The following is a 112,507-nucleotide window of genomic DNA, read 5'->3' as shown; positions in this document are numbered from 1 at the left end:
TGGCGTCGGTCTGTCCTCGACGGTCGTTCGGTCGCCGCCGGAAGCGGTCGGCGACTCGCCGCCGTCGCTCACACCGACACCTCCCCGCGGGTCAGCGCGACGAACAGTCCCGCCGCGGTGAGGTCGGCCGTAGTGCCGGGGTTGACGCCGTCGGCCACCAGCGACTCGGCGAAGGCCTCGACCACCTCGGGACCGCCTTCGAGGGCCTCCTGCGCCCGGACGCGGACGCTCTCGGCCGTCTTCTCGCCGTGCTGTTTGGCGACCAGCGTGTCGGGTTCCCGTGCGAGCAGTTCGAGGTAGACCTGCGCGGCCGTCGCCGAGGCCGGGGCCGACCCCGCCAGTTCGGCGAGGCGGTCGGCCGCCCAGAAGGTGCGCTCGAACCCGCCGGTCCACTCCGCGGCCACGTCGTCGGCGTCGTCTCCGAGCGCCAACACGTCGTACAGCGTGACGCCGCGCTCCTCGACCGCCGGAATCGCGTCGCTCCCCCGGCGAACGTCCAACTCGGCGGCGTCCTCGGGCGGGTCGTCCACGTACACGTCGGCGTGGTCGAACGCCCGGAAGAAGTCGGCGGCGTCCTCTGTGGTCGTCGCCTCCACGACCCGGGTAACGTCCTCGGGCGAGAGTCGGCCCGGCGCGTCCTCGGCGTCTCCGCCAGCATCGCCGTTGTCGCCGTTCTCGTTCGCGGACGCCGCCTTCACCAGCGGAACCAGCAGGAGGAGCGCCCCGAACTGGGTGTTGCCGCCCTCCTGCTGGCTCATTCCCGCGATAGCGCGCTCGAACGACTCGCCGACCGGCGCGCCCTCCTCGGCCGCGCGCAGGCCCGGTCCCGCGCCGACCGTGCCAGCGAGGAAGTGTTCGAACCGGAGGTCGGGGAAGTCGCGCTCGCGGTCCACGTTCCCCGGCTTGGGCGTCCCCGCGACTTCCAACAGGAGCGCGAGTTGGGCGTTCTCGGCGGTCTTCATGCCCGCACCTCCCGTTTTTCGGCCTCGAACCACTCGTCCACCGCGGCCCGGACGCGCCGGAGGACCGCGGGGTCGTCGCTCGGTCGGCCGACGCTCACGGCGTCCGCGCCGTAGGCCAGATACTCCCGGACCGTGGTCTCGTCGCGGACGCCGTTGTTGGCTATCACGAACAGGTCCCGGTCGTCCGCGACGTCGGCTATCTCGGCGACAACGCCCTCCGAGTCCATCGCGTCCACGTGTATCGCGTCACCGCCCGCGTCGGCAATCGTCTCGGCCACCTCGCGGAGGTCTACGTCGGGCACCTCCGCGCGGACTTTGACGCTCACGGCAGGTCCCTCAGTGCCCGCCCCCGTCGCGGCGGCCACCTGCTCGCGGAGGCGGTCCGTATCGCGTAAGAGAGTCTCGCCAGCCCCCGTCTTGCACATCTCGTCCTGTCGGCAGTGAGCGTTGAGTTCGAGAATCGCGTCGCGGTCGGCGCAGATTTCCGCGACCTCTCGGAGCGGTTCGAGCGTGGTCGTCCGCACGTTGAACCCCGGCCGGAGGTCGGCGTCGCCGAGCGCGGCGAGTTGCCGGTCCACGAAGGCCGCGGGGTCGTCGGGCAGGAACTCCTCGCGGTCGCGTCCGACCATCTCGCGGGCCGCTTCGCGGGTCGGGTCGTCGAGCGCGATGCCCCCGAGGAACGCCGCGCCGGCGAACTCCGCGGCGGACTCGGCCCACGCGGCGTCCGACCGACCGCTGAGGCTGGCGAGCGCGAGTCGGGGTTCGAACACTCAGACCACCTCCAGCGCGTCGGCGACGGCGCGGGCCACGCGCTCGGCGTCCGCCTCGTCTTCCATCTCGGTGTCGGTCCTGACGACCGGTCGGTCGAGGTCGGTGCCGTCGTCGTCGTCCAGCACGAACGCGTCGGCGAAGGGGTACGCCTGCGCCACGCCCTTTGTCGAGGGGTCGAAGCCCGCGGCCGCCATCAGTTTCGCGGCCGGGCCGGAGAACACCTCGTCCTCCACGAACGGCGAGACGGCGACGACCGTGGCGTCTTCCAGCGCCTCTCGGAGTCGGTCGATGGCGAGCATCGGCCCGATGCTGGTGACGGGGTTCGAAGGGCCGACGACGACCGGGCCTTCCTCGATAGCGCCGAGGGCGGCCGGGGACGGGTCGGCGTCGTCGGCGCCGCGGAACTCGACGCGTTCGACATCGGGGTCGGCGCGGTGAGCCACCCAGAACTCCTGAAAGTGCATCTCGTCGGCGTACTCGTCGTCGTCCGCGGGCGTGTGGACGATGGAGGCCACCGGGTCGTCGCTCATCGGCACCACGTCCACTGGCACGTCGAAGGCGTCGGCGAGGGCCCGCGTGACTTCGGTGAGACTGCGGCCCTCGTCGAGCAGGCCGGTCCGGGTGACGTGGACCGCCCGGTCGCGGTCACCGAGTTCCATGAACTCCGCGACGCCGGAGAAGCGCCGCCAGCGGGCGAGGTGCCTTCCCTCGGTCTGGGCGTCGTCCGACAGGTAGCGCGGCCCGGGTTCCAGCCCCGCGGCGTCGGCGATGTCGTGGAGTTCGTCGTGGGTTTCGGTGGTGTCGTCGGCGATGCCCCACCACAGGTCGCGGTCGAGCAGACCGCCCTGCTCGAACAGGACGGTGTCCACGTCCGGACAGACCAGCAGTCCGCCCAACTCCACGTCGTCGCCGGTGTTGGCGACGACGGTGGCGTCGGCCGGGGCGAAGACGGACTCCGCGCCCGACAGCAGTTTGGGGGTGCCGGTACCCCCGGAGAGAAACGTCGTCATATGCCGAGTTGCGTCTTCGAACGGGTAAACGCTTGTGCTGTCTCGCGGGGACGTTGCGTCCGGACTCCGAGTCGGTCGCGTTCTCCTGCGGTGGCGGACGTTCTCACCGCCTCAACTTTCACCCGCCGCGACCGGTAATGTAGCAGTGGACGCGCGGTTACCCCTATCCGCTCCGAGTGTTGGATAAGCACGGACGTGATAGCGACCGCTCAGAAAGTAATATAATTATAGATAATGATGTTTATCCCGAGCCATGGCACCGGACGCAAATCCCACCGATACCGTGGAATCGTCCGAACAAGCGACCGCCGAGTGGCCGAACGTCGAGCGGCGACCGTTGCTGAAAGCGCTGGGCGTCGGCGCGGCCCTCTCGCTGGGGAGTGGCGTCGCCGCGGGGCAACAGGACGACGCGAAGATCGACCCGAACTACGGCTACGCGGTGCAGGACCCGAGCGAGATTCCGGAGCGCCTCCAACCGGACCACGAGGTCAGTCTGGCGGCCCAGAAGTTCGACCCGAACGCCGAGATGCCGGTCCTCTTCAACTTCGAACCGGTCGGCCTGCACGCGAGCAGCGGTGACATCGTCCAGTTCACCTTCGACTCGCCGGACCACACGGTTACGTCCTATCACGAAGCGCTCGGCTTCCCGACCCGCGTTCCCGACGGGGTACCGCCGTTCTCGTCGCCCATCGTCTCGGTCGGCGGAGCGTGGCTCTACCGGTTCGACAGCGAGGGCGTGTACGACCTCTACTGCGGCCCCCATCACGTCCTCGGGATGGTGATGCGAGTCGTCGTCGGAGAACTCGACGAAGCGGACTACCCGGCGTATCTGGAGACCCCCGAGACGATTCCGCCGTTCGGCGAGGAGTTCGAGAACATACTCGTTCAGTTCAGCGACGTCAACGAGGAGGTCGAGTGGGTGTTCCCGACGCCGAGAGCGATACTCACCGCGAGTGCCCTCGACCCCGATCGGATTCAGGAGGAGGGAACGGTTTCGTTCGGGACGGTTCGTGAGGAACTCACGGAGACTCCCGCCGAGACGACGACTCGGTGAGAGACCGAAAGCGACTCGGGAAGGGCCGGAAAGCGCGGCGTCCGCTCGATACCGATTCCGGTCCCCGCCCGCGTCCGACCGGTCCGCTCCCGGCGGTTTTTATACCAAGCCGTCGAATCGTGTAACATGAAGACCATCAAGGACAGCGTCCACGACCACATCGAGGTCGAGGGCGTCGCGCGAGCCTTGTTCGACACGCCCGCGGTCCAGCGACTCCGGCGCATCAAGCAGTTGGGTACCGCTCATCTCGTCTACCCCTCCGCGAACCACACCCGCTTCGAGCACAGTCTCGGCGTCTACCACCTCGCCTGCGAGGCGCTCGACCACCTCGGAATTCGGGGCAAGCAGGCCGAGCGCGTCCGTGCCGCGGCCATCCTCCACGACGTGGGTCACTGCCCGTACAGCCACTCCATCGAGGGGGTCGTCCACCGCCACACCGGCAAGTACCACGACGACGTTCACGAACTCCTCGCCGACAGCGAGGTCGGCGACGTGCTACGGGACCACGGCCACAACCCCGACACCGTCGCGGACCTCATCGCCGGGGACGGGAAACTGGGCCAACTCGTCTCGGGCGAACTCGACGTGGACCGGATGGACTACCTCGTCCGGGACGCCCACCACACCGGCGTCCCGTACGGCACCATCGACCACTCGCGCCTCGTGCGCGAACTCACGCTCATCGACGGTGAACTCGTGCTGGGCGAGGGCAACGTCCCGACCGCCGAGAGTCTGCTGCTGGCGCGGGCGCTGATGAACCCCACGGTCTACAACCACCACGTCACGCGCATCGCCCGCGGACTGCTCCAGCAGGCCAGCGAGCGCCTGTTAGAAGTGTCGGACGTGACGGCCGAGCGACTCCGCCGGATGGACGACTACGACCTCCTCGTGGCGCTCCGGGAGACGCCCGAGACCGAGGAGTACGCCCGGCGACTCAGCGACCGAGACCTCTACAAGCGCGCGGTCTGGGCCGAGATGGCCGACGTTCCCGAGTCGGTCATCGACGCCGACTACGAGACGCTGCGGGAGTACGAGGCCGACATCGCCGCGGCGGCGCAGGTCGAACCGGGCGAGGTCATCGTGGAGGTACTGGACCGGCCCAGCATGACCGAGTCCGAGAGTCGAGTCATCGTCAACGGCGAGATTCGACGCCTCGACGAGCAGTCGGCGCTGGTGGCGGCGCTCCAGCACGTCCAGCGCGAGCAGTGGCGTCTCGGCGTCTACGCGCCCGCCGAGGCGACCGAGGCGGTCGGTCACGCCGCCGAGCGCGTGCTGGGACTGGAGACCGACGGCGCGCTCGTCAACGATGTCCGGACGACCGGCACGCGGACGACGCTGGACCAGTTCTGAGGCACTTCGGTCGGGCAACCCGCTTTCCCGCCCGACGGCCTCGCAGTGTCGTCTCCACGTTCGCTACTCGCCGACGATATCGACGCCGGTGAACTCGAAGCGCGTGCCGCCCGCGTCGCTCTCGGTCACTCGGCACTCCCAGTCGTACGTATCTGCGAGTTGCTTGACGAACGTCAACCCGAGACCGATGCCGTCCTCGTCGGTGGTGTACCCCGCGTCGAAGACGGACGCGCGCTCCTCGGCGGGAATCCCCGGCCCGTCGTCCGCGACGTAGAACCCCGACGGAAGACTCCCGACCGTGACGGTCACGCCCGAGTCGGCGTGTTCGACGGCGTCCTCTTGAGCCTGCGAACGAGGACTCGTCGAACCGTGTTCGACGGCGTCCTCAGAACGCTGCGCGTTCTGATGGGCTGCATCAGACTCTGTCTGATGAACGTCATCGTCCTGCGGACGATTGCTCGTGGAGCCATGCTCCACGGCGTTCTTGAAGAGGTTCTGGAGGAGGTGCTGGAGGTGAATCGGGTCGGTCTCCACGGTCCGGTCCGTTTCGATTTCGAGGTCGGACTCGCCCGCCGTCACGTTCGCCCACGCCTCGGCGGCAGCGGTGGCTAACTCCACCGCCTCCCAGTCGATGACCGAGTCCTCGCTTCGGGCGGTGACCAGAACCACGTCGATTATCTCCTCGATGCGTTCCAGTGCGGTCGCCACCTCCTCGGCGGCCGCCTCGTCACCGTCGGCCGCTCGCTCGTGGTAGAGTTGGGCGATGTGGAGCGGGTTGCGGAGTTCGTGGGCGACCATGCCAGCGAACGTTTCGAGTCGCTCGTTCTGACGCTGGCGTTCGAGTTCGTAGCCCACCCAGTTGCTGAGGAGATTGACGAACGTCACCTCCCAGTCGGAGAACTCCCGACTCCGTGACTCCATGTCGTAGAAACAGAACGAACCGTAGACGTCGTCGCCCACGAACACCGGCGCGCCGAGGTAACAGGAGATTCCCCACTCGGCGTTTCCCGACCGGTCGGCCATCTCCGGGGCGTCTCGCTCGACGTCGTCGAGAACGAGCGTCTGCTCGGTCGCGACGACGCGGTCGCAGTTCGTCGATTTCAGCGGGACCGTGTCACCCGCTTCGAGGTCGGCGTCGTCCGGAGTGGCGACGGCCTCGAAGACGTACCGGTCGCCGTGGACGCGAGAGAGCGTCGCGTAGTCGGTCCCGACCGCGTCCTTGACGACGTTCAGGAGCGCCTCGATCTGTTCGGAGAACGTCCGGTCGCTGTCCGCGATTACCTCGTAGGCACGACGGAGAGCCTGTTCGCGTTCCTCAAGGACGTTCTCCCGACGGACGCGTTCCGTCACGTCGCGGAAGTAGATAGAGAGGCCCGTCTCGGAGGGGTACGCCCGAACCTCGAACCACGTGTCCAGCGGCGGGTATCGGGCCTCGAACGTCACGGGGGTCTGGGACGCCATCGCGCGTTCGTACTCCCGCCGGAACTTCGAATCGGCCGCTTCGGGGGACTCCTCCCAGATAACCGACCCGAGCAGTTCGTCCTCGCTCCGCTGGAGGACGCGCTCGGCCTGCTCGTCGAGGTAGGTGAACCGCCACTCGTCGTCGAGCGCGAAGACGGCGTCGGTGACACGCTCGTACACGTCCGTCGCGGAGACGTCGTCGGGAGGCGGGTGGGACGGGGCGTCGTCAGTCATCGAATACCGTAACGCGACCGACGCACATAGATGTGGTCAATAGACAGTACTTTCAGGTTACAGGTTCTCGCGACTTCGGGACGACGGAAAAGGGAGGATTTGAAGGACTCCCCCGAGAGTTACACACACATGATAGCCGAGGGGACCGTCCTCCGCGGCCCGGAGTTCGAACCCGTAGAGGGCCGAGTCGTGGTCGAGGACGGCGAGATAACCGCAATCGAAGAGGCATCGACCGAGTCCTCGAACATCGTGCTTCCCGCGTTCGTGAACGCCCACACGCACATCGGCGACTCCATCGCCAAGGAGGCCGGTGGCGGTCTGAGTCTGGACGAACTCGTCGCGCCGCCGGACGGCCTGAAACACCGACTCCTGCGGGCGGCCTCCCGCGAGGAGAAGGTCGAGGCCATGCGACGGTCCGCGAAACTGATGCAGGAGACGGGCACCGCCTCGTTCCTCGAATTCCGCGAGGGCGGCGTCGAAGGCGTCTACGCGCTCCGAGAGGCGGTCGAAGGACTCGACGTGGACCCCGTGATTCTGGGTCGGGAGACCGTCGAGGCGATGGAGGCCGCCGAGGGGTTCGGCGCGAGCGGTGCGCGCGACGCCGACTTCTCACAGGAGCGCAACGCGACCGCCCGGGAGGAGAAACTGTTCGGCATCCACGCGGGCGAGCGCGACGCCTCGGACATCAACCCCGCGCTCGACCTCGACCCGGACTTCCTCGTCCACATGGTCCACCCCGAACGACTCCACCTCGACAGACTGGCGGACAACGAGACGCCGGTGGTGGTCTGTCCGCGCTCGAACCTCGTGACCGGCGTCGGCGTCCCGCCCATCGCCGACCTCGTCGAGCGAACCACGGTCGCGCTCGGCACCGACAACGTGATGCTCAACTCCCCCTCGATGTTCCGCGAGATGGAGTTCGCCGCCAAACTCGCGGACGTGTCGGCCCGCGAAGTCCTCCGGATGGCGACGCTCAACGGCGCGCGAATCGCGGACCTCGACTGCGGCGTCATCGAGGAGGGCCGGGCCGGGAAACTGCTCGTCCTCGACGGCGACACCGACAACCTCGCCGGGGCGCAGGACGTGGTCCGGGCGGTCGTGCGCCGGGCCGGGACCGGCGACGTGGCCGACGTGATACTGTAGTTCCGGGCGCGGAAAGGGGCCGAAGACGGGCCACCACCGAGTCCACGTGCCGGTAATACGGACGCGACCGGGAAGACCGGACTGCAAAGGCTTAATATGTGCGAGATGTTACCAACCACCAGATAGATGTACGACCGGATACTCGTGCCGACCGACGGCTCGTCAGAGACCGAGCGCGCGGTCGAACACGCCGCCGAACTGGCGGCCGCACACGGGGCGGAGCTTCACGCCGTCTACGTCGTCAACTCGGCGACGTTCGCGGGTCTCCACATGGAGACCTCGTGGGAGGGCGTCGACGACGTGCTTCGCGAGGAGGGCCAGAGCGCGCTGGAGCGGGTCGAGGAAATCGCGTCGAGCCACGGCGTCGAAGTCACGTCCAGTATCCTCGACGGGTCGCCGAGCAGGCGCATCGTGGAGTACGCCGAGAGCGAGGACTGCGACCTCGTGGTGATGGGCACCCACGGCCGGGGCGGCATCGACCGCCTGTTGCTCGGGAGCGTCGCCGAGGGCGTCGTCCGCGCCTGCTCGGTCCCGGTGCTGACGGTGCAGGTCGGCGTCGAGGAGGAGTCTGCCGAATCGGAGACCGAGAGCGCGAACGTCGGGCAGTCGGTGCCGTAAACGGGAGTCCGGATCAGCCACTGGCGACTCGGACGGCATTACCGGCGAGTGTACGACGACTGCCTCCTCCGCGGAGTCACCGCACAGCACCGCGACCACTGTCTGCACCGCCACCGTAAACCGCACTGACGCCGACGAGAAGGAGTCACCGCACCGGCCCGCACGGCATGTACCTCGTCCACCCCAACCGATTGCGCGTCTCACTTCGTTGTGATTCTCACCCCTCACGCGGATAGGCGCGGCGCACGAGCGCCGCGCCAGCACGCGCCGAGAGTGTTTAGATACGGTCCGCCAACTATCCACGTCGTTCGGTGAATCAGCCGACCTCCTGGCGGACTAAAAGGGCGAGCGCGGTTCGCGTTCATCGTGGTCGTCTCAGCGACCCCTATCCGAAGACGAGCGAAGCGAGTCGAGGATATGTCGCTGAACGACCGCGAACCGCGCGAGGGCTTTCGAGGTCCCGTCGCTGGTTCCGTGGCGTGTCGTAACTCTCGTCGCAGTCTCTGTAGCGTGTTCGAACAGTACTGCAACAGAACAGAACGTCAGAGAGTCACCTCACACCGGCCGGAGGTGTTCGCAGTCGCCCGCGTGGACCCGGACGCGCTCGCCGTCGTCGGTCTCCACTACGAGCGCGCCGGGGAACGCCACGTCCACGGCCTCGCCGACGACTTCTCGGTTGGGCATCTCGACTCGGACGCGCTGGCCAAGCGTGGCCGACCGCTCGCGCCACGCCTCGACCGCCTTCTCGGGGTCGGCCCGGAGTTCGTCGAATCGCTCCAAGAAGCGCTGGACGAACGCCCGGCGGTCGATGTCGCCGACCGCCTCCCGGATGCTGGTCGCGCCCTCGGGGAGGTCGTCCGTCGAGACGTTCGCGTTCACGCCGACGCCGACCACGACCCACGAGACGCGGTCGGCCTCCCCCTCCATCTCGGTCAGGATACCGGCGAGTTTCCGGCCGCCGCGAGACGGCGTCCCGCCGGTCTCCGGACGAGATTCGGAGATATCGCCCGCCGTCTCCTCGTTCGATTCGCTCACGAGCACGTCGTTGGGCCACTTTATCTCCGCGGGGACGCCCGCCTCGCGGGCGGCGTCGGTCGTCGCCACGGCGGCCGCCAACGTGAGCGCGGGGGCGTGGGCGGGCGGCAGGTCCGGCCGGAGGACGACGCTCGCCCAGACCCCGCCGGACGGGGCCGACCACTCCCGGTCGAGTCGCCCCCGACTGCCGGTCTGCTCGTCGGCCAGCACCGCGACGTCCGCGGCCCCCTCGGTCGCCAACTCTCGGGCGCGGTCGTTCGTGCTTCCGACGGCGTCGTGGTACTCGACTCCGAAGGGCGCGTCGAGACCGAACTCGACCGCGGGCCCGCCGTACTCCGGTAGCGCGTCGAGGACGTAGCCGTCGTCGTCGCTGGTAACCTCGAAACCCGCGTCGCGAAGCGCCTCGACGTGTTTCCAGACCGCGTTGCGCGAGACGCCGAGGCTGTCGGCGAGTTCCGGGCCGGGGACGGGACCGTCCGCGAGGGCGTCGAGGACGGCGCGGCGCGTGTCGTTCATGGCGGGAGGTACGAACGAACGGGTCAAGAAAGACGCGCTTCGCGGGACCGGCCGTCAGTTCGAGACGGCGTCGGTGGCGGCGAGCAGTTCCTCGACTCGCGACTGGTCGCCCGCGAGACTGACGCGTTCGTCGCGGCGCTCGTAGGAGACGATGCCCGCGTCGTCGAGTTTCGGCAGGTGTGCGTGGTGGAGCGACTGATAGGCGCGTTCGGTGGCGTCGCCGTCGGCGACTTCCTCGGCGAGTTCCTCGACGGCCACCGCGTCCCCGTCGGAGTCGAAGAGGTACGAGAGGGTCTCGCGGCGACGGTCGGCGGCGAGGATGCGCAACGTCCGTTCGAGCGACGGGACATCACCGTCGGCGTCGTGTGGAGGGTCTCGGGACATCGTTGTCACGACCTAACCCACGGTGGTGTCCGGGGTAACGATTGGCCCTTACGTGAGAGGCATTTAAACGTCACTCGACACCGGCGACGCCGAGGCACTGCCGGATGAAACTGTTTTGGGCCAGAAACGTCTCGGTGTCGAGCGAGACCGCGACGCCGTGGCGTTCGTCGGCCACGAAGTGCATCTCGATGGCCTCGCCGAACACCCAGAGCGAGCAGTTCAGCGGCCCTTGACCGCGGAGGTCCTCGCGGATGGCCTGTTCGTAGGAGTTCGCCCAGAGGTCGGCGACGATGTTGTCTATCTCCGCCTCCGAGAAGTCGTCCACGTCCTCGCGGACGAACACGACCTCGTACCCCTCTCGGTCGTGGTAGATGACGCTCCGCAGACCGTCACCGACCTGCGCGTGTAGAAATTCCGTGAGCCGATAGGGGTAGAGTTGCGGCACGAGTAGGCGTTTGCCCGCGCACCGCAAGTGGGTTGTGGCTACGTATTCACGGTCGTCGCTCCGTCACTCGATGACGATCAGAACGTCGCCCATATCGACGCTGTCGCCCTCGCCGACGGCGACCTGCGTGACGGTGCCGCCGCGGTCGGCGACCACGTCGTTCTCCATCTTCATCGCCTCCAGCACGCAGACCACGTCACCGGAGGAGACCTCGTCTCCCTCTGCGACTTTCACGTCGAGGATGGTGCCCTGCATCTCGGCGGTGACGGTCTGGCCCTCGGCGTCGGCCGCGCTCGCCGAGTCGTCGCCGCTCTCGCCGCCAGCGGGCCGGGGTTTCTGGCCGCCGCTGGCCCCGCCAGCGTTCCCGGCGGGAATCGCGGCCGCGCCGCGCTCTTCGAGGTCCACCTCGAAGCGCTTGCCGTTGACCTCGACGGTGAACTCCCGCTCGACGACCTCCTCGTCGTCGCCCGCGGCCGAGTCGGTCTCGGTGCCCCACTTCTCCTGGGCCTCGGCGATGCGCTCGGGGTCGAGCGTGTGGTCGAGATACTTCGTGGTGTGGGTGCCCGAGACGAACGCGTCGTCCTGCAGCATCAGGCGGTGGAACGGGACGATCGTCGGGATGCCCTCGATGTCGTACTCGGCCAGCGCGCGCTTCGAGCGAGCGATGCACTCCTCGCGGTCGGCCCCGTGGACGATGAGTTTCGCTATCATCGAGTCGTAGTCAGTCACGAGGTCGTCGCCCTGCCGGAGCGCGTCGTCCAATCGAACGCCGATGCCGCCCGGCGGGTCGTAAGTCACGAGCGTTCCGCCGGTCGCGGGCGCGAAGTCGTCGGCCGCGTTCTCGGCGTTGATGCGGAACTCCATCGAGTGGCCTTCGAGTTCCACCTCGTCCTGCGAGAAGTCGAGTTCCTCGCCCGCGGCGACCCGAAGCTGGGACTTCACGATGTCGATGTCGGTGAGTTCCTCGGTGACGGTGTGTTCGACCTGAATCCGGGTGTTGACTTCGAGGAAGTAGAAGTTGGCGTCGGGACCGAGGAGTTCGCCGTCCTCGCGGTTCTCGTCCTCCTCGACGAGGAACTCGAAGGTGCCCGCGTTGGTGTAGCCCGCGGCGTCGGCACCCCGGCGCGCGGCCTCGGCGATCTCCTCGCGGAGTTCGTCGTTCAGGGCGGGCGAGGGGCCCTCCTCGATGACCTTCTGGTGGCGGCGCTGGAGCGAGCAGTCGCGCTCGCCGAGGTGCCGGACGTTGCCGTGGTGGTCGGCGACGATCTGGACCTCGATGTGGCGCGGGTTTTCGAGGTAGCGTTCGAGGTAGACGTTGTCGTTGTCGAAGTACGCCTCGCCCTCGCGCTTGGCGGATTCGAGTTGGTCGTCGGCCTCGTCGGGGCCGCGGACGACCTTCATGCCGCGTCCGCCGCCGCCGCCCTCGGCCTTGATGGCGACAGGGTAGCCGTGTTCGTCGCCGAACGCCGCGACCTCCTCGGGGTCCTCGACGGGGTCGGTCGTGCCGGGGACGATGGGCACCTCGGCGTCCCGCATCGTCTTGCGGGCGTGGGTCTTCTCGCCGAGTTGCTCCATCGCGTCGGCCGACGGGCCGACCCACGTCACGCCCTCGGTCTCCTCGACCTTCCCGGCGAACTCGGCGTTCTCCGCGAGGAAGCCGTAGCCGGGGTGGATGGCGTCGGCGTCGGCCTTCTTCGCGGCGTCGATGACCGCCTCGTGGTCGAGGTAGGAGTCGGCCGCCCGCGCCGGGCCGACGTTGTACGCCTCGTCGGCGTACCGGACGTGACCGGAGTCCTTGTCGGCCTCGCTGTAGACGGCGACGGTGTCGATGCCCAACTCCTCGCAGGCCCGCATCACGCGAACCGCGATCTCTCCGCGGTTGGCGACGAGTACCTTGTCGAACATTCTTGCGCGGGGATACTCGGGATGGATACCTCATTCTGTCGGTTCATTCCGGCCGAACTGGCGCTTCGTCCACTTCGACGCCCCGACCGGTTGACGCGAGGTCGGAAATCGGGCTACTCGTCCACGACGCGTCCCATCACCTTCGCCTCGGCCTTCCGAAGGAGGTTCGACGCCGTGCTCTCCGCGCAGTCGAGTCGGGCGGCCACGTCCGCCAGCGTCGCCGCCTTGGGCACCTCGTAGTAGCCCAGTTCGGCCGCGACCGAGGCGGCCTCGAACTGGCGGTCGGTCAGCGCGCCCGCCACGGTGCCGTGACGGCGGTCGTAGTCGCCGACCTCCTCGACCGTGGCGGTGATGCCTTCGGGGAAGTCGTCCAGTAGCGCCTGTAGGTCGGCCGACTCGCCGACGACGGTGAACCGCATGTGACCCTCGCCGGTGTACTCTATCGGCGGAATCACGAGCAGGTGGCGGTCGGCGAACGCCGTCCGGAACCGGCGGTCGGCCTCGCGCGTGACCTGCCGTATGTAGGCGTAGAACGACTCCTCGTCGATGGGAACGAGGGTGAACGACGCGACCGACTCGACGCCGGAGACGACCTCGCGGTAGGGTTCGACCTCGCCCTCGACGTAGAACAGCACGTACTCCACGTCCTCGCCGTGGAGGAGGTTCCACGCCAGCAACTCCTCGCGTTCGACCGACTCCGAGTCGGCGATGAAGTTCTGCATCGGGTGGCGAGTCTCCCGCGGTTGGCGGAGGGTGAGCGTGAGGTACTTCACGCGCGAGCTATCGGCGAGCGTACTTAAAGAAGCTAGTGAGTTCGACGGAACTCCTATCGACGCGCCGTCGGTATCTCCTCGTATGAGCGACACGGCGAGGGAGGGCGACGCGGAAGGTAGCGGCGTCTCGGAAGGCGCTTCCGGACGCACCGACGCCCACGAGAGCGGTGCGGAGCGCACCGCCGCGTCGGACGAGTCGAGTACGGACGCCCGCGAACCGCCGCGACTCGACGGGTGGCCGCTTGTCGGCAACACCGTCGAGTTCGTGCGCGACCCCTTCGGTTTCTACGACCGACTCGAATCGCGGGGCGACGCGGTGCGCTACAGCGTCGCCGGGGACGAGTTCTGCACGTTCTTCGACCCGGACTACGTGGAGCAGATTCTGGTCGCGGAGAACGAGCGATTCCGGAAGGCCCAGATTCTCCGCGACTCGGCCGCAGGGTTCGCCGAACAGGGCCTGCTGCTCACCGAGGGCGAGGTCTGGCGCGACCAGCGCGTCCGCATCCAACCGGCGTTCACGCCCGAGAAGATTCGGGGGTACGCCGACGCGATGGTGACGTACGCCGACCGACTCTGCGACAACCTCGCGGACGGCGAGGTCGTGGACGTGGGCGACGCGATGTCGGAACTGACGCTCAAGATTCTGGCCAAGTCGCTGTTCGACGTGGACGTGGCGGGCCGACGGGCGGTCGTTCGGGAGGCGACGGCGGCGCTGAACGACCGCGGCGACGCCAGCGGCGCGTCGGCGTTCCTCCCCGACTGGGTGCCGACGCCGAAGAACCGGCGGTTCGAGCGCGCGATGAGCGACTTCGAGTCGATGGTGGACGACCTGATAGCCGAACGCCGGACCGGCGACGAGAGCGAGTACGACGACCTGCTCTCCATCCTGCTCGACGCCGAGGGGCCGGACGGCACCACGATGTCGGAGGCCGAGGTCCGCGACCAGATGGTCACGTTCCTGTTCGCGGGCCACGAGACCACCTCGCTCGCGCTCACGTACGCGTGGCACCTGCTCGGCCGCAACCCCGACGAACTCGAACGTCTCCGCGCGGAACTCGACGCCGAACTCGGCGACCGACGCGCGACGATGGCCGACCTCCCGGACCTGCCCTACACCGACCGGGTGCTGAAGGAGACGCTGCGCCTCTACCCGCCCGCCTACGTTATCTTCCGGGAACCGACCGAGGACGTTCGGGTCGGACCCTACCACGTTCGGGAAGGGACCAACCTCACGCTCCCCGTGTTCGAGATTCACCGCGACGACCGATTCTACGACGACCCCGACGAGTTCCGGCCCGACCGCTGGCGCGACGACTTCGAGTCGGAACTCCCCGACTACGCCTACTTCCCGTTCGGGGGCGGTCCCCGCCACTGCATCGGGATGCGGTTCGCCACGGCCGAACTCCGACTCGTGCTGGCGACGATGGCCCGCGAACTCGCCTTCGAACCCACCTACGACGGTGACCCCGACCTCACCATGGCGGCGACGCTCCGACCCGAGAACCCGCTGGAGATGCGCGTCGAGCGTCGGTAACCACCGAATTTGATACGGTGTAGCACGCCACGGAAACGCTTATTCTCCGGTCGCTAACACGTACGAACACGATGAGCGACATGGACCCCCGAGGGTACTACGACGAGTTCGGCGAGGGCGAGTGGGAGCGCCTCGACCGCGACCCCGTGACGCGCATGGAGTTCGAGAACACCGCCGACTACCTCGCCGAACACCTGCCCGACCCCGGGAATCGCTCCGACCCGGTGCGCGTCCTCGACGCGGGCGGCGGGGCGGGCCGCTACGCCTGCTGGCTGGCGGAGCGAGAATACGACGTGACGCTCGTCGACCTCTCGGCGTCGCAGGTTGACCTCGCCCGCGAGAAGGCCGCCGAACGGGGTCTCGCCGACCGCATCGCCGCGGAGCGGGGCGACGTTCGCGACCTGCGGTTCGAGGACGACGCCTTCGACGCGGTCTGCTGTCTCGGCGGTCCCCTGAGCCACGTCGTTGACGACGAGGAGCGCGAGCGAGCGACGGCGGAACTCCGGCGCGTGGCCGCGTCGGGTGCGCCCGTCTTCGTCTCGGTCATCGGTCGGTTCGCCATGCTCCGGGACACCCTCAAGTTCTGTCTCGACGACGAACACGGTCTGCTCGCACCCATCGCCGAGGACGGCGACTACACCGCCGAGCGCGCGGCCGAGTACGCCGACGGCGAGGGCTGGGCGGAGTGCCACGGCTTCCGCGCCGACGAGTTCGAGGCCGAACTGGAGACCGCAGGCTTCGAGGTCGAGGTGCTGGTCGGTCTGGAGAACGTCGCGAACCGGATGAAGCGAGAACTGGACGAGGCCGACGAGGAGGCGGTCGAGTCCGTCCGGGAGGTCGTCCGGATGCTCCGCGAGGACCGGACCGCGGTGGACTTCTCCGAGCACATGCTGGCGGTCTGTCGGGCGTGACCTGCGACGCGACCGGTCCGCCTCTCTGAGCGGAGTCCCGTCACCTGACCAGCGCGGCGTCCACGAGCGCACCCTCCGCCTTCCGGAGGAGCGCCGACGCCGTGCTCTCGGTGCAGTCGAGCGCGTCGGCCACGTCGGCCAGTTCGGTCTCGCGGGGCACGTCGTAGTAGCCGAGGTCGCGGGCCGTCTCGACGGCCTCGAACTGGCGCATCGTCAGCCGACCGGCCAGCGACCCCTCGAGGTGGCGGTGGTCGCCCACGCGGTCGATTTCGACCGACACCGCGTCGGGGAACTCCGCGACGACCTGCCGGAGTTCCTCGGGGTCGCCGAGGACGGTGAGCGCTATCGCGCCGTCCGGCCCGAACACGATGGGCGGCACGACCACGACGCGGCGACCGTCCACGGCCGAGAGCCACGCCTCGTCCTCGTGGCGCAGGTCCATCGTGACGTAGGCGTAGAAGGCGTCGTCGGCCACCGGCGCGAGGTCGAACGAGCGAACCGACTCGACGGCGGCCAGCGCCGCTCGGATGGATTCGACGTCGCCGACCACCAGCGAGAGGAAGTCCACGACGCTCTCGGCCTCGTGGACCTGCCACGAGAGCAGTTCCTCGCGCTCGAAGTCGTCGCCGGGAGCGACGCGTTCGGGCACCGAGAGTCGCAGTTCCTCCGGGAGTCGGAGCGTCACGTCCAGAGATTTCACACGCGGACGAACAGACCCGACGGATAAAAAGACTAAGTGCTTCGCGGCAACCGGGAGGCGACTCCGCCGCGAAGGTGGAGCCATGACGGAACTCGACCGCGCGCAACGAGAGCATCGGACGAGCGAGGGGTCGCCGGATGGCCACCGCCTCCCGCCCGGTCCCGCCGAACTCCCCGTCCTCGGTTCGACCGTCGCGGCGTCCCGCGACGCACTCGGCTTCGCCGAGTCGCTCACCACGCACGGCGACCTCGCCTCCTACAGCGCCTTCGGCGAGGAGTTCGTGGCCGTCTTCGACCCCGAGGTGGTCGAGACGGTGCTGGTCTCGCGCAACGACGCGTTCGAGAAGGGCGACTTCGAGATGGCGTTCGGCGACCTCGTCGCGCCGCGGGGTCTCGCCTTCGCCGAGGGCGAGCGCTGGCGTCGCCAGCGCACCGCGCTCCAGTCGGCGTTCACCCCCGAGCGAATCCGGTCGTACGCCGACGAGATGGTCGCCGGGACCGCCGCGATGGCCGACGACTGGGCCGACGGTGAGGTGGTCGAACTCGGCGACGCCTTCGCGTCGCTGACGCTCCGGGTGCTGACGCGGGCGCTGTTCGACCTCGACTTCGACGCCGAGCGCGGGGCGGTCGTCCGGGAGGCGACCCGGGCCATCGGCGCGATTATGGACCGGTTCGGTCTGCTCTCGTTCCTCCCGGAGTGGGTCCCGACTCGGACCGAACGCCGGTACGAGCGAGCGATGGCCGACCTCGACGCCCTCGTGGAGAGCCTGATAGCCGAGCGCCGGGGCGACACCGCCGACCGCGACGACCTGCTCTCGCTGCTGGTCGCGGCCGCGGACGCCGACGAGACCGGGATGGAACCCGAGGCGGTCCGCGACCAACTCGTGACCTTCCTGTTCGCGGGCCACGAGACGACCTCGACCGCGCTGACGTACGCCTGCTGGCTCCTCGCGGGGAATCCCGAGGCCCGCGAGCGACTCGACGCCGAACTCGACGCGGTGCTTGGCGGACGCGACCCCGCGTTCGGCGACCTGCCGGAACTCGACTACACCGAACGGGTCGTCCGCGAGGCCCTGAGACTCTACCCGCCGGTGTACTCGCTCTACCGTCAGCCCAGAACCGAGACGGTCCTCGGCGGCTATCGAATCCCGGCCGACACGACGCTCTAACTCGCGACTTACAACGTCCAGCGCGACGAACGCTGGTGGGACGCCCCCGACGAGTTCCGGCCCGAGCGGTGGCGCGGCGACGCCGAGTCCGAACGCCCCGAGTACGCGTACTTCCCGTTCGGCGGAGGTCCCCGCCACTGCATCGGGATGCGGTTCGCCATGACCGAACTCCAACTCGTGCTGGCGACGCTCGCGCGCCGGGTCGATTTCGAGCGCGTCACCCGCGAACTGGACCTCTCGATGGGGCTGACGCTCGACCCCGGAACGGTCGAAGTGCGCGCGTCGAAACGGAAGTAGTCAGTCGGCGTCGGCCCCGATGCGCCGGAGCAGTCGGAAAATGGCGGGTCAGTCCGCGACCGCGGTCCCGTCCTCGGCGTCCGCTTCGACTCCAGCGAGCGTCCAACTGTCTGCGGTCGCGCCGTCCGCACCCGCGGCGCGGAGCGCCTCGAAGACCGACCGCGAGTCGGCACCCCACGCGATTACGTCCATGCCGTCGGCGTGGGCGCGGTCGACCACGTCGGTTCCGATGCAGAGGTCGGCGTGGGGATGGAGGGAGTCGCAGTCGAGTTCGCGGGCGGTGTCGAGACCGCTCTCGACGCCCGGGCCCTCGCCGAACAGGTAGCCCAGCGACGCGTCGGGGTCGGCGTCGCGGACCTCGGCCAGCGCCTCGGGAACGAACGAGGTGAACCGGACCTCGCGGCCGGACTGTGCGACGACGGTCGCCGCGTCGGCACCGATGCCGGTCTCCTTCAGTTCGACCTGCACGCTCACGCTCGGGGGGACCGCGGCCAGCGCCTCCGAGAGGAGCGGAACACCCTCCTCGGAGTCGAGGACGGCCAGTTCCCGCAGGTCGGTACAGTCGAGGTCGGCGACCGCCTCGGTCCGGGCAGTCACTCTCTCCACCGTCTCGTCGTGGAAGACGACCAGTTCGCCGGAGCCACACCGGCGCACGTCCAACTCGACGGCGGGGAGGCGTCGGGACGCGCGTTCGAGCGCGTGGAGGGTGTTCTCGGGGTACTCGTCCGCGCACCCGCGGTGGGCGATGAGTTCCATTGCTTGCCGAGGGAGCGGGACCCCTACTTTGTAAACTTTCCGTACTCGTCAGCGGACGGCGTCGGGGCGAGACAGTTCGGCGGACGACCGGGCGAGCGGGAGGCGCTCTCGCGCCCGTTCGAGGTCCGCGGGCCGGTTGATTTCGAGGTGAGCGTCGGGCGAGACGACGACCCGCTTGGTCGGCGTCTCGGGGTAGAGGTGCGGGTACCAGTCGTCGGCGTTGCGGGCCAGCACGTCGGTCGCGTCGTCCAGATTCCGGCGCGCGACGACGCCGACACCTGCGTGTCGGCGACCGGGAATCTCGCCGTAGTCGGTCACCTCGTCGGCGTCGTCGCAGCGTATCGCGGTGTGGTCGTTCTGGACGCCGGGCAGGCAACCGACGACGTTGTACGCCGGGCCGACTTCCTCGAAGCGCCGGACCACTCGACCGAGCGTCCGCGGGGCCAGAACCACGTCGCCGTTCAGCACGAGAGCGTCGTCGTCGATGCCGACCAGCGCCCGGCGGAGCGACTCGGCGTTGTCGTACTCGTCCCAGTCGTCCAGCACCACGGTGTCGGTCGGCGGCGCACGCTCGCCGCGGGCCTCCGCCGACGAGAGTCGCTCGCGCGCGGTCTCGGCCTCGTAGCCGAGGACGACGGTGACGGCGTCCGCGACTCCAGCGAGCGCCGCGCGCTGGCGCTCGTACAGCGTCCGGCCCTCTACTTCGAGGAACGCCTTGGGCACGTCGTCGGTGGTCTCGCCCATCCGACTCCCGCGACCCGCCGCGAGAATCACGCCACGCACGACATCACCTCGTCGGCGGCGCGCTCGCTGGCTCTGCCGTCTATCGGGATGCCGAGTTCCGACCGGAAGGCGGCCGCGCGCTCGGCGATGCGGTTCGGATACCCCTCCTCGTAGAGGCGGTCGACGGTCCCGAGGTCGAGGTTCTCGACGCTCACGGTGTGCCCGATGTCCGGGACCTCGTTCTCGTCGGACGCGACGTCGGTGAGTTGGACCAGCGGACGGCCGGTGTGGAGCCACTCGGTCACGATGCCCGAGTAGTCCGAGACGAGGAGGTCGGCCGCGCGCATGCTCGCCATCGGCGTCTCGTTCTCGTCGAATATCACGTTCGGTATCTCGGCGATGCGGTCCCGGCACTCGGCGGTCAGCGACGCGCCGGGTTCCTCGTCGCGGTCCGCCGGGTGGGGCCGGAACAGGAGTTCGTAGTCGCTGTCCTCGAACAGGTCGATTATCTCGCCAGCCGTGTTCAGGTACGACCCGCCGCCGTAGTTGTGGTTGGTCGGCGCGTAGAGCACGCGCCGCTCGCCCGGGCGCTCGGCGGTCACGAGTTGGTCGGCCTCCGGGACGCCGACGACCGACACGTCCACGTCGTCGGGGTAGACCGCCTCGTATCTGCGCGCCCAGCGCTCGCCGGGCGCGAGCGCGAGGTCCACCGCCTCGCCGGTCATCTCGGCGGTCTCCTCGATTTCCCCGCGACCGATGGACGCGCCGTGGCGGACGTGGACGAGCGGGTACTCCTCGTGGAACGTCGCGTCGTTGGCCTTGTGTCGGTGGTTGTACACCACCACGTCGGGGTCGATTCGCCGCACCTGCCGGTCTATCGCTCCCACCTCGTCCACGCTGACTTCGGATATCGACTCGGAGGCACCCCGCGCCCCGACGTTCATCGGGACGTAGGCGGACTCCGCGGTGACGTGTTCGTCTATCGCCTCGAACGTCTTTCGCATGAACGCGTGCTGGATAGCGTAGAGTACTTCGACCATAGTAGTCCCCTCCCGGCCCCCGGCGCGAGAGTCCCCCGTCTCGGACACCGAGGCGGTGGACCGACGGAGCCAGTCGCTAACACGCGTAGTGTCCACGGTTACTTAGACGTAACCGCCAGATTCCCGACACGCGGTGGGCAGAACGGAGCGATTTCGACCCGTGTTGGCCGGAGAAAGTGAGGATAGCGACGCAGGGAACGGCGAGACTGCAAGCGGGCTATCGACTGCCAGCCGCGGCGTCAGAACCGGTCGGTTCGCCCGGAGGCGGTCCACGCGTCCGTGGGCGCGCTCTCGGGGACCCGCCCCGCGCGGCCCTGCAACCCGCGCAGGCGACCCGCGAACGACCAGCGCCGGTCGCGCCATGTCTCCCCGTCGTCGCTCTCCGCGGCGGCGGCCGCTGCCGCCTGCGCCCGGAGGTGAGCGCCGATTGCCGCGGCGATGGCGGCGGCCTCCTCGTCGGTGGCGTCGTCGGGAACGACGAGGTCCGCCCCGTCGAGGGTCGCGTCTGTCGGCGCGTCCGCGGCGTCCGACTCCTCGCGCTCCTCGGAGTGAGATGTCGCCATGGGTCTCAGAGCGGGATGTTCCCGTGTTTCTTGTCGGGTTGCTCGTCGCGCTTGCTCGACAGCATCTCGAGGTCGTCGATGAGTCGGGGGCGAGTGTCCTGCGGTTCGAGCACGTCGTCCACGTAGCCGAGGTCCGCGACCGTGTAGGGGTTGGCGAACTGGTCGCGGTACTCGTCGATGAGTTCCTCGCGGCGGGCCTCGGGGTCCTCGGCCTCGGCGAGTTCGTCGTCGTAGAGGATGTTGACCGCGCCCTTCGGACCCATCACCGCGATTTCGGCGGTGGGCCACGCGTAGTTCACGTCCGCGCCGATGTGCTTGGAGGCCATCACGTCGTAGGCCCCGCCGTAGGCCTTCCGAGTGATGACCGTCATCAGCGGCACGGTGGCCTCGGAGTAGGCGTACAGCAGTTTCGCGCCGTGGCGGATGATGCCGCCGTGCTCTTGGTCGGTGCCGGGCATGAACCCGGGCACGTCCACGAACGTCGTGATGGGGATGTTGAACGAGTCGCAGAACCGGACGAACCGGGCGGCCTTCTCGGAGGCCTCGATGTCCAGCGTCCCGGCGTTGACTCGCGGTTGGTTGGCGACGACACCGACCGACCGGCCGTCGAGTCGCGCGAAGCCGACGACCATGTTCTTGGCGTACCCCTCCTGAACCTCGAAGAAGGAGTCTTCGTCCACCACGCCGTCGATGACGCGGGTCATGTCGTAGGGCTTCTTCGGTTCGTCGGGGACGACGTTCGTGAGTTCCTCGTCGCGCCGCTCGGGGTCGTCCCACGGTTCGACCCGCGGCGGGTCCTCGACGTTGTTCTGGGGGACGTACGACAGCAGGCGTCGGATGTCGTCGAGGGCCTCCTTCTCGGAGGGTTCCGAGAAGTGCGAGACGCCGGAGGTCGATTCGTGGGTCTTCGCGCCGCCCAACTCCTCGAAGGTCACCTGCTCGCCCGTGACCGTCTCGATGACGTCCGGGCCGGTGATGAACATGTGGCTGGTGTCCTCCACCATGAAGATGAAGTCCGTGATGGCGGGCGAGTAGACCGCGCCCCCGGCGCACGGTCCCATGATGGCCGAAATCTGGGGGATGACGCCGGAGGCCTCGGTGTTGCGCCGGAAGATTTCGGCGTACCCGGCGAGCGACGAGACGCCCTCCTGAATCCGCGCCCCGGCCGAGTCGTTGAGACCGATGACCGGCGCGCCGACCTCCATCGCCTTGTCCATCACCTTGCAGACCTTCTCGGCGAACACCTCGCCGAGCGACCCGCCGAAGACGGTGAAGTCGTGGGCGAAGACGAACGTCTTCCGACCGTTGACCTCGCCGTACCCAGTCACCACGCCGTCGCCCTTGACCTGTTTCTCCTCCATGCCGAAGTTGTGGCTCCGGTGGGTTCGAAGCTGGTCGAACTCGTTGAAGGTGCCGTCGTCGAGGAAGTAGTCGATGCGCTCGCGCGCCGTCATCTTCCCCTTGTCGTGTTGGGCCTCGATTCGCTCCTCGCCGCCGCCCTGCAGGGCCTCTTCGCGTAGTTCGCGGAGTTCGTCTATCTTGTCTTCCATCGTCATGCTCGTCGAACCCTCCGATGGCTACTCATTAGGCGATTTGAGAACTACGGGCGGGAAAAGCGTTGCTAAAATCAGGTTCGTCCCCGGCGAAACCGACCTCGGGGTCGTGGGCGTCAGTCCCACTCGCGCCGCCCGGCGGCCCCGACCGTCTCCGCGTGGAGCGCGATGGCGGGCAGGACCGTCTCGACGGGTCCCGTGTCGAACCGACGGAACAGTTGCTGAACGTCTTCGACGGTCTCGTCGTCCATCCCCCGGCGACGCAGGTCCTCGGGGCGGAGTCGCGGGACGTATGGAAGCCGGGAGACGAACTCGGCGGTGAGTTCGTCGGCGCGCTCGCGCCCCTCCTCGAACGCGTCGGACTCCAGCAGGGGTTTCGACTCGGGCCACGCCGCGGTCAGATACCCCGGCCACTGGACCAGACACCGATAGACGCTCGGGAGCGTGTCGCCGAGACCGTGGAACGCCTCGATTTCCGAGACGACGTCCGCGGCGTCCCCGCCGAGTTCGGCCGCGGTACCGAGCGTGGGCGACAGTCCGCGGTCGGCGTCGAGCCACGGCGGAAGCGGTGCGGTGGCCCCTCGCCCGGCGTCTCGGCGTCGGTCCCCGCCGTCGGAGTTCTCGCCCGCTGACTCCTCGCCGACCCACTCCTCGCCGACGGGGTCGTCGTGCAGCAGGCGGTCGGAGAGTTCGAAGAGCAGCGCGAGTCGCGGAGCGACGACGTCGAAAGTGTCGAGTTGGCCGCGTAGCTCCCGATACTCGGCCGGTCGGACGTCCACCTCCTCGCGGCGGAACCGCGGAATCGGCCCCTCGCTCTCCACCGCCGAGAGTATCGCGTCCCGATACCGGACCGTGTACCGACCGAAGGCCCGCGTCTGGAATACGGGTTTCACCTGCCCCCAGAGATACCGGAGGAAGTCGGGCCGGTTCGCCATCAGGGTCCGGAATATCCAGTTGACGACCGGCGCGCGGAACGTCCGCTGGATGTCGTCGTACAGGCCGCGCTTCCACCCGGTCGCCTCCTGCTCGTAGAGCTGTTTCGTGGTGTCCATCGCCTGCTAACGTTTCCCACGAACGTCCTTAGTGGTTCGTCACGCTCCGCGCTGTCGAGGACGGCAAATCGCACGAAAACACGGAGTTCGACGGGAGCGCCAAGTCCGGACTCTCAGAACAGCGAGACGCCCGCGAGCGCCAGCAGGTTCACCGCGAGCGTGCCGAGCAGGAACAGCGGCAGAATCGTTCGGACCGACCAGAGCCACGCCGGGCCGAGCGACCGGACGCGCGACCCCGCGCCCGACGAGAACTCGGTCACGGCGTCCTTGCCGAGGACCCACCCGACGAACACGAGGAACCCCGCGAGGCCCGCGGTCAGCATCAGGTCCACGAGCGTGCCCGCCACGAAGCCGAACAGACCGGGGTTCAGCGCGTTGGCCGACCCGGTCACCAGAACGAGACACGTCAGCGCGGCGGTCGCGGTCCGGCGCTCCAGTCCGAACTCGTCCACGAGGTAGGCGACCGGGATTTCGAGCATGCTGATGGACGACGACAGCGCCGCGAGGACGATGACGCCGAAGAAGACGACCGCGAGCGGTTGGCCGAAGGGGAGTTGGGAGAACGCGCCAGCGAGACTCACGAACAGCGCGCCGGGACCGCCGCCCGCCGCGGCCGGACCCGTCAGTTCGCCCACCGTCGCGAACAGGAGCGGGAAGACGACGAGACCGGCGAGAACGCCGACGCCGGTGTTCAGCACCGCGATGAGGCTCCCGTCGGACGCGAGGTTGTGGTCGTCGCCAAGATACGAGGCGTAGGTTATCATCGTGCCGACGCCGAGCGAGAGCGTGAACAGCGCCTGTCCCGCCGCCGCGCCCAGCACGTCGAAGAAGTTGGCTCGGAGGTAAGTCCCGTCGAAGTCGAGGTAGAACGACAAGCCAGCGCCCGCACCGGGTCGCGTCACTGCCCACCCTGCCAGCGCGATTAGCAGGACGATGATTGCGGGCATCATGACTTTCGTCGCTCGCTCGATGCCGTCTCGGATGCCGCCGACCACGACCAGCGCCGTGAGTGCGAGGAAGCCGACGTGGAAGCCGACCGCCGGGAGACCGAAGTCGATGGCCCCGAAGTACTGGCCGGGCGACCCGAAGTACCCCCCGGTGAAACTGGCGAGGAAGTACCGGAGAATCCACCCGCCGACGACGCTGTAGAACGACAGCAGGACGACTGCGGTCACGACCCCGAAGAGACCGACCGCGCCCCACGACTTCGACCCGGACGAGAGCCTGTATAGCGCGCCCGCGGGGTTGCGTTGGGAGCGCCGCCCGATGACGAACTCCGCGAGCAGGCCGGGGACGCCGACCAGCAGGATAATCGCGAGATAGACGACCAGAAACGCGCTTCCGCCGTTCTCTGCTGTCATCCACGGGAAACGCCAGACGTTACCCAAGCCGACGGCGCTGCCGACTGCGGCGAGGATGAAGCCGAGTCGCGTGCGCCACGATTCGCGTGTCATTGCGACACACTCGCCCACACTGCCATAAGAGGGTTTCGAGTTACGAACCGTTAATTGGGAAATATGATGCTCTTTCCGGCGTAATTCTGTAGTTCTCTGTAATCGTCCCGGCGGTAAACCGGAGTCCATCTGAAGATGTGTAGATCTCGACGCCGATACACCGCCACCAATCTACGATTCGTAACCAGAACTCGCGGAGAGCCATCGGTAGTCGAGACGAATCGGCGAGCGCAGCGAAAATAGTCGATTTCGGGAAACGACGCCGCGTTCGAGAACCGAGTCGCGTCGGCCCTAGAAGTAGGCCCCCGTGTTGAGACCCTCGTAGAGGGCCGTGACGCCGAGGTAGAGGGTCACGATGACGGCGAACGGGACGACGACGCGGACCCACCACAGCCACGCCGTGGTGAACGACTCGCCGAACGTGGAGCCTCGACCGAGTTCGTCCACCGCTTCGGTGTCGGCGACCCAGCCGACGAAGACGGCGATGAGGAGGACGGCCACGGGGAGGAGGAGCTTGAACACCACGTCGTTGTAGAATCCGAGCCACGACGTGCCGAACGTCGCGGGGACGCCGACGAGAGCGATGGTCGCGCCCATCGCCACCGCGGTGGTGGCCCGACTGTACCCGTAGTTCTCGGAGATGTACGACACCGGCACCTCCAGCAGGCTGATGGAACTGGAGAGCGCCGCGAACAGCAGCACGGCGAAGAAGACGAAGCCGATGATTCCGCCCGCGGGGAGGTTACCGAACGCACCCGCGAGGGCGACGAACGCCGTCCCGGCACCGCCGCCCGCGCCGCCCGCGCCGCCCGTGGCGAACAGGATTGGGAAGACGACGAACCCGGCGAGGAGCGCGACCAGCGTGTTGACGACGACGATGGCACCGCCGTCGGCCGGGAGGCTATCGTCGCGGCCGAGGTACGAGGAGTAAGCTATCATCACACTGAACCCGAGCGAGAGCGTGAAGAACGCCTGCCCCATCGCTGGCGGGACGATAGACCAGAAGTTGTCCGCGATGACGCCGAAGTCCGGCGAGAGGTAGAACGCGTACCCCGCCGTGGCTCCTTCGAGCGTCGTCGCCCACGCGGCGAGTCCGACGAGGAGGACCAGAATCGCGGGAATCATGAACGTCGTGGCGCGCTCGATACCGTCGGTGACGCCCGACGCGACGATGCCGATGGTAACCAGCATGAAGACCGCGTGCGCGGCGATTGCAGTGGGACCGGAGGCGATGGACCCGAAGTAGGCTCCGGCGTCGCCGAAGTACGCGCCGGTGGCGCTACCGACGATGTAGCTGAGGACCCACCCGCCCACGACGCTGTAGAACGACAGGGTCACCAGCGAGGAGAACACGCCGAGACCCCCGGCGAACGACCAGTTCCCGTAACCGATGTTCTTGAACGACGCGACGGGGTTCTGCTCGCCGCGCCGACCGATGACGAACTCAGCCATCATCGTGGGGAAGCCGATGAGGAACACGGCCAACAGGTAGACGACGAGGAACGCAGCACCGCCGTTCGCCGCGGTCTGGAACGGGAACGACCAGATGTTCCCGAGTCCCACCGCGCTCCCGACGGCGGCGAAGATAAATCCGATTCTACTCGTCCAAGTTTCTCGTTCCGACATGTGTGAGTCTCGCTATCGAACCCACGGCTAAAAGTGAAACGATTCGTAAACTGTGATGCGATTTTTGCCGGGTCTTTTGTACCTAACGACCGTGATAGAGTCCGGAATTTGACAAACGTTCAGGGCTTCGTGTAGCTGGGCAACGCCCAATCGGCAGTCCCGGAGGAGACTCCGGCGGAGAACCACCGTCGTCTGGGACTCCCCGCGACCCGCAGTCGTCTCTCGGGACCGAGGCGGTGTCGTTCTCCAGCAACGGCCACCGTGAACCTCGGCTTTTTCATCGTCCCACGGGAAGCGCAGGTATGGATGCCGCAGTGTTCCACGGCGAAGGCGATATCGAGGTAGAGGAAGTCCCCGACCCGGAGATTCGGGACCCGACCGACGCCGTCGTCCGCGTCACTCACACCGCCATCTGCGGTTCCGACCTCTGGTTCTACCGCGGGCAGCGCGACTACCCGACGCCGGGCCGGGTCGGTCACGAACCGATGGGCATCGTCGAGGAAGTCGGCGAGGACGTCACCCACGTCCGGCCGGGCGACCGCGTGTTCTCGCCGTTCTCGATTAGCTGCGGCGAGTGCGAGTTCTGTCGGAAGGGACTCCACACCTCCTGCGAGAACGGCGCTGGCTGGGGCGGCGAGAACACCGGCGCGCAGGGCGAGAAGATTCGCGCGCCCCACGCCGACGGCACGCTCGTCCGCGTCCCCGAGCGCTACGCGGACGACGAATCCGTCCTCGAATCCCTCCTCCCGCTCACGGACGTGATGTGTACGGGCCACCACGCGGCGGTGAGCGCGGGCGTCGAAGCGGGTGACACAGTTGTCGTGGTCGGTGACGGAGCGGTCGGTCTCTGCGGCGTACTCGCCGCCAAGCGACTCGGCGCCGAGCGCATCGTCGCCATGGGTCACCACGAGGACCGGTTGGAGATAGCCGAGGAGTTCGGCGCGACAGAGGTCGTGAGCGCGCGAGGCGAGGAGGCCGTCGAGGAGGTCACCGAACTCACGTACGGCGGCGCGAACCACGTCCTCGAATGCGTCGGCGCGGAGTCTTCGATGGACACCGCCTTCCGAGTCGCGCGACCCGGCGGCACCGTCGGCTACGTCGGCGTCCCCGCGGGCGTGGACGAGGCCGCCTTCCTCGACACCGCGTTCGGGAAGAACGTCGGACTCGAAGGCGGGGTCGCACCCGTTCGCGCGTACGTGGACGACTTGATGGCGGACGTGCTTCAGGGCACCCTCGACCCCTCGCCCGTCTTCACGAAGACCGTCGGACTCGACGGCGTTCCCGAGGGGTACCGCGCGATGGACCAGCGCGACGCCGTCAAGGTCATGGTGAAGGTCTGAGTCGCGGCCAGCATCGCCGACCTCGGCGACACCGTCGGCGCGTCGGTCGAGCGCGACCGCTCGACAGACGAAACCGGGCGTTCTCTGCCGATACCTCCGCGACCGGTCTCCTCACGGCGTGACTACCAACTTCCCGAAGAAGCTGTTCTGCAGGACCGACTTCTGCGCTTCGGCGGCCTCGTCGAGGTCGTAGCGCTTCGAGACGTGCGGGCGGAGGTCACCCGACTCCAGCAGTCGCGCCAGTTTCCCGAGGACCGCCGACATGTCCGGCGTGTTGTACATACTCATCAACTGGAGGGTCATCTCCTGTGCGCGAGCGGCCGCGACGTTGTCGAATCCGGCCTCGGGTTGGGTGTTTCCGATGCCGACGACCCGGACCCCCTGCGTCCCGACTTCGGCGTCGAAGTCGAGGTAGTCGTCGAGTCGGTGGTCCAGAATCACGTCCGGACGGCCCGCCGCTTCGACCACGGCGTCGGCGAGGTCCTCGCGGCCGTAGTCCACGGGCGAGTCCGCGCCCAGTTCTTCGAGTCGGTCGTGATACTCCGCGGCGGCGGTCGTGACGACGCGCGCTCCCGCGGCGTCGGCGAGTTGGACCGCGACGTGACCGACGCCGCCCGACCCGCCGTGGACGAGGCAGGTCTCGGCGGGTTCGAGACCCGCGTGGTCCACCAGCGCGCGCCACGCGGTCACGCCAACGAGCGCGGCGGCCGCGCCCTCCTCGAAGTCCACGTTCTCGGGCAGGCGCGCGAGACGGTCGGTCGGCGCGACCGCGTACTCGGCGTAGGTCCCCTGTCGGTCGTTCCCCAGTCCCGTGCCGAACACCCGGTCGCCCTCGGCGAACTCGTCCACGTCCTCGCCCACGGCGTCCACGACGCCCGCGAGGTCCGACCCCGGAACCATCGGGAGTTCCGGCGGTTCGTAGCTCCCCTCCCGGAAGTAGGTGTCCACCGGGTTGACGCCCGCGGCGCGAACCTCGACGCGTACCTCCCCGCGACCGGGGTCGGGTCGCTCAGCGTCCTCGACTGTCAGTACGCCCGGGCCGCCGTGTTCGTGATAGCGAACTGCGCGCATGGTGCCGGGTACAGGGCCGACCCTGATAAACGCGGCCGCTCCGGCAACGTCCCCGGCCGGACGCGGAGGACTACTCGGCGAACCGCTCAGAGGTAGCCGTCCAACTTCTCGGCGCTGAGTTCCAGATAGTCGAAGTCGAAGGTGTACACCTCCACGGAGACCGTCCCCGTCCAGTCCTCCCGGAGCGGTGCCAGCGCGGTCTCGAAGTCCGTCGTCCCCGACCCCGTGGGGACGTGTTCGTCGGCGGCCTCGCGGGCGTCGTTGACGTGGACGTGCGAGACCCGGTCGCCGCGGTCGGCCAGAAAGTCCGCGGTGTCCGCGGCGTCCATCCCGTCCACTCGCGCGTGTCCGGTGTCGAAGGTCATCGACGCCTCGGTCTCGTTGAACACCCGGTCGAAGTGGTGGACCGTGAACGGGATGCCCGGCAGGTTCTCGACGCAGATTTCGACGTCACGGTCGGCAGCGAACCGGTCGAGTGTCCGAATCGAGTCGAGCAGGTGGGGCGCGACTTCGTCCAGTTCCCACTCGGGCGGCCGGGCGCTGGTCCCGGCGTGGAGGACCGCCTTCTCCGCGCCCATCTCGGCGGCCGCCTCGACGGCGGCGCGCTGTTCGGACAGCGACCCCTCCCGGACCGGGTCGCGGGGCGACCCGATTTCGACGTCTACGAACGGCAGGTGGACGAGCAGGTCGAGACCCTCCTCGGCGGCCAGCGACCCGACCGCGTTCGGGTCGAGTCGGGTGCGCTCGGTCGCGCCGTCCATGTAGAGTTCCGCGAAGTCGAACCCTATCTCGGCCGCCTGCCGGAGTGCGGTCTCCCACGACACCGCGCCGGTGTGGGTCTGCGTGACGTACCCCCGGCGGACGCCGTCGTCGGTCACCGCTCGGACCCCCCATCGGGGGACGCCGCCGATTGCTTCGCGTCGGCCGTCGCGTCGTCGGCCGTCGCGTCGCCCCGAACGAACTCGGTCAGGGCGGCCACGGTCGGCGCGACCAGCGTCGGCGAGCGGTCGCTCGACTCCACCTCGGCGCGGGTCGCGTCGCCCGACAGCACGCAGACCGACTCGCACCCGACGTTCTCGGCGAGTCGCACGTCGGTCTCCAATCGGTCGCCGACCACCGCCACGTCCTCGGGCGCGTACCCCTCGGCGTCGAGGACCGGCGCGACCATCTCGACGTTCGGCTTGCCGAAGACGCGGTCGGGCGACCGGTCGGTCGCCGTCTCTATCATCGCACCGATGGCTCCGCAGTCGGGGACGAACCCCTCCGCCGTCGGGCAGACCGCGTCGGGGTGGGCCAGCAGGAACGTCGCCCCGTCTCGAATGGCGAGGGTCGCCTTCCGGGCCTTCTCGTAGGTGAGTTCGGTGTCGAACCCGACGACCACCGCCTCGGGCGCGTCCTCTCCGGACTCCACTCGGTCCACGACTTCGACGCCGCGGTCGGTTAGGGCCTCGCGCATCGCGGCGGTTCCGAGGACGAACGTCCCGTCCGGGTCGGTGCGCCGGAGGTGCTGGAGGACCCCGTCGGTCGAGAGCAAGACGTCTTCCTCGGCCGCCGGAACCCCGAGGTCCGTCAGTCGCTCGGCGTAGTCGTCCTTCCACTTCGAGGAGTTGTTCGTCAGGAAGTAGACGTCCACGCCGCGACTTCGGAGGGTTTCGACGACACCGTCCGCCCCGGTCACGAGATCGTCGTCCAGATACACCGTGCCGTCGAGGTCGAAGAACACGGCCTCCTTCTGGCCGAGGTCCGACAGCGACGAGAACCGACGGTCTGCGGTCCGGAGGTCTTCGAAGTCGTCGATTTCCACCCACCGGTGTTCGGAGACGTCCACGGGTTCCACGTCGTGGGTCCCGCCTCTGAGGAGTCGGTCGATGGCGGCCTCGGTCCAGTCGCCGTAGTCGCCCTCGCGCTCGATGGTGCGGGTTATCTCGTCGAACAGCGCCTCGGAGAACGCCGCCGAGAAGCGATACGCGTCGGTCGAGACGCCGTGGGCCACGTCCGCCGGGACGCTCTTGGCGATGTGGGTCGCGCTTCCTCCGTCGCCGACGGTCACTTTCATCGCCTCCTCCGAGAAGGTCTCGGTGTCGGTCGCGATGGCGCTGTCGGCGGCGGCGGCGAGCAGGTCGGCGAGCAGTTCCGAGTCGAACACCACGTCGCCGTTGGTCAGGACGAAGGGTTCGCCCGCCACCTCCTCGCGGGCCAGATAGAGCGAGTACATGTTGTCGGTGTTGGCGAACACCTCGCTCTCGCGGACGATCACGTCGAGGTCCGGCCGCGAGTCCGCGACTTCCTCGCAGAGCGCCCGCACGTCGTCGGCCAGATACCCCGCGACCACCACCACGTCGGTCACGCCCGCGTCTGCGTAGGCCCGGAGTTGACGCGCCAGAACGGGTGTTCCATCGACTGTGATACACGATTTCGGTTTCTCCAGCGTGAGCGGCCGGAGTCGAGACCCGATACCAGCCGCTAAGATTACTCCCTTCACGAATAAGTCACCGCACCAGAACCCAACGCAAGCGCCCTTAGTCCTGTCGGCCTCTTTTCACTCGCGCTTCAACTGGAATCCGACACGTAACGACGAGGATAGTTTCCGGCTTCCGAGAACAGTCGCGAGCGAGGGCGTCACGTCCCGGCGTCGCCGAACTGGAGAACGCCCGGATAGTCGGCGATGACGCCGTCCACGCCCGCCTGCCGGAGTTGGTCGGCCTCGTACCAGCGCTCGACGGTCCAGACGTTGACCGCCCGGTCCTCCTCGTGCGCGACTTCGAGGAGGTCGATGTCCTCGAAGGGACCGAGCGACCCGTACTCGGCGTTGAACAGCTGCGTGCCCGCAATCGCGTTCCACGGCGGATGGACCGCCTCGCAGTCGTACCGGCGCGCGACCTCCATCCCGTCCGCGATGGAGTCGGCGAACACGACCGCGACCGAGACCGAGGGGTCCACCTCGCGGACCGCCGCCAGCGCGCCCTCCGAGAACGACGAGACCAACACGTCGTGGTCGGTCGCCGAGAGCGTCGAGAGGACGTCCTCCGCGAACGGCTTCCAGAGGGCCGTCTGCTCGGCGCGGGTCTCCCGCGGGAGGTTCTCGCCGGGGCGAATCTCGGCCGACCCGGGGTTCTTGAACTCCACGTTGACGCCGACCGACGACGGGAGCGCGTCGAGGACCGCCGAGAGCGTGGGGATTCGCTCGCCCGTGCCGAGGACGTCGAGGTCCGCGAGCGTCTCGGCGGTCGTCTCCCACACCTTCCGGTCGGCGAGTTCGGAGGGCGCGTCCGTCAATCGACCGAGGTCGTAGTCGTGAAAGGTGACGATTTCGCCGTCGGCGGTCGGCATCACGTCCACTTCCACCATCTCGGGCAGACCGCCGGGGGAACCTGCGGTCGTGGCCCGCTCTATCGCCGCCACGGTGTTCTCGGGGTAGACGCCCGCGAACCCGCGGTGGGCGATGAGCGATACGTCGGTTCGACTGGTCGTCGCCTGTCGGGTCGTTCCGCTCGTTCCTACCATAGTGAGTCGCGGCGCTTCGGGGGACCGACGCAAGCGCCTCTGGCACCCTTGGTCGGGGGTTTCTGGGTAGTAGACTTCAAGCTTTCTCTCTGAATATAAATATCGCTCCGTAACGGAACCGAGTCGATGGAGCGCACCCGAGACTACGTATTCGGCCGCTCTCGCCGGGTTTCGCGTCGCTATCGGGAGAGGCGACGGCGGACGAGGTCGGCGACCGCCGCCGACCGCGGGGCCGGGGGCGCGCACTGGGGCGAGTCCCGAGGCGTCTCCGTGGCGGGGTCGCCGCCGAGGAGTCGGGTCCGGACCGCCTCGCGGCGGGGCGCGTCGCGGTCGTCGGCCGGGTCGAGCGCCAGGTCGAGACCCGCGAGCAGGTCGTCGAACGTCCGGGCGACCGGGCCGGGCGTCACCGACTCGTAGTCGAAGTAGAACCCGCGGCGGGCGCGGTACTCGTCGAGGTCGTAGGGGTAGAAGACGAGAGGCCGGTCGAGCAGGAGGTAGTCGAAGTACAGCGACGAGTAGTCGGTGACCAGCGCGTCGGCGTGCCGGAGGAGCGGGTAGACGTCGGTCGCTTCGGGGAGTTGGACGACCCGGGAGAGACCCTCGGGGAGGTCGAGAGTCTCGCGCGGGTGGGTCTTGACGACGAGCGTGGCGTCTCGCTCGGCGAGGAACGCGTCGAGCGCGGTGAGGTCGAGGCGGTCGGCGACCGATTCGTCGGTCCACTCGCGGAACGTCGGCAGGTAGCAGACGAGCGACGGGGAGTCGGCGTTTTCGGCGTCACGTCCCTCCGCGAGGTCGCGGACCCGGTCGAGCGCCGCGGCGTCGGTGCCGACTGCCTCGCCCGGAATCTCGGCGAAGAGCGCGTCGTTTCGGGGGTAGCCCGTGGCGACCATTCGCTCGCGGTCGATGCGGAGACCGGACGCGAAGACGTCGGCCGCCCCCTCGCCGGGAATCGTGAGCAGGTCGAACTTCCCGGAGAGTCGGGCCTGCGTCCGCCGGACGGGTGCCGGACGATGCCGGAACTCGGCGTCCCACGAGATGCGCTTGAGGGGGAGGCCGTGCCAGAGCAAGACCGTGAGCGCGCCCGCCACGCAGGGCATGGCGAGGTCGCGGTGGCCCTGCGTCAGGAAGACGACGCCCGCTCGGAGCGCCAGCAGGAGGCCCCGGGGCGAGTAGCAGTGGTACGCCTCGAAGCCCTCGCTCTGCAGTTCGCACACGACATCGGTGTTCTTCGAGAGCCAGACCGCCCTGATTTCGGGATGCTCGGCCGTGACGTGAAGGTAGAGGTACTTGGCGTTGTCCGCGAACGCGGTCCCGCCGCGCGCCCCGAACACCCACAGCGACTCGTCGCGGGCGAGACCCGGCGTCCGGTCGCGCAGCGAGTCGAGGGCCGCCACGCCGCGGAACAGTCGCCACTGCGCGAGAAACGAGGCGTCGTTCGCGAGCGACGCGAGCGTGCCCGAGAAGTTCGAGAGCGACGAAAGTGCCCGGCGGACTGACGCGTTCAGGTCCATCGGTGCGACTCGGAACTCGGCGGCGGTCGGAGGACCATCGGTCCGACCCACGACGCCGCCGACAAAAAGCAGTCCGGCGGCGGTCGGCGTTCGGGGTCGCGAGGCCTCACGAGTGGTTCGTTACCAACTACCGCGAGACTGTCTAACGGCCGATACCGCCAGTAGCAGGCCTTATATCTACAGACCCGCCAATCGGACTCAATGACTTACAAGATCGGACTCGTGGGCAAGCCCTCCGTCGGGAAGTCCACGTTCTTCAACGCCGCGACCATGAACGACGTGCCCGAAGGGGCCTACCCCTTCACCACTATCGACCCCGCGGTGGGCGAGGCCTACGTCCGGGTGGACTGCGCGGCCCCGGAGTTCGACGAGCGCTGTACGCCGAACGTCGGGTTTTGCGAGGACGGCACCCGGTTCGTCCCGACCAAACTCGTGGACGTGGCGGGACTGATTCCCGGTGCCCACGAGGGCGCGGGACTGGGTAACCAGTTCCTGACCGACCTCAACGAGGCCGACGTGCTGGTCCACGTGGTGGACTTCTCGGGCAAGACCGACATCGAGGGCGAACCTACCGAGGACCACGACCCGCGCGACGACGTGGACTTCCTCGAAGACGAACTCGACATGTGGTACCTCGGGATTCTGGAGAAGGGCATCGAGCGCTACCAGAGCGGGTACGACGGCAACGAGGACGACATCGAGGTCGAACTGGCCGAGCAGATGAGCGCGTTCCGGACCAACAAGGACGAGATAAAGCGCGAAATCCTCTCGCTCGGTCTCGACCTCGACCCCGCGACGTGGGACGACGAGGACCGCGAGCAGCTCGCCCGCGAGATTCGCAAGACGACCAAACCGATGGTCGTCGCCGCGAACAAGATGGACACCCCCGAGGCGCAGGCCAACTTCGAGGAGATCACCGACGACCCCGAGTACGACCACCTGACGTTCGTGCCGGTCAGCGCCCACGCCGAGAAGGCGCTCAAGCAGGCCGACGAACAGGGCGTCGTCGAGTACCGTCCCGGCGACGGCGACTTCGAGATTATCGGCGACGTCTCTGACGACCAGCGAGAGGGTCTGGAGGCCATCGAGTCGTTCGTCCACGAGTTCGACGGGACCGGCGTCCAGCGCGCGCTCGAAGACGCGCTGTTCGAGGAACTGGGCGTCATCCCGGTGTTCCCCGGCGGCGCGAACGGTCTCGGCAACGAGAACGGCGAGGTCCTGCCCGACTGCTTCCTCCTGCCCGAGGGCGCGACCGCAGAGGACTTCGCCCACCACATCCACTCGGACCTCGGCGAGGGGTTCCTCCACGGCATCGACTGCCGGAGTAACCGGCAGGTCGGCGCGGACACGCGACTCGACAGTCGCGACGTCATCGACATCGTCTCGACGAACTGACTCGTCCGGCCGAAATCGCTCCGCGACCCGACCGATTAATGTCTCCTCGTCGCGGAAGAGGTTCGCATGGGAGAGCAGCAGCATCGGTTCAACGGCGATGCGCGGGTCCTGCATCGCCGCGCGGTCAGAACGCCGCTGCCCGACGAGGAGGCCGAGCGGGTGTTCCACGAGAACATGACGAACGTGGCGGACGCCTGCGAGCGGAAAGCGGAACTGCTCGCCGACCCCGACGCGTCGCTGCTGGACGCCTACGAGACGGAGTTCGAGCATCTCACCGAGAGTTTCGAGCGGCGACTCCGGCGCGTCGCGGGCGACGACTACGAAGAGGTCGCAGTCGCGTACAACCGCGGCGAGCGAGACGACCGGGTCGGTGCGCTCGCGTCGTACTACTTCGAGGCGCTCTGGCGAATGCAGCAGCGGACCACCGTCACCGACATGGTGTTCTTCCCGATAATCCTGCGGTACCCCGACAGTTTCACGGTGAACGTCCGGTTCGCCAGCGGGTACGCCACCAGCGAGTCGGTGCTGTAGGAGTCGCCCCAACACCTCTCGGAGGAACTGGACGACGACCACGCCCAGACCTACTACGAGGAGAGTCTCTACACGCAGAAGTGCGCGGCGGAGTACATAGCGGAGACCGCCCAGATAATCCGCGAGGAGTTTCCCCACCCAGACGAGTCGTCGTTCGAGGAGCGCAAGTACGGCGGGATAGTCTCGGCGGGCGGACGCCGAGGGTCCGTCTTCTCGTCGATGTTGCAGTCGGTCGAACCCGACCCCGACCGGTTCTCGGAACCGGTCGAGGAATCGACCCTCGTCGGGGAGGGCGAGGCCGCGAGACGCACGGAAGCGGAGTTGCTCCCCGACGGCGAAGTCCTGCTCTGAGCCGTCAGCACGGGTTCGACCCTCGACGACCGAGCGCCGCGTTCGGTCCCACGACCGAGGGTCCCGCGCCTATCCACACACCGCGGTAGATGTCGCCGCGTTGAATTGAATTCGACATGCTTTTCCTGAGACCGTGAGAAACGCGTCGTATGGCTGTCGACGCGCGCTGTCCGGACTGTGACGTTGCGCTAGAGGAAGCCGACCTCTTCACCGGTCAAGGGGAGTTCAGAGTCCGGACCGAGACCGAGGCCGACGACGTGTTAGCCGCGGTCGGCGTCGCCAAGGCGCTGGAGGTGACGCCGCGGCGGTGTCCGGAGTGCGGACTGGTCCGGTTCTACGCCGAGAAGTAACGTCGGCGACGGTCCGTACGTTCGCGGTGCCGGGTTCTGTGCCTATCCGGGTCGAACACTGGCAGCGGCCCCAAACCGTCGGACGGCGGCGGCAGTGCGGCCGCGGACCGCAAGAACGCTTTTGTCTCTCTGCGTTTACTCTGAACGCGTACCATGGTGGTCACGGGAGCATTCGTGAGCGGGGGGAAGCGACCATGAACGTGTTCGTGAGGGAGATCGGGCGGGCCGAGACGCCCCGAGAGCTACGTCTGTCGGGGGACAGAATCGTCGTCGAGGACAACGTCGGGGAGTCCATACACGTCCACGTCGGCAACACGCGTATCGAGTTCTCCATCGACGATTATCTGGCGTTCGCCGATTGCATCGAAGCGGCCGAACGGGGGGTCGAACGTGGGGATTATTGAGGAGGAACTCGGAACGACGACGCTCTCCGACGGGACGGACGTGACCGTCGAGTACAACGAGGGGGACCGCATCCACCTCCACGTCGGCCGGTTCCGACTCTCGTTCTCTCGGGCGGAGTTCGGCAGGTTCGCCGCCGCGGTCGCTGAGGGGAAAGCGGACCTGCTCGACACCAAGGATGGATTTTAGTCGCGCGGAGGCCGAACTCCTCGACCGTCTGTTCGCCGACCTGGTGGACTCCGACGTCACGTTCGTCGTTCCGCGAGGGTATCGGGACCTGCCCCACTCGGTCCCGGGAAGCGACATCGACGTCTACGTGATCGACGACGACTTCGAGGAGGCCGTCCGAGTCGCAGAGCGTCTGGGGTTCGGGTCGAGCGACTCCTCGGCGGGCGTGCGGGGGTTAGTCGAGAAAGTCGCGGCGAACCCCGGCCGAGCGACGGAGTTGCTGCTGTCCGACCGGACGAAGGCGCTGCGGTTCGCGTTCGAGACGCTCACCGACACGGAGACGGTCCAGACCGAGTACGAGGAGTGGAAAGGGTCGAACGGGAACGTCGCGTTGCACCTGACGAACCACGTCGTCTACGAGTCGCCGATGCAGAGCGACGTCCGCCAGATGATTCGCGTGGACCCGGCCGTCGAGGAGTCGCTCTTTCGGCACCGTCGGTTCGTGGACGGGATTCCGGTCCCGTCGGAACCCGACGAACTGGCCCACCTGCTCTGTCGAGGCGTCTTCTCGTACGAGGGGGAGTTCCCGCCGTACTACGAGCGCCGGTGCAGGGAACTCTCCGAGACGGTCCTCTCGTCGCCGGAGATGGAGAAGCGGTTCGAGCGACTGCTCTCGCTGCTGTTCTTCGACGCCGACCGCGTGGTTCGGGACCACGTGGAGCGAGACAGCTACGACCAACTGAAATCCGACCTCGTCTCGTTCGCTGACTACTAATCGGTCTCCGATGGTCCGCTGTCGGCGTCGCCGAGCAGTCGCGGGGAGTCGAGTCCCCGTCCCGAAGGACGGTCGTACAGTCTCGGGGCGGCGTTAGCCCGTTCCGATACTACTAACTCTTGGACGCGAAAAGTAGCGTGTAAGCCCAAAATGAAACTACACGAGTATCAGGCGAAGAGCGTCTTCGCCGACGCAGGGATTCCGACGCCGGACGCGACGCTGGCGTCGTCCGTGGACGAGGTAGTCGAGGCGGCCGAGGACATCGGCTATCCGGTCGCCGTGAAGGCACAGGTACACGTCGGGGGCCGCGGGAAGGCTGGCGGCATCAAACTCGCGGAGAACCGCGAGGAGGCCGAGCAGGCCGCCGAGGACATCCTCGGGATGGACCTCAAGGGGTACACCGTCGAGCGGGTCCTCGTCGAGGAGGCCGTCAACTTCAAGAACGAACTCTACGTGGGCGTCACGATGGACCGCGGCGAGGGCAAACCCGTCGCCATGGTCTCGACCAAGGGCGGAGTCAACATCGAGGAAGTCGCCGAGGAGGACCCCGACGCCATCGCTCGGGAACACGTGGACCCGGCGTTCGGGATGCACCCCTATCAGGCCCGGAAGGTCGTCTACGACGCGGGCGTCCCGAAGGAGGTCGCTTCCGACGTGGCGTCGATTCTGACCACGCTCTTCCAGTTGTGGGACGACAGCGACGCCAGCGACATCGAAATCAACCCCGTCATGATCACCGAAGACGACGAGGTCGTCGCCGCCGACGCGGTGATGAACATCGACGACGACGCGCTGTTCCGCCAGCCCGACCTCGCCGAGATGGAGGAGGAGACCTTCGAGGACGACCTCGAACGCAAGGCCGGGGAGTACGGCTTCGACTACGTCCGCCTCTCGGGCAACACGGGCATCATCGGTAACGGCGCGGGCCTCGTGATGACGACGCTCGACCTCGTGGACTACTACGGCGGCGAACCCGCCAACTTCCTCGACATCGGGGGCGGTGCGAAGGCCGAGCGAGTGGCCAACGCGCTGGACATGGTGTTCTCCGACGAGAACGTCGATGCGGTCGTGTTCAACATCTTCGGCGGCATCACCCGCGGTGACGAGGTGGCCAAGGGTATCAACGACGCGCTCGAACAGTTCGACGAGATTCCGAAGAAGGTCGTCGTCCGCCTCGCGGGCACCAACGCCGAGGAGGGCCGCGAGATTCTGAACGACGAACTCGTCACGGTCGAGGAGACCCTCGAAGACGCGGTACAGCGTGCGGTCGAGTACGCCGAGGAGGTGGAAGCATGAGTGTTCTAGTCGACGAAGACACCCGAGTTATCGTGCAGGGAATCACCGGCGGGGAAGGCAAGTTCCACGCCGAACAGATGATGGAGTACGGCACCAACGTCGTCGCGGGCGCAGTGCCGGGCAAGGGCGGACAGGAAGTCAGCGGCGTGCCGGTCTACGACACGGTCCACAAGGCCGCGCGCGAGGAGGACGCCGACGCCTCCGTCGTGTTCGTCCCGCCCGCGTTCGCCGCGGACGCCGTCTTCGAGGCGCTGGACGCGCCCCTCGACCTCGTGGTCGCCATCACCGAGGGCATCCCCACGCAGGACATGGCGAAGGTCAACAAGCGCCTCTCGGAAGTTGACACCCGCCTCATCGGTCCGAACTGCCCGGGCATCATCACCCCCGGCGAGTCGAAACTCGGCATCCTGCCGGGCAACATCTTCGAGTCGGGCGAGGTCGGTCTCGTCTCGCGTTCGGGGACGCTCACGTACCAGGTCGTGGACAACCTGACCTCCCGGGGCATCGGCCAGACCACCGCCATCGGCATCGGCGGCGACCCCATCATCGGCACCGACTTCATCGACGCGCTCGAACTGTTCGAGAACGACCCCGACACGAAGGCGGTCGTCATGTGCGGCGAAATCGGCGGCGAGGACGAGGAAGACGCCGCCCAGTACATCGCCGAGAACATGGACACGCCGGTCGCCGGTTTCATCGCCGGTCGGACCGCCCCGCCGGGCAAGCGCATGGGGCACGCGGGCGCTATCGTCTCCGGTAGCGGCACCGGTACCGCCGAGAGCAAGATCAACGCGCTGAACGACGCCGGCGTCCCGGTCGGCGACACGCCGAACGAAGTCGCCGACCACATCGAAGACTTCCTGTAACGCCGCCGTCTCTCACGCTGATTGCGGTCTCTCGTCTCTTTCCCGTCCGTCATCACTTTCCCGCAACTCGTCACGTTCGCGGCTTACGTTCCGACCCGAATCCGCCGCGGGCATAGCACTTAGATACGTCACGCCCCAACCAATCGTATGGACGCACCAGCCCCGCTTCAGTCCGCCGCCGACGAGCAGGACGACATCACGATTGCTCGCCGCGAGTACGAGGACGAGAACGTCGTCACGGTCGATTTCGGCCGCGGGGTCGAAGCCCACCTCGACGTCGTCGGTAAGACGGCCATCGTCGTCGCCGGAGACCGACAGTTCGAGTTCGAGATTCCGGACGAGGCGACCGACGTGACCACCAACGACGGCATGCTCATCATCACGGAGTAGCGCCGAACGTCTCCTCCGACGACTGGCAGTTCACGCGAGTTAGTTCGCAGACTCGTCGGCCGGACCTGAGACGTCGCTCCGAACCGAACCGTCGGCCGGATCCGACGCCGGGTCGGCCTTCCTCCGCCACTGTTTCTCGACCGCACGGTTGCCGAGAACGACCACGTCGTCCTCGACCGCTATCCGGGTCTTCCGGAGGTCTATCTCCCGAACCACGCCCGTCACACCGGCGGTCTCTATCCTGTCGCCGGGATTGAAGTCGGCGTCGCGCAGCAGGTAGACGCCCGACACCGTGTCGGCTATCATGTCCGAGAGCGCGTAACTCACGCCGAGCGCGACGAACCCCGTGGCGGTCCCGAGACTCGCCGCGACCTCGCCCATGCCGAGAATCTTCAGGAGTGCGAGCGCCGCGCCGAACCACAGGAAGATACCGACGATGGTGGTGAAGAGGTCGGCGATGAGGTCGTCGGCGTAGATGCGTCCGAACGCCGACCCGACGAACGACAGCGCGATTCTGATAGCGGTGTAGGCGGCGACGACGAACAACAGTGCCGTGACGAACTTCGGGACCGCGTCCACGAACCCGGCCCGGAGTTCCGCGAGCGCCTCGGTAACCATTCCGGCGAACCGTCCGTCCTGTGCGAGTTTCACGAGCGCGACTATTCGGTGGGGAGACAAGAACGCTCGGGTGCGCTACCGATTCAGTTCGCCGAGGCACTCCCGACAGTACTTCGCACCCGACATGTTCGACTCGCCGCAGGCCGAGCAGACGAACGTGTCGACCGTCGGCGCTGGGTCGTCGGTCGCATTCGGTCCGCGTCCGTCGGCCCGAATCGGCGGCTTGTCCAGCGCCTCGGCGGCCGCGCTCGATACGTCTCGGGGAGCGTCGTCGCGTTCGGCCAGCGCCAGCAGCAGAGCGTCGTCGCGCATCTTCTCCAGTCCGCGCAGTAGTCCGAGGTAAAGGACCGTGGGGGCGGTGATGACCAAACAGGCGACCAGCAGTCGGAGGGCGAGGTTCATGTGCGACTGGCACCGAGTGCTTCTTATTAATTCTGCCGGATTGTTGAATTGGTCGGCGCCGTCGGGTCCGCGTCGGACGTTTCGAGGGAGAGATAGTGAGTGGCGGCCCGAAAGAACGAGAAGTGGGCGGGTACTGTCAGCGGGCGGATTCGAGGTCCACGAAGGCGGTGTCGTCGGCCGTCAACCACGTCGACATTCGCTCGATGCTGTCGAGTCCGTCCGGGTACACCGTCCGACGGTCCGGCCGGTCTTCGTAATCGACGACGACCGAGGAGAGTTCGACGACGGAGTGGTCACCGCGTGGTTCGGTCTGTAAATCGTCGGGGCGGTCCGTGTCGGTCCGTGTATCGAGGGTGTCGGGGTCCGTACTCATGTTACTCCGACCGCAAGTGTGGCCACACCGAGGAGCGGTTAAGTATTTTCTATGAGATGTATATATTCGTCTGAAGCGAACAGAGCGGTCCGTAGTCGTCCGACGACCGTCTCTTCGACGTCCCGTCGGCTTCGTACGTGATACGTTCTCTTTCCTCGCTTGTCTCGGTATCTCATCTCATCCGCTTCCGTAAGGTAATTTTTTACACCGCGTCAACCGACAGGTCGCGTTCCGGAGACGTCTCGGCCGCGAGCGCCGCGGCGCGCTCGTCCGACGAGAACTGTCACCGAGCGATACCTCCCGGAACAGAGAGATACGATGACAGGTACGACACGAACGGTCCTCGTTGCGGCAGTGCTGGCGCTCGCGGTGTCCACCGGAGTTGCCCTCGCGAGTCCCGCAACTACGACTACGACGACGACAGACGCACAGACGAACGAAACGGCGTCGGTTTCGGCCCCCGACCAGCAGTTCGACGGTGAGAACCTGACTATCGAATCCGCGACCCTGCCCGACGGCGGATTCGCGGTCGTCTACAACCAGAGTAAGGCGCGCATCGGTCACACCGAGTACCTCGGTACGGGCGACCACCAGAACGTCACCGTCTCGCTCGACGAACCGGTCGAAGACCCGCAGGTGTTGGTCGTGGCGCTCGTCCACAACAACGGGAGCGAGAGCTACAACGCTTCCGCGGACAAAGTCGCCTACGAGAACGACCGCGGCAAGGAAGTCGCTGACGTGAGCTACGTCTACTTCCAGACGCGCGGACAGGAGACCACCACTGCGGAGACGACGACCGAGGAAGAGACGACGTCGTCCACGACGACGGCGGAGACCAGCGACGAGACGACGACCGAATCGGCGTCGGAGGAAACGACGACCGACGTCTCCAGCGGTACCATCCCCGGCTTCACGCCAATCACCGGTGTCGTCGCGCTTCTCGGGGCCGCGTTGCTCGGCCTCCGACGAAGCTAAGCCGAGAAAACCGACGTTTCGTCTTTCTACCGACCGTTTTTCTGTGACCAGTCACGGCGAGTGGGTCGTCCAGTGTCGGGTCGTCTCGTCCGTACCGGGACAGCGAGCGAGTTCGCCAGTTTCGCAGACTACGTCCCGCGAGACGCATCCCTCCCGTGACGGTCGGAACGCGGTCGCCGAGCGCGTACCCGCCCCGCTTTACTCACTGGTTCGACTGTGTCAGTTCTGCGTCGACGCGATGCTCGTCGGTCCCGCGCCAGTCGTCCGGAACGACGTCCGCGAGGTCGGGGTGAGAGAGGTTTCTCCTCGCCCTGTCGCTCAATTCGTCGGGGGAGTCGGCCTCTCGAACGTCGTCCCGAATCGCCTGCCAATCGGCGTGTCGCACCCGGACGAGGACCGGAATCTCGTCCACGTCGGCGAGTTTCGCGATAGAGAGCCGGTGGTTTCCGCTCCCGCATTTCGCCAGTTGCCCGTCGCGATGTACGTTCACGACGACCTCGTTGAGGTGGATGTTGTCGCTGTCGCGGGCCGGGTCGCGCACTCGGTCCGGTCGCACGCGGAGCAAGTCGCGCTGTGACCTGTAGCCCTCGGTCGCGATTCGCTCGTAGAGTCGGTCTATCCTCTCGACGTAGGCGTCCAATTCGGCGACGCTGTCGAACCGCCGCGCGTACAACGGACACCCGTCGTTCCGCACTCGTTCGCGGTACTCCCGGTACAGGTCCGTGTCCTCCCACGGGACGCCGTCTACGTATCGCCGTTCGATGGATCGGTAGACCATTTCGTCCTCGAAACGGTCGGTGCGTTCGTCCCACGCACCGTCCACCACCTGTCCGAACCCGCCGACGTGCGTACGGTCGTAGTACGCGATTCTGTCGGGGTCTACCCACATCAGACGGAGTGGGTTCGCGTCGCTCGTCTCCGAGAACAGGGTCGAACGAACTTCGAACAGGTAACGGAGGACGGCCGGAGGTAATCGCTGGGCCGTCAGACGCCACACGCTCGACGCCGCATCCCGGAGGTGTGGTCCGAACACCTCGACGAGATTTCGATAGCGCCCGTCTGCTGCCCTCCCGTCTCGCGTTTTCGTCCGTCTGCCCGTTTCGTCAGATTCGTCGGTGGTCCTCAAACCGGGATGAGTAATGACGTGCTCGTTGAAGTAACTTTGGACCGATGACACTACTGCCACCGATCGACTCTCTAAACGTCCGAAGAAACCGAGAAATTCGCGCTCGATACGCGGGATACCTGTCCGCAGTCGGGTTGGCTACAGATGCAGTCGCGGTACGGTTATCCCCGACTCGCACCGAAGCCACCGACCGGAGTAGGTGGAACTACCAGATTTTGTTAGATAATAGTTAACATATTACACCTATACGTAGAGGGAGGGACCAGTAATGACGGAAGACGTATCGCGGCGACGGGTACTCGAAGCGAGTAGCACACTAGTCGGTGGACTGTTCGTAACGAATTGGTTCTCTACCGAGACCGATTCCAGTATCACGGGGTGGGTCACCAAAGGGAACGAAGCCGAGATAGACGGCGCAGAAGGCACCGTCGAGACCTTCCGGCACTACGGTTCGAGTCTGTGTAACGACGGTGACGCCTTCACGTGCCGCACGTGCGACGACGCCGTATTCTATCTCCTCGTCCCGAGTGGTTCGGGCAGGCCGACTGTCGGTGACACGTATCGGTTTCGCAAGACCGGCGAGAGAAGCCTCTGTGGTAACTTTCAGGTCAGTCTCCGGGAGACCGATTCGTGTGGGAATTCGACGCCGACGACCACCGAGACGGAGACGACCGAGACCGACACGACGACTGAAACGGAGACGACGACGGAAACGACAACCGACACTACTACGACCGAAACGGAGACGACTACCGACACCACGACTGAAACGACAACCGACACCACGACCACCGAGACGACTACCGACACCACGACCACCGAGACGACTACCGACACCACGACCACCGAGACGACTACCGATACCACGACTGAAACGACAACCGACACCACTACGACCGAAACGGAGACGACTACCGACACCACGACAGAGACGGAGACGACGACCACAGAAACGCCGACGGACACGACGACCACAGAAACGACTACCGAGGACGAGGAGACGACTGCAGAGTGACGCCTTCGAACGGTATCGTCCCTATCGCGCGGCGACGTTCTCAGGTGAGTCCGCGAACAGTGTCGCTTCGTGAGTTGGCGCTCTCTGTCGAAATAGGTCCTCTTCCTCACCCCTGATTAGTTCTACCGGGTAAATACGACTCGTGGGGCCAGCGCCAAAGCAATCGCTCGCGGTGTAGTTCGCCGGAAAACATGGGTCGGGGCGGATTCGAACCTCGCCGAGGCGGTCCGGGCGTGCGGCGCTTCGCGCCGTTCCGGGCTTGCGACTCGTCTGGTTCGAATCTTCCCGACGAACAGTTTCCTGCTCACAGCGATGCGAGCAGACGAACTGCTCGCGGTGTAGTTCGCCGGAAAACATGGGTCGGGGCGGATTCGAACCGCTCCGGACTTCGGTGAAACAAAGTTTCACCTCGTCCATATAGTTCACGCCTGCTCACTTCGTTGCGCGGGCGTTCACCGCCGACCTGCTTGTAGGCTGTCAGGAGACTCTAGACAAAACGACCCGCAGGAGAACGCACGACTAATTGGGACTTGACCGGGCGCGACACCAACTGCGTCACAGGGGTAAGCACGAAAATCATGACTCGAAAACTTACCCCGGAAGACGCAGTCGAACGGTATCTAGACGAACGCAAACCCGAAGTCAGCGAATCAACCCTCTACAACTACACCTACCTCCTCGAACGGTTCGCAGACTGGTGCAACACCCAAGGAATCGACTATATCAACGAGATTGATGGATTCACCATCCACGACTTCAAACTCTTCAGACGCGACACAGACGACATTTCCAACCTCACCCTTCACAAAAATATGTGTACGCTCCGGACGTTCATCCGGCACATGGAGTCGTGGGATGTCGTAGACGATGGACTCGCGGACAACATGATTCTCCCCGAGATCGACTCTGAAACCCGTGACAGGAAAATCAGCGCAGAACAAGCGCACGAGATGCTGGAGTACCTCGACAAATACGAGTACGGAACAAAGAGACACGCGCTATTTGCGATTCTGTGGGATACAGGAATGCGGTTAGGGTCTGTCCGGTCACTAGACCTTGGCGACTACCACTCAGGAGAGAAGTACATCGAACTCCACCACCGACCCGAATCCGACACCCCTCTGAAAAACGCGGAGGGCGGAGAACGTGAAGTCAACCTCCACGCATGGGTTTGTGAAGTGATTGACGACCACATCAAGATGAACCGTCACAACGTGACCGATGATTATGGACGGAAGCCGCTGTTCACCACTGAACATGGCCGTCCGGCTCGTTCAGGGCTGAGAATGCACATTACTGCATTGAGTCGTCCTTGCCACTATACAGGAGAGTGCCCGCATGACAGGGAACAAATGGAGTGTGAAGCGTGGACTGACCGGGAGTACGCCGCCCGATGCCCTAGCAGTATCAGTCCGCACGATGTGCGCCGGTCTTCAATCACAGAGTGGCTGAAGCGGGGACACAGAAAGGAAATTGTCAGCGATAGATGTGACGTTTCACCGAAGGTTCTCGACAAGCACTACGATGTTAGGACGAAGACGGAGAAACGTGAGCTTCGGAGGGATGCATTCGGTATGGATTGAGTGTTCACACGCGGGCATTAGATACGCGAAGAACCAGCCACCAACACGTCCACCGCTGTTGGAAAAGGAATCAATCACGTCACAGAAGAAATCGACTCACGAGCAAATACAGCGACCTGAGAACAAACCCCCTACTGTTCAACTGGAAACCACTTCGTCGTCCACATCCTCATCGCCACTCGGCATCACAAACCCATCCTCGGAACTGACCCTTTCATCCCTGAACGCCAACCGGACAGGATCATCCTCATCCCCAATGTATTTTGGAAGGTCGCGTTCGTCACTCATTGATACAATATCCTTGTTGAAGACTGATAACTGTCTAGTCCGCCAACCCCGACGCCGACTCAAAACTCGTGTCGAACGTCACGTCCACCGACTCTGTTCGTGCATCTCCACGTTTCTCATGGAAGTCACGAAGTTCGTCACGCTCAACCACATAATTCAACGTATCCCGAGGCCACTTCCGAGGTTCACGGTCAAGCAATTCAGCCAACGTACACCACCCAACGAGACCTAGCACACCCTTCTCAATCTCCTCGACTAAGTAGAACGCATCAGGAATCGTCTTTTCAGGGTCGTCCAACGCCTCATAGACGTGATGCTGGTCCATCAACAGTCGCCCAGTCTCGTCGTAAGGCGTCGTCTTCACGTCCACCCCAAACCGAGCGATTTCCAAATCAACTCCATCATCCCCTTCATCCTCGTAAATCTCGTCGTCAAACGTATCTTCGACACCATACCATTTCGCTACTGCGAGTTCGCCTTGAACCCCTCTGAAATGCGCCATGAACGAGTTCTGATCCTCGTCAAGGTATCCACGTCCATCCTTGCTTGAGTCTCGTTCACGGGCAAGCTCGTAGCAACGCTGAATCTCAGACTCGTTCAAATACACAACAGGGTATGGCCGGTCGCTGTAGTCTGATTGTCTAGACGCTTCCGAACCCGGGTCGGCAACACTCATAGCCGATCCCCTCGCTCCGACGTTTCCAAAAGCCGTTCGCGGCGTTCAGGACACGCTGAACCCCCCGAGTTCAGAATCGTCTTCGACACGCACGTTCGACACGCATACACCACATCGTCGTTACTGCCGTACACACGGCGGAAATCGTCTGAAACGTGAGTTCCGCAGTTCCGGCACTGGTTATTTGCAAGCTGTACTTCCTCGGTCGATGTCTCGTCTTGGACTGTCGTTGACATCGTTCACTGCACGGTCGAGAAGAGACCACCCTTAAGTGTTCTATCAGGTATAGTTAGGAATAAAAACACACCATCCTTTCCCGTGACACCACCACTTCCGGTAGTCAACGATACCAGCGTCTAGACGCTGGCCACCAACAACCACGTAGAAACAGAACCAACTCGTCTGTCAGCACGCCCCGAAACGCATGGTCACTCGCCAGTCAATTCCTCATACTCCTCCCCCAACTCAACAAGTCGACTCATATCCAAGTCATACGTCTCAGCAAGGTCCCGCGCCTCATTATACGTCTCCGAGAAAAGCCCGTCATAAAAACTATTAATAGACGAACCCGGCTCCATATTCTCTAACTTCCGTTCAGCCTTCGCAACCAACTCCTCATACTTTTCCCGCGCCTCATCCTCACTCAAACGCTCCTCACGACGCTTCTCAGCAGCCTTCTCCTCCAACACTTCAATCACACCATCACCACTCAACAACGACTCAACACTCCCCGTCTGCACCGCAAACGACGTGAACACAGACTTCGACTCATGCAAATCAGCCGCCTCATCTTCAGACAACCAACCTTCCTCAACAGCAATCCCCATCATCCGAGTCAATACACGATTTGCTGAATAACGGTCAGGAGCCTCCTCAAGCATCGTGTTCAACTTTGTGAGACTGGCCTGACGAGCAACAATCTCCTTCGTGAAGTACGTCTGTGAAGGCTTGAACCACTTCTCAACCAACCGTCCATCATCTGTCGACCACTCCCCAGACAAGTCACGAATCTTGTTCACGTTGTTACGATACCCCTTTGCATCCTCGTCACTCCCCTTCAACTCCATAGCACGAACCACGTCTTCAACCATCTCATCCACCGCGTTACGCAACCGCCGGTCGTTCGTGACGTGTGCGTACAGTACGTCGAGATCCTCTGCAAGCGTGATGATCTTGTCCACAGTCGCACTCCGACTCACACCGAACGCAGTTCGGATAATGGACTCAAGCTGACTCTGGGTGACTCGATGGGAGAAGTCGTCCTCGTGTTCGCGCTTCCACGCGAGAATCCCCTCCAGCACGACGACTCGTTGCCGGTTAGACTGCTTGAGAACATCGTTATCACTAAAGTCAGCCTCGTCAGGGTCGATGAGTCGGTCGTGACCCAATGACAGTTCGTTGTATTCCGACTCGTCCGACTCGTCAGAAGAATCGTCGTCTGATTGCTGAACGCCTTCAATCGAGACGTTCTCGCCAGCGACCATGCGAAGCATGTCGTTATCCGCCATGACCGCCAGCTTTGCTGCACGGTTCAGGAACTCGGCCATTGAAATGCCGAGTTCATCTGCTTGAACGTCAACTTGGTTCTTGACCGATTCATCTGCACTCGTTGTCTTGAGTGTTGCCATACACTTTCCCGTATAGAACATAGGTATATAAACCCCAGATTGTGATAGACCATAACACACCAACCAGAGAAACAGGAAACATAGAGTAAAACACCTCTACCCACGGAAAACAAGAAACACGGTTGAGAAAGTGGTACTAAATCAGAACCATGTTTTCGGGATATTGCACGCCCCACCACCCTGTCACGAGAGTCATGAGTGTCGTAAGAACACACCACCATGTCATAAGTGTCCTAAGTGTCATAAGACGAATCTGGTCCAACACCCAACCCGTCAAACCCGAGAAATCACGCGGTAGAACAGAAATCGGGTTGTCGTCTGGTACTAATCGAAAACATGTTTCTCCCCCCGTCCGGTCGTTCACAGAAGGGGCAGGGGGAGTCACGTCAATCGAACCCTCGTCCAGTCATTCACAACACGCCCCCTCCACCCTCGATGTAACTGTATCACCCCGAAGTAGACCGATCTGGTACAACACCCAACCCGCGAAACACCGAGAATCACGCAGTAGAAGCAAAATCAGGTCGTGGAATGGTACAAATCGAAAGTATGTTTCCCCCTCCCCCTCGATCTCTGAAAGAGTAGGAGGGGGAGTGAGTCGCAGTAAACAGCAGAGTGACGAGTCCTCGCCCGCACCGCATCTCTCGTTCTCCGCTTCCCTCGTAATCGGTCGAGTTAGGACGCCTACTACCTCACGGTAGTAGTATTCCTACTACTACCGTTCGTTTAGGACCCTCTACGGGTATTGTTTGTACTATACCCTTATAAACCTGTTCCTATTCAAAACTAACATTAATCTTTGTTAATAGTGTATCAGTGGAAAGACCATCGTCCAAACAACACTCAGCGTCAATCAAACCAGCGACCCAGTTGATTGACTGAGCGAGCTACCCCCGCCTACTCTTTCAGAGAGCGAGGGAGGGGGGAAGACATGTTTTCGATTAGTACCAGACCGAACCCTCGAAACCGCGCTACTGTCGGAAAAACGGCGGCTCACGAGTTCGGGGTTGTACCAGATTCGTCTTATGACTCTCGTGACTCTTAGGACATGGTGGTCTTCCCCAACGCGACAAGTAATCATCTCGCTCATTCGGTTCGGTTCCCCCCGCCTACTCTTGTGAACGTCGAGGGGGAGGGGGAAACATGTTTTCGAGAAGTACCACTTCGAGAACCGAAAACCGTGCTACTGTCCGAAAATCGGCGGCTCACGGGTTCGGGGTTGTGCCAGATTGGTCTAGACCGGGTACTTACGGTTACAACGAGGGGGTAGGGGGCGTGCTGTGGATGTAAAGGATCCCCCGACTCGGCGACTTTCCTTTCGGGCGTGCATAATGCGGTCGGGGGAGATGTGTCTAGACGGGTTCGTCGTTGCGAGAAGAACGGAAAGGGGTAGGGAGTTGAAACGAGTCCAAGACGAGACGTTCTCCCTCTAAATCGTTAGTGATCGGGGACCACGAGAGAGTGAGTGAGGTTGTGGTTCCGACAATCGACTTCTGTTTCCGATGAACGTGAATCGGTCAGGGAGTAGGCACAGGCCCTAACCAGTTGAGGGTGATGGTTGCCCGTTTATAAGGGTTTCTCCTGTTCTAGATAGGTTGAGTCAGGTTTTGAGGTTGTTCGTTGTATTCCTGTTCGGTGGATTTAGCACCTAATACAGGGTTTCTTGATGTATGAGTGTCTGGGAACAGTTATGGGCGATACTGATCAAGTGTCTTCCGGGGAAGAAGAGGAGTATAAGTATAAAGGGACAGTGAGGAATCGGTTTCCTGATTCTGGCTGGAAGGCCTTAGACGAGGACGTTGAGTATCCTTTCCGGATCGAACTCATTGACCGGAGTGACATCTCTGTTCGTGACCGTGAGATGCATGAGAGGCTTGCTGAAAATCGTCGTGATGTGGATGAGGTGGTTGCTGAAGGAGAGGACTAGACGGGATTCCTAAGTTTTGTTACCGGTACACAGCACAGGTGTCCACCTGACCTACTGGGAGCGGGGACCCTGCTGGATGCGTGGGTATTCTTTGACGTTGTTTTCGTAGGTTACTCGTGCTTGCTCGTTGTGTGTGGGGGAGTTGTTACGGTCTACTCGTAGCGAGTAAAGCGTAGAGTTTGCGCGTGGAACAACTATTTAAGGTAAGAAATACTACATTTTGAGTATGAGTGAAATGGTAACAGTACACGAACAGAAGTTGGACAAGGACGCAATCGACGTGCTTCGTTGTCTAGACGAGCATGGCGAACTGACGACTTCAGAAGTGCAGAGTCGATTGAATCACAAGAACAATGACTACACTCGACGCCGATTTGAGTGGCTTGAGAACGCGAATCTGGTGGCTTTGAAGAAGGTTCCATGGAGTAAGAACGATGAAATCTCGGTGACTGAAGCGAGTATCACGGAAGACGGGAAAGAGTTCCTTGAGAGTTGGAATTTTGAAGGTATCGGCGAAGGGCTACCTGTCGAAGAACGAGTCCGGCGGTTGGAGGATCGCGTGGAAGAGTTAGAGTCGGAGAATCAGCACCTACGAGACGGGTTCGTGGCCATGGAGCGGTATTTGGAGCAGGAAGTGAATGTGGACCTGAATGAGTTCCTTCCTGAAGAGTAGTTCTTTCTTGTGTTTGGTTCGAGGTGGGCGTGGGTTCGTTGTAGAAGGAACCTCTGTCTAGACGCAGAAGAGTTCCGGTGCGGGACTTAATTCTGCAATGCGTCCAGATTCACATCCAAGTCTGTGTTCTTGCAATGCTCTCGTATGGATTGGATGACGATCATCTTTATCGGAACTGACTTGACTGCGCTTTCCTGTCTGAGTTGCTGATGCAGGTCTTCGGGGATTTCGATGTTGATTCGACCCATGTTTTCTGTGTTGTCGACTGGAGGATAGTGCCATAAGTAAGGTAGGTTGCTGCACTGTTGTCAGGTGGTCAGGAAGGGTCCCTGTCAGAAAGACGCGGGCATTATACGTCCGTGTTTCAGGACACAATGCTGTTCAGAAAACGGTAAACACGCCCCATAGACCACATCACAGGCAACCATAGCGAACGAATGTTATTTACAAGTGCTATTTTGAACGGAATGTCTTGAGTCTCAGACTCCATGTATTGCCTGACCGCGTCTGCTTCTGCTGATGTTGATGCTGACTGGAACAAGTCTGTACGGAACTCTAACGCCAAGTTTGCAAGAAAATCAGGGTTGGACCCTCCGTGTTCTGCGTGGGCGAGTTCGTGTTCGAGGATGATGTCGTGGGCTACGGGGTAGTCTTTGAGGGCTTCGTCAAGAACTACTGTTCGTTCTGCTATGTGGAACCGGTTGACGTGTGGCCCTCCCGGTGAGTATATGATTCGTACTTCGTCTTTGTTCATCGTGTTGGCAGCGTGGTCTGTCCCGGGATAAGGGTTTCATCGGTGGTTGGGTGGTCAGGAACAGGGGTGTGTTATTGCGTGCGCGAGTGTGGCCATGTCTAGACTGGTGAGTCTGGTTGATTCTGTGTAGGTGTGGTAATAGGGTTTGCAGTATTATAGATGAAAGGTATAAGTAGGGATAGTGTCTACTGACGAGTGATGACAGCTCAAAACGATACTGTCCAAGACGAGAACAGCACGCAAACCAACGAAGAAACCTACACGCTCAACGTCGAGGTCTTCCCCCACAAAGGCGCACGAGAGAAAGTAATTCGTGAAGCAACGATCACGGTTCCAGATTCAGCAGTCGAAGGATACGACCTTTCAGACGACATGAGCGAACTACCCGGAATCGGCGCAAAGACAGTGCAAACGCTCGGATTCATTGAATCCGGAACTGTCGGCGAGTTCGCCGCATGGCTGTCGTGCATGTATAAAGTAAGTCCTCTCAAGAAGGAGGCGCTCAGAACTGCCGAACTGCGGTTGGATGACCGGTACAGCATTTTCAATGACGACCGGATCGCGGTAAACGTACATGAGGAGGACGAGTCGGACGGTAGCGACGAATCGAACGAGACTGACGAAGTGTCCACAGACGGTGGCGAACAGTCGGACATCAACGACGACCAGCCCACTGTCGGAGAACGGTACACGGACGAGGACTTCCACTCTGTCGGCTACTATCTTGGCACTCGGAGTGATAACGTCGCAGAAACCTATCTCGACGATCAGGTTTCTGGACAACGTGACGACCCAAGCAATCTGGAAGGAGATTCGTTCACTCACTCTCTTGAAGACGAGGAGAGTTTGAGCGAGTACGTTGCAACGACCCACGAAAACTGGAAGTACGAGGATGTAAGTGAGCTTGGGAAGGCCATGCTGGATGCAGATCGGCTTGCCGACGCAGACCTGTTGACGCGCAAGCAGGCCGAGGTGTACGCCCTCCGGGAGATTGCAGGGTTCGACCGTCTCAAAACTTCGTCACTCCTGCAAATCACCGAGTCAGGGGTTGACAACCACTTGGCGGCAGCTCGGGAGAAGATCGAGTCTGCGGAAGAGACGCTTGACGTGCTGGACGACGTTTCGGAGGGGGATGCCTAATGCAGGGTCATCTGAGTGAGGTATGGCTTGTGCTTGGTGAACCGGTCGAAGACCGCACACACCGTCTCCATGCAGAACGCGTCAAAATCTACGAGTCCCGCGCAGGCCGTGAAGAGGTGACTAAGCAGGTTACGACTGATGCGCGTCTGTGGGATGTTGAGGATATTGAACAGCATACCTCGGGACTTGAGCTAAACGTTGGCGTCCTTGATGATGATTCTCGGGAGTTGGTTGACTCGGTGACTCGTCCGGTTGAAAAGTAGGTAACTGGTCTTCTTTTTCGTGCGGGGTGTGGTATGTGTAGTCTTGTTATGAGTGTCTAGACGCCGAAGGCGGAGCGGTCTGTTACTGTGTCTAGTTGGTGTCCCAGTAACCGGGATGTTCGAGTGGTTGGGTGGTAGGGAAGCCTCCACTGTCCAACCACGACATCTGTTTAAAAGAGAATCACACGGACTATAGCAGGCAGAATAGCAGGATGTCGATTAACGTCCTCTATGTGCATCTCCAACCAGTGCCACAGCAACCGGGGTGTAAGCGCCTAATACGAAGTATCCAAGATTTTCCAGCCATTGAGTCTCTACAGACTGGATAAGATTCACTGATCCTACGATTCCTGCGATTATCAATAGTCCGATACGTACTTGGTTTTGATTGAGTGTCATCAGGTCGACGTGACTGGCTCACTCGGGATAAGGGTTACATCGCATTGGGTTGTAAGCTGGTGTCCACTTGTTTCCAGCTTGTAAGCAACCCGGTGTAACTTATAAGGGCGGAGAGTTGTAAGCGTCGACCGCAATGTCTAGTACAAGTGACAACCAGTGGGCGACCTATATCAGGAAGTCCACAGAGGAACAGGACGACCAACATCAACGACAAGACATCAAAGACTGGTTCGACTACAAAGACATCCCTGTCGCGGACGTAGATTTCTACTCAGAGGCAGGCAGTGGAGCATCAAGTAACCGTGACGAGTTCAACGACCTTCTGAACGCAATTGAGAATGGCGAATATTCGGACGTGGTGGTTTGGGAAGTTTCCCGGATCGCCCGGAAAGGCGAGTTGGCACAACGATTCTTCGACTCCTGCGAAGACGCAGGCGTAACCATCCATGTGACCAATGGTTCCGTCAGGAAAATCGAAGCTGATGGAACAGGCCGTCTAGTCGCAGACATCATCGCGAGCGTTGCAGCTGAGGAGCGACGACAGCTTATCCGACGAACAGAGTCCGGACAGAGACGCGCCCGGGAGCAAGGAAAATGGTTGGGGCAGACCCCTGTTGGGTTCGTTCGGAGTGACGAAGGGTATCTGAAGCCGAACCTGAATCCTGACTACGATTCTGGCGAAACCGGGTTTTTCGACGTGGCAGACGCCTTAGAACGGGTTGAGTCCGGGGAGTCGTACAACAAGACTGCCGAAAACACACCGAATCTTACCCGGCAGACACTTTCAAAGATTCATCAGGACGACGACCGTCGTGGATGGTACATCGAGGGAGAGGCCGAGGATGACCGTGTTCAGGACGCATTGACTGAGGTGGATGTATGAGCTACTCGAGTATTGCTTTGGAAGATATTGTCGGGATACTGATCTGCTACGGGGTGTTAGCTCACATGTTCCTGATTATGCCTCCATATAACCCCATCTGGGTGTTTGCTGGTCTTTTTCTTCTAACAGCCCCGATTTTTGTTCCTGTGTTTGTGATACTCTACATCTGGGAAGTAGTTGAGGAGTTAGTGTTGACGGACTCATTACCTCGTCAGGCGACGTTGGACGAGTTCTGAAACTCGGTATTGGTTGCTGTCACGGACTGTAACACTCGTTCTGTTCTGTTGATAAAGGGAGAGGCGTCTAGACGCTTCGCTTGCAACCGAGGATTATAGACTGTTGCACTACTGCTTCTGCTGCAACTCCTACCTTCTCCGAGGGTTCAAGCCTGCAAAGTCAACGAGATAGATTGTGACCAATAGTTCCCAGACTGAGAGTACGAGCATTGTTCTTGAAGGAATCTCGCGGAGCGAGATTACTGAAGAGTTTGTTACCGAATTAGCAGAGCTTGCCGACCACCATGAGCTTGAAGTCTCGGGTGTCTCTGTCTTACAGGACTGAAATCAATACTATCGGAATTTGGCAGAGGAGGATTACTGACACAATTTCTAACGCGATACGGACAACTGATTCGAATTTCCAGTTTTAGCGTTTCCTCGGAACCGAGGGATTGCGCCACTCACTTAACCCTTAATTTCAGTTTGAGGACAGGGTATATCCCTTGTGAACCACGAACCCCTAATATGGCTGACGCAACCAAACCAATCACAGATCACGTACTCCTTGATGTCCTTGGAGACTCGCCCCGAACACGCATACTGACAGTCCTGATCGACCACCCAGACAAAGAGTTCGACGCTGAACATCTCGCGGAATACGCAGGCGTCAACGCGGACACAGTACGCGACCACATCCCTGCGTTACGTGCGTGGGGCGTTGTTCGAGACGAGGAGGTCATACAGACGAACAAGGACAGTGACGCTGTAGCGGCGTTCGCAGACGCAGAATGGGCGTTGACAGAGTATCTGGCGTCGAAAGAAGATGTTGGAGAGGTTGACGATGATATGAACCCAATCGACTCATGACCTGCCGAGACGACGACGAAGACGAAACTCCTGAAATCCCTGAGTCAGTGTTAGAGGGCGCGAAACAGATTGCTGAAGGGGAGACAGTGAGCAAAGAGGAACTGTTGGAAGACGCGAAGGACAGTACCGACTCTAACTAATCCCAACCCCAATACTACCGAGCGTCTAGACGAATCCACATGGACCTGAATACGAGAGCGCGAATTGCACGCGCACTTGGAACCTCAGAGGATTTTGAGAACGAGCGAATCAGCGTTATCGGTGCTGACAACGACCTGCCAGACGATGCAGAAACTCGGACGTTGGTCATCCGGGTTGAGAAAGACGAAACCGAATACGCGAACAGCGGAGAATAAGCGGGTTACAGCGTGAGAATGTGGCGTTCTTCTTCCGGGACTACCCGCTCCGGGTCTTCCCCGACCTTGACTAGATGGTGGTAATCGGCAAACTTCGGAGGGTTGGATTCCTCAACGTGCTTGAACGTCTCCCCAACCAGTCTATCCGCGTCAGGATTGTCAATGTCAATTCCTTCGATATGGTGGTCTACAAGGACGTTAATCCCCATCTCGGTCTTCAGCATCAGGATGTCGCTGTAATCATCAACCAACCTGATTACGTCTGTGACGGTGAACTCGGATTCAACAGATGGAAGCCAGCGGTCTAGTTCAGTTCGTCCTCGGTTTCTGATGCTGATGGTTTCGATGCTGTGCGTCTCGTTCGATGTCTCGTCTTGGGTTGACATCAACAGGGTGTCGAGAAGGGACAAGGGATAAGGGTTCTATCAGTTACAGTTATGAATCTACACGGAATGACTATCGGCTGGAAGTCGTGACAGCTCCGGAATACCTATAGACCCATGCTGTGACGCACGAAAACAAGATGGCCCAAAAGGACACCGACCTCCCCTTCGGTGACGCCTTCTCCCCCGGCTCACTCATCAAAGACGGAGAAGTACAGTTACCACTCGTCCTCGAACTTGTAAAGAAACACGAAGGAGACGTAGACGCATTCACCGAAGAGATCGCAGACATCTTCTACCCGGACTCCCCGAACCCAGAGACCTACGCAAAAAATGTTCCACTCGCCCTCGGCGCGGGTGACAAAGACGGATACGAACTCGTCACCGACGACTTCTACTTCACCGAGGTAGGTGAAGAACTCTACAATATCCGGAATGACGAAGACGAACTATACGACAGACTCGCCCAACACATTCTACTCAATCTCCATGGCCGCAAATGCGTCGACATAATCGACGATCTGAAACTCGGCGGTGAAGCGACGACCACTCACAATATCGCTCGAGAACTTCGGCGACAGTACGGCATCTACATGAAGGAATCCAGCACGCACTGGAACCAAATGCGAGGCTGGATGGCGCAAGCCGATCTCATCAACACGAACACCCACCATATCAAACTCGACCATGAGAAAATCGACCAACTCATCGGTCTCGACACAGAAGACCGATTAAGTCTAGACGGTCTGTCCCCTGCTCAACGCGCTTTCCTTCTCACCCTTGCCCGAATCGATCCGGACGACCCGATACGCAACAACAAAGTCCGAGAACTGGCCGAAGACACCTACGACGACATCTACTTCGACAGTAAAAGCACCACCTCACAGATTCTCGACCCGCTTACCGAAGCCGGATTCATTGAATACGAACACACGGCAGACAACCCTTCCAAACCGAGTGAGGTGTGGTTAACCAGTAAAGCAGAAGCAGACGTTTTGGAACCGCTTCTAGAAGACGCACAAGAACGAACCGGAGTTCCACGCGCAGTGCTACGTCAGTCATTCGATGAGATTCGGAGGGACATGGAGTCCGATATGAACTACCTGAAAGGCCGAGCATTGGAAGCATTCGCTATCCGAATCGGCCTCATGCTCAATTTAGAGTTCGAGGACTGGCGAGTACGAGGTGTGGAAACAGGCGGAGCAGAAGTCGACGTGGTCATGGACCAGACCGGAATCTCGCTCAACAGGTGGCAGATACAGTGCAAGAACACAAAGGAATCCGACCAAGACATCCGGACGAAACACGTCGCCAAGGAAGTCGGAATTTCTCGGATGGTTCAGTCCAATACCATTCTCATGTTCACCCGGGCAGACGTAGTTCCAGATGCCCGTCAGTACGCCCGGCAAGTCATGCAGAAGGAGAATCTCGTCATTCTGTTCTTGACCGGTGACGACCTTGACCAACTAGACGACGACCCAGACCACCTCAGCCGCACTCTCAAACGGCAAGTCAACCGTATCCGAGAACTAAAAGCGATTAGTGACGACTGACGTTAGTCCATCAGTTCCACGACCTCATCCCAGTCCTGCTGGGCATCCGGCTTCGTAATTTCTTCCATCTTCATGAACCGCAACTTCGACGTTCGGAGGTACTTCTTCTGGTACTCGAACGCCAACCACTTTCGTTCAAGGTCCTGAGCAACACGGCCAGTCATGTTCGACCCTGCAAAGATGTCTAGGACGGTATCGTCCGGCTGTGTAAGGAACTTGATGAAGAACTCGGGGAGTTGACGGGGGAAGCGAGCGGGATGTGGGTCCAAGCCGGTTTCCTTGCAGGCGTTGAGGTAGTGCGTGTTCGACGCAGTATTCGCAAGTTCCAGCACATTATCATCAACGTATTGTGACAGGATACTCTCAACTAGCTCATCGAGAACGTCATTTTCGGCTGCAACGTCAATGAGTTCTTGCGAGATGTCTGCGTCTTCTAGAATCTCCACGAACTCAGGGGCATAGTCGCTACTGTTAACTGAATCCCAGAAATTCGGACGGATTGCACCGTCTGCGTCCTCCGGGTCATCGAACGTGTCGCTGATGTCGTGTCCGGACGGACGTTTCTTGTCACGGTAGCCCTCGTCCATCAGCTTCTTCTGTGAATCGCTGTACTCCTTGAGGACACGCCGATTGTCCGCCTCGGGGCGTTCGGACTTGGAGAACCACCAAACGTGATTCACGGCGTCCTTCACCCGAATGCGTTCAATTGTGACCCATTGTGCGGGCGTCGGGAGTTTCGCTGGGTTGTACCAGTAGAAGTCTTGTGCGAGATTGAAAGGCCCCTCGTCGCCCGCGATCTGTGTCAGGAGTTCGAAGTGGTAGAGCGACCGAACGGGCTTCCCTTTCTCCCATCCTCCGCCAATATCAACGACAAAGCTCCCGTCCTCGGTGAGAACGCGGTACACTTTGTCCACGAACTCCATGAACCATTCATTGTAGTCCTCGGGGTCTTCGTTGCCGTACTCCTTCTTCTTGCGAAGTCCGAAGGGCGGGGAAGTGACGACAAGATCAATGCTGTTCTCGGGGAGTTCATCGAGAAGCTCCTTGCTGTCCCCTTGGAAAGCAGCACCGTCCGACGTTTCGTAGTACGCCTCCGAATCAGGTAGAAGACTTGTTATCTCAGTATTTCCGTCCATAGTTGATTCAATAGGTTCCGTGGTTTGGCCGCTTGTTGATGTCATGATTTCCGGGGCTACCTGATTGTATCGTTTTCTATCCATCCTACGTCGCGTAGGATGGCCGTCAGTCTACGTCTTGCAGAGCTGATTTATAAATGTTCACCATCCTACGTTGGAGAGTTAGGACTATGTATGACGATTTCGAACAGCTAGGTAAGCGGAATGGCGCGTTCACGGAATGAATCGACGGGGAAGTACGAGGAGGTTTACAGTGACGATGAGATTCTGAATCTGCTGCGAGGAACACGTTTGGGGACCTCCGAGATAGCTGACCGTCTAGACTGTCACCGGACAACAGCACACGATAAACTTGTGGGTCTTCGTGAGCGTGACTGTGTTGAGTCGACCCGAGTTGGGAATACTCTCTTATGGGAACTAGCAGGCGAAGAATAGCCTGTATAGTAGGACTTGGTTAGGAGAATAACCGGCTGAACGTCCACATCGACAACCCCATCAGCAGAAACGAGAATAAGACAAACGCAATATCTGGCCCTGTCATACCTTGCCTTCGACTATCTCGTTAACGAAGCCCATCACAGACCCCTCATCAAGAACTATCCGGCGAACGAGTTCAGCTTGCTCACGTCGCAACGCTTGATTCTCTGCTTCAAGCAGTTCAACGTCGCAGGCAAGGTCTCGACGTTCATCTTCGACCGTATGCAGGTTTTGACGTGCAATCTCTTTCTCCTTCCTGAGACGCTCGTTCTCCTGTTCTAGTTCGTGCAGGCGCTCTAACGTTGCTTCTGTAAGGTCGTCTCCGGAAACCGATTGTTTGTCAGTCGATTCTGTGATTCTATCAATGTCTGTTGACATACACAGCCCCGTCGAGGACTCTCAAGGGATAAGGGTTACATTCATAACCATACCATCGGCACATAGACTGTATGACGGTAACAGCAGTCGTCAACTTCTACGAAGACGGAGAAGACATGCTTGGATACGTCGAGATCGAGAACGCGCCACTACCACGTGAAGGAGAAATCGTATACACAGAATGGGGCGTATATGAGGTCCAGCAAGTTCGACATGACACCTACCAAAAGAGCCGGGTGAAAGCTCCTGAAATCATTCTCGACGTTGAAGACGTATCCGACGACTACGAATAATCGGTTCTCACACGCACACGCTCTCGTTTGACTGCTGGATTGGAGTCCTCTCTACGTCTAATTATAGTCACGTAAACGTAATCAGTGAGAACCGTAGCGAGAACGCGTAACACGTCGAATGCCGGTGAAAACTCTGTCTAGACGAACTAGTGTCCGTTTCCATTAAACCCAGTACAGGTATAGAAACGTTCTACGTACTGTATTCGTCAGAATCGTGCATCGGACAGGCGGCGTGGTTAACCCTTTAACGCGCCCGCGTACACGCGAAAACTCAGAACCAAGAAAACAAACCCTGAAACGACCGTGAACAAGGAATGCCGGATGTCCGGTCAGTCACGAATGGGATTTGACCGCACGCCGCACAGTCTTCTCGCTCACGTCGAACACATCCGCAACCTCTGCCTGCGTCAAATCCTGACTCTCATATGCGGTAGCCATCCACCGATCACGTTGCTGTTTGATGTCCTGTTCGTCGTCCTCCTCCTCGATACACCAATCCCAATCCGTCTCTTCCAACGTGTCGTAGGTCCAGTCCGCCGCAGGAATCCCTGACAGGCTGAACAGTTCATCTTCCGGCTCACCGTTCTCAATCGTCTCATACACCGTTGCGGACTTCTTGTTCTCCTTCCAAACCGTCTTGGACAGGCGTCGAACGTCAGGGTGAACGTCCATCCCGGTGTGACCGATAATCACCACCGATACCCCCGACTTCCGCATGAGCTTCAACGTCGAAGACAGATTTTGTTCGACCTTCGCCCGGTGGTGGCTATACCCGGAAGCGTGGCTACTGAACTCGTCACCAATGAATAGCTTGGGCGTATCCTTTTCGACGCCCTCCATGTCACCGTTAATCCAGTCGTGCAACTTCTCTACGTCCGTAATCTCGAAGTCAGCTTCCTTCGCACTCCGGATGTTAGTCCCAACAACTCCACCAGTCGCACTTTTCCAGAGTTCTGCAAGGAGGAGGGCGAGATCGGTCTTCCCCGAACCCATGTGTCCGTACACGGTTGTCACGCCCGCCGTCCGCGTGATGAACTCGCGTAGGCGCTCGTACAACTGTACGCCCGAGATGTCGTTGCTGTTGTTGACGACACCGCTGGCGAACTGCATCTGCGACACATTCCCACTCTCCACAGCCTGCCGAACATTCTGTGAGACTGCACGTCGGAGGAGACGTTGGAACAACGGGTGGTCTTCCGGGTAGTATGCCTCTTCAGACGGTTTGTGGTGCTGGACGAACGAATCCAACAGGTTAACCTCCCGTTCGGTAAGCAACCCGGCTTCTTCGAGCGCGTCAACGCCATCCTCACGCTTCAGCAATTCGCGGAGTTGAGCCGCCGAGTATCCGGCGTTGTCGCTCATGCGTCCACCTCCCCTTCGTTAGGGATGTCGCCACGGGAGACGCTGGATTTCGCCTCCTCAAACCCGGTTTGTTCCACTGAATCAGGTGCTTCGACATCTTCGAGGGAGTCAATCTCGTTCATGATTTCGTCACGGACAGCACGACTGTCGTGCGCGGTCAGATCCACCGTCTCGTTACCAATGCTCTGCCAAACGCGGCTTTCGATGTTGTCGATGATGCTGGGAAGTTTCGCGCTGAACTCTTGCCCGACACGCGCCCAGTAACGATTCCGACCACGGTTCGCACGGATCTCCTGCTCGTTGTTCATGATTTCAGTATCGGACGCTGCACCACGCCATGTACCGGTAATCTCGCCGTCCTCTGGATTGAAATCCCGACCCACCCAGCACGGACTTCCGTGGATTTGGAATTTATGCAGACGGCCTTCTCGGACGGTTAATTCTTCCGCGTTTTGAGGAGACGACACCCATAGGTCAGGCGTTTCCTCGTCTATCGCGTTAATGTCGTACAAATATTGCAGGTCAGGGTTCCAGAGTCGTTTCACGAACCAGATGGTTGCAGGACTGAACACAATCCCGAAACCAACGAGAGACACCCCAAACACCTTGATTTGATCCATCGTCGCCGGAGCAATCTCGATACTATGACCGGTCAACAGCCACCCACCAACACCGATGAGTGTGAGACTGGCAATACCAGTTAGAGACAGGATTTTGATGCCTTTCAGCCGTGTCTTTGCACGGTCGAGTTTGAGTCGTTCAATAGTCTGTTCAGCTACCGTAGAGTCGTCGTTAGAATCGTTGTTACTCATAGAGAAATCACCAAATCACGGCTTGTAGTCCTCGATAACGTTCGTCCACCCATTCTTAATCTTCCTTCTCTTGTATGCGACGAACGCCAAACCGACGAGGATGATACTTGATCCGCCAGCCGCCCCACTAAGGTAGATATGAACGGTTTTGATGCCATTCACGAGGAATGGCGTTTCAGGGTTGGAGATGTAGTCCAAATCCTCTGAAGTTCCAATCCAAAGCTCCTTATCCCCACTTTTCTCAGTCGCCCGCATATGGACGACATTACGACCGCTAGATAACGTTTCGTCAGTGAAGGCCACATCCCCTCCTTGCTTGTTTTTATCAACGCTGTACGGGTCTGTGATGGAGATTTGTTGCGGGGTCTCACTTTCGATGACAATTGTGACGACTTCGCTGTCCCAGTCAACAGCAACGACTGACGTGGAATTGTCTATCTTTTGGTAGTGGCGTGGGATGCATTGTTTCGTCGTGGTTCCTCCTTGCTTCGTGACGACTTGGATGCAGTCTTGATTGGTCTGTCCCGAGGTAGCCCCGGTAGCCGGAGTTGTCGTCGTTGTCGTCGAGGATTGTTGGTTGGTAGTCGATACGTCTGTGGTCGTTGTTGTGGGCGTCTGCGTAGTCGTAGTGTTGTGCGTGGGCGTACTCGTGGTACTGCCCGTGTCCGCACCTGCAACACCGATACCACTAGTGGCTACGAGAATGACCAGCAGCGCCGCTATACTCGTTTTGCTTGTCTGCATAGTTATGACTGAAAGAACCGCGTCAGAGAGGCGAGATTGCCTCCTGAACCTGTTGCTCGATGAACGATTCAACTGCACCGGTCGCCATTGAGATAACGTCTATCCCCGCGATTTGCGCTATCAACACCAATGCGACGATAGCGATGATCGGCTTCAGGAAGTCGTCAAGGATGCTGAACACGAACGACAGGAGGAAGAACATCAACTACCTCCCTCCCGGAACCAAAGCGCGACACCGATAACGGACATTAGGACTCCGAGGGCAATCTGTCCTGTCCGTAACCCGGCGAACACGGTTGAGAGACCGCCAAGGACAGAACTGATACCATCATTGAACGTCTCCGAGGAAACACCTCCACCGCTGTTCGCCTCATACAACAGGCCATGTGATTCGACAGTAGCGTTACCGTGAACCATCAGATCGTACTCATCGTAACCGCTCACTGCATCAAGCGTCATAAGGGTCGTCTCATTACCAACGTCTGCGTGCGTCTCTGACAGCTTGATACGCTCCCCGGACGTAGTATTCACTCCATAGAGCGAAGCATCCAGACTGCCGTTCGAGACCTCCAGATACGCCTTATCAACCGTCTCGTTCGAGTCAGACGTGAACGTGTACGTGGTCTTCGCGTCGTTCGGGTAAGGGTCGTTGTGATCGTAGATACTGTCTCCATCAGTATCCTCGGTCGGGAACTCAATCTTAACGTTATCAACCGCGTTATCGCCGGAACTCCCCGTCCATCCACGATACGAAACAAGCGAACCGGAAGCAGAGGGGTTAGAGATCGAGTACGTCAGGACAGTCTGCCCATCAATCCCAACAGTGACATCACCCTGATCATACAGGATTGATGAGTCGTAGGAGTCCTTCCCATAACTGTACGACGCCGATTTCAGGGTATTCCCTGACGATTCATTAACGAGTTTGACAGTGCCTTTCCCCTCCGTGAAGACGACACTATACCCAGTGTTTGCTGATGTCGCGTCATCACCAAACACCATGATATTGACGTTACCACCGGTAATTCGAACGGTTTGGTTAAGACGGACAGTGTCACTGCTGACCTGTGAGTACGTCCACCGTCCGTTAGACGACGAACCTGCCGGTGAGACGATGAACCGGTCACTCGTTGAGTCGTAGGTTGCTGATCCTGATTTGACGAGTTCGTCTGGGTTCGTTGACCCGTCGCTGTTGAACACTGTGTACCATCCTGTCGTCGCGAGAGTTACCCCCGTAACTACGTTTGCGACGACAAGCACTGCTATTATGACTGCTACCGTTTGTCTGGTTCTGTTCTCACCTCCATTATCGTTTGAGTTGAACATGCGTTAGTGTCACCTCCAAAGAGAAGCGTCTAGACAGTGGTTAGTCCCGGCTCAGAAGCACAATCCCGAGACCAGCGACAAACACAACGATACCGCCGAGTTGCGCGTCACTCAGACCGAACCCACTAGACGAACCGGACGAGGAACCGGAACCGGTGTACGCCTCGTAAATCAGGCCGTGCGACTGAACAGTTGCGTTACCTTCGAACTCGATGGTGTACGTGTCGTAAGTACCGTCGTCAACACTCACTTCGACAAGCTCGGACGAACTGTTAACCTGCACATTATCCATCGAACCAACAACCGAACCGTTCGCCGTCACGGTCACGTCGAAAGTACCGTTCGATGCTTCAACGTAAGCAGACGAGACGGTCTCGTTGTCAGACGCATTCTCCGTGAACGTCTGCGGAGCGTTGTCAGGGTACTCGTCCTGACTGTCCGACACACCGTCATCGTCCGAGTCAATGTCGTAGCTGATAGAGTCCGTGTACTGAGTCCCGTTCACCGTGTACGCCACGTCAACACTCCCGGAGAGCGGGACATCAGCAATATCGACATACAGCATACTATCCGTGTTATTCCCGGAGAACGTCGAAATCGTCGCCACAGCCCCTTGCTCAACCACGTAGTCGGTTGAGACAGTGGTTCCGTTCAGCGTCACAGAGTCGATTGTGACGTTAGTCGTGGCGTTCATCGCGTCAACCCCTACTGCAATCCCAGTACGGTCGTCTGTACTGTTGTCCGCCGGGTCGGGGAAGACGACGCCTTCGTTTCCAGTCACAGTTCCAGCGATTGCTGGTCCTGCGAATACCGATGCTACTACCGCAAGCGCTGCCATGAGGGCAGCAAACCGTTTCGTTGTATCGTTGTTACTCATTCTAGTTCTTACCTCGACTTGAGATGAGGGCGAGACCGCCGAGAATGGCGAGAATCGCCCCAATCTGTTTCATGGACACGTTGTCCAGACCTGTTCCACTAGACGAACCCCCACCGGCAGTCGGCTCACGCTCCTCAATCTCCATGCGGAGCGTCTGCATATCCTCCATCTTCTCAAGCAACCCGCTCGCGTCACTCGTCTTGTAGACGTATTCACGAGTCTGAATCGACTGAATCTCATCACCTGACTTGTCAGTCATATTCTGAATGACGAACTCCCCTTCGACGGTTTTGAGACCGCCGTCGAGGGTCGCCAAGTTAACTGGCCCTGAGAAATTCGACGCAGTATACGTCGTATTCGTCTCCCAAGTCCCGTTCGGAGGGTTGTCGGCAAGCAGGAGACCCTCGTAGGTCTGACCATCCATCTGGACAGTCATATACCCGGATTCGTTCAGATTCGGGGTTTCAAGACCCATTGCGGCGAGACCTGCAACCGTATTATACATCCCCGACGAATTCTTCGCGTCAACCCCTTGCTCGAACATCAGGGTCGTCCGCGACATTACGTCAGAAGCGTTGATACGGTCTTCTTGGTAGGCATCCCACGTCGAATCGACGTAGGGATCAACCTCGCTTTGGAGCGAGGAGGCCTTACTGCCAAGTTTGTTCCATCGAGTTTCGAATTGCTGGAACTCCAGATATTGGAGCCGGGAGTAATCAGACGATGGAGGGGCAACTGCAATCCCCTGCAGATAGACCTGAGACCCATCAAAATTCCCTTCAGACTCGAAAGTCCCTACGTACAGACTGTTGTACGAAGGTTTCTGTGTCATTCCGGAGACAGTCACGATTGCTGGGGTGCTGTACCCCGACATGTTCATCCGGAGTGAAGACACGTTGTGAGAGGTTTCGTTAACCAGCGTAATCTGTGTGGATGTGTAGTTAGTACTGTCAACTGATGTCGTCGCATCATCACGGCTCTCAGTTGCAGTATACACGTAGTCGTCAGGGACCTTTTCCTCCATTACTGCACGTTGACGTAACGTATCTGCTGCCGTCAGCGATACATTCCACGTCTCAATCAGGTTGCGTTGTTTGACAGCGTAGTAATCCTCGATGGCTTCTTTCGCCGCGATCTTCGCTTCAGCCTTCGACTTCCCGTTTTTGTAGGCTTTGGCGATAGCTTTCTCGGCGTGCATCCACGCAACTGACTCTGTATCGTTCAAATAATTGTCCATCACCGTGAGCGAGTTCTGTGTCTGCGCCTTCTGCCCCGACGCAGCCGAGTAGATGTCGGTTTTGGTTTGGTTGGCGTCAGACTCCTGCATGTCCTCGATAACGTGGTCAACGTGGTTGTCCCCACACTTGTCCTCGTTAATCTGCCCTGCAGAGAACACGGCGACAACCATATCCAATCCGTCGCATTCGTGGGTTGCTGACGCCCGCTGAACAGGACTGGCAGGACCCAGAACCGGAGTGAGACACGCAGTCGACACAAGCAGGAAGACCGCGACAACTGACGCTACACGCCGCAGGAGGGGAGTACGTTCGTCAGACTGTGCATCATCATTCATAAGTTGTTATCCGAGGTAGGAAATGCTGGCCGCTGCGCCTGCTTCAAGCAGGAACACAGCGAGACCAACGAAGTCGTTACCAGTAATCGCGTTATTGACTTCAGGAACCCACTGCTGAATGACCATCACGAACAGCGCAGCGCCGAGAAGGGCGCGTTGCTCAAGTTCAAGGTCAGTCGAGTCGATTTCGTTCGTCGCGCCAATTCCGGCGAGAGACACGATACTGCCGACAAAGGCGTAGCTCGCGTCAAATCCAAGCGCGGTGAACAGGGTTTGGTTGAAGTCGATACCGAACAGGGAAATACTGCCGATCCCGGTCGCTACAACGCCGAACAGGGCGAATGCAGCGAGCAGTGGGATGTCGATTCCATCGAAATCAAAACTTGACATTCTATTGAATCACCGAATTAACTGTTTCTGGTCGGTTCAAACGCGAACACGCCGCGTATGCGGTATAAATCGTGTACGCGGGTCTGGGGACCACTCCAGACAACGTCACAGCCCGGTGATGGTTCGACGCTTAAAAACCCTTCATCGTGCAAACCAGTCTCACACCGTCTAGACCGAGACCCTCCAGATTACAAGTGAAAACCAGCAATTCAACCCTCGAACCCTTCGAAACCACGCTTATCATTTCGCTGACTTACGAACCTCGATTGTAAGTGTTTCTCCCAACACACCACCCCCGATACCGAGTTAAACGTTGACATATAGACCCCGTATTTTCTCTGCGTCACAGAACGAACTAGTCCAAGCTGACTCGGAGTGCTGCGAACGCTACCCCTTGCTGAGGTATATAAGGACTCACGCACTCCTTCAGAATAACCCCGTGACGTGGAAGGTGCGCGTCAGCCGAACTGGTGACTTCAAACCCAAAAACAGGACTCTCAAGACTACCACCGTGCAGCCGTCTTGCGATTATTGGTCCTTCAGAATGCGGAAACGAGCGAATGGGTCGGGGCGGATTTGAACCGCCGACCTGCTCCGTGTGAAGGAGCTGTCATAACCGGACTAGACTACCGACCCTCGCGTTCCATGCTTTCCCCTTCCGGGACTTAAGACTTACTTTACGGTCGGAAAATCGACCGCCGACTGGGGCGTCGCCGAATATCCGACAGGTTCAGACCCGCCGACGGGCTTTCCGCACTACGTGTCGCGCCTTGTCGGCGGTCTCGGTTTCGGTGGTTCGCAGTTCCCTGCGCCACCGTTCGAGGCGGGTCAGTTCTTCGCGCTCGCGGCCGGTCGCCTCCCGCAATCGACGCTCGACCGGGTCGAGTTCCTCGCGCACGCCGCGTGCGAGGTGTTTGCCGGTGCGTCGGGCGTAGTACCACGCGTCTTCGAAATGCTTGTTCATCTTTGGCACACCATTCTGTTCCTAGTACGAGGACAGATATAGCTCTTACTCTCGTCGAGGTCGAATCGCGCAGTCGTTCCGCGCCCGCCCGGCGGTTCCAGTCGGTTCCGCGCTCCCGTCTCAACTTCGAGCGACTGGCTCGCCGTGTCACAAACTGTTTATCGGCAGGGGGCAACAGTGGGCGTATGTTCAGGCGGCTTTCGATACCGACGCCGTTCCAAGTCGGCCCCGTCAACGCCTACCTCGCCGGACGGACGCTGGTCGACCCCGGACCGGGAAGCGAGGAGGCGTGGGCCGCGTTGCTCGACGGTCTCGAAGCGCGCGGGTTGGGACCCACCGACATCGAGCGAGTGTTGATTACCCACCCTCACCCCGACACTTCGGACTGGCCAGTCGCCTGCGCGAGGCGGGCGCGCGAATCGTCGCCAGTTCCACGACCGCCGATATCGTCGCCGACTTCGAGACCAGACTCGACTACGAGCAGTCGTACTTCGTGCCGTTCTTCGAGCGCCACGGGATGGCCCGCTCGACCGCCGAGACCGTGACCGACCTCCCCGAGTCGTTCCTCCGGGTCGCGCCCGGCGTCGAGACCGACCGGAGACTCGGGGACGGCGAGACCGTTGAAGTCGCCGGGACCGACGTCACCGCCGAGGCGGTGCAGGGCCACGCGCCCGGCGAGACCATCTTCACCTACGAGACCGACGACGGCGAAGACCACGCCGTCGTCGGCGACCACGTGTTGAGCGAAATCACGCCGAATCCGCTCCTGCAACCCCCGTTGGAGGAGGGCGGCGAGCGTCCGCGCGTCCTCCCGGCGTTCAACCGCTCGCTGGCCGACCTCCGGGAGCGCGACTTCGACCGCTTCCTGCCGGGCCACCGCGAGGAGATAGACAGTCCGAGCGAGCGCATCGGCGAGGTGCTGGAGTCCCACGAGGAGCGCACCCGGAACGTGAAGGAGATCGTCGCGGGCGGTCCGACCACCGCGATCGAGGTGATGAACGAACTGTTCGCCGACCTGCCCGCGACCGAGTACTTCTCTGGGATGAGCGAGGCAGTGGGCCACCTCGACGTGCTGGACGAGCGCGGCGAAGTGGACGCCCGCGAGCAGGGCGGCGTCGTCGTCTGGGAGGTGGCCGAGTGAACGACCTCCAGTCGGTCGCGCTCGGCGACGAGGACGCCGACCTCGTCGTCACGGGCGGCCGGGTCTGTCTGCCGGAGATGGGCGAGTTCCAGTCCCGTGACGTGGTGGTCGTAGACGACAGAGTCGCCGCGCTCCCCGAGGACGCCACGCCGGTCGTCGGCGACGACACGCGAGTCGTCACCGCCAGCAACCGGGTCGTCGCGCCGGGGTTCGTGGACGCCCACACCCACCTCGACCTCCACCAGACGTTCGAGAACGCCTACCACTACGCCGTCGAGGGCGGCACGACCACGGTCGTCTCGGAGGTCACGGGCTACGGTCCCGCGTTCGGCGCGGAGGGCGTCGAGCAGTTCCTCGCCGCCACGTCTTACCTCCCGGTCCGCGTGCGAGCGGTCGTCCCGCCTCAACCACTGCTCGACACCTTCGAACCGCGGCGGGCCGACGACGAGGACGCCGACGCGCTCGCGGACCTACTGGCCGACGACCGGGTCGTGGGCGTCGGCGAGATCGACTGGATTCACGCGGTGGGCCGGGACACGCCCGCGGAACTGCTCTACGAACGCGCCGACGCCGAGGGCAAGACGGTCTCGGGCCACGCGGCCGGATGTTCGGGCGAGAAGTTCGCGGCCTTCGCAACGATAATCGACGACGACCACGAGGCCATCTCGGGCGAGGACGTCGTGACGCGCGTCGAGAACGGCGTCCACGCCATCGGACGCTACGGGTCGATTCGGGACGACATGGCGGCGATAGGCGACGCCTACGACGAGGTGCCGACCGCGGAACTCTCGCTCTCGTCCGACGGGATGTGGCCCCGGGAACTCATCGACGAGGGGTACATGGACGCGGTGGTCCGGCGGGCCATCGAGGAGGGCGTCGAACCCGCCGACGCCATCCGGATGGCGACGCTCAACCCCGCCCGCCACTTCGGTCTCGACGACGAGGGCGTCGGGTCGCTCTCGCCCGGGAGCGTCGCCGACATCGTCCTCATCGACGACCTCGACGAGGTGAACGTCACTACGGTCGTCAGCGGCGGGGAGGTCGTCTACAACAAGGGCGAGTGCATGGTCGCGCCCCGGAGCCACGAATACCCCGACCGGTTCTACGACTCGGTGAACGTCTCGGCCGACCCCGAACAGTTCCGCGTTCCCGCCGACGCGGCCAGCGGCGGGGACGACGGAGCGAGCGGCGAGGTCCGGGCCATCGAGTGCCAGCGCGGCCTGCTCTCGGGCGAGACGATGGTCTCCCCGCCGGTCGAGGGCGACGAACTGGTCGCGGACCCCGACGCCGACCTCCTCAAGGCGACTCTACTCGACAGGCATCCGAAGGGCGACGTGCCGGAGCGACGCTCGGACGGGTCGTCGGCGTCGGCCGACTCCGGAAGAGAGGACGGGTTCACCGGCTTCCTGACGGGGTTCGGTCTCGACTCCGGTGCGGTCGCCACCAGCGTCGTCTGGGAGACCCCCGGCGTCCTCGCGGTCGGGGCGAACGACGCCGACATGCGGACCGCGGTCGGCCACGTCGCGGAGACGGGCGGCGGGTGGGCCGTGGTCGAGGACGGCGACGTCGTCGCGGAACTCCCCACCAGAGTCGCGGGGGTCTGCGCCGACCTCGAAGTCGAGGAGACAGCGAAACTCTACGACGCGGTGGAGTCGGCGCTCCGGCGACTCGGAGCGGACGGCGACCGGCCAATGCTCACGCTCCAGACGCTGGCGTTCGCGGGCGTGCCGTCGCTGAAACTGTCGTTCTCGGGCTACGCCGACATCTTGAACCGGCGGGTCGTCGGCCTGACGCCCTGACCGCTCGGCACGGTCCGTTCTGCGCGCGTTCCGGCCGGATGCCTCCGTCGGCGCGTCGGCAGTCGATTACTCCAGCATCTCCTCTTCCGCACCGCCGTCGCCCTCCTCGGTGGTCCGATTACCGCTACCGCTCTCGCCCTCTCGGGAGGTCTGACTCTCGCTCTCGGCCGGGTTCCCCTCCGGATGCTCCCGGATGGTCCGAATCTGCCGGTACGGGAAGAAGTTCCGTCCCGTCTCGCGGTTCAGCCACACGCCGCTGTCGTAGAACTCCAGTTCGTGTCCCTGAACCGGGGACGTGACCTCTCGTTTGCCGCCCTGCTCGCCGTGGCGTTCGATGAGATACACCGAGTACGTGCGCTCGGACATCACGGACGGAGTTCGACGCTTCCGGCGAAAAGTGTGTGGGTGGAATCTCGGCCGACCGACTTATGGGCGCGTTCGTCGTGGCGGACGTACTCATGCCACCGACCGTACTCGTAACCGGCGCGACTGGGACGCAGGGCGGAGCGGTTGCGGACCACCTGCTGTCGGGCGACCACGGCGAATTCGAGGTCCACGCGCTGACCAGACATCCCGAGAGCAACGAGGCCCACGACCTCGCAGAGCGCGGGGCCGAGGTGGTGGAGGGCGACCTCTCCGAGCAGAACGTCCTGCGCCCGCTCGTCGAGGAGGTGGACGCCGTGTTCGGGATGACGAACTTCTGGGAGCACGGCTACGACGACGAAATCGAACACGGCGAGAATCTCGCCGAGGTCGCGGCGGACGCGGGCGTCGATCACTTCGTCTTCAGTTCGGTCGGGGGCGCGGACCGCGACACCGGCATCCCCCACTTCGATTCGAAGTGGGTCATCGAGCAGCGCATCCGCGACCTCGACCTACCGGCGACGGTGGTCCGCCCCGTCTTCTTCATGCAGAATTTCGAGGCAACGCGCGAGGAAATCGAGGACGGGACGCTGGCTAACGGACTCGCGGAGGGCGTCTCGCTCCAGATGGTCGACGCTGACGACCTCGGCGAGTTCGTCGCGGAGGCGTTCGCGGACCCGGACCGCTACCTCGGCGAAGCCTACGAACTCGCGGGCGACGAACACACCCTCGAGAGCGCCGCCGAGGCCTTCTCGTCGGTACTGGACCGCGAGGTCGAACCGGTCCACGTCCCCATCGACGAGTTCCGCGAGCAGATGGGCGAGGAGTACGCCGTCATGTTCGAGTGGTTCAACGAACACGGCTACGAGGCCGACATCGAGTCGCTCCGGGCCGACCACGACGTGGCGTTCACCGACCTCGGGACGTACCTCCGCGAACACGACTGGGCGCCCGCGACGGACTGATAAGGCAACGCTGACGGACGCGGGGCGACCTCCTGCGTGGAGACCGACGCGACCGACCGTTACCGCGACCGGATGCGCGGGAAGCGCCGACCCGAGTCGCGTTCCGCGGCGGCCTCGCGCGCTCGCCGCGACTGGATTCGGTTGTACGCGACGCCCGCGCCGACGACGAGCGCGAGTACACCGAACGACCGGAGTTTCGACGCGATGGCGGGTCGCCCGCTCGTATCGCCGCGGGTACTCGACCCGGAGTCACCGCGAGACCCGAGCGAGAACGTCCGCTCGCGGTCGGTTCCGGGGTTCAGCGACAGGCGGAACTCCGAGTCGTGGAAGTGGATTTCGAGAACACCCATGTCCGAAAGTTCGCCGAGCGCGAACTTAGCGGTTGGGGCGATTCAGGAGACGGCCACGCGCCGTCGGGTTCTATCGCTCGTGCGACACCGACGGTCGCAGACCCGAGGTTCGTGGGTCGTCTCACCGACGAGCGACGCGCGCCGACCGCCCCGAAGTAGAAGTTTCATTAGACGCGGTCGTTTTTTCTGCGTATGGACCAATCACACCGCGAATTCCTCGACGATTTGCTCACGACACCGAGTCCGGCCGGGTTCGAGACCGACGTGCAGCGAATCTGGGTCGAGTACGTCTCGTCGTTCGCCGACGAGGTGCGGACCGACGAGTACGGCAACGCCGTGGCGGTCGTAGACGGGGACGACCCCGCGGTGGCGTTCACCGGCCACGCCGACGAAATCGGGATGATGGTCAACAGCGTGGACGAGGACGGGTTCGTCCACCTGTCGCGAATCGGTGGCACCGACCGCACCGTCACGAAGGGCCAACACGTCGAGATTCACACCGACGACGGCGTGGTCCGGGGCGTGGTCGGCCAGACCGCCATCCACCTCCGCGACGCCGAGGACGACGAAATCGAGGACGTCGCCGAACAGCACGTGGACGTCGGCGCGGAGACCGAGGCCGAGGCCCGCGAACTCGTGGACGTGGGCGACCCCATCACCTTCGATACCCCGGTCCGGGAGTTGCAGGGAACGCGGATGGCGGCCCGCGGGATGGACAACCGCGTCGGCATCTGGGTCGCCGCGGAGGCCGCCCGGCGCGCGGCCGAGTCCGACACGGACGCGACGGTGTACGCGGTCAGCACCGTCCAAGAGGAACTCGGCAAGCAGGGCGCGAAGATGGTCGGGTTCGACCTCCCGGTCGACGCCGCGGTCGCGGTGGACGTGACGCACGCGGTGGACAGTCCGGACGTGAGCGACGAGTCGGACCAGCACGGCGAGGTCGAACTCGGCGCGGGACCGGTCGTCGCCCGCGGGTCCTCGAACCACCCGGCGGTCGTTCGGGCGGTCCGCGACGCGGCCGCCGACGCCGACCTGCCGGTCCAGTTGCAGGCGTCGGGGCGCTCCACCGGCACCGACGCCGACGCCTTCTACACCTCGCAGGGCGGCATCCCGTCGCTGAACCTCGGCCTGCCGAACCGCTACATGCACACGCCGGTCGAAGTCATCGACACCGAGGACCTCGACGCCGCGGCCGACCTACTGGCGGCGTTCGCGGCGGAGTCGTCGGGACGCGAATCCTTCTCGGTCGATATCTGAGCAGTTCTCCGTCGTCCTCCGATAGGTTCAGTGTTTTAGTTTTTAGGAATTTTGATTAACATCAACCAGACTTATCTGAGGTTTCTAGCTTCGAATACGATATATACTCCCTCTCGAAACGTTGGTCTCACGAGGAATATCACAGATGGCTATCAACGACACCCCCGAACGATTCGGACCGAGTACCGAAACCGACGCGGGCGACTTCTGGCGAGGCGCGTTCGAACAACTCGTGGAACAGTTACCCGAACCCGCGTTCGCCGTGGACGATACCGGACACATCACGCGGTGGAACGCCGCCGTCGTGGAGATGACGGGGTACCCGTCCGAGGAGGTCGTCGGGAAGCACGCCTACGACGTCTTCGGGACCGAGGGGGAGGACGAGACGCTGGCCGAGACGGTGGTTCGGACCGGGGAGGTCGTCCGCGAGGAGACGATTCGGTCGGCGGCGACCGCCGACGGCGACCGGGCGCACGCTCGGGCGCTCGGGGTGCCGATCACCAGTTCCGCGGGCGAGGTCGTCGGGGCAGTGGAGGTGCTCACCCGCGTCACCGAACTCGTCGAACAGCGCGAGACGATTCGGGACCTCCAAGAGCGGATGACCGACGAGGTCGAGACGGCGGTGGACGAACTCCGCGACTCGACCGCCGACGTCTCTGACGAGTCACAGGAGGTCTCCGACCTCGCGCGCGAGCAGGAGACCAACCTCCAGCAGGTGCAGTCCGAGGTGTCCTCGCTCAGCGCGACGGTCGAAGAGATAGCGTCGAGCGCCGACGAGGTGAGCAAGCAGAGCGCCGAGGCGAAGGCGTCCGCCGAGGAGTCGGCCGAGAGCGCCGAGCGGACGCTCGAAACCGTCGATACGGTCGCCGAGAAGTCCGAGGAGGTCGTCGCCGACGCCCAGAGCCTCGAAGAGCGCGTGGACGAAATCGACGAGGTCGTCGAGGTCATCGACGACATCGCCGAGCAGACCAACCTCCTCGCGCTGAACGCGAACATCGAAGCGGCGCGGTCGGAGGGGAGCGGCGACGGGTTCGCGGTCGTGGCGAACGAGATAAAGGAACTCGCCGAGCAGTCGAAAGACCGGGTGGACGAGATCGAGTCGATGGTGGAGGACGTGCGCGAGACGACCCACGATACGGTCGAGAAGATATCGGAGAACGACGAGCAACTTGACGAGGTCGCCGCCGACATCAGGTCGGTCGTCGAGAACCAGCAGGACATCGTGGCGGCCGTCCAGCAGACCGACACCGGCGTCAGCGAAATCGCCGACACCACGGAGGAGCAGGCCGCGAGCGCCGAGGAGATAGCGAGCATGACCGACACGGTGGTCGGACAGGCCGGGGACGTGTCCGACGCCGTCGAAGGCATCGCGGCCGCCAACGAGGAGCAGACCGCGATGGTCCGGGACATCGCCGAGAGCATCGAGTCGCTCGAAGCGTCCATCGAGGACGTGACGGAGTGATTCGGCGCGGAATGCAGTCGTCCGAGGACGTAATGCAGTGGACCGACGACCGGACGAGGCAGACCGACGACCGGACGAGGCAGACCGACGAGAGACGGTACTCGCGGAGCGACGATTTACGTTCCGACCCCGCGTACCCTCACGTATGAGAGTTCCCTACGGCGACAGCGCCGTCGAGGTGTCGCTGCCCGACTGCGACGTGACGGTCGCCGAACCGCCGGGCGGCGACCCGGTAGACCCCCGAGACGCCGCCGAATCGGCGATGGCCGACCCCCACGGGCCGCCGCTCCGCGAGCGCGTGGACGCCGCCGACGAGGTGGCCATCGTCGTGACCGACGTGACCCGCGCGACGCCCGACGAGGTGCTGGTGGACGCGCTGGTCGCCGAACTCCGCGAGGCCGGAATCGACCGCGAGCAGGTCGCTATCGTGGTCGGACTCGGCCTGCACCGACCCATGTCCGACGACGAACTCCGCGAGGCGCTGGGCGAGTACGCCGACCTCGCGGAGAACCACGACGCCGAGGCCGCACGGACAGTGGGCGAGGTGGAGGGTCCGGACGGCGAGCGCGTCCCCGTCGAACTCAATCCGACCGTCGCCGACGCCGACGCGGTTGTCTCGACCGGGATGGTCGAACCCCACCAGTACGCCGGGTTCTCCGGCGGCGCGAAGACCCCCGTCGTCGGCGCTGGCGGCGAGTCGCTCATCCGGTACACCCACGGTCCGGCGATGCTCGCCGAGTCGGGCGTCCGGTTGGGCCGCACCGAGGGCAACCCCTTCCGCGAGACGCTGAACCGGGCGGGCGACCGCATCGGTCTCGACTTCTGTCTGAACGTCACGCACGGTCCCGCCGGGATTCTGGGTGCGAGCGCGGGCGACCACCGCGCCGTGGTTCGTGACCTCGCAGAACTGTGCAGGAAGAACGTCTCCGTTCCGCTGAGCGAGAGCTACGACGCCGTCGTCGCGGGCGTCGGCGCGCCGAAGGACGCCAACCTCTATCAGACGACGCGGGCCGCGACGTACGTCGCGCTCGGCGACTTCGACCCGTTGCGTAGCGAGGCGCGCCGCGCCTCGAACGCGAGCGGAGAGCGGAGCGAGCCGCGAGCGGGCGGCCGCATCGTCGTGCCCGCGCGCCTGCAGGAGGGCGCGGGCGAGGGCACGGGCGAGCGTCGGTTCTACGACCGACTGAGCGGAGCCGAGAGTGCCGAGCAACTGTACGAGGAGATGCGGCGGGGCTACGAACCCGGCGCACAGCGCGCGTTCGTCGTGGCGCGGGTGCTTCGGGAGTACGACGTGTTCGTCACGAACAGCGAGTCGCCCGCCGTCGTGGAGGACTGCCTGATGCACGCCCGTGAGTCGGTCGAAGGCGCGATAGAACCGGGGAGCGACGTGCTGGTGGTGCCGGACGCGCTCGATACGTTGCTGACGGGCGAGTAGCTACTTGGCGGCCGACGCGCCGCCCGCGCTCTCGTACTCGTCGCCGATCTCCTCCAGCACGCGGTCGTGGAACTCCTGCAGGACCGCGCTCTCGTCCTCGGCCAGCACCACGTCGCTGGCCATCAGCGTGGCGAGACCGAACGCCTTCGGCGTCGGGGTGTCCACGCGGTTCTGGACCACGGCCACGTCTCCGGCCTGCACGTCGGCGAGCACGTCCTCGATGGCCGAGACCGCGAGTTTGTCCTCGATTATCTCGCGGTAGGTCTCCTCGATGACCGCGAAGTCCGCCAGTCCCTCGGCGAACCCCAGCAGCATCTCGCTGGAGACCTGCTGTTCGCTGGCGGACTTCTCGTAGCCCTTGTACCGCTTGAGAATCATCAGCGACCGCGTGGCGTTGATGCGGAAGTACCGCTGGAGGAGTTCGGTCCCGTCGAGCGCGGCCCGGAGGTCACTCCGGACCTCCGCGGGGTCGACGTCCCGCAGAATCTCGGCCACGTCCACCTTCCGGTTGAGCGGCATCGAAATCGTGAACCCGTGGTCGGCGACCGCGACCGAGACGTTGGTGTTGGCGGCGTTGGCGCACCGATAGGCGACGACCCGCGAGAGACCGTCGTTGAACTTCCGGCCGTAGTTCGAGTGGACGTAGTAGTGGCGTTCGTACTCGTCGCGGTCGAGTTCGACCTCGACCGCGAGTCGCCGGTCGGTGCTGACGCTCTCGGGACCGGCGTAGCGAATCTGCTCGTCGAACATCCGGGCGATGGCCCGGACGCTGTTCTCGTCCAGCGGGAACTCCCTGAGCCACACCCGGACCGCGGGCTTGCCGCGCTTCTCGAAGCGTTCGAGCAGGTCGCCCTGAAACGCCAGAATCGACCGGCCGAGGTCGTACGAGAGCGGCAGGCGCTCGGAGAACCACGAGGGGACGGTCGGCCGGGCGTTCGTCCGGTCGGCGTACACCTTCGAACCCCGGCGGTACTGGAACTCGAAGTTCTGACCCCCGAGGACGAACACGTCGCCCTTTTCGAGCGTGTCCAGATACGACTCGTCGAGGTCGCCGACCCACTCGTTGTCGCCGCGGGTGAACACGTCGCAGGTGAACGAGTCCGGAATCGTCCCGATGTTGGTCATGTAGATGACCCGGGCCAACTTGCCGCGCTTGCCTATCAGGGGTTCGCCCACGTCGAACTCCGGGTAGTGGTACTCGCCGTCGGGCGGGTCGTTCTCGTCGCGCCAGATTTTGGCGTAGACGTTCTTCTCCTCCAGTCCCTCGTAGTCGGAGGTCAGGTACCGGAACAGCGTCTCGAACTGGTCGTCCGAGAAGTTCCGGTAGGGGTAGGCCCGCCGGAGCGTCTCCCGGACTTCCCGCTCCGGTCGCACGTCGTTGATGGCCATCCCGTAGACGTGCTGTGCGGCCACGTCGTAGGCCTCCTCGGGGACGAACACGCGGTCCACGAACCCCTCCTCGGCCTTCTTGAGCATCACGGCGCACTCCACGAGTTCGTCGCGGTCGAGCGCGACGACTCGGCCCGCGACGGTCTGCCCGAGCTGGTGGCCCGCACGCCCGACGCGCTGGAGCAGGGACGCCACCGATTTGGGAGACCCGACCTGCACCACGAGGTCGATGTGGGGCATGTCGATGCCGAGTTCCAGACTCGTGGAGGTCGTCACCACGTCGAGGCTCCCGTCTTTCAGGTCCGCCTCGATGGACTGGCGGGCCTCCTTCGAGAGACTGCCGTGGTGACACCCGGAGTTGTCCTCGTCGTACTCGGCGAACCGCTCGCGGAGGTTGTGGAGGACGCGCTCGGCCCCCGACCGGGTGTTCGTGAAGACGAGGGTGTTGGTGTGGTCCTGTATCAGGTCGTGAAGTTGGTCGTAGAACCGCTCGTTGACCACGTCCCGTGGCGTGTCGATGAGGTCGTCGGTCGGACACTGCAACTCGATATCGAACTCCCGGACGAACCGCGTGTCCACGATTTCGCGGTCTCGGACGGTCGCCTCCCGCGGGCCTCCGTCCGCTCCGTCGGCCGACCGCTCACACCCGACGAGGAAGTCCGCGATGTCCGAGAGCGGTTCGACCGTCGCCGAACAGCCGATTCGCGTCGGCGAGGACTCGACCATGTTCTCCAGTCGCTCCAGACTCAGCGCGAGGTGGGTGCCCCGCTTGCCGTCGGCGAGACTGTGAATCTCGTCCACGACGACGTACTCGACCGTCTCCAACTTCTGCTTGAACTTCGGTGAGTTGAGCAGGATGGCCAGCGTCTCGGGCGTCGTGTTGAGGATGTGGGGCGTCTCCTCCAGCATCTTCCGGCGGGCCGCGTCGTCGGTGTCCCCGTGCCGGATGGCGTGGCGGACCGAGGGGTCGCCGTCCATCTTCTCGGCGATGCCGGAAAGCGGCACCTCCAGATTCCGGTGGATGTCGTTGGCCAGCGACTTGAGCGGCGAGACGTAGAGGCAGTAGACCGAGTTGTCCAAGCCCTCGTCCCACTCGCGCTCTCTCCGGAACAGTTCGTTCAGAATCGCGGTGAACGCCGAGAGGGTCTTGCCCGACCCCGTCGGCGACGCGACGAGCGCGTTGGTCCCCTCGTTGATGAGCGGAATCGCCTCCTTCTGCGGGGGCGTGAACAGGCCGCCGTTGTCGGGGACGTACTCGCCGAACTGTTCGACCCACCACTCCCGGACCTCGGGTTCCAGCGATTCGAGGACGGCGGCGTCGTCCACCTCGACAGAATCGGCGTCGAAGTCGAAATCCCCGCGCGCCAACAGGTCGCGCGCTCCCATCTTGGCGGGTCGTTAGGGCCGTGTGCTTAAGACGGTTTGGCCACCGGAGCGAAAGTGAAACTGGACGCCACGAGCGGTCTTCGGCGATTCGACGGCCTTCGGGACGTCCGACGGAGTTCGGAAAGTTCCCGAGACCGTCCCGAGTCCGCGTCCCGACGAGTTCCGGCGACGACCCGGACGGCCACTGGAAAATTCGACATTAACTACGTTTAAGCCTTTGCCACCTAGTGAAAGTGGAAACGAGGGTCATTCGTCCGCTACTACTCGTTGAGTCCTGGTTTTGGTTAGACGCGTCGGTAAATAGGCTGGCTGTCGGGGTGCGGTTCCCACCGACTCGACCAGCACCGACCGGTTCGGCGCGTCCCGGCCGAACGCGAGGCCGGAGAAATCCCGGAACGGAGTCGGTACCCAAAGCCATTAACAGCGTTCGGCCCCGCGAATCGAACATGCAGGTCACGTTTCTGGGCACCGGAAGCGCGATGCCGACCGGCGAGCGGTATCAGACCGGCCTCGTCGTCGAGGACGAGGAGGCGGACCGACGCCTCCTCGTGGACTGCGGGAGCGGCGTCCTCCACCGCCTCCAGCAGTCGGGCGTGGGCTACGAGAACGTCTCGACGGTCCTCCTGACCCACCACCACCTCGACCACGTCGCCGACCTCCTCCCCCTGCTCAAAGCGCGATGGCTCGCGGGCGAGGAACACCTCGAAGTCGTCGGCCCCTCGGGCACGAAGTCGCTGATGGACGACCTGCTCGACGTTCACGACTACCTCAAGGGTCGCGTGGACCTCCAGATACGCGAGGTCGGTGCCCACGAGTTCGAGGTCGCCGGGTTCGACGTGGAGGGGTACGAGACCCGCCACTCGCTGCCCTGTCTGGCGTACCGGTTCGGCGACTCGTTCACCTACAGCGGCGACAGCGAGGCGTTCACCGGCCTCGCCAACTTCGCCGACGGATGCGACGTACTGGCCCACGACTGCTCGTTCCCGGACGACGTAGACGTGGACAACCACCCGACGCCGACCCAGTTGGGCGAGGCGCTGGCGGCCTCGGAGACCGATATCGGCCGCGTGTTCCTGACTCACCTCTACCCGCACACGGAGGGCCGCCACAAGGAGATGCTGAAGTCCATCGAGGCGGTTTACGACGGCGACGTGCGGTTTGCAGATGATTTGCGGACTGTCGAGTTGTAGAACGAGACACATCCGTAAATCAACTGCATTGTAGACGATCTCCGGACCGTCGAACTGTAGGTTCGACATCGTCCGGAGGAGACCGCGTCGCAGATGATTTACGAACTGTCGAGTTGTAGAACGAGACAGTAGAGTTGTGCGTTTTGGACAACAACATCGGGTTCGTTCGATACTACCGGCGGATATCGAAACCCATAGTTGGCGATTTCGAAGCCCACAGTCGGACCGAACGCCGAGTAATGTTGCTCGGAACAGGCAAAACCGCGGCCTTCCTCTCCACTTAATCACGCGGCGACCCAACGAACGACCGTGACATCAGCACTGTTTGTCGTTACCGAGGAAGGGTACTGGGGCGAGGAGTGCGTCGAACCGCTTCGGACGCTCGACGAGGAGGGCTTCGACGTTACCGTCGCCACGCCCAGCGGTTCGAAGCCGGTCCTCGACGAGACGTCGGTCGATACCGACAACCCGCTCGTCGCCGAGGAGACGGCCGAGCGGGTTCGAGAGGCCCACGAGAACGACGAGCGACTGAACGACCCGATTCCGCTGGCGGCGGCGAGCGCCGACGACCACGAGGTCGTCGTGTTCCCCGGCGGACACGGAACGATGTGGGACGTGAATCAGGACGTCCACGCGCGGAACCTGCTGTCCGACGCGGTCGAAGGCGACGACGGCAAGGCGCTGGTCGTCTGTCACGCGGTCGGAATTCTCGGGTTCGCTCGGAACGCCGACGGCGAGTTCATCGCGGACGGTCGCGACGTGACCGGGTTCCCCAACGCGTTCGAGGAGGACATCGTGGACGACAACGACGTGATGGCCGACGGTCGGAAACTCCCCTATTGGGTCGAAGACGAAGTGAAGGCCGCGGGGGGCAACTGGGACGCGGAACTCGACGCCGACGCCAGCGTCACCGTGGACGGCGACCTCGTCACGGCCCGCGGTCCGGCGTCGTCGCGCGCCGCCGCGGCGACACTACTCGAAGAACTCGGCGTCCGACAGACCGCGTAAGTTCCGTTCTCTGCAGTCTCGACGTTTTTGAACTAGGCCTCACAGCGTCTACCGTTCTGGACCTGACCCGACCGTTAGTCGCGCCAGCGGGCGACTCCCGGCGATTCCGGCCGCGCGCCGAACTGTTTTACGCCGACGCGTCGTCGGGTCGGCCATGACCGACCGGTGTCCGTATCTGGAGTACCGAGCGCTCTCGGGGGCCAGCGAGGCGGAGTCGCGGGCCTACTGCGCCGCCGCCGAGGAGTTCGTGCAGGCGATGCGGGCCGACGTCTGCAACGACCGATACGGCCTCGACCACGAGACCGACTGCGAAATCTACCGCGAGGCGGAGGGCCTGCCCGAGGGAGTCGAGGGCGAGGGCGCGGGAGGCGACTGAGGATGGCGTACGACGACTACCTCGACGGCGAGAAGGTCATCGTCACCGCCGCGCTCACCGGCGGCGTCCACGGCAAGGAGGCCAACCCGAACCTGCCCGAGACGCCCGCGGAGATAGGGAAGGCCGCCGCCGAGTGCGAGGCGGCGGGCGCGGCCGTGGTCCACCTCCACGCCCGACGAGACAGCGGCGAGCGCTCGTTCGACCGCGACCGGTTTCAGGCCGTCACCGAGGAGGTCCGCTCGCGCACGAACCTCGTCGTCCAGCACTCGACGGGCGGGACGGGCGCGCCCCTCGAAGCGCGCCGCCAGTCGCTCCGGACCGACCCCGCCCCGGAGATGGCCAGCCTCGACATGGGACCGCTGAACCGGTACCGCCACCTCACCAGCGAGAACACCCGCGGGATGGTGGACTCGCTCTACGACGAGATGGTCGAGCGCGGCATCAAGCCCGAACTGGAGGTGTTCAACGACGGCCACCTCAACGAGGTCCACGGGCTGTTAGAGCGGCGCGACCTCGCGGACCCGGTCTACGCGACGCTCATCTTCGGCGGCGGTACCACCTCGCCGCCGTCGCCCCGGAACCTGCTGAACGCTACCGACAACCTGCCCGAGGGCGCGCTGTTCAACACGCTCGGGTTCGGTCGCCACCAGCTCCCGCTCACGACGATGGGAATCCTGCTCGGCGGCCACGTCCGGGTCGGACTCGAAGACAACGTCTACTACGGGCCGGACGAACTCGCCGAGAGCAACGCCCAGTTGGTCGCGCGGACCGCCGGACTCGCCGAGACGCTCGGCCGCGAACCGGCCACGCCCGACGAGGCCCGGGACATTCTGGGGCTGTAGTCCCACCGCGGAGTTCCCCGTGGGTAGCCACCGATACCGGAGTCTCGGCGCGCGAACCGTTCGGTGACAGGTGTGTCACCTGCTTACCTCTCCGTCCGGCAAGGCTCAAGGCCGTGCCTCGGCTAGCCCTACTCAGTATGACCGACGCCAACACCGACGCACCACCGCTGGTGAACGCCGACCACGCCACGAGCATCTGCACCGAGGGACCGGGCTTCGCCGTGGACGAGGCGATTCCGGGGAGCGAGTTCGCCGAACCGCCGGAGGCCAGATAATGGCGGCTCGCAACCCCCACGCGGGCGACTCCGACCCCCACGCCGGACAGTCGGTCGCGACCGCCGGCGCGGCCCTCGAATCGGCCGACGCCGCGGTCCTGTTCGTCCACGGCCGGGGCGCGACCGCGCAGGGCATGATAGAGATGGCCTCGGAGTTCGACGCCGAGGGCGTCGCGTACCTCGCGCCGCAGGCCAACGGCCGGACGTGGTACCCCAACTCCTTCCTCGCGCCCATCGACCAGAACGAACCTAGTCTCTCGTCGGCGCTCGACCTGCTCGGCGACCTGCGCGAACGTGTCACAGACGCCGGAATTGCGGCCGACCGGACGATGTTCGTCGGCTTCTCGCAGGGGGCCTGCCTCTCCAGCGAGTTCGTCGCCCGCAACGCCCGCGAGTACGGCGGACTCGCCGCGCTCAGCGGCGGCGTCATCGGTCCGGACGGGACTCCGCGCGACTACGACGGAAGTATAGACGGGACGCCTGTGTTCCTCGGTTGTAGCGACAGCGACCCCCATATTCCGCTGGAACGAGTCCACGAGACCCGGGACGTGCTGGAGGACCTCGGCGGTGACGTGGAGGAGCGCATCTACGAGGGGATGGGTCACGGCATCAACGAGGACGAGATGGAGTGCGTGCGCGGGATGGTCTCGAACTTGGTCGAGGACTGAGTCAGCGGAGTTTCAGAACTGTCGAGAGTATTCTTTTGCTGTCTGGCGCGCGCGAGCAACGCGCGCGAGGTCTTCGGGAGCGTAGCGACCGAAGGCTCGTCAGAGCTTGCTCTGACGGTGGACGAGCGAGCGAAGTGAGCGAGGAGGTTGGGGAGGTTCGAGGCGGTGCTGTGCGTTTCTCCTATGTATCGGCAGTAGCTAGCTCTGTTCGAGTGAAGTAGTAGCTAGCTACTGCCGATACCTCTGAGGACAGCAACCGCAGGCCTCACGACGACCTCGCCAGCGCGCGCCGAGGGAAGTCGAACTCCGAGAAGCGAACCAACCCCCGTCTCTCGTTCCGCGAAATTATTCCAGTCGGTAGCGCAGGAGCGCGGCGATGCCGCCGAACCCGGAGAGTTGGTCGCCGGGCGCGAACTCGTTGGAGAACACCGTCACGTCGCCGCCTTTCCGCTCGACGGTCGTGATGAGTTCGTTCACGTCGAAGGGCCACTCGCCCTCCTGCCCCCGCTCCTCGCGCAGGCGTTCGTCCAGCAGCAGGAGGTGTTCGATGGCTCCGAAGTCCGCGGCCTTCTGGACCTGCTCGGCCCCGTAGGCGACCTTCGCGCCCTCGCCGATGCGCTTGGTGAGTTCGTCGATGAGTTCGGCTTCTTCCGCGATGCGGGTGTCCTTCTGGACCTCCTCGACCGCGCCGCGCTTCAGCACCTCGTGGACGCCCCGGTCGCCGACCGCGCTGGTGTCCACGGTGGTTATCTTCTCGGTCAGGTCGGGGGCCTCCTCCTCGACGTAGTCGAGCGCGTCCTGCTTGGTGAACCCCGGCCCGGCGAGGATGATGGCGTCCACGTCGAGGCGGGAGAGCGCGCTCGTCAGTTCCGCGAACAGTTCGTCCCGGCCGCGGGCGTACTCGCCCTTCCCCGTGGTCCCGGTGAACTCGGCGCGCTCCTCGGTGCCGTACTGGGCGACGGTGTGGATGTGGGCCTTCCCCTCCTCGACGGTGACGATGGCCACGTCGGGGTTGTCGGTGGCCTCCTCGGCCTCTTCGAGTCGTTCGAGTTGGTCGGCCTTCCAGACCTTCTCGACGGTTATCTCCTTGTTCTCCTCGACGTTGACGGTGTGGTGCTGGCCGAGTTGGTCCTCGCGGGAGGCGCTCTCGATGACGCCGCTGACTCGCAGGCGGTTGGCGAACTTGTGGAACTCCGAGTCCTCGACTTCGAGCGTGACGCGCATGTGTTCGCGCTCGCCGCCCGTGTCGCGCATCTGGTCGTCGTTGCGCTGGATGCGCCGGGTCGTGTCGGCGGCCACGAGGTCGCCGGGTTCGAGGACGTAGGTGAGGTGCCAGAGGTCGTCGAGGCTCTCGGGAACGAGCGTGATGCGCTTGCGGCCGCCCTCGACGCGCTGGCGGTTCGTCACTCTCATACTCCAACGTGGTCGGCCGTTCGATAAGTGACCTGCGGTCGGAGACACGCTACTCGCGCTCGGCGCGGCGGTTCTCCCGCCAGCGCTCGGCGTCCGCGCCCCACTCGTCGGGCCGGTCGGCGGTATCGGAGTCGGTCGAATCGGCGCGCAGAACGTCTCTTCCGGTCGAGTCGGCGCGTGGCGCATCCCGGTCGAGCGCGCGCTCCCCGTCGTTGACTTCGGCTACTGCGTCTTCGCCAGCAACCGCATCCCCGCTAACAACCGCGTCTCCGCTATTCATCCCGTCCTCGTCGGCTACCGCGTCCTCGCTACCCGCCTCGTCGCCGGTCGCGGCCGCGTAGCCCCGACCGAAGCAGTGGAACGCTACCGTCCCGCAGTAGAAGTTGACCGCGGCACCGAGAACGTGACTGGCCAGCGGAACCCCGAAATCGACGGACAGGAGTCCCCCGTACCCGACCGACCCGACCGCGAGCAGTCCGCACCCCGCGAGCCACGCCCCGAAGTACCGACGGTCGAAGACGACCGCCCACACCGCACGGAGGTCGAACGCCGCCGCAACCGACTGCTCGCGCGAGACGCGGGTCAGCGCGGCGGGCGCGAAGTAACACGCCGGGGACGCGAACAGGCTGAGTATCGGCAGGACGAGTATCGCAAGCACCAGCGCACCCACACCAGCGCCGAGTTCGGTCTTCGCCGCGCCCAGCGCGAGCGCCACCGCGCCGAACCCGACGAACAGTCCGGCGGCGACGACCGCGAACGCGCCCAGCGTCAGCCACGTCCGGAGACCGTCCGCGAACAGGTCGCCGAAGTCCTCGAACCCCGGTGCGTCCGCTCCCCGAGAACTCCGGACGAGGACGCGGCCGTAGTACCCGGTCACGACTACCGCGGGCAGAATCAGCAACCCGAGCGAACTCAGCATCGCGCCGACGGCGACGGTCCGCGCCGACGATTCGCCGGAGAGGGGATAGCGAAGTGAATCCACGGATGCGTCCACCGACGAGCGGTGACTGGATAAATTTTAGCCCGAGATGGCCCGACCGAACAGGCGCGCGACCGCGACCAGCGCGTAGAAACTCCCTGCGAGCGCGACAACCTCGCCGAGGCGGCCGAGCGCCGCGACCGACCCGAGCAGGACGACGGCCGCGCCGCCGACCAGCAGGGCCGCGACCCATGCGACGAAGTACCCGGCGTCCCCAGCGCTCGCGCGCAGGCGACCGCGGTCGAGCGCCCCCGAGAGTCGCCGGGTCCGAGCGACGCCGGTCAGCGCCGCGGGCAGGAGGTACGCGAACGCGAGCGACAAGAAGAGGACGACCGTCCCGGCACCGAAGACGAAGACCGTCGGGCCGAGCGACTCCGGTCGCCCGGCCGCGCTCGCACCCCCGATAGCGCCCCCGACCGTGACCGCGAGCGCGGCCGCGGGGACGAGCAGGTAGCCGACCCCGACGGCGAGCGCGCGCGCGCCGTCGGCCGCGAGCGCCCGGAAATCGGCGAACGCTGGCGGCGCGCCTTGGACGGCGGCCGTGCCGCCGGGCGACTCCGCAGTGGTCCGGACGACGGACAGGGCGTATCCGGCCAGCACGACGGCGGGGAGGAGCGCGAACACCGCGAGGACGCCGAGTCGAGCGAGCAGTCCGGTGGCGACGGCCAGAATCGCGCCGACGAGGAGTCGTCGCTCGGCGTCTTCGCCGCGGACCGGGTAGGTCAGTGCCTCGCGGAGCATACCGGAGCATTCTGACGCGAAAAGTTAGGTCTGGCTACTCGGCGTCGCGACCGAGTTCACGCCGACGTGCGCCGGTCGCCGTCCGCGGGTTCGCGGCGGTCGGTCCGGGTCGCGTCGCGGTAGCCCTGCCCGTAGAGCGCGAACGCGACGACGTTCAGGTAGAAGCTCGCGAACGGGACCAGCGCCCACCCGACGAAGGGTATCGACGCGAGTCCGCCGACGAGCGCACCGCCGACCGCGAGGACGACGAACGCGACCAGCCAGCCGATGGCGTACGACCGGTCGGTGAGGACGCCCGCGAGCCTACGGAACTCGAACGCCGCGCCGAGGCGACCCTCGGCGGCGAGTCGGGCGAGCGCCGCGGGCAGGGCGTAAGAAGCGGCCAGCGACGCGACGACGGCCAGCGCGAATCCGGCGAGAACGACCACCACGCCGAGGTTGTTCGCTCCGTCGGGCCCGGCCGGTTCGGCCGCGGTCGTCCCCGTCTCGACGACCGTCGTCGTCTCGACCGAGAAGACGAGCAAACTGGCGAGCACCGCGGCCAGCAACACCGCCGGAATCGCGAAGTAGGCTAGCGTGACGGCGACGGCCTTCAGGCCCTCCCCGAACAGGTCGCCCCACTCGTCGAACGACGGCACGGGGTCGTCCGCGGTCGTCCGGGCGAGGACGCGCTGGAGGTAGCCAGCGACGAACACCGCCGGAATCAGGAGCCACGAGAACAGGGTGAGTAGCCCACCGATAACTATCGTCTCGATTCTATCGTCGCCGTCTACGGGGTATCTGAGTGCTGTTTCGAACACAGTCGTCTCCGGGGCAGGCGCTTCAGTAGAACTTGCTTACGCAGTAAACGTGCGCTATCGGCTTAGTTGTTGCGTGGCGAGACATAGCGCGACGGCGGACATTTCTGCTAGGAGAGCGGTACGACCGTGAATACGGGGTCTTCCTCTCCGGAACCGTCTCCGAGTCCGGCGAGTTCTCGTGGGGAGTCAGTAGCACGCAGAACGCCGGTCGATTTACGTTCGGCGGCGACGGGAGGTAGACTCCGAAATCGGTCTCCGGCCGCGTCTACTCCTCTTGCATCCGACTTCCGCCCGGCGGCAGGAACTCCTGAATCAGGTCGGGACTCGCCACCTTCCGGACGAACGAGGTGTCGTCGAATCGCTCGCGGAACTCCCGGTAGATGCGCTTGGCGATGTCGTTCTGGGCGTACCGGCCGGGTTCGACCTCGACGTGGGTCTCGACCTGCGGGACGATGGCGGAGGGCGGCCCACCCAGAACCCGAGTGTGGGGTTCGCAGGCGATGCCGACCGCGACCCCCACCGCCACGTCGCGGAAGTAGGTGCGGTCGCCCCGGATGGCGAACCCGCCTTTTTCGAGGTACTCGCCGCTCTCGGGCGTCTTGCTCACTTGGTCGGGCGTCACCACGTAGGCGTCTCCGGTGAACCGACTGTCCTTCCAGACCGACGAGTACGACACCGCGAACTGGGCGGCCTCCTGCTTGCTCCGGTCGGGAACGTCCACGTCGCGGGAGGGTTCGCTCGGGTCGGAGGTCTTCAGAATCGTCACGGGACCGCCGTGGGCCTGCGCGTGGAAGAACAGGTCGTTGCCGTCGAGGTACTTCTGGACCAACTCCTCGTTCTGGTCGGCGTTGCGGCCGCCGATGACGAGGAAGTCGTCGCTGGTCCGGAACCACCGGAATCGCTCGTACCACTGCTCTTGCTTGCGAATCGGAATCGAGGGTCGGGAGAGCCAGTCCACGTCCTCGGCGTCCTCCTCGTCGTCCTCGGCGTCGTCTGCCTCCCCGCTGTCGGCCTCCCACTCCTCCTTGCGGCGTTTGGCCGCTTCGAGGTCCTCGCGGGTGTCTTCGATGGCGGTCATCGCGCCCTCTTTCTTCTCCTCGATGCGCTTGGCCTCGGTGTAGAGTCGGTCGGCGTTCTTCTCGACGCCCATCGAGGCGTCGAGCGGGACGTTCGTCTCGTCGATTTCGACCGTCACCATCCCCTCCTCGGGGTTCACGCTCCGGACGGCCTCGGCGGCGTCGATGCCCTGTTCGGCCCCCTCCTCGAACCGGGCCTCTATCTCCTCCCACGAGGTGCCCTCGTCCAGCGCGTTCCGGACCGTGGTCAGAATCTCGTCGGCGAGTCCGTAGTGGCCGTAGAGGAGTTCGGCCTTCTGGCGTTCGGCCTCGGCCTGCTCCTCGAACCCCTCGATGGCCTGCTCTTGCTGTTCGATGATGCGCTGCTGTTTCTCGATTTCGGCCTCGAAGTCGGGGCGCTGGTCGCCGACGCTCTGGTCGGCGGCGTCCTCGCCCTCGTAGTCGACGTTCGTGAAGTAGAAGTCCACCGCATCGTTGAAGGTGTCGAACGCCTCCGAGTCGAGGTCGGCGTACTCTTCGAGCGCGAACGGCGTCACGTCCACGAGGCGGTCGTCCTCGCGGTAGACGCGGGGTTCGAACTCCCCGGTCCGGACCGGGTCGGCGAGGCGCTGGATGGCGTCGTAGATGGCCTCGTAGTCGTCCTCGTCGGCCTCGTCGATGTCGGTGGCCTTCTCGACGCCCGCGCGGGTGCAGACCTCCTCGGCGTAGAGACCGCCGAAGTTGAGTTGGGTTGCGAGCGTGCGCACGAGGTCGGTGTCGGACTCCTCCATGTGGGCCGCCAGCGTCTCGTAATCGACTTCGAGGGGGTTGACGCGCTCGTCCGGGAACTCGTACTGGCTCCCGGGCGCGACCGTCCGGGACTTGAGACGTACGGTGTCGAGGCTGTCCACGACCTCGTTGTTCTCGTCCAGTACCGCGACGTTCCCCTGTCCGAACAGTTCGGCCACGATGGTGGTGTCCTCGTCGCCGCGCTCGAAGTGGAACTGGAGGATGCGGTCGAAGCCGTACTGCTCGACGCCAGCGAAGTCCGCGCCCGACAGCCGATTCCGGAGCATCATGGCGAAGTTCGGCGGTCGGCCGGGTGCGTCGGGGACGTTCTCGGGCGTCGAGACGTGGGCGCGCTTCAGGTCGCCGACTTCCACGAGGAGTTCGACCCGACCGCGGTCGAAGTCCCGCATCTTGAGTCGCAAGAGGTCGTCGTCGTAGAGGTAAGCCTTGTCGAGTTTCGCGCCCTCGTACGCGCCGAGTTCCGCGACGACGGCGGCGAGGTCGATGCTCGACAGTTCCCGCTTCTGATCCATGCTTCGAGATTGCTCGTTGTGGCGGAAAGGCCTATCGTTACTCCCTCTCGTACCGTCTCGCGTTCGTCCGCTCGCCCCGGAACTCAGACCTCTATCGCCATCCCGTCGCGGCCGAACTCGACGCCGAGGTCCTCGTACCGGGCGGCGAGTTCGGCGTACTCGTCGGGGCGGCGGCGGTATATCTCCTCGATTTCGGTCAGGACGGTGTGGTCGGGTTCGACGGCCCGGACCTGTTCGAGCGTCTGGTCGAAGGTGGTCTGGCTCTCGCGCTCCTCGGCCCACAGTTCCTCGGTCATGATGGGGTCGCCGTCGCCCGTCTCGCGGAACATACCACACTCCCTGACCCACAGGTCGAGGTCGTCGGGGACCTTCGAGAGGTCGAGGAACGTCGTCTCGTCCGGCGAAATCAGGACGCGCTCGTCGCCCGACTCGAAGCAGTAGCTCATCGCGGCGTCCGTCGGCCCGTCGGGGTCGAGCGGTGCCCCGATTCCCGTCACCTCGACGCCGCCGCCGAGCGCCATCGTCTCGCCGTCGGCCAGAAATTCGAACTCGGCGTAGCCCCTGTCGTCGTACTGGGACTCGATGTCGAGCGACTCGGCGACGCGGTCGTACGTCGTCTCGCTCATCACCACGGTCACGGGGTCCTCGTTGTCCCAGTCTTCGAGGGGGAAGTCCGCTCGCCCGATGGCCTGCACGACGCGCAGGCCGCCGACGTGGTCCACGTGGTGGTGCGAGACGAAGATGTAGTCGAGGTCCATCACTCGCTCGCGGTTGAGCATCGCCCAGATGGACTCGGGCGCGTCCACGAGGGCGTCGGCGTCGCGGACGAGCGTGGAGTTCCCGTATCTGGCGTGGGGCAGGCCCTCTTCGCGGGCGGGTTCGCAGACTCGGCAGTCGCAGGTCGGCATCGGCGTCTGGGAGTCGCCGCCCGACCCGAGTAGCGTGAGTTCCATGCGTCCGCTACCGCGTCCGCGAGTAAATGAACAGTGGCGGGGAGCGCGCCGTCACGCTCCGTTCCGCGAGAGGGCTACTCCGGCGCGAACAACTGCTCTCGTATCGTCTCGGCGACGCCGGTGAGGTGGACCTGCCCGAAGAACGCGACCATCAGCGCACCCAGCGAGTTGTACATCAGGTCTCGGATGGTGTCGTCGAGTCCGTGCTGGGCCAGCGGCATCGTGAGACCGGTCTCGTCGGCCGCCACGTCCAGCGCGAACTCGAACAGTTCCCAGACGACGCCGAACGAGAGCACGACCACGAGGATGTAGACGAACGCGAACCGGGCCGGGATGGTGATGTCGTCGCTGTGGAGGTCGAGCGACCGGGCGGTGATGTACCCGGCCGCCGCGGCCAGCGACGCCGAGAACGCGTGGGTGAGGTGGTCCCACCAGCCTATCTGTGCGTACAGTCCGGCCGACCCGAGCGTGTGGAGGAAGACGGCGGTCGTAATCCACAACCCGAGCCACGGGTCCAGCGGAATCTCGTAGTTTCGTTCGAGGACCGCGGGGAGCGTCGTTATCAGGAGCGCGATGCTCCCGTTGACGATGGCCTTCGGTTGACCGGCGGTGACGCCGTAGACGACGATGGCGAGCAACACGACCTGCATGGCTCGCGTGATTCGTCGCTGGTTCACCGTCGAGGGGCGCGGTAACAGCATCATCGGCGAATCACCCAGTTGATGGCCCGCCAGAGTTGGCGGTCGCGCCGCCTGAAGTACGCGTCGAACAAGACGCCCGCCGCGAACCCGGCCGCCGTCACCCAGACGAACTCGGTCATCAGCGCGTCGTTCGACGAGAGGTACGAGGTGCCGAACGTCCGGTCGAAGTTCCACCGGACGATGGCCCACGCCGCGACCGACCCCATCGTGGTCATGACGACGAACACGACCGCGAACCAGTGGGTCACGCTCAGCCTCGTGAACATGTGGAGTTCCACGGTCAGGACCAGCGCGAGTCCGGCGACCGAGAGGTAGTACGCGAACAGGCTGAGTTCGCCACCGAACAGTCCGCGGACGAGAATCGGCAGGAGCGCCAGCGCGAGCAACTCCCACGGGAGCATCACGCGCCAGTCGCGGTACGCGACCGGCGGAACGAGGACGAGGACGCCCGCGGCGGCGACGAACGCCATCCACAGGAGGTCGAAGTCCAGCACGCTCTCGACGAACACCAGCGCGAGCACGCCGACCAGAAACCACGAGAGGACGGCGTTCGTGCGACCGCTACGGAACAGTCGTTCGAGGATGTCCTCGGTCTCGTCTGCGGGGGGTGCGTTGCTCATCTCTCACTCACGGGTATGACCGATTACGACACAGTAGACGTATAAAGTCGCCGATACTCGCAGTTCGGCCGACCGACCTACTCGTCGGTCGGGCGTTCAGAGGCGCTTCGAGACGTACGGGCCGTCCTGATGGTAGCCGAGTTTCTCCCGGTAGTACTCCCGCGCGCCGATACCGGAGATGACGCTGACCTTGTCGTAGCCCGCGTCTCCGGCCATCTCCTCGGCCTTCCGGAGGAGCTTCTTGCCGTACCCCTTGTGCTGCCAGTCGTGGCTCCGGTCGCCGACTTCGACCATCGGGCCGTAGACGTGGAGTTCGCGGACGAGCGCGGCGTTCTCGAGTTCGCGCCGGACCGGGTTCCCGGGTTCGCGGAGGCGACAGAACCCTATCAGGAGGTCCTTGTCGGGGTCCTCGTAGCTGATGAAGTGTTCGGTTCCCCCGGCGGCCTCGTAGGTCGTCACGTCTAACTCGACGTTCTCGGGGTCCTCGTCGTTCATCCCGACTTCGCGACACCGGATGCAGTCGCAGGTCCAGCCGTGGTCCTCCATCTTCTGGCGGGCGAGTTGGCGGAGGTTCGACTTCCAGACCCCGGCGTCGATGAAGTCGGCGGGGATGTCCCGTTGGACGCGCTGGAGGCGGGTGTACTTCGGAATCATCGACTTGATTTCGGCGACGAGTTCGGCGGCCTCCTCGTTCTGGAGCGGTTCGTACTCGTCGCGGTGCCACCAGTCGTAGGTCGCGGTGCCCCGGACCACGAGCGTCGGGTAGATTTTGAGGTAGTCGGGCTTCCACTTCTCGTCCTCGAACAGGCGGCGGAAGTCCTCCAGACACATCTCTTGGCTCATCCCGGGTTGGCCGGGCATCATGTGGAAGCCGACCTTGAACGCGGCGTCGCGCAGGCGGCGGTTGGCGTCGATGGAGGCCTGCACGCCGTGGCCGCGGTGCATCTCGCGGTTGATGCGCTCGTAGGTCGTCTGGACGCCCACCTCGACCTTCGTGCCGCCGAGGTCGAGCATCCGGTCTATCTGCTCGGGGTCACACCAGTCGGGCTTGGTCTCGAAGGTGGTCCCGATGTTCCGGATGTCGTTCGTCTCGTTCTCGGCGATGACGTCTTCGAGGTAGCGGAAGTCCACGTCCGCGGGGTCCTGCGCGAAGCTCTCGCCCTCGGCGGGTTCGGGCGACTTGTCGGTGTCGTAGTCGTTCATGGCCTCCAGCGCGCGCTTGACGAACCACTCCTGATAGTCGTGGGAACGCGCGGTCATCGTCCCGCCCATCAGGATGAGTTCGACCTTGTCCACGGGGTGGCCGATTTCGCGCAGTTGTTCGAGGCGGAGCGTGACCTGCCCGTAGGGGTCGTAGTCGTTCTGCACGCCGCGCGCGGCGGCGGGTTCGTGGCCGGTGTAGCTCTGCGAGGAGGAGAACTCCGACCCGGGACCGCCCGGACAGTAGAGGCACTTGCCGTGTGGGCACTGGTGCGGGCTGGTCATGATGGCGACCGGCGAGACGCCCGAGGCGGTCCGGACGGGCTTGTTCTGGAGGACCTCCTGCAGGTCCTCGCGGCGCTCCTCGGGCGCGTAGTCGAGCAGTTCCGAGTTCTTGGGGACCTTCGGCGAGGAGTGTTCCGAGCAGACTTCGAGCTTTACGCTCTCCAACTCGTCGCGCTCCACGTCGCCGTCGAGGATGCGCTCGACGAGGTCCTCGCAGACTCGCTCGAACGCCTCGGTCTCGGTGGCGTCCGGCGTCTCGGTACTCATTACGTGGTATTTGGTCGGTTGGGCGGGATAAGGGTGTCGTCTACGACTACGGGACGAACGACGTGTGACTACACGGCTTCTCGGCGGGAGTAGTTCCCAGAGAATCACCGACTTCGCGGAGGCGTGAGTTTCGAAAGCCCCCGGTCGCTCGCGGTCGCTGGCCGGGATATTCGGGTTCGTCTGACGGCTCACCCGAATAGTCGCCCGCCCAGACGACCACGTAAACGCGAGCGATCGGCCCCTTTATCCACCTGTGGGTGGTTCGCGGAGGCGTCACGACGCCGCTGATTCGGGTTCGGCGCGGAACTCCCCGCCGGTCTGAACCCAGAACGCACCGACGACCAGCACCGCGGTCAGCAGAACCGCACCGACCGTCTGGACCGGCGTGTGAGCGTTCAGGTACAGTCGGTTCGGCACCATGACCGCCGGAATCACCAGCGTCGGCCAGAACTTTCGGTCCACGAGCGTCAGGTAGAGCGTCGGCATCAGCGCCATCGTGACGTGACCCGAGACGTTCCAGAGCGGCGAGAGCGCGACGTAGGGAATCGTCACGAGGACGAGCGCCTCCATGTACCCCGGAACCAGCGACCCCCAATCGTAGCGGTGCCAGACGAGCCACGTCGCGCCCGCCGTGACGAAGACACCGACTCCGACCAGCGCGTCCACCTGCCAGACGTTGCCCTTCGTCACCTCGTAGAGACCCTGCCCCGTGACGAGGACGTACGCCAGCGTGGGCGCGAGCGAGAGGACGCCAGCGGCGAGGAACGTGCCGACGCGGCGCCAAAGCGCCGACCAGTCGGCGTCCTGACGCGCCCACTCGTGGTGTATCAGGACGAGCGCCCCCGCGCCGACCATCACGCCCGGATGGAAGACGTAGGGGTAGAATCGCATCGCCGTATCGAGCGCGCTCATGGACGAATCTACGCCGTGGTGCCGGAAAACCGCGGTGGCAGTCGGCGACTGCCGACCGTGGAAGAGCCTCCGCGAAGCGACGTACGTGATGGTATCACGTCTCGAATAAGTCTCAAATCGCTGTGTGACAATTGGCACACCATATGTCGAGACGTTCCGACGACCGAGGAATCCGCGAATCCGTCGAAGAACGCCTCCCGTCGCGTCCCGTTCTCATCTTCTACTGTTACGTCCTCTCGCGGTCGCTGGCGTTCACCGTGCCCATCTACGTCGTCTTCTACCAGTCGCGGGGTCTCTCGCTGGCGCAGTTCGGCCTGCTGGAGGCCACCTACACCGTGGCGGTCCTCGGGTTCGAGTTCCCGACGGGCTACCTCGCCGACCGCGTCGGCCGCCGGAACGGTCTCGCCGTCGCCAACGCGCTGGGGGCGCTCGGCGCTGCGGGGTACGCGCTCGCCCACTCGTTCCCGGCGTTCCTCGCGGCCGTGGTCGTCCGGGCGGTCGGTGCGACGTTCTCGTCAGGGGCGTCGGACGCGTGGCTCTACGAGTTGCTGGCCGCCGAGGACGCCGAGGCCGAGTTCGCGCGCGTCTCCGGCCACGCCCGCGCGCTGGGCCTCGCGGGGCAGGCGGGCGCGGCGCTCGTCGGGAGTCGAGCGTACGCCGTCAGCCACCTCCTGCCGTGGGCGCTCGACGCCGCCGCGCTACTCGCGGGCGTCGTCCTGCTACTGGCCGCAGTGCCGTCGCGACAGGAGAGAAACGAAGCGAGTTCCGGGGGAGGGAAATCGGTCTCCGAGGAGAGTCGGAGTCAGTCCGCGAGCGACGCGGCCGACTCCCTCACCGTCTCGGAGGCCGTCACCGTCACCCGGACGGCGCTCGCGCGGCCGGGACTCCGGTCGTTCGTCGCCTACACCGCGCTGTTCCTCGGTGTCGTCTCGTCGGCGCTCCTGTTCGTCCAGCCAGTGAGCGTGGACGTGCTGGGCATCGACCCCGCCAGACTCGGTGCGGTCTACGCGGGTCTGACGCTGGTCTCGGCCGCCGCCGCGAGCCAGACAGGCCGACTGAAGGCGGTCGTCGGCGTCTCGACGTGGTTCCGGGTCGTCCCCGTCTTCGCCGCGGTCGGCCTGCTCGCGGTCCTCGCCGAACCGTGGCTCGCGCTCCCGCTGTTCTTCCTCCTGCGCGCGCTCGCGGCCACGTCGCGGCCGCTCGCGGACGGCCGCATCAACGACGAAATCGGCTCGCTCGGCCGGGCGTCGGTCCTCAGCACCGTCTCGATGCTCCGGTCGGTCGCGGTCGCACCGCTCAACGTCCTCGCGGGAGCGCTGGCGGTGTCGGCGCTCCCCGCGATGCTGGCGGCGCTCGGTGCGCTCCTGCTGGTCGGCGGGGGAGCGGTCGCGGCGTGGGGAACACCGCTGGCGGACCTGCCGAGGGCGGAGTCGGTAGAAGCGTCCGCTGCAGACGGAGAGCGGTAAGAGCCGGAGGGAGAGCGGCGACCGGTTACCGAACGCGAGGCGTCGCTACGGAGTGATTACACCGCCGAAAGAAGAATCGAATCGACTGCGGCCGTCTACAACTGCTCGCTGATGGCCGCGACCACGGCGTCGAGCGCGTCGTCGCGCTCGCCCGAGAGGAACTCGATGGCTCCGTCGCGGGTACCCTTCGCCGAGATGCCCGCGTTCTCGGCCGTCTCGCTGGCCGCCGCCGCGATGTCGCGGGCGTTGACCCGGCCGTCGCTCCGGACGTGAATCTCGTCTTCGTCCACGCCGAGGGTGACGTGGTCGTCGCCGGGCGCGCCCTCCGCGCCGAGTTCCTGCCGGTGGATGGCGTCGAGCAGGAGCGCCGTCGGCGGGAAGTCGAAGCGGTGGGTGAACGCCTCGGTGTCGAGGACGGTGAACGAGACGCCGTTCTCGCCGCGGACCGAGAGGTTCGGTTCCACGGTGTCGAGTTCGGTCTGAAGCTTCTCGCGGAACTGCTCGCCGACGTGTTCGGCGAGGTCGCGCTTCTCGTGCTCGAAGAGGAGGTCGGTGATGAGTTCGCGCTTGTCCTCGTAGGACTGGTAGTACGCCTCCAGCGCGACCGCCTCGCGGAGCGCGGTGGTGTGGTCCTCGTCGTAGCCAGCCTCGGTCGCGAGGTCGGTGTACGCCTCGGGGGTGTCCTCCCAATAGCTGACCGCGGGGAGGTGCGAGATGTCGTCGCGCACGTCGGCGTTGACGTGGGCGGCGACGTTCGCGCCGAGGACGCCGACGGTCAGGTCGTCCGCCTCGCTGCCTTCGAGGTACGGGTTGACCGCCACGTCGGCGAGGTCGGCAACGTCCTCGTCGGGGTACGTCGCGTCCACGACGATTCGGGGAGCGTCGTAGATGTCGAGCAGTTCGAATCCGTCGCCGGACTCGTCGGTGCTTCCGGCCGAGACGACGACGAACAGCGGGAGTTTCTCGTCGTGGCGCTCCCGGTTGTCGAGCATCGTCGTCACGTCCTTGGTCGCGTCGGCCATGTCGTAGTCGCCGTCTTCGAGCGGCCGCCGGTCGAAGAAGTGGTACTCGGCGTCGCTCTTGGCGTGTTCGTCGCGGACGAGCGGCAGGACGGCGCGCTCGATGGCCGCACCGGCGACGTAGCCGTCGGCGGTGGCGTTGTGCCGGACGATGACCGGTCGGGACTCCATGACCGCGCGGCGAATCTCCTCGGCCGCGTCGCGGATGCGGTCGCGGACAGCGGTGACCGACTCGTGGTCGGCCAGCAGGTCCACGTCGTCGGGGCGGGCCTCGGCGCGAAGCGCGTCTTCGAGGCGGGTCTCGACGGTCTGGCGGTCCTCGCCCTCCAGCTTCTGGAGGTCGTCGGTCTCGACCTGCAACTCGTTGTTGCGGAGTTCGACGACGCCGTCGAGTCGGACGAGGTCGCCCGTCTCGACTTCGGGGTAGGCGCGGACGCCCGCCTCGACGAACGCGGCGCAATCGACCGTCGCGGTCTCGTCGCGGACCTCGAAGACGGTCGGACCGCTGGTCTGGCGCGCGCCGACGATTTCGCCCTCGATGCGAACCTCGTCGTTCACGCGGTCGCTGAGACTGTCGATTTCGACGCGGGACGACCCGGAGTCGGCGGTGGATTCCTCGTCGGACTCCGCTTCGTCCTCGGCGGCCGGTTCAGGCTCGGAGGTCGTTTGCGCGTCGGATTCGGACTCGGACGCTATCTCCGACTCGGAGTCCGTCTCGGATTCGGACGCGGAGTCCGTCTGCGACCGGGTATCGGACTCGGTGTCTCGCTCGGTCGCGGGGTCGACCGTCCCCGCGCCGTCGGTCGTCGCCTGCTGGTCGTCGTTGTCGTCGCTGGCGTCGGCGTCCTCGGGGAGAACCGCACCCTGCTCGGGGTCGTCGATGAGCTTCCCCCGGAACTCGCGGTCGGACTGGCGGATGGACCAACCGAGGTCCACATTACCGTTGTCTCGCACGCCGGTGACCTGTACGAACACCTCGTCGCCCTCGTCCCAGTCGAGCGATTCGAGTCGCTGGTCGAGTTCGCTCTTGTGGAGCAGACCAGTGACTCGGTCGCCGACGTTGACGAAGACGCCGAACTCGGCGAAGCCGTCGACGGTTCCTTTGTAGTACCGACCCGACGTCAGGTGATTCGGGTGGTTGCCGGTGAACTCGAAGAGGACGTCCTGCTCGTGGCTCTGGCAAATAGCGCCGTCGGCAGGAGCCCCGCAGATGATACACGAACCCATTATACGCGAGCAAAATAGCCCCGGCCTAAAACTGTTGTCGAAACTGGCCTGCTACTCGTCGCTCCCGTCGTCCGCGAACGCCTCGACTCCCGGCAGGTCCGCGACCCCCTCGTGGACGCCGACGTACTCGGCGTCCCCGACCGCTCGCTCGAACGCCTCGACGCTCCGATACTCCCGAATCGCCAGCACGCGACCCTCCTCGACCGCGAAGACGATTTCGTCGGTCCCGTCGTCGTGGCGGTAGTGGTCGGCCTTCTCCGGGTCGGCGCGTTCGTGAGAGTCGTCCGCCTCGTCGGGTGCCATCGGTTGAACGGCAACGCGGAGACCCTTGAAAGTGACCGGCGAGCGCGGACGGTTCAGAGACGACGCCGTTCGTCACGCGAGCGAAGCGGAGAAGATATTTATCACTCGGACGAAGTGGTTCGAGCGTGAGACGCCGCAGAGTCCTCCTCGGAACGACGACGGTGGCGACCGCGCTGGCCGGGTGTTCGGTGCAGTCGTCCCGGTCGTCGATGCTCGATTTGGTCGCGTTCAATCACACCGATAGCCCCTACACGGTCGAGATGGGCCTGTTCCGCGGCGGCGGAGACGCGACCCGGAGCGAGGCGCGAGCGTACGACGGAAGCATCGACGTCGAGTCGCAGGGGCGAGCGCAGCGCGAGAACGTCGCCGAGACCCGACCGTACCTCGTCCGGTACAGCGTGTACGAGGACAACCGCAGAACGACCGACGAGGACCACGTCCACTACTACCCCGAAGACGATGGAAACGACGAGAGTCTGGCGTTCGACATCGGTTCGGAAGGAACGCTGAGTCGGCGGTGACCGCGAGGCGTCCCGGTGATTCACTCGCCCGAAACGCGAACCGTTCGCGTCCGGAACCGAATCGCTACTCGAAGACCGGACTGTCGTCCTCCATCGCCTCGATGTCGTCGGCGATGTCTCGGACCTGCTCGGGGAACAGCGCAACCTGCACTTCGTTTCCGTCGTCGTCCTCGCAGACGATCTTCACGCGCTTGTCGCCGAACTCCCGCGCTTCGGCCGACTCCACGTCGAACAGTTTCGCGGTGCCGGACTTGTTCGAGGGACCGACGTTCCGGATGGCTCCGTCCTTGAGTTCGACCATGAAGTCGTCGAGGATGAGATTGAGCATACCTGACGTTCGACGCCCGGCGTCTTATAGGTGGGAGAGTCGAGGTCGGCGGGGACCGACGCCTGCTCTCGGTTCGCGTCAGCGCGCCTCGGTGTACTCCGTGATTACGGCCGCCTCTGCCTTGCGCAGTAGCTCCCCCGCGGTGCTGGACGAACAGTCGAGAGCGTCCGCCACGTCCGAGACCGTGCCGGTTCGCGGCACGTCGTAGTAGCCGACCGAAACCGCCGCGTCGAGCGCCGCCCGCTGGCGGTCGGTGAGACGCGACGGCGAGTCGCGCCGCTCGAACTCGCGGACCCGCTCGACGGTGAGGTCGCCGAGCGCCGAGAGTTCCTCGTGAAACGCGCCGAGCGCCTCCGATTCGCCGACGGCTTGGAACCGCACGTCGCCGATGTCGAGGAACGTGACCGGCGGGAGGAAGATGACCCGCGCGTCCGCGACGAGTTCGAGCAGCGCCGCCGGGAACTCGTAGTCGTCCTGCCGCAGGAACGCGTAGGTCCCGTCGGCGTCCTCGACGAAGTTGCTCGCGACCAGCGACTCGACGTCGGCGACGGCCTCCGCGGTGGCGTCCCGGTCGCCGTCGCACCAGAACAGCGTCGTCGCGTCCTCGGTCGGACTCCACATCAGCAGTTCGGCCCGCGTAATCGGCAGGTCCGACGCGATTCGGCGCTGGATGGGGTGGACGAACCGGTCCGGATAGCGGACCGACAACTGGACGCGTTTCATGTCGCCTTCCAGCCGTGTTCGCGCCCACCGCATATCAATCGGCGTGGTCTCGCTCGGTTACGGCCCGCGCCAGCAGGTGGCGTTCGCCGGGACGCGTCGGTAAAACCGGCCGCGTCATCGGTGTTCCGCCAGCACGTCCGGGACGGTTCGGAGGAGGGTACCGAGGTGGTCGGCGTCCTCGAACGCGCGGAGTTCGGCGGTCGGTATCCTCTCTTCGAGGCGTCGGACGCCGTCGATGGGGACGTTCGCGTCGTTCTCGCCGTGCCAGAGACGGACCTCCGCCTCGATGTCGTCGAAGCGAATCCCCCAGTCGGTCGCCGCGTGACGGAACTCGGTCACGGCACCGCGCCGGTGCCGTGCGAACGCCTCGACGAAGTCGGTCTTGACCACCGCCGCGGCGTCGTCGGGGACGGACTCGGCGTCGCCAGTCGTGTACTGCGCGACCACGAACGACGGGTCGAGGCGACCGGCGAGCCACGCCTGCCCCCGGAGGAGTCCCCGGAGGACGAGGGGGGTCGTCGTCGCCAGTCCCGAGAGGAGTCGCTGAACCGCGGGCGTCTCCCCGCCGACCTCCGGCGGCGTGGCTCCGGCGACGACGTCCACACGACCGACTCGCTCCGGACGTGTCGCCGCAGTCGCCAGCGCGTACGGAGCACCGCCGGAGAACGCGACCAGTCCGGCCTCCGGCACGTCGGCGTCGTCGAGGACGGCACCGACGAACTCCCCGGCGTCGGTCACCGAGCGAGTCGGCCGCGGCGACGAGCGACCGTAGCCGGGCCGGTCCGGCGCGAGGATTCGGATGCCGCGCTCTCGGGCGGCCGCGTCGAGCAGTTCGCCGAGTCGGCGCGACCCGGGCGTCCCGTGGAGGAAGACGACCGGAGCGCCGTCGGCACGGCCGTATTCGGCGTACGCGAGTCGGCGATCGTCGTCCAGCGCGACCGTCGCTACCTGTTCACCGTCCGGTTCCGACTCGGGACGCGACGACTCGGAGGCCCGCGTTCTCATGAGTTGTAAGTATTCGACTCGGAGACGAGTGAGTGGTGCCGGATAGATGCGGTGGTTTATACGATGTGGGGGGAGACTGGTCGGTCGAACGGCGGGGCGATGGACGGGCGACGGGAAGAGGACCGCGCGAAACAGTCAGCCGAGCGACACACAGACTTCCTGGCCGAGTTCCGCGACGCGGAGACAGGCCTCGCCCGCGTGTCGCACGACCAGTTCGTCGAGCGCGGCGAACCCGCGGAAGGCGTAGCCGAAGACCAGCGCGGCCGGAATCGCGCCCGCGACCAGCGCCCGGACCGCGGAGGTGTCGTGGACCTCGCGGAGACCGACGACGAACAGCGCCGCGCCGTACGTCGCACAGGCCGCGCGGAGCGTGGGACTCGGGACGCCCGCGAACACGCACGGCGCAGTGGCGTAGGCTATGACCTGCACCGTCTCGCTGGTCCCGGCGCGGTCCGGTACCACCGCCATGAGGAGGACGGTCTGGAGCGCGGCGGTCAGGTGGAGGACGGCGGGCGCGACGAACAGCGCCACGAGCGCGAGACCGAACAGCGCCGACAGCGCGGGTCGCCCGCCGAGCGTCGGGGCCGCGCCGGGGACCAGCGCGAACCGTGTCGCCTCCTCCACGAGGACGACGACCACGGCGAAGACGAGTCCCGGCGCTTGGTCGCCCGGCGCGATTCCGTGCCGGAAGAACCGCCGAGGGCTGACGAGGACTTCGACCCACGCCCGAGCGAGCGCCGCGGGTCCGCGGTCGCGCCCGCCCGTGGGATTCTCGACCCACTGAGTCACGACGCGTCCACCTCGCAGTCGGTCACGGAGCGCATCACGGTCGGGTCACCACGCAGTACACAGTCGGCCTAGTCGGTTCGGAGAGTATGACAGTTCCGACATCGGGCCTCGTAGGACTCGTCGGCACCGACCACGATGGTCGGGTCGTCGACGTGGGCGGGTTCGCCGCCGACGAGTCGCTGGTTCCGGGTCGCGGGTTCGCCGCACTGGGCGCAGATGGCCTGATACTTGTCCACGTACTCCGCCAATGCGACGAGTCGCGGCAGGGGATCGAAGGGTTCGCCGCGGAACGTCTGGTCGGTCCCCGAGACGACGACTCGGCGGTCGTCGTCCGCGAGGAACTCGCAGACCTCGACCAACTCCTCGGAGAAGAAGTTGGCCTCGTCGATGGCGACGACCTCCTCGCCGTTGAGTTCCTCCGGGATGTCCCAGACGCCCTCGTCGGGGTCCACCACCGTCGCGTCCCACTGCCGACCGTTGTGGGACCCCACGGTCCCCTCGCCGTAGCGGTCGTCGAGCGAGGGCTTGAAGGCTGCGACCTCCTGACCCGCGATTTCGGCTCTGCGGAGTCGTCGGAGCAGTTCCTCGGTCTTTCCGGAGAACATACACCCGGTGACGACCTCGACCCACCCGCTGTTCGTTATCTTGTGCATGTCCGTGGTGCGCTCAATCGAGGGAGAAAAGGGTTGCCGATTCGGGTCGCCAGCGAGGCGACCGACTCACGGAGCGACCGGGCGTCGGGCCACGGGGACCGACGGCGTCGGGTCGCCGCGGTCCAGAATATCGTCTACTATCTCGCCGAAGTCGGGCGCTTCGCGGTCGTCGCGCTGTTCGTCGGACGGGTAGTGCGGTACCACTGGCACGGTCGGCCACCTCCTCGTCGGGCACTAGTCGATTCCACCGAGAAATTAGTTACTCTCCCTTTCATGCCGAGAGCGACGCTAAGCTACGGAGTGTCGCTCTCTTGTCGGGGCGGGAGTGGCGGTCGTTCGGCGTAAGAGCGAGTGGCGGTCGCCCGGCGACGAGACTACGCTTCGCGCTCGCCGACTTTCACGATCTGTTTGCCGATGTTCTCGCCCTCGAACAGGCCGAGGAAGGCGTCCGGAGCGTTCTCCAGTCCCTCCGTGACCGTCTCGCGGTACCGAATCTCGTCCTCGGCGATCCACTCGGCGAGTCGGCGGGTGGCCTCCTCGAACCGGGGCGCGAAGTCGCCGACGAGGAGCCCCTCGACCGTGGCTCGCGTCTCGATGAGTTTCCCGAGCTTTCGCGGTCCGGTGGGAATCTCCTCGGCGTTGTACATCGAAATCTGGCCGCAGACCGCGACGCGAGCGTCCACGTTCAGTTTCGAGAAGACGGCGTCGGTGATGGGTCCGCCGACGTTGTCGAAGTAACTGTCGACGCCGTCCGGGGCGGCCTCGTCGAGTGCCGCGCGGTAGTCGTCGGTCTCCTTGTAGTTGATACCGGCGTCGAACCCGAGTTCGTCTTCGAGGAACTCGACCTTCTCGTCGGACCCCGCGAAACCGACCACGCGAGCGCCCGAGAGCTTCGCTATCTGGCCCGCGACCGACCCGACCGCGCCCGCCGCGCCCGTGACGACGAACGTGTCTCCGGCCTTCGGTTCTGCGACCTCGCGGGTACCGAAGTAGGCGGTCCGGCCGGGCATCCCGAGGACGCCGAGCGTGGTCGAAATCGGCCCGAGGTCGGGGTTCACCGACTGGAGTTCGCTGCCGCGCGCCGTCGCGTAGTCGGCCCAGTCGAGGTTCCCCGTCACCACGTCGCCCGCCTCGAAGCCCGCGCCGTTGGACTCGACGACTTCGCCGACGACTCCGGCCCGGAGCGGGTCGCCGACCTCCCACGGTTCGGCGTACGACTCCCCGGCGTCCATCCGGCCGCGCATGTAGGGGTCCACCGAGAGGTAGAGCGTGCGAACCAGCACCTCGCCCGGTCCCGGTTCCGGCACGTCCTCCTCGACCAGTTCGAAGGTGTCTCGGTCGGGTTTGCCCTCGGGGCGCTTCGCCAGTAGGTACTTCCGATTCGTATCCGGCATACTCGGACAAAGGGTAGCTACCGGGAAGGGACCTGCGGAAGGGGCAGAGACGGTCGGAATATTGACAGTCACTTCCGCATCACGGCTGAGGCGGCTACTCCACCGCGCCGACGTTCTCCTCGCTCTCCATCGTCGGCGGACTCGGTTCGATGTTCGCGTAGTTGACGACTTCGCGGCCGAGTTCCCGGACGCGCTCGGCGACGTCCTCGTCGGTGAACGTCCCGTCACGGACCGCCGAGTGCGAGCGCGGGACCGCGGCCTGATGCGGGAGGACCCACGCGTCGAGCGCCCGGCAGACCGACCGGAGGTGTTCGAGCGCGGTGATGGGGAAACTCCCGCCGGACACCGCGAGCAGGCCGACCGTCTTGTGCTCGAACTCGTCGAACCCGCTGTAGTCGATGGCCGTCTTCAGCACCGACGAGTACGACCCGTGGTACATCGGCGACCCCAAGAGGATAGCGTCGGCCTCGCGCAGGTCGCGGGTGAGTTCGGCCGCGTCCGCCGCCTCGTCGTCCGCGTCCGGGTCGTACGCGGGCAGGTCGTAGTCCCGCAGGTCGAGCAGTTCTCCCTCTCCGCCCTTCTCCTCGACGCCCTCTAGGGCCTTTTGCAGTGCGACTCTGGTGACGCTCTCGTCCCGGAGACTGCCGCAGACGGCAGCGATGTGTGGCGTATCCGTCATAGGAAGGTGGTCGGAGGCGAGCGTCAAATAGGTGTGTCCCGACCGACGGAACGAGAACGTCGCGCGACCGGTCCGTGGCGGAGGTCGCGGCATCGGACAACCGAGACTCTTAACGGTACGAGCGCGAAGACTGCGACGATGGATACGACCCGGTCACCCCGAACCGACACCGACCGCGTCGGCGTCCTCCTCGCGGGGTCGGAGCAGTGGCGCGAGGGGCTTCGACCGACGTTCGCGGACGACGACGCGTTCTCGGTGCGGACTGTCTCGACGGCCGAGGCGGCGATAACGGCGGCGACCGACCGACACGCCACGGTCGATTGCGTGGTCAGTGCGCGTCGCCTCGACGGGACGACGGGTCTCGACCTGTTGGCCGACCTGCGCTCGCACGGCGTCGCCGCTCCGTTCGTCCTCGCGCCGGAGGACGGAAGCGAATCGCTCGCCAGCGAGGCCATCGACGCGGGCGTCGCCGACTACGTCCCTGCTGACGCCGACTCGGAGGACCTCCGGCGTCGGTGTCGAGCGGCGGTCGAGCGACGCGACGAGGAGTACCGACGGACCGCGAGGGCCGACCAGTTCGAGTCGGTCTTCGCCACACCCGACCGATTCTGGGCCGTCCTCGACGCCGACGGGACCGTCGTGCGCGTGAATCGCGGCGCGCTCGAACTGCTGGACACCGACGAGCGTGCGGTCCTCGGCAAGCGGTTCTGGGGACTCCCGTGGGCCGACAACTCCCAACGAGAACTTCAGCAGGCAGTGCATCGCGCCCGCCGCGGCGAGTACGCCGACTTCGAGGCTCGGCTTCCGGACGAGACCGGCGAGGGTCGATGCGAGTTCACGGTCCGGCCGGTCACGGACGACGACGGCGAAGTCACTCACCTCGTCGTGGAGGGTCGCCGAGTCGCCGAGCGCGTCCGATTGGAAGAGGAACTCCGCGAGTCGGAGGAACTGCACCGCGTCACGCTGAACAACATGACCGACACCGTCCTCGTCACCGACGACGACGGCGAGTTCACGTACGTCTGTCCGAACGTCCACTTCATCTTCGGTCACACCGCCGAAGAGATTCACGACCTCGGCACCATCGACGTGCTGCTCGGCGAGGACCTCTTCGACCGCGAGCGACTCGAGTCCGAAGGCGTCCTCACCAACCTCGAATGCACCGCGACGGACAAGTACGGCCGGGAACACACCCTGCTAGTCAACGTCAGACAGGTCTCGATTCAGGGCGGAACGACCCTGTACAGTTGCCGCGACATCACCAAGCGGAAACAGCGCGAACGGGCGCTCACGCAACTCCACGAGACCAGTCGGAGCATGCTCTACGCCGAGACCAAACCCGAGATAGCCGACCGCGTCGTGACGGACGCGGCCTCGATTCTCCCGTCGGCCGCCGTGGCGGTCTACCAGTTCGACCGCGACGAGAACGTCCTCTCCCCGACGGCAGTGTCCGACGAGTTCTCCGAACTGGTCGGGTCGCTCCCCGAACTCCGACTCGACGGTGCGAGCGCGGTCAGTCGCGCCTTCGTCGAGGACGAGACCCGGACCCGCGAACGCGCCGAACGCGACGGGCGCCAGCGGACGCTCCTCTCGGCGCTCGGCGACTACGTGGCCGTACCGCTGGGCGACCACGGCGTCTTCGTGGCGGCCACCGTCCAGGAGGAGACGTTCGACGAGGTCGGCGAGGAGGTCACGGAACTGCTGGCCGCGACGACCGAGGCGGCGTTCGACCGCGTGGAGCGCGAGAACGAACTCCGGGAGCGCGACCGGACGCTGAAACGCCAGAACGAGCGCCTCTCGAAACTGAACGGGGTGAACGAGTTCATCCGCGAGATAGACCAGGCGCTGGTCGGTGCCGAGTCCCGCGAACGGATAGAGACGGCCGTCTGCGAGCGACTGACCGCCGACGACCGGTTCCGGTTCGCGTGGATCGGCGAGACCACGGCGCTGGACCGGACGCTCCGTCCGCGAGCGTGGGCCGGAGACGAGCGGGGGTATCTCGACAGCGTTCCGCTGGAGTCCGGTGCCGACGCCGGGACCGTCGAACCGAGCGTCCGGACCGCCGACGAGCGCGAGGCGACGCACGTCTCGAACGTCGCCGACCACCTCCGGACGGGCCGGTGGTGCAAGGAGGCGGTGTCGCGCGACTTCCAGTCGGTGCTGTCGATTCCGCTCACGTACGACGACGTGTTGTTCGGGACGCTGACCGTCTACGCCGACCGCCCGGACGCCTTCGACGACATGGTTCGGTCGGTCCTCCGCGAACTCGGCGACACGGTGGCGTCGGCCATCAACGCGGTCCAGCGGAAAGAGGCGCTCCGAAGCGACGCGGTAGTCGAACTCGAATACCGGATTTCGGACCCGACCGCGGTGCTGCACCGACTGGCGAGCGAGACCGGCGCGTCGCTGGAAGTCGAGGGCGACGTGGACCGGGACGACGAGACGACGCTCGTCTTCGTCACCGTCGAAGGGGCGACCCTCGACCGCGTGGTCGAAGCGACGGCGGACTTCGTCGGAATCACGGACGCGGAGCGAGTGCGGACGACCGACGACGGGGGTCTCCTCGGGTTGGGAGTCCGCGGCGATTTCGTGACGACCGTCCTCGCCGACCACGGGGCGGTCCGCAGACGACTACGGGCGACCCCGGAGGGTCTCTCGCTGACCGTGGACGTGCCCGACTCGATCACGACCCGGTCGATAGACGAAGTCGTCTCGAACACGTACGACGGGGCCGAACCGGTCGCTCAGCGCGAGCGGACTCGGGCGCTAGAGACGAAGGGTCGTCCCGGCCGTTTCCTCGACGACCTCACGGAACGGCAGCTAGAGGTCGCTCAGATGGCCTACCACGCCGGATTCTTCGACTCCCAGCGCGACGTGACCGGACGAGACGTGGCGTCGATGCTGGACATCTCGCACACGGCGTTCTACGACCACGTCCGGCGAATCCAGCGGAAACTGTTCGCGTCGCTGTTCGAGAACCGGCCGCAGCCGACCGGGGTTGAATAGTAACCCCCGAACCGACTCGTCACGGGTTACTATTCAACAACGCCGTCCATGATACCGCAGTGCGTAGCAATTTTTACCGAATGAGAGACCGCGACCCCGACTACGAGGCGAGCGCAGAGTACGAGTACGAGTGTCTAAACTGCGGGACGACGGTACACGCTGGCAGTCACCCCGGCGGTTGTGACGACTGCGGGACCACGATGCGCAATCGACGGATGCCCTGCGAGTGATTCCCTCCGAAACTCATGGCGACTAACACCCTCGAAGACAGCGACGACGAGGAGTACTCCGAGACCGAATCGGCGCTCGAAACGGCGCTTCGACAGCTCTCGGCGGCGGCGACGCAGGTGAACGTGGACGACGGCGTCATCGAACGGCTCAAACACCCGACGCGGGTCGTCGAAGTCGGCGTTCCGCTGAAGCGCGACGACGGGTCGGTCGAGGTGTACACGGGCTACCGCGCCCAGCACGACGACGTGCGCGGTCCCTACAAGGGCGGTCTGCGCTTCCACCCGGAGGTGACCGCCGAGGAGTGCGTCGGCCTGTCGATGTGGATGACGTGGAAGTGCGCCGTGATGGACCTGCCGTTCGGCGGCGCGAAGGGCGGCGTGGTCGTGAATCCGAAGGAACTGACCACCGCCGAGAAGGAGCGACTGACCCGACGGTTCGCCGAGGAGATTCGGGACACCATCGGGCCCAAACAGGACATCCCCGCGCCCGACATGGGCACCGACGCCCAGACGATGGCGTGGTTCATGGACGCCTACTCGATGCAGGAGGGCGAGACCGTCCCCGGCGTCGTCACGGGGAAACCGCCCGTCATCGGCGGGAGCGAGGGCCGCGAGGAAGCGCCCGGTCGCTCGGTCGCCATCGTCGCCCGCGAGGCGCTCCGGTACTACGGCAAGAACGCGGACGAGGCCACAGTCGCAGTACAGGGCTTCGGGTCGGTCGGCGCGAACGCCGCCCGCCTGCTCGACGACTGGGGCGCGACCGTGGTCGCGGTCAGCGACGTGAACGGCGCGGCCTACGACACGACCGGTCTCGACACGCACGCGGTCCCCTCCCACGAGGAGGAACCCGAGGCCGTGATGAGTTACGACGCGCCGAACACGCTCACGAACGAGGAGGTACTCGAACTCGACGTGGACGTGCTGATTCCGGCCGCCGTCGGCAACGTCCTCACCGCGGACAACGCCGACGACGTGCAGGCCGACATCGTCGTGGAGGGCGCGAACGGTCCGACGACCTCCGCGGCCGACACGATTCTGGCGGAGCGCGGCGTCCCCGTGATTCCGGACATCCTCGCGAACGCGGGCGGGGTCACCGTCTCGTACTTCGAGTGGTTGCAGGACATCAACCGCCGCCAGTGGTCGCTCGAACGCGTCAACGACGAACTCGAATCGCAGATGCTCTCGGCGTGGGACGACGTGCGGAGCGAAGTCGAGGCCCGCGACGTGAGTTGGCGCGACGCCGCCTACGTCGTCGCACTCGAACGGGTCGGGGAGGCCAAGGAGACCAGAGGACTCTGGCCGTAACCTCGCGGTCGGCCCGACGAAGTGTAACGAGGTGAAGCGAACTCCGGAGACGGCGGGCGCATCGGGTCCGCTTCGAACTAGGGATTTGCTTGCACGGACGAACGCCGATGCGCCGGGTCCGGGGCGGGCAGTGCAGTCCGATATTTTTCGGGACGTCTGACGGTCGGTCACTCGCCGGAGATGGCGAGCGGTCACCCGCCGGAGAGGTCGGTTACGCGCCCGAGGAACAGCGGCGTCTCGGTCGGGCGGTCCCGGACGTAGAAGAGGAACGGCCGGTTGACGGTCATCTCGACCTGCTTGGGTGGGGCGTCCTCCGCGATTATCGCGGCCGTCGCGGCCGCCGCCTCGGTGCCGCGCTCGTCCACCGACACGAAACTCTGGTGGACCACGTCGGCGACGAACAGGTCCTCGCCCGCCGCCTCGCTCATTCCGGTCAGGTCCGCGGACGGCGTGAACGCCTCCGTCACGCCGAGCGACTGCATCGCCTCTACGAGACTGAACGACGACTCGACTTCGAACTTCGGGAGCGCGAGGTCCACCAGCGCGTCGCTGGTCCGGTCCAGCATGGTGGCGAGTCGGTCCACCGTCAGCGACTCCTCGAAGGCCGCGAACTCGCCCTCGGCGGGGAGGACGACGACCATGCTCGTCTGGCGGTTGGCGTAGGGGAGTTCGACCAGTTGGTGGCCGTCGATTCGGGCGTACTGAGTCTCGACGGACTGGTGCATCGTCGGGACCTGTGCGGTCGAACCGCCGAGCGACGTGAACGCCCTGTCCTCGGTCTCGTCCTCGGAGAACGGGAGACGCCACCGCGCCGAGAAGTAGACGGCGTTGGTCAGCACGAGGCGAGTCGCCTCGTCGATGGACCCCCGCGGAAGCAGGTCCTCGGTGCGGTCTCCGGTGTTGTCGGCGACCCACGAGTTGATTCGCTTCCGGGCCGCCTCGGGGTCGCCCGAGAAGTCGGCGAGTCGCAGGCCCGCGCCGTAGTACGCGTCGAGGAGGTCGAGGAACGCCTCGCGGAAGGGGAACCCCTTTTGTCCCCACACGCTGTTCGCCGTCGTGAACTCGAAGGCCGGACCCGCGTCCGCTTCGCGTTCGGTCATCACCCGGCCGCTCGCCTCCTGTCCGTCGGCGTTTCGTCGCTCGAACTCGGCGTCCAGCGACGCGAACGCCCCGTGGAGGTTCTCCCGGTCGAGGACGAAGTGGAGCGCGTCGGCCATCTCCGCGGCGGTACTCCCGCGGGCACCGGCGTACGTCATCGCCAGCGCGACCGAGACGCTGTAGGGCG

The 112,507-nt window shown here is 64.3% G+C and carries 115 protein-coding genes, 1 tRNA gene and 2 pseudogenes (2 of these 118 only partly in view); 47 read left to right on the top strand and 71 right to left on the bottom strand.

Annotated elements, in window-relative coordinates:
* The 4 genes in view from NGM06_RS03795 to cofD are tightly spaced (each overlapping or abutting the next) and all read right to left on the bottom strand, a layout consistent with a single transcriptional unit that may run on beyond the window.
* Positions 1-72, bottom strand: the beginning of a protein-coding gene (locus NGM06_RS03795) for a DUF447 domain-containing protein (protein WP_379793148.1). The gene continues 648 nt to the left of window position 1, outside the view; 72 of the gene's 720 nt are visible here — the first part of the coding sequence; it begins with the start codon at positions 70-72; its stop codon lies off the left edge, out of view.
* Positions 69-962, bottom strand: coding sequence for a triphosphoribosyl-dephospho-CoA synthase (locus NGM06_RS03790; RefSeq protein ID WP_254268998.1), 894 nt, complete (start codon positions 960-962; stop codon positions 69-71). The genes NGM06_RS03795 and NGM06_RS03790 overlap by 4 nt, the downstream gene beginning before the upstream one ends.
* Positions 959-1,732 carry a tRNA-dihydrouridine synthase gene (locus NGM06_RS03785; RefSeq protein WP_254268997.1) on the bottom strand — a complete coding sequence of 258 codons (774 nt, stop codon included), beginning with the start codon at positions 1,730-1,732 and terminating at the stop codon, positions 959-961. The genes NGM06_RS03790 and NGM06_RS03785 overlap by 4 nt, the downstream gene beginning before the upstream one ends.
* Positions 1,733-2,743 (bottom strand): 2-phospho-L-lactate transferase, encoded by a 1,011-nt coding sequence (gene cofD / locus NGM06_RS03780; RefSeq protein ID WP_254268996.1) that lies wholly within the window; start codon positions 2,741-2,743, stop codon positions 1,733-1,735.
* A 253-nt stretch (positions 2,744-2,996) separates the two neighbouring features.
* Here cofD and NGM06_RS03775 point away from each other — a divergent pair, with 253 nt between their 5' ends.
* Both NGM06_RS03775 and NGM06_RS03770 read left to right on the top strand, forming a co-directional pair.
* On the top strand, positions 2,997-3,797 hold the full coding sequence (locus NGM06_RS03775) for a cupredoxin domain-containing protein (protein ID WP_254268995.1): 801 nt from the start codon (positions 2,997-2,999) through the stop codon (positions 3,795-3,797).
* Between the two features lie 126 nt (positions 3,798-3,923).
* The gene (locus NGM06_RS03770; RefSeq protein ID WP_254268994.1) at positions 3,924-5,147 is read left to right on the top strand and encodes an HD domain-containing protein; all 1,224 of its coding nucleotides are present in this window, start codon (positions 3,924-3,926) and stop codon (positions 5,145-5,147) included.
* A 63-nt stretch (positions 5,148-5,210) separates the two neighbouring features.
* Here the strand turns inward: NGM06_RS03770 and NGM06_RS03765 are convergent, their stop codons facing one another.
* Positions 5,211-6,842, bottom strand: a complete 1,632-nt coding sequence (locus NGM06_RS03765) for a GAF domain-containing sensor histidine kinase (protein WP_254268993.1) — start codon at positions 6,840-6,842, stop codon at positions 5,211-5,213.
* Positions 6,843-6,971: 129 nt separating this feature from the next.
* On the opposite strand from NGM06_RS03765, the gene NGM06_RS03760 reads away from it, so the two are divergent.
* Together NGM06_RS03760 and NGM06_RS03755 are read left to right on the top strand one after the other, a co-directional pair.
* On the top strand, positions 6,972-7,985 hold the full coding sequence (locus tag NGM06_RS03760; protein WP_254270068.1) for an amidohydrolase family protein: 1,014 nt from the start codon (positions 6,972-6,974) through the stop codon (positions 7,983-7,985).
* 126 nt (positions 7,986-8,111) lie between these two features.
* Entirely contained in the window at positions 8,112-8,603 is a 492-nt protein-coding gene (locus NGM06_RS03755; protein ID WP_254268992.1) for a universal stress protein, read from the top strand.
* Positions 8,604-9,158: 555 nt separating this feature from the next.
* On the opposite strand, the gene NGM06_RS03750 is transcribed toward NGM06_RS03755, so the two are convergent.
* The 5 genes from NGM06_RS03750 to NGM06_RS03730 all read right to left on the bottom strand — a co-directional run bounded on the left by NGM06_RS03750 (position 9,159) and on the right by NGM06_RS03730 (position 13,661).
* On the bottom strand, positions 9,159-10,154 hold the full coding sequence (locus NGM06_RS03750) for a biotin--[acetyl-CoA-carboxylase] ligase (RefSeq protein WP_254268991.1): 996 nt from the start codon (positions 10,152-10,154) through the stop codon (positions 9,159-9,161).
* A 54-nt stretch (positions 10,155-10,208) separates the two neighbouring features.
* Positions 10,209-10,538 carry a DUF7344 domain-containing protein gene (locus tag NGM06_RS03745; RefSeq protein ID WP_379793144.1) on the bottom strand — a complete coding sequence of 110 codons (330 nt, stop codon included), beginning with the start codon at positions 10,536-10,538 and terminating at the stop codon, positions 10,209-10,211.
* Positions 10,539-10,608: 70 nt separating this feature from the next.
* A complete protein-coding gene (locus NGM06_RS03740; protein WP_254268989.1) occupies positions 10,609-10,983 on the bottom strand; it encodes a DUF7522 family protein in 375 nt (124 codons plus the stop codon).
* A 63-nt stretch (positions 10,984-11,046) separates the two neighbouring features.
* Entirely contained in the window at positions 11,047-12,888 is a 1,842-nt protein-coding gene (locus NGM06_RS03735; RefSeq protein ID WP_254268988.1) for an acetyl-CoA carboxylase biotin carboxylase subunit, read from the bottom strand.
* Positions 12,889-13,001: 113 nt separating this feature from the next.
* Positions 13,002-13,661, bottom strand: coding sequence for a helix-turn-helix domain-containing protein (locus NGM06_RS03730; RefSeq protein ID WP_254268987.1), 660 nt, complete (start codon positions 13,659-13,661; stop codon positions 13,002-13,004).
* 82 nt (positions 13,662-13,743) lie between these two features.
* Here NGM06_RS03730 and NGM06_RS03725 point away from each other — a divergent pair, with 82 nt between their 5' ends.
* Positions 13,744-15,195: a cytochrome P450 gene (locus NGM06_RS03725; RefSeq protein ID WP_254268986.1), complete on the top strand. Its 1,452-nt coding sequence runs from the start codon at positions 13,744-13,746 to the stop codon at positions 15,193-15,195.
* A gap of 71 nt (positions 15,196-15,266) precedes the next feature.
* Entirely contained in the window at positions 15,267-16,106 is an 840-nt protein-coding gene (locus tag NGM06_RS03720) for a class I SAM-dependent methyltransferase (protein WP_254268985.1), read from the top strand.
* A gap of 40 nt (positions 16,107-16,146) precedes the next feature.
* On the opposite strand, the gene NGM06_RS03715 is transcribed toward NGM06_RS03720, so the two are convergent.
* On the bottom strand, positions 16,147-16,806 hold the full coding sequence (locus NGM06_RS03715) for a helix-turn-helix domain-containing protein (RefSeq protein WP_254268984.1): 660 nt from the start codon (positions 16,804-16,806) through the stop codon (positions 16,147-16,149).
* A gap of 82 nt (positions 16,807-16,888) precedes the next feature.
* Here NGM06_RS03715 and NGM06_RS03710 point away from each other — a divergent pair.
* Positions 16,889-18,271: pseudogene (locus NGM06_RS03710) on the top strand (cytochrome P450).
* Positions 18,272-18,319: 48 nt separating this feature from the next.
* Here the strand turns inward: NGM06_RS03710 and NGM06_RS03700 are convergent.
* From NGM06_RS03700 to NGM06_RS03665, 8 genes are all read right to left on the bottom strand, one after another.
* Positions 18,320-19,027 (bottom strand): glycerophosphodiester phosphodiesterase, encoded by a 708-nt coding sequence (locus NGM06_RS03700; protein WP_254268983.1) that lies wholly within the window; start codon positions 19,025-19,027, stop codon positions 18,320-18,322.
* Between the two features lie 48 nt (positions 19,028-19,075).
* Positions 19,076-19,810, bottom strand: coding sequence for an NTP transferase domain-containing protein (locus NGM06_RS03695; RefSeq protein WP_254268982.1), 735 nt, complete (start codon positions 19,808-19,810; stop codon positions 19,076-19,078).
* Complete coding sequence (locus NGM06_RS03690) at positions 19,798-20,790, bottom strand: CDP-glycerol glycerophosphotransferase family protein (RefSeq protein ID WP_254268981.1); 993 nt, start codon at positions 20,788-20,790, stop codon at positions 19,798-19,800. The genes NGM06_RS03695 and NGM06_RS03690 overlap by 13 nt, the downstream gene beginning before the upstream one ends.
* A gap of 239 nt (positions 20,791-21,029) precedes the next feature.
* Positions 21,030-21,353 (bottom strand): DUF8022 family protein, encoded by a 324-nt coding sequence (locus NGM06_RS03685; protein ID WP_254268980.1) that lies wholly within the window; start codon positions 21,351-21,353, stop codon positions 21,030-21,032.
* A gap of 5 nt (positions 21,354-21,358) precedes the next feature.
* The gene (locus NGM06_RS03680) at positions 21,359-22,903 is read right to left on the bottom strand and encodes an acyl-CoA carboxylase subunit beta (protein WP_368410507.1); all 1,545 of its coding nucleotides are present in this window, start codon (positions 22,901-22,903) and stop codon (positions 21,359-21,361) included.
* Positions 22,904-23,022: 119 nt separating this feature from the next.
* Complete coding sequence (locus tag NGM06_RS03675; RefSeq protein WP_254268978.1) at positions 23,023-23,958, bottom strand: halocarboxylic acid dehydrogenase DehI family protein; 936 nt, start codon at positions 23,956-23,958, stop codon at positions 23,023-23,025.
* Between the two features lie 113 nt (positions 23,959-24,071).
* A complete protein-coding gene (locus tag NGM06_RS03670) occupies positions 24,072-25,412 on the bottom strand; it encodes a sodium-dependent transporter (RefSeq protein WP_254268977.1) in 1,341 nt (446 codons plus the stop codon).
* A gap of 291 nt (positions 25,413-25,703) precedes the next feature.
* Complete coding sequence (locus tag NGM06_RS03665; RefSeq protein WP_254268976.1) at positions 25,704-27,038, bottom strand: sodium-dependent transporter; 1,335 nt, start codon at positions 27,036-27,038, stop codon at positions 25,704-25,706.
* 302 nt (positions 27,039-27,340) lie between these two features.
* Between NGM06_RS03665 and NGM06_RS03660 the strand changes: the two genes are divergently transcribed.
* Positions 27,341-28,378, top strand: a complete 1,038-nt coding sequence (locus tag NGM06_RS03660) for a zinc-dependent alcohol dehydrogenase family protein (protein ID WP_254268975.1) — start codon at positions 27,341-27,343, stop codon at positions 28,376-28,378.
* Between the two features lie 111 nt (positions 28,379-28,489).
* Here NGM06_RS03660 and NGM06_RS03655 read toward each other — a convergent pair whose 3' ends face one another.
* The 5 genes from NGM06_RS03655 to NGM06_RS03635 form a co-directional block, all read right to left on the bottom strand.
* Complete coding sequence (locus NGM06_RS03655; protein WP_254268974.1) at positions 28,490-29,449, bottom strand: NADPH:quinone reductase; 960 nt, start codon at positions 29,447-29,449, stop codon at positions 28,490-28,492.
* A gap of 86 nt (positions 29,450-29,535) precedes the next feature.
* Positions 29,536-30,327, bottom strand: coding sequence for a sugar phosphate isomerase/epimerase family protein (locus NGM06_RS03650; RefSeq protein WP_254268973.1), 792 nt, complete (start codon positions 30,325-30,327; stop codon positions 29,536-29,538).
* Entirely contained in the window at positions 30,324-31,931 is a 1,608-nt protein-coding gene (locus NGM06_RS03645; RefSeq protein ID WP_254268972.1) for an HAD-IIA family hydrolase, read from the bottom strand. The genes NGM06_RS03650 and NGM06_RS03645 overlap by 4 nt, the downstream gene beginning before the upstream one ends.
* Before the next feature lie 137 nt (positions 31,932-32,068).
* A complete protein-coding gene (locus tag NGM06_RS03640) occupies positions 32,069-32,953 on the bottom strand; it encodes a glycerophosphodiester phosphodiesterase (RefSeq protein ID WP_254268971.1) in 885 nt (294 codons plus the stop codon).
* Positions 32,954-33,132: 179 nt separating this feature from the next.
* Positions 33,133-34,464, bottom strand: a complete 1,332-nt coding sequence (locus NGM06_RS03635; protein WP_254268970.1) for a CDP-glycerol glycerophosphotransferase family protein — start codon at positions 34,462-34,464, stop codon at positions 33,133-33,135.
* Positions 34,465-34,665: 201 nt separating this feature from the next.
* On the opposite strand from NGM06_RS03635, the gene NGM06_RS03630 reads away from it, so the two are divergent.
* The 9 genes and pseudogenes from NGM06_RS03630 to NGM06_RS03590 all read left to right on the top strand — a co-directional run bounded on the left by NGM06_RS03630 (position 34,666) and on the right by NGM06_RS03590 (position 40,988).
* Entirely contained in the window at positions 34,666-35,859 is a 1,194-nt protein-coding gene (locus tag NGM06_RS03630) for a redox-regulated ATPase YchF (protein WP_254268969.1), read from the top strand.
* Positions 35,860-35,925: 66 nt separating this feature from the next.
* Positions 35,926-36,741 (top strand): annotated as a pseudogene (locus NGM06_RS24295) (hypothetical protein).
* Between the two features lie 149 nt (positions 36,742-36,890).
* Positions 36,891-37,091, top strand: a complete 201-nt coding sequence (locus NGM06_RS03620) for a hypothetical protein (protein ID WP_163520624.1) — start codon at positions 36,891-36,893, stop codon at positions 37,089-37,091.
* Positions 37,092-37,285: 194 nt separating this feature from the next.
* A complete protein-coding gene (locus NGM06_RS03615; RefSeq protein WP_254268967.1) occupies positions 37,286-37,495 on the top strand; it encodes a hypothetical protein in 210 nt (69 codons plus the stop codon).
* Positions 37,482-37,682: a hypothetical protein gene (locus tag NGM06_RS03610; RefSeq protein ID WP_254268966.1), complete on the top strand. Its 201-nt coding sequence runs from the start codon at positions 37,482-37,484 to the stop codon at positions 37,680-37,682. Before NGM06_RS03615 ends, NGM06_RS03610 begins: the two co-directional genes overlap by 14 nt.
* A complete protein-coding gene (locus NGM06_RS03605; protein WP_254268965.1) occupies positions 37,672-38,436 on the top strand; it encodes a hypothetical protein in 765 nt (254 codons plus the stop codon). Before NGM06_RS03610 ends, NGM06_RS03605 begins: the two co-directional genes overlap by 11 nt.
* A 150-nt stretch (positions 38,437-38,586) precedes the next feature.
* A complete protein-coding gene (gene sucC / locus NGM06_RS03600; protein ID WP_254268964.1) occupies positions 38,587-39,732 on the top strand; it encodes an ADP-forming succinate--CoA ligase subunit beta in 1,146 nt (381 codons plus the stop codon).
* Positions 39,729-40,598 carry a succinate--CoA ligase subunit alpha gene (gene sucD / locus NGM06_RS03595; RefSeq protein WP_254268963.1) on the top strand — a complete coding sequence of 290 codons (870 nt, stop codon included), beginning with the start codon at positions 39,729-39,731 and terminating at the stop codon, positions 40,596-40,598. The genes sucC and sucD overlap by 4 nt, the downstream gene beginning before the upstream one ends.
* Positions 40,599-40,745: 147 nt before the next feature.
* Positions 40,746-40,988, top strand: a complete 243-nt coding sequence (locus tag NGM06_RS03590; protein ID WP_254268962.1) for a DUF7127 family protein — start codon at positions 40,746-40,748, stop codon at positions 40,986-40,988.
* 39 nt (positions 40,989-41,027) lie between these two features.
* Here NGM06_RS03590 and NGM06_RS03585 read toward each other — a convergent pair whose 3' ends face one another.
* From NGM06_RS03585 to NGM06_RS03575, 3 genes are all read right to left on the bottom strand, one after another.
* Positions 41,028-41,606, bottom strand: coding sequence for a mechanosensitive ion channel family protein (locus tag NGM06_RS03585; protein ID WP_379793583.1), 579 nt, complete (start codon positions 41,604-41,606; stop codon positions 41,028-41,030).
* Between the two features lie 75 nt (positions 41,607-41,681).
* Positions 41,682-42,008 (bottom strand): zinc ribbon domain-containing protein, encoded by a 327-nt coding sequence (locus NGM06_RS03580; RefSeq protein ID WP_254268960.1) that lies wholly within the window; start codon positions 42,006-42,008, stop codon positions 41,682-41,684.
* Between the two features lie 136 nt (positions 42,009-42,144).
* The gene (locus NGM06_RS03575; protein WP_254268959.1) at positions 42,145-42,381 is read right to left on the bottom strand and encodes a DUF7511 domain-containing protein; all 237 of its coding nucleotides are present in this window, start codon (positions 42,379-42,381) and stop codon (positions 42,145-42,147) included.
* A 318-nt stretch (positions 42,382-42,699) separates the two neighbouring features.
* Between NGM06_RS03575 and NGM06_RS03570 the strand changes: the two genes are divergently transcribed.
* The gene (locus NGM06_RS03570; RefSeq protein ID WP_254268958.1) at positions 42,700-43,356 is read left to right on the top strand and encodes a DUF7282 domain-containing protein; all 657 of its coding nucleotides are present in this window, start codon (positions 42,700-42,702) and stop codon (positions 43,354-43,356) included.
* A 202-nt stretch (positions 43,357-43,558) separates the two neighbouring features.
* On the opposite strand, the gene NGM06_RS03565 is transcribed toward NGM06_RS03570, so the two are convergent.
* Positions 43,559-44,245, bottom strand: coding sequence for a hypothetical protein (locus tag NGM06_RS03565; protein WP_254268957.1), 687 nt, complete (start codon positions 44,243-44,245; stop codon positions 43,559-43,561).
* A 505-nt stretch (positions 44,246-44,750) separates the two neighbouring features.
* Here NGM06_RS03565 and NGM06_RS03560 point away from each other — a divergent pair.
* Positions 44,751-45,497 carry a hypothetical protein gene (locus NGM06_RS03560; protein ID WP_254268956.1) on the top strand — a complete coding sequence of 249 codons (747 nt, stop codon included), beginning with the start codon at positions 44,751-44,753 and terminating at the stop codon, positions 45,495-45,497.
* Positions 45,498-46,027: 530 nt separating this feature from the next.
* On the top strand, positions 46,028-47,080 hold the full coding sequence (locus NGM06_RS03555) for a tyrosine-type recombinase/integrase (RefSeq protein WP_254268955.1): 1,053 nt from the start codon (positions 46,028-46,030) through the stop codon (positions 47,078-47,080).
* A 138-nt stretch (positions 47,081-47,218) separates the two neighbouring features.
* Here NGM06_RS03555 and NGM06_RS03550 read toward each other — a convergent pair whose 3' ends face one another.
* The 4 genes from NGM06_RS03550 to NGM06_RS03540 form a co-directional block, all read right to left on the bottom strand.
* Complete coding sequence (locus tag NGM06_RS03550) at positions 47,219-47,368, bottom strand: hypothetical protein (protein ID WP_248650640.1); 150 nt, start codon at positions 47,366-47,368, stop codon at positions 47,219-47,221.
* Between the two features lie 34 nt (positions 47,369-47,402).
* Complete coding sequence (locus tag NGM06_RS03545) at positions 47,403-48,044, bottom strand: hypothetical protein (protein ID WP_248650639.1); 642 nt, start codon at positions 48,042-48,044, stop codon at positions 47,403-47,405.
* Complete coding sequence (locus tag NGM06_RS24435) at positions 48,041-48,280, bottom strand: DUF7563 family protein (RefSeq protein WP_438267630.1); 240 nt, start codon at positions 48,278-48,280, stop codon at positions 48,041-48,043. The genes NGM06_RS03545 and NGM06_RS24435 overlap by 4 nt, the downstream gene beginning before the upstream one ends.
* Before the next feature lie 192 nt (positions 48,281-48,472).
* Entirely contained in the window at positions 48,473-49,672 is a 1,200-nt protein-coding gene (locus NGM06_RS03540) for a hypothetical protein (protein ID WP_248650638.1), read from the bottom strand.
* Between the two features lie 1,690 nt (positions 49,673-51,362).
* Here NGM06_RS03540 and NGM06_RS03535 point away from each other — a divergent pair.
* Both NGM06_RS03535 and NGM06_RS03530 read left to right on the top strand, forming a co-directional pair.
* Complete coding sequence (locus tag NGM06_RS03535; RefSeq protein WP_248650637.1) at positions 51,363-51,599, top strand: hypothetical protein; 237 nt, start codon at positions 51,363-51,365, stop codon at positions 51,597-51,599.
* A gap of 226 nt (positions 51,600-51,825) precedes the next feature.
* Positions 51,826-52,272 (top strand): hypothetical protein, encoded by a 447-nt coding sequence (locus NGM06_RS03530; protein ID WP_248650636.1) that lies wholly within the window; start codon positions 51,826-51,828, stop codon positions 52,270-52,272.
* Between the two features lie 364 nt (positions 52,273-52,636).
* Here NGM06_RS03530 and NGM06_RS03525 read toward each other — a convergent pair whose 3' ends face one another.
* Positions 52,637-53,026: a hypothetical protein gene (locus NGM06_RS03525; RefSeq protein ID WP_248650635.1), complete on the bottom strand. Its 390-nt coding sequence runs from the start codon at positions 53,024-53,026 to the stop codon at positions 52,637-52,639.
* Between the two features lie 198 nt (positions 53,027-53,224).
* Between NGM06_RS03525 and NGM06_RS03520 the strand changes: the two genes are divergently transcribed.
* Entirely contained in the window at positions 53,225-54,166 is a 942-nt protein-coding gene (locus NGM06_RS03520) for a hypothetical protein (protein WP_248650634.1), read from the top strand.
* Here the strand turns inward: NGM06_RS03520 and NGM06_RS03515 are convergent.
* Positions 54,163-54,342 carry a hypothetical protein gene (locus NGM06_RS03515; protein WP_248650633.1) on the bottom strand — a complete coding sequence of 60 codons (180 nt, stop codon included), beginning with the start codon at positions 54,340-54,342 and terminating at the stop codon, positions 54,163-54,165. The genes NGM06_RS03520 and NGM06_RS03515 overlap by 4 nt on opposite strands.
* A 619-nt stretch (positions 54,343-54,961) precedes the next feature.
* On the opposite strand from NGM06_RS03515, the gene NGM06_RS03510 reads away from it, so the two are divergent.
* The 4 genes from NGM06_RS03510 (at position 54,962) to NGM06_RS03495 (ending at position 57,152) form a co-directional block, all read left to right on the top strand.
* On the top strand, positions 54,962-55,711 hold the full coding sequence (locus tag NGM06_RS03510) for a recombinase family protein (RefSeq protein WP_248650632.1): 750 nt from the start codon (positions 54,962-54,964) through the stop codon (positions 55,709-55,711).
* A complete protein-coding gene (locus NGM06_RS03505; protein ID WP_248650631.1) occupies positions 55,708-55,947 on the top strand; it encodes a hypothetical protein in 240 nt (79 codons plus the stop codon). Before NGM06_RS03510 ends, NGM06_RS03505 begins: the two co-directional genes overlap by 4 nt.
* 507 nt (positions 55,948-56,454) lie before the next feature.
* A complete protein-coding gene (locus tag NGM06_RS03500) occupies positions 56,455-56,796 on the top strand; it encodes an ArsR/SmtB family transcription factor (RefSeq protein WP_248650630.1) in 342 nt (113 codons plus the stop codon).
* Positions 56,797-56,975: 179 nt separating this feature from the next.
* Positions 56,976-57,152, top strand: a complete 177-nt coding sequence (locus NGM06_RS03495; protein WP_248650629.1) for a hypothetical protein — start codon at positions 56,976-56,978, stop codon at positions 57,150-57,152.
* Between the two features lie 5 nt (positions 57,153-57,157).
* On the opposite strand, the gene NGM06_RS03490 is transcribed toward NGM06_RS03495, so the two are convergent.
* A complete protein-coding gene (locus NGM06_RS03490; protein ID WP_248650628.1) occupies positions 57,158-57,538 on the bottom strand; it encodes a hypothetical protein in 381 nt (126 codons plus the stop codon).
* Between the two features lie 137 nt (positions 57,539-57,675).
* Between NGM06_RS03490 and NGM06_RS03485 the strand changes: the two genes are divergently transcribed.
* The gene (locus NGM06_RS03485) at positions 57,676-59,088 is read left to right on the top strand and encodes a restriction endonuclease (protein ID WP_248650627.1); all 1,413 of its coding nucleotides are present in this window, start codon (positions 57,676-57,678) and stop codon (positions 59,086-59,088) included.
* A 2-nt stretch (positions 59,089-59,090) separates the two neighbouring features.
* On the opposite strand, the gene NGM06_RS03480 is transcribed toward NGM06_RS03485, so the two are convergent.
* On the bottom strand, positions 59,091-60,224 hold the full coding sequence (locus NGM06_RS03480; RefSeq protein ID WP_248650626.1) for a DNA-methyltransferase: 1,134 nt from the start codon (positions 60,222-60,224) through the stop codon (positions 59,091-59,093).
* Positions 60,225-60,761: 537 nt separating this feature from the next.
* Entirely contained in the window at positions 60,762-61,079 is a 318-nt protein-coding gene (locus tag NGM06_RS03475; RefSeq protein ID WP_248650625.1) for a hypothetical protein, read from the bottom strand.
* A gap of 71 nt (positions 61,080-61,150) precedes the next feature.
* On the opposite strand from NGM06_RS03475, the gene NGM06_RS03470 reads away from it, so the two are divergent.
* Entirely contained in the window at positions 61,151-61,372 is a 222-nt protein-coding gene (locus NGM06_RS03470) for a hypothetical protein (RefSeq protein WP_248650624.1), read from the top strand.
* Between the two features lie 333 nt (positions 61,373-61,705).
* Here NGM06_RS03470 and NGM06_RS03465 read toward each other — a convergent pair whose 3' ends face one another.
* The 10 genes from NGM06_RS03465 to NGM06_RS03420 all read right to left on the bottom strand — a co-directional run bounded on the left by NGM06_RS03465 (position 61,706) and on the right by NGM06_RS03420 (position 69,420).
* On the bottom strand, positions 61,706-62,734 hold the full coding sequence (locus NGM06_RS03465; protein WP_248650623.1) for a hypothetical protein: 1,029 nt from the start codon (positions 62,732-62,734) through the stop codon (positions 61,706-61,708).
* Positions 62,731-63,546 (bottom strand): DUF8125 domain-containing protein, encoded by an 816-nt coding sequence (locus NGM06_RS03460; protein WP_248650622.1) that lies wholly within the window; start codon positions 63,544-63,546, stop codon positions 62,731-62,733. The genes NGM06_RS03465 and NGM06_RS03460 overlap by 4 nt, the downstream gene beginning before the upstream one ends.
* A gap of 15 nt (positions 63,547-63,561) precedes the next feature.
* Complete coding sequence (locus NGM06_RS03455; protein WP_248650621.1) at positions 63,562-64,290, bottom strand: DUF8063 family protein; 729 nt, start codon at positions 64,288-64,290, stop codon at positions 63,562-63,564.
* Positions 64,291-64,312: 22 nt separating this feature from the next.
* Positions 64,313-64,492, bottom strand: a complete 180-nt coding sequence (locus NGM06_RS03450; protein WP_248650620.1) for a hypothetical protein — start codon at positions 64,490-64,492, stop codon at positions 64,313-64,315.
* Positions 64,492-65,616, bottom strand: coding sequence for a hypothetical protein (locus NGM06_RS03445; RefSeq protein ID WP_248650619.1), 1,125 nt, complete (start codon positions 65,614-65,616; stop codon positions 64,492-64,494). Before NGM06_RS03445 ends, NGM06_RS03450 begins: the two co-directional genes overlap by 1 nt.
* A gap of 40 nt (positions 65,617-65,656) precedes the next feature.
* Positions 65,657-66,493: a hypothetical protein gene (locus tag NGM06_RS03440; protein ID WP_254268954.1), complete on the bottom strand. Its 837-nt coding sequence runs from the start codon at positions 66,491-66,493 to the stop codon at positions 65,657-65,659.
* 1 nt (position 66,494) lies between these two features.
* The gene (locus NGM06_RS03435; protein ID WP_248650617.1) at positions 66,495-67,901 is read right to left on the bottom strand and encodes an Env/VP5 family phage fusion protein; all 1,407 of its coding nucleotides are present in this window, start codon (positions 67,899-67,901) and stop codon (positions 66,495-66,497) included.
* 171 nt (positions 67,902-68,072) lie between these two features.
* Positions 68,073-68,456, bottom strand: coding sequence for a DUF8023 family protein (locus tag NGM06_RS03430; protein ID WP_254268953.1), 384 nt, complete (start codon positions 68,454-68,456; stop codon positions 68,073-68,075).
* A gap of 561 nt (positions 68,457-69,017) precedes the next feature.
* A tRNA-Val gene (locus tag NGM06_RS03425) sits at positions 69,018-69,092 on the bottom strand.
* Between the two features lie 94 nt (positions 69,093-69,186).
* Positions 69,187-69,420, bottom strand: coding sequence for a DUF7553 family protein (locus NGM06_RS03420; protein ID WP_254268952.1), 234 nt, complete (start codon positions 69,418-69,420; stop codon positions 69,187-69,189).
* 185 nt (positions 69,421-69,605) lie between these two features.
* Between NGM06_RS03420 and NGM06_RS03415 the strand changes: the two genes are divergently transcribed.
* The 3 genes from NGM06_RS03415 to NGM06_RS03405 are packed head-to-tail and all read left to right on the top strand — an operon-like array spanning position 69,606 to position 72,360.
* A complete protein-coding gene (locus tag NGM06_RS03415) occupies positions 69,606-69,965 on the top strand; it encodes an MBL fold metallo-hydrolase (RefSeq protein WP_254268951.1) in 360 nt (119 codons plus the stop codon).
* Positions 69,914-70,561 (top strand): MBL fold metallo-hydrolase, encoded by a 648-nt coding sequence (locus NGM06_RS03410; protein ID WP_254268950.1) that lies wholly within the window; start codon positions 69,914-69,916, stop codon positions 70,559-70,561. The genes NGM06_RS03415 and NGM06_RS03410 overlap by 52 nt, the downstream gene beginning before the upstream one ends.
* A complete protein-coding gene (locus NGM06_RS03405; RefSeq protein ID WP_254268949.1) occupies positions 70,558-72,360 on the top strand; it encodes an adenine deaminase C-terminal domain-containing protein in 1,803 nt (600 codons plus the stop codon). Before NGM06_RS03410 ends, NGM06_RS03405 begins: the two co-directional genes overlap by 4 nt.
* A 66-nt stretch (positions 72,361-72,426) precedes the next feature.
* Here NGM06_RS03405 and NGM06_RS03400 read toward each other — a convergent pair whose 3' ends face one another.
* Complete coding sequence (locus NGM06_RS03400; protein ID WP_254268948.1) at positions 72,427-72,726, bottom strand: hypothetical protein; 300 nt, start codon at positions 72,724-72,726, stop codon at positions 72,427-72,429.
* A 92-nt stretch (positions 72,727-72,818) separates the two neighbouring features.
* On the opposite strand from NGM06_RS03400, the gene NGM06_RS03395 reads away from it, so the two are divergent.
* Complete coding sequence (locus NGM06_RS03395; RefSeq protein ID WP_254268947.1) at positions 72,819-73,688, top strand: NmrA/HSCARG family protein; 870 nt, start codon at positions 72,819-72,821, stop codon at positions 73,686-73,688.
* Between the two features lie 59 nt (positions 73,689-73,747).
* Here the strand turns inward: NGM06_RS03395 and NGM06_RS03390 are convergent, their stop codons facing one another.
* The gene (locus NGM06_RS03390; RefSeq protein WP_254268946.1) at positions 73,748-74,038 is read right to left on the bottom strand and encodes a hypothetical protein; all 291 of its coding nucleotides are present in this window, start codon (positions 74,036-74,038) and stop codon (positions 73,748-73,750) included.
* A 192-nt stretch (positions 74,039-74,230) separates the two neighbouring features.
* On the opposite strand from NGM06_RS03390, the gene NGM06_RS03385 reads away from it, so the two are divergent.
* The 3 genes from NGM06_RS03385 to NGM06_RS03375 all read left to right on the top strand — a co-directional run bounded on the left by NGM06_RS03385 (position 74,231) and on the right by NGM06_RS03375 (position 78,192).
* Positions 74,231-75,295, top strand: a complete 1,065-nt coding sequence (locus NGM06_RS03385; protein WP_254268945.1) for a M20/M25/M40 family metallo-hydrolase — start codon at positions 74,231-74,233, stop codon at positions 75,293-75,295.
* 145 nt (positions 75,296-75,440) lie between these two features.
* On the top strand, positions 75,441-76,757 hold the full coding sequence (locus tag NGM06_RS03380; protein ID WP_254268944.1) for a methyl-accepting chemotaxis protein: 1,317 nt from the start codon (positions 75,441-75,443) through the stop codon (positions 76,755-76,757).
* A 145-nt stretch (positions 76,758-76,902) separates the two neighbouring features.
* Complete coding sequence (locus NGM06_RS03375; RefSeq protein WP_254268943.1) at positions 76,903-78,192, top strand: lactate racemase domain-containing protein; 1,290 nt, start codon at positions 76,903-76,905, stop codon at positions 78,190-78,192.
* Here the strand turns inward: NGM06_RS03375 and NGM06_RS03370 are convergent, their stop codons facing one another.
* Positions 78,193-80,967 (bottom strand): ATP-dependent helicase, encoded by a 2,775-nt coding sequence (locus NGM06_RS03370; RefSeq protein ID WP_254268942.1) that lies wholly within the window; start codon positions 80,965-80,967, stop codon positions 78,193-78,195. It abuts the gene before it with no gap.
* A 446-nt stretch (positions 80,968-81,413) separates the two neighbouring features.
* On the opposite strand from NGM06_RS03370, the gene NGM06_RS03365 reads away from it, so the two are divergent.
* The 6 genes from NGM06_RS03365 to NGM06_RS03340 all read left to right on the top strand — a co-directional run bounded on the left by NGM06_RS03365 (position 81,414) and on the right by NGM06_RS03340 (position 85,326).
* Positions 81,414-82,157: an MBL fold metallo-hydrolase gene (locus tag NGM06_RS03365; protein WP_254268941.1), complete on the top strand. Its 744-nt coding sequence runs from the start codon at positions 81,414-81,416 to the stop codon at positions 82,155-82,157.
* 309 nt (positions 82,158-82,466) lie between these two features.
* Positions 82,467-83,165 carry a type 1 glutamine amidotransferase domain-containing protein gene (locus tag NGM06_RS03360; RefSeq protein ID WP_254268940.1) on the top strand — a complete coding sequence of 233 codons (699 nt, stop codon included), beginning with the start codon at positions 82,467-82,469 and terminating at the stop codon, positions 83,163-83,165.
* Positions 83,166-83,319: 154 nt separating this feature from the next.
* Positions 83,320-83,541, top strand: a complete 222-nt coding sequence (locus NGM06_RS03355; protein ID WP_254268939.1) for a hypothetical protein — start codon at positions 83,320-83,322, stop codon at positions 83,539-83,541.
* A gap of 2 nt (positions 83,542-83,543) precedes the next feature.
* On the top strand, positions 83,544-84,383 hold the full coding sequence (locus NGM06_RS03350; protein WP_254268938.1) for a beta-keto acid cleavage family enzyme: 840 nt from the start codon (positions 83,544-83,546) through the stop codon (positions 84,381-84,383).
* Positions 84,384-84,520: 137 nt separating this feature from the next.
* Positions 84,521-84,658, top strand: a complete 138-nt coding sequence (locus NGM06_RS03345; RefSeq protein WP_254268937.1) for a hypothetical protein — start codon at positions 84,521-84,523, stop codon at positions 84,656-84,658.
* Positions 84,658-85,326 carry an alpha/beta hydrolase gene (locus NGM06_RS03340; protein ID WP_254268936.1) on the top strand — a complete coding sequence of 223 codons (669 nt, stop codon included), beginning with the start codon at positions 84,658-84,660 and terminating at the stop codon, positions 85,324-85,326. The genes NGM06_RS03345 and NGM06_RS03340 overlap by 1 nt, the downstream gene beginning before the upstream one ends.
* 345 nt (positions 85,327-85,671) lie before the next feature.
* Here the strand turns inward: NGM06_RS03340 and NGM06_RS03335 are convergent, their stop codons facing one another.
* From NGM06_RS03335 to NGM06_RS03290, 10 genes are all read right to left on the bottom strand, one after another.
* A complete protein-coding gene (locus tag NGM06_RS03335) occupies positions 85,672-86,739 on the bottom strand; it encodes an mRNA surveillance protein pelota (RefSeq protein WP_254268935.1) in 1,068 nt (355 codons plus the stop codon).
* A 49-nt stretch (positions 86,740-86,788) separates the two neighbouring features.
* Complete coding sequence (locus tag NGM06_RS03330) at positions 86,789-87,721, bottom strand: DUF4013 domain-containing protein (RefSeq protein ID WP_254268934.1); 933 nt, start codon at positions 87,719-87,721, stop codon at positions 86,789-86,791.
* Between the two features lie 36 nt (positions 87,722-87,757).
* Positions 87,758-88,459 (bottom strand): DUF4013 domain-containing protein, encoded by a 702-nt coding sequence (locus NGM06_RS03325; protein ID WP_254268933.1) that lies wholly within the window; start codon positions 88,457-88,459, stop codon positions 87,758-87,760.
* Between the two features lie 56 nt (positions 88,460-88,515).
* Positions 88,516-89,259, bottom strand: a complete 744-nt coding sequence (locus NGM06_RS03320; RefSeq protein ID WP_254268932.1) for a DUF4013 domain-containing protein — start codon at positions 89,257-89,259, stop codon at positions 88,516-88,518.
* A gap of 265 nt (positions 89,260-89,524) precedes the next feature.
* Complete coding sequence (rqcH, locus tag NGM06_RS03315; RefSeq protein WP_254268931.1) at positions 89,525-91,636, bottom strand: ribosome rescue protein RqcH; 2,112 nt, start codon at positions 91,634-91,636, stop codon at positions 89,525-89,527.
* A gap of 83 nt (positions 91,637-91,719) precedes the next feature.
* Positions 91,720-92,589, bottom strand: coding sequence for an MBL fold metallo-hydrolase (locus NGM06_RS03310; protein ID WP_254268930.1), 870 nt, complete (start codon positions 92,587-92,589; stop codon positions 91,720-91,722).
* 74 nt (positions 92,590-92,663) lie between these two features.
* On the bottom strand, positions 92,664-93,293 hold the full coding sequence (locus NGM06_RS03305; protein WP_368410461.1) for a DUF2238 domain-containing protein: 630 nt from the start codon (positions 93,291-93,293) through the stop codon (positions 92,664-92,666).
* A complete protein-coding gene (locus tag NGM06_RS03300) occupies positions 93,290-93,910 on the bottom strand; it encodes a hypothetical protein (RefSeq protein ID WP_254268929.1) in 621 nt (206 codons plus the stop codon). The genes NGM06_RS03305 and NGM06_RS03300 overlap by 4 nt, the downstream gene beginning before the upstream one ends.
* Positions 93,911-94,006: 96 nt before the next feature.
* On the bottom strand, positions 94,007-95,662 hold the full coding sequence (locus NGM06_RS03295) for a tRNA uridine(34) 5-carboxymethylaminomethyl modification radical SAM/GNAT enzyme Elp3 (RefSeq protein ID WP_254268928.1): 1,656 nt from the start codon (positions 95,660-95,662) through the stop codon (positions 94,007-94,009).
* A 273-nt stretch (positions 95,663-95,935) separates the two neighbouring features.
* Positions 95,936-96,574: a phosphoesterase gene (locus NGM06_RS03290; RefSeq protein ID WP_254268927.1), complete on the bottom strand. Its 639-nt coding sequence runs from the start codon at positions 96,572-96,574 to the stop codon at positions 95,936-95,938.
* 143 nt (positions 96,575-96,717) lie between these two features.
* Between NGM06_RS03290 and NGM06_RS03285 the strand changes: the two genes are divergently transcribed.
* Positions 96,718-98,040 carry an MFS transporter gene (locus NGM06_RS03285; RefSeq protein WP_254268926.1) on the top strand — a complete coding sequence of 441 codons (1,323 nt, stop codon included), beginning with the start codon at positions 96,718-96,720 and terminating at the stop codon, positions 98,038-98,040.
* 95 nt (positions 98,041-98,135) lie between these two features.
* Here NGM06_RS03285 and NGM06_RS03280 read toward each other — a convergent pair whose 3' ends face one another.
* Both NGM06_RS03280 and NGM06_RS03275 read right to left on the bottom strand, forming a co-directional pair.
* Positions 98,136-100,286 (bottom strand): DHH family phosphoesterase, encoded by a 2,151-nt coding sequence (locus NGM06_RS03280; protein WP_254268925.1) that lies wholly within the window; start codon positions 100,284-100,286, stop codon positions 98,136-98,138.
* A gap of 51 nt (positions 100,287-100,337) precedes the next feature.
* On the bottom strand, positions 100,338-100,589 hold the full coding sequence (locus NGM06_RS03275; RefSeq protein ID WP_254268924.1) for a hypothetical protein: 252 nt from the start codon (positions 100,587-100,589) through the stop codon (positions 100,338-100,340).
* A gap of 125 nt (positions 100,590-100,714) precedes the next feature.
* On the opposite strand from NGM06_RS03275, the gene NGM06_RS03270 reads away from it, so the two are divergent.
* Positions 100,715-101,110 carry a hypothetical protein gene (locus tag NGM06_RS03270; RefSeq protein WP_254268923.1) on the top strand — a complete coding sequence of 132 codons (396 nt, stop codon included), beginning with the start codon at positions 100,715-100,717 and terminating at the stop codon, positions 101,108-101,110.
* 64 nt (positions 101,111-101,174) lie between these two features.
* Here NGM06_RS03270 and NGM06_RS03265 read toward each other — a convergent pair whose 3' ends face one another.
* The 8 genes from NGM06_RS03265 to NGM06_RS03230 all read right to left on the bottom strand — a co-directional run bounded on the left by NGM06_RS03265 (position 101,175) and on the right by NGM06_RS03230 (position 106,681).
* Positions 101,175-101,438 carry a hypothetical protein gene (locus tag NGM06_RS03265; protein ID WP_163520490.1) on the bottom strand — a complete coding sequence of 88 codons (264 nt, stop codon included), beginning with the start codon at positions 101,436-101,438 and terminating at the stop codon, positions 101,175-101,177.
* A 78-nt stretch (positions 101,439-101,516) separates the two neighbouring features.
* Entirely contained in the window at positions 101,517-102,161 is a 645-nt protein-coding gene (locus NGM06_RS03260) for a helix-turn-helix domain-containing protein (RefSeq protein ID WP_254268922.1), read from the bottom strand.
* Between the two features lie 114 nt (positions 102,162-102,275).
* The gene (locus NGM06_RS03255) at positions 102,276-103,166 is read right to left on the bottom strand and encodes an alpha/beta fold hydrolase (RefSeq protein WP_254268921.1); all 891 of its coding nucleotides are present in this window, start codon (positions 103,164-103,166) and stop codon (positions 102,276-102,278) included.
* Between the two features lie 135 nt (positions 103,167-103,301).
* A complete protein-coding gene (locus tag NGM06_RS03250) occupies positions 103,302-103,955 on the bottom strand; it encodes a YIP1 family protein (protein ID WP_254268920.1) in 654 nt (217 codons plus the stop codon).
* 68 nt (positions 103,956-104,023) lie between these two features.
* On the bottom strand, positions 104,024-104,608 hold the full coding sequence (locus NGM06_RS03245) for a thymidine kinase (protein ID WP_254268919.1): 585 nt from the start codon (positions 104,606-104,608) through the stop codon (positions 104,024-104,026).
* A gap of 66 nt (positions 104,609-104,674) precedes the next feature.
* Complete coding sequence (locus NGM06_RS03240) at positions 104,675-104,818, bottom strand: hypothetical protein (RefSeq protein WP_254268918.1); 144 nt, start codon at positions 104,816-104,818, stop codon at positions 104,675-104,677.
* Between the two features lie 164 nt (positions 104,819-104,982).
* Positions 104,983-106,002 carry an NADP-dependent oxidoreductase gene (locus tag NGM06_RS03235; protein WP_254268917.1) on the bottom strand — a complete coding sequence of 340 codons (1,020 nt, stop codon included), beginning with the start codon at positions 106,000-106,002 and terminating at the stop codon, positions 104,983-104,985.
* A gap of 94 nt (positions 106,003-106,096) precedes the next feature.
* The gene (locus NGM06_RS03230) at positions 106,097-106,681 is read right to left on the bottom strand and encodes an NADPH-dependent FMN reductase (RefSeq protein ID WP_254268916.1); all 585 of its coding nucleotides are present in this window, start codon (positions 106,679-106,681) and stop codon (positions 106,097-106,099) included.
* A gap of 138 nt (positions 106,682-106,819) precedes the next feature.
* Between NGM06_RS03230 and NGM06_RS03225 the strand changes: the two genes are divergently transcribed.
* The 3 genes from NGM06_RS03225 (at position 106,820) to gdhB (ending at position 111,222) form a co-directional block, all read left to right on the top strand.
* Entirely contained in the window at positions 106,820-109,687 is a 2,868-nt protein-coding gene (locus tag NGM06_RS03225) for a bacterio-opsin activator domain-containing protein (RefSeq protein WP_254268915.1), read from the top strand.
* 80 nt (positions 109,688-109,767) lie between these two features.
* A complete protein-coding gene (locus NGM06_RS03220; protein WP_254268914.1) occupies positions 109,768-109,917 on the top strand; it encodes a rubrerythrin-like domain-containing protein in 150 nt (49 codons plus the stop codon).
* 15 nt (positions 109,918-109,932) lie between these two features.
* Entirely contained in the window at positions 109,933-111,222 is a 1,290-nt protein-coding gene (gene gdhB, locus NGM06_RS03215; protein ID WP_254268913.1) for a glutamate dehydrogenase GdhB, read from the top strand.
* Between the two features lie 191 nt (positions 111,223-111,413).
* Here gdhB and NGM06_RS03210 read toward each other — a convergent pair whose 3' ends face one another.
* Positions 111,414-112,507, bottom strand: partial view of a serpin family protein gene (locus tag NGM06_RS03210; protein WP_254268912.1) — the 3' portion only. It continues 325 nt past the right edge of the window; only the last 1,094 of its 1,419 coding nucleotides appear in the window; its start codon lies off the right edge, out of view; its stop codon occupies positions 111,414-111,416.

This window comes from Halorussus aquaticus (assembly GCF_024218795.1).
In the GTDB taxonomy this organism is placed as follows: Archaea; Halobacteriota; Halobacteria; order Halobacteriales; family Haladaptataceae; genus Halorussus; species Halorussus aquaticus.
Note: the sequence above shows the minus strand (reverse complement) of the source record. Positions and strands in the feature narration are given on the sequence as shown.

Coding starts and splice junctions, on each gene's coding strand:
- NGM06_RS03370 (WP_254268942.1), bottom strand. CDS start 80,967: ATGGGAGCGCGCGACCTGTTGGCGCGCGGGGATTTCGACTTCGACGCC.
- NGM06_RS03700 (WP_254268983.1), bottom strand. CDS start 19,027: ATGGAACTCATCGCCCACCGCGGGTGCGCGGACGAGTACCCCGAGAAC.
- NGM06_RS03335 (WP_254268935.1), bottom strand. CDS start 86,739: ATGAGAGTGACGAACCGCCAGCGCGTCGAGGGCGGCCGCAAGCGCATC.
- NGM06_RS03540 (WP_248650638.1), bottom strand. CDS start 49,672: ATGGCAACACTCAAGACAACGAGTGCAGATGAATCGGTCAAGAACCAA.
- NGM06_RS03470 (WP_248650624.1), top strand. CDS start 61,151: ATGACGGTAACAGCAGTCGTCAACTTCTACGAAGACGGAGAAGACATG.
- NGM06_RS03725 (WP_254268986.1), top strand. CDS start 13,744: ATGAGCGACACGGCGAGGGAGGGCGACGCGGAAGGTAGCGGCGTCTCG.
- NGM06_RS03590 (WP_254268962.1), top strand. CDS start 40,746: ATGGACGCACCAGCCCCGCTTCAGTCCGCCGCCGACGAGCAGGACGAC.
- NGM06_RS03655 (WP_254268974.1), bottom strand. CDS start 29,449: ATGCGCGCAGTTCGCTATCACGAACACGGCGGCCCGGGCGTACTGACA.
- NGM06_RS03265 (WP_163520490.1), bottom strand. CDS start 101,438: ATGCTCAATCTCATCCTCGACGACTTCATGGTCGAACTCAAGGACGGA.
- NGM06_RS03455 (WP_248650621.1), bottom strand. CDS start 64,290: ATGCAGACAAGCAAAACGAGTATAGCGGCGCTGCTGGTCATTCTCGTA.
- NGM06_RS24435 (WP_438267630.1), bottom strand. CDS start 48,280: ATGTCAACGACAGTCCAAGACGAGACATCGACCGAGGAAGTACAGCTT.
- NGM06_RS03485 (WP_248650627.1), top strand. CDS start 57,676: ATGGCCCAAAAGGACACCGACCTCCCCTTCGGTGACGCCTTCTCCCCC.
- NGM06_RS03690 (WP_254268981.1), bottom strand. CDS start 20,790: ATGGTCGAAGTACTCTACGCTATCCAGCACGCGTTCATGCGAAAGACG.
- NGM06_RS03770 (WP_254268994.1), top strand. CDS start 3,924: ATGAAGACCATCAAGGACAGCGTCCACGACCACATCGAGGTCGAGGGC.
- NGM06_RS03395 (WP_254268947.1), top strand. CDS start 72,819: ATGCCACCGACCGTACTCGTAACCGGCGCGACTGGGACGCAGGGCGGA.
- NGM06_RS03435 (WP_248650617.1), bottom strand. CDS start 67,901: ATGGTTGTCGCCGTGTTCTCTGCAGGGCAGATTAACGAGGACAAGTGT.
- NGM06_RS03720 (WP_254268985.1), top strand. CDS start 15,267: ATGAGCGACATGGACCCCCGAGGGTACTACGACGAGTTCGGCGAGGGC.
- NGM06_RS03385 (WP_254268945.1), top strand. CDS start 74,231: ATGGACCAATCACACCGCGAATTCCTCGACGATTTGCTCACGACACCG.
- NGM06_RS03345 (WP_254268937.1), top strand. CDS start 84,521: ATGACCGACGCCAACACCGACGCACCACCGCTGGTGAACGCCGACCAC.
- NGM06_RS03430 (WP_254268953.1), bottom strand. CDS start 68,456: ATGTCAAGTTTTGATTTCGATGGAATCGACATCCCACTGCTCGCTGCA.
- NGM06_RS03560 (WP_254268956.1), top strand. CDS start 44,751: ATGACGGAAGACGTATCGCGGCGACGGGTACTCGAAGCGAGTAGCACA.
- NGM06_RS03665 (WP_254268976.1), bottom strand. CDS start 27,038: ATGTCGGAACGAGAAACTTGGACGAGTAGAATCGGATTTATCTTCGCC.
- NGM06_RS03375 (WP_254268943.1), top strand. CDS start 76,903: ATGAGAGTTCCCTACGGCGACAGCGCCGTCGAGGTGTCGCTGCCCGAC.
- NGM06_RS03530 (WP_248650636.1), top strand. CDS start 51,826: ATGAGTGAAATGGTAACAGTACACGAACAGAAGTTGGACAAGGACGCA.
- NGM06_RS03510 (WP_248650632.1), top strand. CDS start 54,962: ATGTCTAGTACAAGTGACAACCAGTGGGCGACCTATATCAGGAAGTCC.
- NGM06_RS03775 (WP_254268995.1), top strand. CDS start 2,997: ATGGCACCGGACGCAAATCCCACCGATACCGTGGAATCGTCCGAACAA.
- NGM06_RS03615 (WP_254268967.1), top strand. CDS start 37,286: ATGAACGTGTTCGTGAGGGAGATCGGGCGGGCCGAGACGCCCCGAGAG.
- NGM06_RS03750 (WP_254268991.1), bottom strand. CDS start 10,154: ATGAACGACACGCGCCGCGCCGTCCTCGACGCCCTCGCGGACGGTCCC.
- NGM06_RS03675 (WP_254268978.1), bottom strand. CDS start 23,958: ATGGACACCACGAAACAGCTCTACGAGCAGGAGGCGACCGGGTGGAAG.
- NGM06_RS03230 (WP_254268916.1), bottom strand. CDS start 106,681: ATGACGGATACGCCACACATCGCTGCCGTCTGCGGCAGTCTCCGGGAC.
- sucD (WP_254268963.1), top strand. CDS start 39,729: ATGAGTGTTCTAGTCGACGAAGACACCCGAGTTATCGTGCAGGGAATC.
- gdhB (WP_254268913.1), top strand. CDS start 109,933: ATGGCGACTAACACCCTCGAAGACAGCGACGACGAGGAGTACTCCGAG.
- NGM06_RS03340 (WP_254268936.1), top strand. CDS start 84,658: ATGGCGGCTCGCAACCCCCACGCGGGCGACTCCGACCCCCACGCCGGA.
- NGM06_RS03505 (WP_248650631.1), top strand. CDS start 55,708: ATGAGCTACTCGAGTATTGCTTTGGAAGATATTGTCGGGATACTGATC.
- NGM06_RS03310 (WP_254268930.1), bottom strand. CDS start 92,589: ATGGAACTCACGCTACTCGGGTCGGGCGGCGACTCCCAGACGCCGATG.
- NGM06_RS03475 (WP_248650625.1), bottom strand. CDS start 61,079: ATGTCAACAGACATTGATAGAATCACAGAATCGACTGACAAACAATCG.
- NGM06_RS03570 (WP_254268958.1), top strand. CDS start 42,700: ATGACAGGTACGACACGAACGGTCCTCGTTGCGGCAGTGCTGGCGCTC.
- NGM06_RS03755 (WP_254268992.1), top strand. CDS start 8,112: ATGTACGACCGGATACTCGTGCCGACCGACGGCTCGTCAGAGACCGAG.
- NGM06_RS03450 (WP_248650620.1), bottom strand. CDS start 64,492: ATGTTCTTCCTCCTGTCGTTCGTGTTCAGCATCCTTGACGACTTCCTG.
- NGM06_RS03490 (WP_248650628.1), bottom strand. CDS start 57,538: ATGTCAACCCAAGACGAGACATCGAACGAGACGCACAGCATCGAAACC.
- NGM06_RS03400 (WP_254268948.1), bottom strand. CDS start 72,726: ATGTCCGAGCGCACGTACTCGGTGTATCTCATCGAACGCCACGGCGAG.
- NGM06_RS03460 (WP_248650622.1), bottom strand. CDS start 63,546: ATGAGTAACAACGATTCTAACGACGACTCTACGGTAGCTGAACAGACT.
- NGM06_RS03255 (WP_254268921.1), bottom strand. CDS start 103,166: ATGAGAACGCGGGCCTCCGAGTCGTCGCGTCCCGAGTCGGAACCGGAC.
- NGM06_RS03575 (WP_254268959.1), bottom strand. CDS start 42,381: ATGAGTACGGACCCCGACACCCTCGATACACGGACCGACACGGACCGC.
- NGM06_RS03480 (WP_248650626.1), bottom strand. CDS start 60,224: ATGGACGGAAATACTGAGATAACAAGTCTTCTACCTGATTCGGAGGCG.
- NGM06_RS03245 (WP_254268919.1), bottom strand. CDS start 104,608: ATGCACAAGATAACGAACAGCGGGTGGGTCGAGGTCGTCACCGGGTGT.
- NGM06_RS03290 (WP_254268927.1), bottom strand. CDS start 96,574: ATGAGCGCGCTCGATACGGCGATGCGATTCTACCCCTACGTCTTCCAT.
- NGM06_RS03765 (WP_254268993.1), bottom strand. CDS start 6,842: ATGACTGACGACGCCCCGTCCCACCCGCCTCCCGACGACGTCTCCGCG.
- NGM06_RS03515 (WP_248650633.1), bottom strand. CDS start 54,342: ATGCTGTTCAATATCCTCAACATCCCACAGACGCGCATCAGTCGTAAC.
- NGM06_RS03500 (WP_248650630.1), top strand. CDS start 56,455: ATGGCTGACGCAACCAAACCAATCACAGATCACGTACTCCTTGATGTC.
- NGM06_RS03605 (WP_254268965.1), top strand. CDS start 37,672: ATGGATTTTAGTCGCGCGGAGGCCGAACTCCTCGACCGTCTGTTCGCC.
- NGM06_RS03355 (WP_254268939.1), top strand. CDS start 83,320: ATGACCGACCGGTGTCCGTATCTGGAGTACCGAGCGCTCTCGGGGGCC.
- NGM06_RS03225 (WP_254268915.1), top strand. CDS start 106,820: ATGGATACGACCCGGTCACCCCGAACCGACACCGACCGCGTCGGCGTC.
- NGM06_RS03305 (WP_368410461.1), bottom strand. CDS start 93,293: ATGATGCTGTTACCGCGCCCCTCGACGGTGAACCAGCGACGAATCACG.
- sucC (WP_254268964.1), top strand. CDS start 38,587: ATGAAACTACACGAGTATCAGGCGAAGAGCGTCTTCGCCGACGCAGGG.
- NGM06_RS03445 (WP_248650619.1), bottom strand. CDS start 65,616: ATGTTCAACTCAAACGATAATGGAGGTGAGAACAGAACCAGACAAACG.
- NGM06_RS03620 (WP_163520624.1), top strand. CDS start 36,891: ATGGCTGTCGACGCGCGCTGTCCGGACTGTGACGTTGCGCTAGAGGAA.
- NGM06_RS03635 (WP_254268970.1), bottom strand. CDS start 34,464: ATGGACCTGAACGCGTCAGTCCGCCGGGCACTTTCGTCGCTCTCGAAC.
- NGM06_RS03585 (WP_379793583.1), bottom strand. CDS start 41,606: ATGGTTACCGAGGCGCTCGCGGAACTCCGGGCCGGGTTCGTGGACGCG.
- NGM06_RS03545 (WP_248650639.1), bottom strand. CDS start 48,044: ATGAGTGTTGCCGACCCGGGTTCGGAAGCGTCTAGACAATCAGACTAC.
- NGM06_RS03415 (WP_254268951.1), top strand. CDS start 69,606: ATGTTCAGGCGGCTTTCGATACCGACGCCGTTCCAAGTCGGCCCCGTC.
- NGM06_RS03640 (WP_254268971.1), bottom strand. CDS start 32,953: ATGGTAGGAACGAGCGGAACGACCCGACAGGCGACGACCAGTCGAACC.
- NGM06_RS03350 (WP_254268938.1), top strand. CDS start 83,544: ATGGCGTACGACGACTACCTCGACGGCGAGAAGGTCATCGTCACCGCC.
- NGM06_RS03660 (WP_254268975.1), top strand. CDS start 27,341: ATGGATGCCGCAGTGTTCCACGGCGAAGGCGATATCGAGGTAGAGGAA.
- NGM06_RS03535 (WP_248650637.1), top strand. CDS start 51,363: ATGGGCGATACTGATCAAGTGTCTTCCGGGGAAGAAGAGGAGTATAAG.
- NGM06_RS03680 (WP_368410507.1), bottom strand. CDS start 22,903: ATGGAAGACAAGATAGACGAACTCCGCGAACTACGCGAAGAGGCCCTG.
- NGM06_RS03285 (WP_254268926.1), top strand. CDS start 96,718: ATGTCGAGACGTTCCGACGACCGAGGAATCCGCGAATCCGTCGAAGAA.
- NGM06_RS03380 (WP_254268944.1), top strand. CDS start 75,441: ATGGCTATCAACGACACCCCCGAACGATTCGGACCGAGTACCGAAACC.
- NGM06_RS03300 (WP_254268929.1), bottom strand. CDS start 93,910: ATGAGCAACGCACCCCCCGCAGACGAGACCGAGGACATCCTCGAACGA.
- cofD (WP_254268996.1), bottom strand. CDS start 2,743: ATGACGACGTTTCTCTCCGGGGGTACCGGCACCCCCAAACTGCTGTCG.
- rqcH (WP_254268931.1), bottom strand. CDS start 91,636: ATGGATCAGAAGCGGGAACTGTCGAGCATCGACCTCGCCGCCGTCGTC.
- NGM06_RS03735 (WP_254268988.1), bottom strand. CDS start 12,888: ATGTTCGACAAGGTACTCGTCGCCAACCGCGGAGAGATCGCGGTTCGC.
- NGM06_RS03275 (WP_254268924.1), bottom strand. CDS start 100,589: ATGGCACCCGACGAGGCGGACGACTCTCACGAACGCGCCGACCCGGAG.
- NGM06_RS03390 (WP_254268946.1), bottom strand. CDS start 74,038: ATGGGTGTTCTCGAAATCCACTTCCACGACTCGGAGTTCCGCCTGTCG.
- NGM06_RS03580 (WP_254268960.1), bottom strand. CDS start 42,008: ATGAACCTCGCCCTCCGACTGCTGGTCGCCTGTTTGGTCATCACCGCC.
- NGM06_RS03685 (WP_254268980.1), bottom strand. CDS start 21,353: ATGGCGACATCTCACTCCGAGGAGCGCGAGGAGTCGGACGCCGCGGAC.
- NGM06_RS03495 (WP_248650629.1), top strand. CDS start 56,976: ATGGACCTGAATACGAGAGCGCGAATTGCACGCGCACTTGGAACCTCA.
- NGM06_RS03630 (WP_254268969.1), top strand. CDS start 34,666: ATGACTTACAAGATCGGACTCGTGGGCAAGCCCTCCGTCGGGAAGTCC.
- NGM06_RS03365 (WP_254268941.1), top strand. CDS start 81,414: ATGCAGGTCACGTTTCTGGGCACCGGAAGCGCGATGCCGACCGGCGAG.
- NGM06_RS03670 (WP_254268977.1), bottom strand. CDS start 25,412: ATGACACGCGAATCGTGGCGCACGCGACTCGGCTTCATCCTCGCCGCA.
- NGM06_RS03465 (WP_248650623.1), bottom strand. CDS start 62,734: ATGAGCGACAACGCCGGATACTCGGCGGCTCAACTCCGCGAATTGCTG.
- NGM06_RS03760 (WP_254270068.1), top strand. CDS start 6,972: ATGATAGCCGAGGGGACCGTCCTCCGCGGCCCGGAGTTCGAACCCGTA.
- NGM06_RS03260 (WP_254268922.1), bottom strand. CDS start 102,161: ATGAAACGCGTCCAGTTGTCGGTCCGCTATCCGGACCGGTTCGTCCAC.
- NGM06_RS03325 (WP_254268933.1), bottom strand. CDS start 88,459: ATGCTCCGCGAGGCACTGACCTACCCGGTCCGCGGCGAAGACGCCGAG.
- NGM06_RS03280 (WP_254268925.1), bottom strand. CDS start 100,286: ATGGGTTCGTGTATCATCTGCGGGGCTCCTGCCGACGGCGCTATTTGC.
- NGM06_RS03550 (WP_248650640.1), bottom strand. CDS start 47,368: ATGAGTGACGAACGCGACCTTCCAAAATACATTGGGGATGAGGATGAT.
- NGM06_RS03220 (WP_254268914.1), top strand. CDS start 109,768: ATGAGAGACCGCGACCCCGACTACGAGGCGAGCGCAGAGTACGAGTAC.
- NGM06_RS03565 (WP_254268957.1), bottom strand. CDS start 44,245: ATGTGGGTAGACCCCGACAGAATCGCGTACTACGACCGTACGCACGTC.
- NGM06_RS03525 (WP_248650635.1), bottom strand. CDS start 53,026: ATGAACAAAGACGAAGTACGAATCATATACTCACCGGGAGGGCCACAC.
- NGM06_RS03440 (WP_254268954.1), bottom strand. CDS start 66,493: ATGAGTAACAACGATACAACGAAACGGTTTGCTGCCCTCATGGCAGCG.
- NGM06_RS03235 (WP_254268917.1), bottom strand. CDS start 106,002: ATGCCGGATACGAATCGGAAGTACCTACTGGCGAAGCGCCCCGAGGGC.
- NGM06_RS03420 (WP_254268952.1), bottom strand. CDS start 69,420: ATGAACAAGCATTTCGAAGACGCGTGGTACTACGCCCGACGCACCGGC.
- NGM06_RS03745 (WP_379793144.1), bottom strand. CDS start 10,538: ATGTCCCGAGACCCTCCACACGACGCCGACGGTGATGTCCCGTCGCTC.
- NGM06_RS03790 (WP_254268998.1), bottom strand. CDS start 962: ATGAAGACCGCCGAGAACGCCCAACTCGCGCTCCTGTTGGAAGTCGCG.
- NGM06_RS03520 (WP_248650634.1), top strand. CDS start 53,225: ATGACAGCTCAAAACGATACTGTCCAAGACGAGAACAGCACGCAAACC.
- NGM06_RS03295 (WP_254268928.1), bottom strand. CDS start 95,662: ATGAGTACCGAGACGCCGGACGCCACCGAGACCGAGGCGTTCGAGCGA.